This window comes from Aeromonas bivalvium (assembly GCF_046078285.1).
GTDB lineage: Bacteria > Pseudomonadota > Gammaproteobacteria > Enterobacterales > Aeromonadaceae > Aeromonas > Aeromonas bivalvium.
This window is the reverse complement of sequence record NZ_JBGXBV010000003.1, coordinates 57,218-169,950: the sequence shown is the minus strand read 5'-3', so window position 1 is coordinate 169,950 and position 112,733 is coordinate 57,218. Positions and strand designations below refer to the sequence as shown.

Genomic DNA, 112,733 nt, shown 5'->3' with positions numbered 1-112,733 from the left:
ACGGTCTCGGTCGCCAGCATGTAACCCTTGTTGCGCACCGTCATGATCAGGGTGCGATCCTTGTCATCCAGGGCCTGGCGCAGCCGGGATACCTGCACGTCTATGCCCCGCTCGAAGGGGTCGCTCTCCCGCCCCCAGATCTCCTGGGAGATGAGATCCCGGCTGAGCAACTCGTTGGGGTGGCGAATGAAGAGACCAAGCAGGGTGTAGTCGGCCCCCGACAGCTGGCGCGGCGCCTCCCCCGCCCGGGAGAGCTGGCGGGTCACGCTGTCCAGAGTCCAGGGGCCGAAGCTGATGCGCCTGGCACTCGCCGCCTGCTGGGTGAGGCGACTGCGCCGCAGCAGCGCCTTGATCCGGGCCAGCAGCTCCCGGGGATTGAAACTCTTGGTGAGGTAATCATCCGCCCCTATCTCGAGTCCGGCGATGCGATCCGCATCCTCGGTCACGGCGGTCAGCATCATGATGGGCACGTTGGAGAGGCGGCGCAGCTGGGAGCAGAGGGTGAAGCCGTCATCCCCTGGCAGCATCACATCCAGGATCACCAGATCCGGCATGCCCTGGCGCACCTGCTGCCACATGGCCTCGCCATCACAGGCGGTGCGTACCTCGAAGCCGGCGCGGCCCAGATACTCGGTGAGGGTATCGGTCAGCGCCTGGCTGTCATCGACGATGAGAATGACTTTACTGTCCATGGCATTATCAATCTGGCTACGAAGATCGGCCCTAAGTTACCAGCACAGGCGCGCCAGGGTCGAGGCAATTGCCGCCCTTTTTGTAACCAGACGCTTACAAATCGCCCTCATCCCGACCGGTCACTGGGCAAGGCTCTCCCAGGGTGACAAAATGGCAACACTCACCCCGACCGGGGATCAGATGCCAGGGAGGCAATATGAGTCTGTGGACCGCCATCGTTCTGATCGTCTTCATCAGCGTGCTGTTTGGCTATCTCGGCAAACGCGCCCGCTACCAGCTGGGGGATGCCCGCATCACGGATCGCCTCGGCAAGCAGGATCTCATCATCAAGGAGTTGCAGGAGCGGGTCGCCAACCTGGAGGCCATAGTGCTGGAGCAGGAGAAGCGCCGCCCCTTCGACGAGCTATAGGGATGTCGCCAGACAAATGGCAGGAGACCGGCACCCCGCACAGCCCTCCGACGACAAGCCAAGGCAGGGGCGCGGGCGCGGCAACAAAAGAAACGGCAACCTTGGTTGCCGTTTCTTTTATTCGCTTTAACCCCGGACTCCGGGGCGGCGCGGCTAGTCTGCCGCAGGCGCTGCGGCAGGCGGCATGGCCGCTGGCATGCTCTCTTGCATGACCTTGGCCAGCGCCTCCCCGCCCCGCTCACGGGCCCCCTGGATGGCACCCTCCCTGTCTTCTTTCTCCTTGTTCTGGCTCAGCTTGAACTTGCCGACCAGCCGATCGATCTCGATTTCGATGCCCACCACGGCCTGCACCATGGCTTCGATATAGTCTCTCGGCGCATCCGCCATCTTCCAGGGAGCTGGCTCTTCAGCCTCCTGGGTCCGGGTCAGGGTGGCGAGCAGGCGGCGCACGAAACGGGCATCGTCCCGCACCCGGATGCGGCCGTGGGCATGCACCACGGCATAGTTCCAGGTAGGCACCTGTTTGTGGTGCGCCTGCTTGCTCGGATACCAGTTGGGGGAGATATAGCCCTCGGCGGCCCTGAAGATCACCAGCACCTCCTGCCCCTCCTTCACCTCCTGCCAGAGCGGGTTGTTGCGCGCCACATGGGCCCGCAAGATCCCATGCTCCCCCTCATCGGCATCGAACTCGAACGGCAGGTGGTTGGCATCCAGCCCCTGCTCGCCACGGGTGACCAGGGCCCCCAGAGGATGGGCCCGGATCAGCCGATGCAAAGAGGCGGGGTCGGCAGCTTCGAAATGGGGTGGCAGGTACATGCAGGCTCCTTTATCCGTGATGGTGTGTCCGTACTAAACCCGTCGAGATGATCCCATGGCGGGAGAGCATCATCTCGAGTTTGCCTGCCGAGCGCCACCGAATAAAGCCTTGGCCGCCAGCGGAGAACAGCGGCCACCCGCTCAGGGCAAAGGGCTCCCTTTGGCGAGGTAGCCGATGTGATAGGCATCGGCCCCTGCCGGCATCGCCTGTGGAAGCGATGGCAAGAGATCCACCTCCAGCCACTGCCAGCGGGAAAGATCCCAGCCGCTCACCATGGCCCCGGTGTGCAGCTCGGCCAGGCAGGCATGGGGGGCAATGGCAGTGCGCCGCAAGATGGCCACCCTGGCCTGCTCGAGATCCTCCATCTGCGGGGCAGACAGCAGATGCCAGGTCTCGATATGGGGCCAGCCGAAGTGCCTGGTGAGCGCCGCGAATCCTTCGCTTGCCAGGAATCGGCGCATCGCCTCGGCGCTTTGCCACACATAGAAGGGGGCATAGCGGTTCTCCCGGCAGGGCTGTGCGGCCTCGTCATGGCGGCCATAGAGATAGGCCTTGAACAGCAAGCCGGGAAAGCCGTCGAGTCTGGCCCCATTGCTGGCAATCCGCGCCTCGATGAGCCCCATGTCGTAGTCCGCCGGCAGGGTGAATCTGTAGTGCATGGCGATCATGAGGACACCCCCAGCTGGAACATCAGACCCCGTCCGAAGCTCCACTCCTCGCTGCCGTTTTGCTGGATCACCACCATGAGGTTGTCGGGATGGATGCCCAAGTCGGCATGCAGGCGCTCGGCGAGCCGCCCATAGAGCCGCTCCTTGACCTCAGTGCTGCGCGGCTTCCCCGCCAGGATCTGGAAGAGGATGAAGTCGCCGTCCCGGCGGCCGGTCTGGTAGTGGGGGTGATAGACAAGCGCCTTGGCCGGCAGGATCTCGAGGATCTGGAACTTGTCCTCCGGCGGCACCTCGAACACCTCCACCAGGGTCTGGTGATAGAGCGCGGAGAGCTGCTGCAGGCGCGCGTCGCTCATCCCCTCGCGCACTGTGATGCGGGTCAGCGGCATGGGTTGGCCTCCTCGCGGGCGGGCAGCAGGCTCACTGCGGTGACAGCGGCGGGCAAGCCGGCGTAGAAGGCGAGATGGGTGAACAGCTCTTCCAGCTGATCCCGTGTCAGGCCGTTTTGCTGGGCGAACGTGATGTGCCACGGCAGTTGTTGCACCCGCCCCAGCGACGCCAGTATGGCCAGGGTGATCAGGCTGCGCTCGCGGGCTGACAGGGCGGGCCGCTGCCAGATATCGCCAAACAGCGTGTCTTCCGCCAGTTGGGACAATCTCGGCGCCACCAGCGCCAGGTCGTCACGATCAAGAACAGGATGGGTCATGGCAATCTCCTTGGATGGTGAAGCCACTCTCTCCCACTGCTACAATTTAGAAAATCGAAATATCAAAGACCATCAATCCCGATTATCAGGACAATTATGCAACCCCTTCCCCTGAACCTGGATCTCGATGCCCTGCGCAGCTATGTCGTCGGCATGGAGTGCGGCAACTTTGCGCTGGCGGCGCAGCGGCTGTGTCGTTCCACCTCGGCGGTCAGCGCCCAGTTGAAAAAACTCGAGCAGCAATGCGGCACGGCGCTGGTCGCTCGCAGCGGGCGCCACCTGGTCCCGACCCCCCAGGGCGAGCTGCTGCTGGGCTATGGGAAACGGCTGCTGGATCTCAATGACGAGGCCGTGTGCGCCCTCAAGGGGGAGCTGCTGCAAGGGGAGATCAGACTGGGGGTACAGGAGGACTTTGGCGAATCTTTGCTGCCGGCTGTGCTGGGGCCCTTCTGTCGCCTGCATCCCGGGCTTCGCATGACGACCCGCATCGATCGCAATGGGCCGCTGACAAAGGGGATCAAGGAGGGCAGCCTCGACATGGCCCTGACCTGGCAGCCGCAAGATGAGGGGATGGATGCCCGGCTCATCGATCTGGTGCTACTGCAATGGATAGCGCACCCGGACTGGGAGCTCGCCCCTCTGCTGGCACGGGGGGAGCCTCTGCCCCTGGTGCTCTTCGATGCCCCCTGCCTGATGCGATCACGGGCCACCCGGGCCCTCGACGAGGCCGGGATCCCCTGGCGTATCGCCTTCACCAGCCAGAGTCTAGGGGGGATCTGGGCGGCCTTGCAGGCCGGGCTCGGGCTCACGGTGCGCTCCACCATCGGCATGCCGGCCAGTCTGGTGACCCTCGGCGGCGTGCTGCCGTCAGTGGGCACATTGGGGGTCGCCCTGCTCAGCGCCAACCACCCATCCAGCGAGGCCGAGCACCAGTTGCAGACACTGCTTGCCGACGCCGTGCATCGGGCCAGTGCCAGCAAGGGCTGAGAAGACTGGCAGCCATAGCCGCAGACCTGCCCGCACAATGGGGGACATAAAAAACGGCAACCATCGGGTTGCCGTTTTGCTTTCTTAGTCCCATGACAAGCCGGTTGGTTTAACCCGCCCGCTTGGCCAGCCAGGCTTCGGCGGCGGTAAGGGCCGCTTCTACCTGCTCCCGGGCGACGCCCCCCTTGGCGACCCGCTTGGCCAGGGTGGCTTCCAGCTCCAGGTTCGGATAGACATCCTCTCCCACCACCGGGCTGAAGCGCTGAAACTCAGGCAAAGAGAGCTCTTCCAGGGGCTTCTTCACCTGGATCGCATAGACCACGGTCTCGCCGACGATGTGGTGCGCCTCGCGGAACGGAATGCCCTTGGCCACCAGGTAGTCCGCCAGTTCGGTGGCGTTGGCGTAACCGCCCTGGGCCGCCGCCTTGGTGCGCTCGCCATTGACCTTCAGATCGATCAGCACCAGGGCCGCCATGTCGAGGCAGCCATGCCAGGTATCGAGGGCATCGAACAGCCCTTCCTTGTCTTCCTGCATGTCCTTGTTGTAGGCCAGCGGCAGCGCCTTGAGGCTCATCAACATGCCCATCTGGGCGCCGACCACCCGGCCTGTCTTGCCGCGAATGAGCTCAAGGGCGTCCGGGTTCTTCTTCTGGGGCATCAGCGACGACCCCGAAGTGACCGCATCGGAGAGCTCGACGAAGCCCGCCTCGCCTGTGTTGTAGAAGATGAGATCTTCGGCAAAGCGCGACAGGTGCGCCATGGACAGCGACGCCACGTGCATCAGCTCCACCACGTGGTCCCTGTCCGACACAGAATCCAGGCTGTTGCGGGTGGCGCCGCCAAAGCCCATGTCCAGCGCCAGCGCCTCCCGGTCGATGGCGTACGCCGTGCCCGCCAGGGCGCCACAGCCGAGGGGGCTGGTGTCGAGGCGCTTGAGGGCATCCTGCAGACGGGAGTGATCCCGCTCCAGCATCTCCACATAGGCCAGGGCCCAGTGGGCGAAGGTGACCGGCTGGGCCCGCTGCAGGTGGGTGTAACCGGGCAGCACGGCGGCCTGATTGGCACGGGCACAGGCCACCAGCCCCTGTTGCAGGGCGCTGATGGAGCCGAGCAGCAGCTCACCCTGGGCCTTGCACCAGAGTTTGAGGTCGGTGGCGACCTGATCGTTGCGCGATCGGCCGGTGTGCAGCTTCTTGCCGAGATCGCCGACGGCATCGATGAGCTTGCCCTCGACCCAGGAGTGGATGTCTTCGGCATCCGAGCTCAGGATCTGCCGGGGATCCTGCTGCACCGAGGCGAGCAGCACCTCCATCGCCTGTTGCAGCTTGCCCTGCTCATCGCTGGTCAAGACGCCGACCGTGACCAGGGCGCGGGCCCAGGCCATGGAGCCTTGAATGTCCTGCTCCGCCAGGCGGTAATCGAACCGCAGCGAGTCGTTGAACTGCTTGAACCGGCTATCGGCCCCCTGACTGAAGCGTCCACCCCAAAGTGCCATACTGCTCTCCTTGAATGCGTTGTCGGCGGCGCCTTGCACCTGCCGCGAATTGTCTCGATGAAGGGTTATCTCATGAAAGGGGCACCTGCGCCCCCTTCATCACGCCTGAGGGTCGCCCTGCCGACCCTCCCACCCCGATGGCTAAGGCCCCTGATCCTTAGCCATCGCGGCGCCTTGATAAACGAGGGGGCCAGGCCCCCTCGTCTGGCTCATCAGTGACGATCAACCGTGGGTATGGTCACCGCCTACCGCCAGATTCTGCTCTTTCAGGGCACGAATGCGGCTGGCCAGGGTGTAGAGGCGGATGAAGCCTTCGGCATGGCTCTGGTCGTACACCTCGTCGGCGCCGAAGGTGGCGAAGTCTTCGGAGTAGAGGCTGTTGCCGGAACGCTTCTGGGTCGCGCTCACCTGGCCCTTGTACATCTTCAGCACCACTTCACCGTCCAGATCCTCGGCGATGGCATTGGCGGAGGCCAGCACCGCCTTGCACAGCGGGGTGAACCAGCGGCCGTCATAGACCAGGTGGGAGAACTCGGCCCCCAGCTTCTCGCGCCAGGCGCGGGTCGGCTTGTCCAGCACCAGCTCTTCGATGGCGCGCAGGGCCGCCATCATGACGGTGCCACCCGGGGTCTCGTAGCAACCGCGGGACTTCATGCCCACCAGACGGTTCTCTGTGATGTCGATGCGGCCGACGCCGTGCTTGCCAGCACGCTCGTTCAGGGTCACCAACACCTGATAGGGGCTCAGGGGCTGGTCGTCCACGGCCACGATTTCGCCCTGCTTGACGGTCAGCTTGACGTATTCAGGCTCGTTCGGTGCCTGCTCCGGGGAGACGGTCCACTGCCAGACCGCTTCCGACGGCTCGTTCCAGGTGCTCTCCAGCTCGCCACCCTCGGTGGAGATGTGCCAGGCGTTGGCATCGCGGCTGTAGATCTTCTTCAGGGTCGCCTTGCAGGGGATGTTGCGCGCTTCCAGATAGGCGAGCAGCTCTTCACGGGAGCGCATGTCCCAGATCCGCCAGGGAGCGATCACTTTCAGCTGGGGGGCCAGGGAGGCCACGGCCCCTTCGAAACGCACCTGGTCGTTGCCCTTGCCGGTGCAACCGTGGGCGATGGCGTCGGCCCCTTCGGCCTTGGCCACTTCCACCATGGCCTTGGCGATCACGGGACGGGCCATGGAGGTACCCAGCAGGTAGGTGCCTTCATAGATGGCGCCGGTCTTCAGGGTCGGATAGACGTAATCCTTGACGAACTCTTCCTTCAGGTCATAGACCACACACTTGGCCGCGCCGGAGGCCAGGGCCTTCTCTTCCACCCCTTCCAGATCGTCTTCACCCTGACCGACGTCGGCGACGAAGGCGATGATTTCGGCGTTGTAGTGCTCTTTGAGCCAGGGAATGATGGCCGAGGTATCCAGTCCGCCCGAGTAAGCCAATACTATCTTGTTGATTCCGCTCATTTACTTCTCTCCATGATCAATCTTGAAAACATTAAAAACAGGGTCGGTCGCTCATTTGTGACCCAGCAGGGTCAGCAGCACGGCGTTCTGGATATGCATCCGGTTCTCTGCCTCGTCCAGAATGAGGGAGGCGGGGCCATCCATCACTTCCGAGGTGATCTCCAGTTCCCGGTGGGCCGGCTGGCAGTGCAGCACATGCTGGATGCCGGTCCGGTCGAGCAGGGCCTGGTTGATCTGGTAAGGCATGAAGATCTCTTTTACCTGCTCCATTGGTGTGTTGTCACCCATGGAGACCCAGGTGTCGGTATAAACCACGTCGAAGCCTTCGATATCGGCGACGTCATCGCTGATATGGATGTTGGCCCCCGACTCGGCCGCCAGGGCCTGAGCCTCGAGGAAGATCTGGGTATCCGGACCGTGACCCTTGGGACAGATCAGGGTGACGTCTGTGCCCAGGGTCGCCCCCAGCAGCAGCAGGGAGTGGCTGACGTTGTTGCCATCGCCGAGGTAGGCCAGCTTGACCTTGGACAGATCGTCGTAGTGTTCCGCGATGGTCATGAAGTCCGCCAGCCCCTGGCAGGGGTGGTAGAGATTGCACAGGCTGTTGACCACGGGCACGGTCGCGTACCGCTGCAGATCCACGAGCGTCTGGTGATCGAACACCCGGGCGACGATGGCGTCACACCAGCGGGACAGGTTGGCGGCGAAATCCTGCACGGACTCCCGCTTGCCCAGGGCCCCGTTCTGCTGATCCAGGTAGACGCTGTGGCCACCCAGCTTGGCGATGCCGATGTCGAAGGTGACCCGGGTGCGCAGGGAAGGCTTCTCGAACAGGGTGACCACCGCCTTGCCCGCCAGGGCATGGGCATACTTCTTGGGATCGGCCTTGACCTGTTTGCCCAGGGCTATCAACGCCAGGATCTGGGCCTTGCTGAGGTCGCTGTCTTTGAGCAGGTGTTGCATCGAATCGTCCTTTTGTCGTGCCTTAGAGGGTAACCTGGGTGCCGATGGCGGCGCCGCCAAGCAGCTGGAGCAGCTGATCCGGGTAGCGCCAGCTGGCGACACAGACCGGCTTGCCCAGGGTCTCTGCGGCATGGAGCGCCGCCTTCACCTTGACCGCCATGCCATCGGTGATGACCCCTTTCTCCATCAGATCCAGCGCCGTCTGTTTATCAAGCTGCGGCACCAGCTTGCCCTTGCCATCCAGGATGCCGCTCACATCCGACAGCATCACCAGGTCGGCGCCCAGGGCTTCGGCAATGGCCGTGGCCGCCTGATCCGCATTGACGTTCATCAGCTGGCCGTCGGCGGTGATGCCGATGGAGCTGATGACAGGCAGGAACTGCTGGGAGAGCACGCCCTGCACCAGGGCCGGGTTGCCCGGGGAGCAGTCACCGACCGCGCCCAGCTGCGGATCCAGCTGCACCACCTGGCACAGGCCGCCATCGGCCAGGCACAGGCCCACGGCCGGAATGCCGCAGGCGATGGCCTTGGCCATCATCTGCTTGTTGGCGGTACCGGCCAGGGCACCGGCGATGAAGGGGATCTGCTCGAACGGGGTCACCCGTAGGCCGTTCTTCTTGCTGGAGGTCATCCCCAGCCCCTTGAGCAGATCATCCACCAGGCAGCCACCGCCGTGCACCAGCACCAGGGGTCTGTGCTGATCGTCGAGGAAGGTTTTCAGGGTGGCGAACAGGGCGGTCAGGGCCTCGTCGTTCTCGATGAGGGCACCACCCAACTTGATTACCAGTGTCTGTTTGTCCATTTTCTTTACCCTTCCTTAAATCAGGCCCGTGGCCGGTTCAAAACCAAACTTGATGTTCACGCACTGGATGGCCTGGGAGGCCGCCCCCTTGAGCAGGTTGTCGATGGCGGACACCACCACCAGCATGTTGCCCTGCTGCTGCCAGGCCAGATCGCAATAGGGTGTGCTGGCCACGCCACGGATGGAGGGCATCTGGCCGGTGAGCCGCACCAGGGGCTTGCCTTCGTAGGCGGCGAGATAGGCTTGATCCACCTGCTCCAGGGTCACGTCGTCCGCCAGCTGTACATAGATGGTGGCCAGGATGCCGCGCACATAGTTGCCAAGGTGAGGCTGGAACAGCACCCCCTTGCCCAGGTGGTGGCTGATCTCCGGCTGATGTCTGTGATTGAAGGTGCCGTAGGGGCTCAGGCTCACCTCGCAGAAGCTGGTGTTGACCGATGCCTTGCGCCCGGCCCCCGAGACGCCGGAGACCGCATTGATGATGGGCTGCCACTCCGCCTTGATGAGACCCGCCTGCTGCAGCGGCTTGAGGGCGCACAGGGAGGCGGTGGGGTAGCAGCCAGGCACCGCAATCAGCTGGGCGGCGTGGATCCCATCGGCATTCCACTCCGCCAGACCGTAGGCAGCCTGGGCGAGCCACTGCTCGCTCTCATGGGTGAAGCCGTAGTAATCCTGGTAGAACTGCTGATCCTGCACCCTAAAGGCGCCGGAGAGATCGAACACCGGCAGCCCCTTGGCCAGGAACTTGGGAGCCAGCTCGGCGCTCACCTCGTGGGCGGTGGCCAGCAGCACCAGATCGGCCTGGGTCAGGATCCGGGTCATGCCGTCTTCGTCCAGGGGCAGCAGCGGCTGATCCAGCTCGCCCACCCACTGGGGATGGAGGGAGGAGAAGCGCTTGTGGGCGTCCTGGCTGCCGGCGGAGACATAGAGGCCGAACAGCTTGAGTTGGGGGTGGTTCTGCACCAGGGCGGCCAGCTCTGCTCCCGCGTAGCCACTGGCACCGACGATAACGGTGTTAAGCATTGATCGATTCCAAAATCTGAGGTCTGGGTTCACAGCATGATGCTGCATAAAGATTAAGAGGCAGTGAATCGCCTCTTCTGCCTTGCCAGGCAAGGGGCGACGAGCTGGCTAGCTCACGCGGAGACAATTCAGGCGGGGTTGCGTCGTCGGTGATAGATCAGGTGACAGAACATTGACTTTCCCTTACAACTAGAGCCTTATCGGTGAGCGCAAGAACAGAATATTCATTCACTCAGTTTGCATTTGTATTTTCTAACAGAAACCTTCCGAGGGTGCAAGGAGGAGCTAGTGGCCAATCAGGATTTTTTTTCACTTTATAAGAATATTATTGCAATACCCTCCATCAGCAGCACGGATCCCAAGTGGGATCAGAGCAACGAGGGGGTGATCCGGCTGCTGGCGGACTGGTTCGACCAACTCGGCTTTCGGTGCGAAGTGACGGCCCTGCCGGAATTGCCCGGCAAGTTCAACCTGGTGGCGACCTATGGCCAGGGAGAAGGGGGTCTGCTGCTGGCGGGCCATACCGATACGGTGCCGTTCGATCAGGGTGCCTGGCGCAAGGATCCCTTCAAGGTGACCGAGGAGGGCAACCGCCTGTATGGCCTGGGTACCATCGACATGAAGGGTTTCTTCGCCTTCATCGTGGAGGCGCTCAAGGATATCGATCTCAAGACCCTCACCAAACCGCTGCGCATCCTGGCTACCGCCGACGAGGAGACCACCATGGCCGGGGCCCGCGCCATTGCTGCGGCGGCCGAACTCAAACCCGACTATGCGGTGATCGGCGAACCCACCGGCCTGGTGCCCGTGGTGGCCCACAAGGGCCACATGTCGGAGGCCATCCGCATCACGGGCAGGAGCGGTCACAGCTCGGATCCCGCCAACGGCGTCAACGCCCTGGAGATCATGCACCAGGCCATGGGGCAGGTATTGGCGCTACAGCGCAGCCTCAAAGATAAATATGCAGATCACCGCTTCAAGGTGCCCCAACCGACCCTGAATCTGGGTTACATCCAGGGGGGGGACAGCCCGAACCGCATCTGTGGCTGCTGCGAACTGCACATCGACATGCGGCCCACTCCCCAGGTGGGTCCGGACGAGCTGATGGGCCTGCTCAAGGAGGCGCTCTCCCCCATCGAAATCCACCAGCCGGGCTGCCTGCACCTGCAACACCTGCACGAACCCATCCCCGCCTATGCCTGCGACGATGCCTCCTTGCTGGTGCGTGAAGCCGAACAGGCGAGCGGCAAGCGCGCCGAATCAGTCAACTACTGCACCGAGGCCCCCTTCATCCAGCAGCTGGGCTGCCAGACCATAGTGATGGGCCCGGGCCACATCGCCCAGGCACACCAGCCGGACGAGTACCTGGACTTGTCGTTCGTCGAGCCGACCAAGTCGGTGCTGCAGCACCTGATCCGCCGCTTCTGCTGCTAGGTCGGCCGGGCACGGGTCATCCACACGACTCACCTGGCGACGCCTTCATCAGGGCCTGACGGGAGAGAGCCACCGAGCGCAGGGAGGCGCAATCGGATATGTAGGAAAGTTACATGACAGAAGGCGGGGCAAGCGGACTCGGTCAAGTGCCAGGATCATCGAAAATACATGTTCTTAATCGGCCTGTTATTTGACCTTGCGCAGACATTCTGGGTAGATTGTCCCCCTAAGATGACGGAGCATATGTTGTAATCGCACAACAATAAGTGAGGCTGTCTCTCACCTTGGAAGGAGAGGGACACCAACCAGAATAAGGATGTGGAATGAACGAAAAGTACGCCGCTCTACGGGCCAACGTAGGCATGCTGGGCCAGCTGCTGGGTAAATCCATCAAGGATCATCAGGGACAGGCTTTCCTCGACAAGATCGAAACCATTCGTCAACTGGCCAAGTCTTCCCGCAAGGGCAACGAGGCAGACAGGGAGCGCCTGCTCGACACCCTGCGCACCCTCTCCGATGACGAACTGTTGCCGGTGGCCCGCGCCTTCAGCCAGTTCCTCAACCTGGCCAACGTGGCCGAACAGTTCCACACCATCTCCCGCCGCTGTGAAGAGCAGGTCTGCACCCCGGACCCGCTGGAGCAGATGTTCGACAAGCTCAAGGCGTCCAACCTGTCGCAAGAGGCCATCATCCAGGCCGTGCGCGAGCTGGATATCGATCTGGTGCTGACCGCCCACCCGACCGAGGTGACCCGTCGCACCCTGATCCACAAGCATGTGCAGCTCAACGACTGCCTGGAGGCCCTCGAGCTCTCCGACCTGCTGCCCCGTGAGCGGGACAAGATCCTCAATCGTATCGAACAGCTGGTCAATCAGGCCTGGCACACCAACGAGATCCGGGTACAGCGTCCCACCCCGGTGGACGAGGCCAAGTGGGGCTTCGCCGTGGTGGAAAACAGCCTCTGGCCCGCGATCCCCGAATTCATGCGCAACCTGGACGAACGGTTGCAGCAACACCTGGGGGTGCGCCTGCCCCTGGACGCCGCCCCGGTCAAGTTCACCTCCTGGATGGGGGGCGACCGTGACGGCAACCCCTTCGTCACCGCCAAGGTGACCGCAGAGGTGCTGGAGCTGGGCCGCTGGATGGCGGTGAGCCTGTTCTACAAGGACATCAAGGAGCTCACCTCCGAGCTCTCCATGTCCGACTGCACCCAGGCGGTGCGCGATCGCGTCGGCGACAGTGCCGAACCCTATCGCGCCCTGGTGCGCGAGCTGCGCGAACAGCTGCGCGAGACCCAGGAATACCTCACCGCCAAGGTGCAGGGTCAGGTGAGCGAGAGCCGGGACCTGGTCAAGGCCACGGCCCAGCTGCGCGAGCCCCTGGAACTCTGCTACCACTCCCTGCACGCCTGCGGCATGGGCAACATCGCCGACGGCATGCTGCTGGACGTGCTGCGCAAGCTGGCCTGTTTCGGCATCCATCTGGTCAAGCTGGACATCCGTCAGGACGGCGAGCGCCACGGTCAGGTCTTCTCCGAGCTGACCCGTTATCTGGGCATGGGGGACTACGCCGAGTGGAGCGAGGACGACAAGCAGGCCTTCCTGCTGAACGAGCTGAACTCGCGCCGCCCCCTGCTGCCGAGCGACTGGACACCGAGCGACGAGACCCAGGAGACCATAGACACCTGCAAGGTGATCGCCGCCCATGATCCGGATGCGTTCGGCATCTACATCATCTCCATGGCCGGCGCCCCGTCCGACGTGCTGGCGGTGCAGCTGTTGCTCAAAGAGGCCGGCTGCAAGTTCCGCATGCCGGTCGCCCCGCTGTTCGAGACCCAGGAAGACCTGATGGCGGGCACCGCCGTCATGGATCGCCTGCTGTCGGTGGACTGGTATCGCGGCTACATCCAGGGCCGCCAATACGTGATGATCGGCTACTCGGATTCGGCCAAGGATGCGGGCATGATGGCCGCCGGCTGGGCCCAGTACGCCGCCATGGAGTCCCTGGTGGCCCTGGCCGAGACCAACAAGGTGCGCCTCACCCTGTTCCATGGCCGCGGTGGCACCGTCGGTCGCGGCGGCGCACCCGCCCATCAGGCGATCCTGTCCCAACCGCCGGGATCCCTGCGCGGCGGCCTGCGGGTCACCGAGCAAGGGGAGATGATCCGCTTCAAGTTCGGCCTGCCAAAAGTGGCCATCAACAGCCTGAACCTCTACACCAGCGCCGTGCTGGAGGGCAACCTGCTGCCGCCGCCCAAGCCCAAAGAGAGCTGGCGCACCGTGATCGAGCAGGTGGCCGAGGCCTCCTGCGAACACTATCGCAGCATAGTGCGCGGCCACCCGGACTTCGTGCCCTATTTTCGCGCCGCCACCCCGGAGATGGAGCTCGGCAAGCTGCCGCTCGGCTCCCGCCCTGCCAAGCGCAAGCCCAATGGCGGCGTCGAGAGCCTGCGCGCCATCCCCTGGATCTTCGCCTGGACCCAGAACCGGCTGATGCTGCCGGCCTGGCTCGGCGCCCACCAGGGGCTGCAACAGGCCATCGACAACGGTCACCAGGCCGTGCTGGAAGAGATGAGCCGCCAGTGGCCCTTCTTCCGCACCCGCCTCGAGATGCTGGAGATGGTGTTCCTCAAGGCCGACAGCTGGCTGGCAGAGTACTATGACACCCGTCTGGTGCCGGAGAACCTCTGGCCGCTCGGCAAACAGCTGCGCCAGGAGCTCGCCGACGCCGCCGACGTGGTACTGGCCCTGCGCCCGCAAGGGGACCTGCTGGACGATCAGCCCTGGATCAAGGAGTCCATCAAGCTGCGCAACCCCTACACGGATCCCCTCAACGTGCTGCAGGCCGAGCTGCTCAACCGCTCGCGCCGCGACCCTGAGTCCCTGCACGAGGAGATAGATCAGGCACTGATGGTCACCATCGCCGGTATCGCCGCAGGCATGCGCAACACGGGTTGATAGGCGGGTTATCAAGCTCCCCTCAATGACAAAGGGCGCCACAGTGGCGCCCTTTCTCTTTCTGCTGTCTGGCCAGACTAGGCTATCCGGTTGCGCCCCCGGCGCTTGGCCTCGTAGAGACGCTGATCCACACATTGCAGCCAGTCGTCCATGCAGCGATACCGCATCTGGTAGGGGGTGATGCCCGCGCTGATGGTGACGGCAATCTCCTGACGCCGATGCAAGAAGGGGTGGTTCGCTATCTGCAGGCGGGTACGCTCCATGATGCCGTGGGCTTCCTCCAGATTGGTGCCGCGCAGCAGCAGGATGAACTCCTCACCGCCAAAGCGCGCCACCAGATCCTGGCTGCGCACCGTCTTCATCAGCAGGCCGGCCAGCTCCTCGAGCACGGTATCCCCGGCGAGATGGCCGTGTTCATCATTGATCTGCTTGAAGAAATCGATATCAATCAACACCAGGCAGCAGGCCTCCCCCTCGGCAGGGTGGTGCTGAATACGCTCGAGCAGGCGGTTGGCCTGACTAAAGAAGCAACTGCGGTTGGGCAGCCTGGTGAGGAAGTCGTGTTCGGCGTTGAAGCGCAGCTCCCGCTCCATGCGGTTGCGCTCGTCCTCCAGATTGCGGGCATGGATCAGGGTGCCCAGGGCCGTGGTCAGGGGCTCGATCAGGGTGACCAGGGTTTCATCGAAGCCACCGGGGCGGTTGGCCAGGGCTATCATGCCGATGGCTGCCCCCTTGTGGCGGATTGGAATGCCGAGAAAGCTCTCCAGGTGGGGGTGGCCGGGGGGCGACACGCCGCGGCTGGCCGGATGGCTCGGCAGGTCGTTGCAGCACACCAGGGTGTTGTGGGTGACCACATGGCCAAACAGGTTGTCGAGCTTGCTGAAGATGAGGCCCCCCCTCTCCTGGCGCTGCTGCTCGTACCAGGCATGGGTCCTCTCGTCCCAGGAGACATTGGAGATGGAGGGCACATAGAGGCATAACCGCCCCTCCTCGAACCGGGTGATGCCGATGAAGCCATAGTCGCTCTCGCTCACGCTCAGCAGCCGCTCGAACACGGTATCGCAGGCGGTCGCGAGGTTGCGATCGAGCAGAAAGCCTTGATGGGCGGCGACTATGATGTCAAACAGCTGGCTCTGCTGCTTCACCCTCAGCTCGGCCTGCACCTCTGGCGTGATGTCGTGGGCCAGCTTGAGCACCCCGAGCAGGGTACCCGCCTCGTCCCTGATGGGGGTGTAGACAGCCTGGAGCCAGACGCTCCCACCGCCACGGACGATGCGACGAAACGAGCCGGAATGGATCTCGCCGCCGAGCACCCCCTGCCAGAAGCCGTCATGTTCCCCCTGTTGCTCGGGGGGAAACAGCAGACGATGGGACTGGCCGATCAGATCCTCGGGGGCGTAACCCAGGAGGGCGCAGAACCTGGGATTGACTGCCACCATGTGGCCCTGGAGATCGAACTCGACGATGCCATAGGCGCGATCGAGCGCACTCAGTCGCGCCAGGATGTCATAGCGACCGAAGGCGTCTGGGTCCATGTCGCCGTTGAGGGAACGGATCGCTGGGGTATTCATGACTACGATTCCTTTCGATAGTCCATCCATCATGACCATCAGCATAGCGGCATGCGGGGCCAGGACCCCAGAGCATAGATGGAGATCGCCCCCTGCGCCCATGCCCTCCCCGCCAACCCGCAGGGGCCATCCCCACGACCACTTGCCAGGCCAGGCCCCTGAGCGCACACTCCTTGTCCTTGCCGCGATTCAAGGAATCCCTATGACCCCCGCAATCAACCTGCTGAAAAAGCTCAAGATCCCCCACAGGCTCTACCCCTACGAGTGCGATGCCCACGACGACTTCGGCAAACATGCCGCGGCCCAGCTCGGCCTGCCAGAGGCCCAGGTGTTCAAGACCCTGCTCGCCCATCACGACAAGCAGGCGGTGGTGGCCATAGTGCCCTCCTCCGGCATGTGCAGCCTCAAGCAGCTCGCCAGGGCCACCGGGCTCAAGAAGGTGGAGATGATGAAACCGGCCGATGCCGAGAAGCTGACCGGCTACAAGGTGGGGGGCATCAGCCCCCTGGCCCAGAAGAAGCCACTGCCGACCGTGCTGGACGACTCCGCCCTGCAATTTGACGAGATCCTGGTGAGCGGCGGCAAACGCGGCCTCTCGGTCGGGGTGGCACCGGCAGACATGGTACGCCTGATGAACTGGATTGCTGCCCCCATAGGCGAGCCCCACGAATAGAGGCCATGAAAGAGGCCCCGCATCCGGGGCCTCTCCTGCTTTGATGGCGTCGACCCACGAGGCCTGTCTAATCGCCGTTGACACGGCAAGGGGCTGTGAGTTCGGAGAGGCGCAACAACTGACGCCCCTGCCTATCGAAGTTCTCATCCGCCAGCCAGCGCTCGAAGCACGCCTTCAAGGCGGGCCACTCGCCGTCAAGCACGGAGAACCAGGCGGTATCCCGGTTGCGCCCCTTGTCCACCCTGGCCTGACGGAAGGTTCCCTCATAGTTGAACCCCAGCCGCAGCGCCGCCTGACGGGATGGCTGGTTGAGCGCGTTGCACTTCCACTCGTAGCGGCGATACCCCAGGGCGAAAGCCCGCGCCATCATCAGCGCCATGGCCGCCGTGGAGAGGCGGGTGCGCTGCATGGCGGGAGAAAAGTGCAGCCAGCCCACCTCCATGCTGCCCGCCTGGGGGTCGATGCGCAGATAGCTGGCCAGCCCCAGCGCCCGGCCGCTTGCCTCATCGACGATCGTGTAGAACTGGGGATCCCCCTTGGCGGCGCACTGCTGCAACCAGACCAGCATGGCTGGCTCGTCCGCGAAGGGGCCGCTGGTGAGATAGGTCCACATGGCGCCATCATCGGCGGCAAAGGCCTGCCAGAGCGAGGGAGTGTGGCGCGCGGGATCGAGGGGCTCCAGGCGGCAGCCCCAACCACTCATGACCTGATGGGGGGGGAATTCGGCCCCCGCCCAATGTGCCAGCTTGGCGCCTATCGCCTGACCGAAGCCGTTTATCTCCACCTCAGCAGCCACAGTCGCTCCCCCCTGTCAGCAGGCGACCCGGGACCTCCCCGGTGGCGACGGCAAAGCCATCCTGGCGCCACCAGTGCAACCCGCCGATCAGCTCCTTCACCTTGAAGCCCAGGGCCGCCAGTTTCAGGGCGCCTCGGGTCGAGCCGTTGCAGCCGATGCCATCGCAGTAGCAGACATAGACAAGTTCCCGATCCAGGGAGGCCGTGCTGGCCGCGTCCATGGTGCGGTGAGGAAAGGAGAGGGCGCCGGGAATATGGGCCTCCCTGTAGTGCGCCGGGGAGCGGGTGTCGATGACGACGATGGCGGTCTCCCCCGCCAGCAGGTCGGCGGCGAGGTCGGCCGGGTCGGTGCGATAGGCGAGCTGGTCGGTAAAAAAGCTGACGGCAGCCTGGGGGCTGGCCAATCCGGTGGCAAGAACGGCACTCATGGTTATCTCCTTCTGCATGATGCGGGTGGTCAATGACCCTAATCTAGCGCCATAATGGCCCTGCCAAGATAGCCAATTATGGCAATCAGGCCAGACCAATTCATCACCCGGAGTCCGCCATGCCCGCCCTGCCGACCCTGTTCGCCGACCTGCAACAGGGGGATCTGCCGCTGCACGAGCAGCTGGTACGCGCCCTGCGCACCGCCATCCTGGCCGGCCAACTGCCCCAGCACAGCCGCTTGCCCGCCAGCCGGGCCTTGGCGCGGGATCTCGCCCTGTCCCGCAGCACAGTGGAACTGGCCTACGCCAGGCTCGAGGCCGAGGGCTATCTGGTGCGCAAGGTGGGGGCTGGCAGCTTCGTCGCCATAGCGCCGCGCCAGACGCCCCCCAGGGCCGCCCCGCTCAGGGCGGCGCGCGCACTCTCCCGGCGCGGCGAGGCCATGCAGGCCAGCGGCAGCTGCCGCGAGGAGGTCAACCCCGGGCCCAATTTCGGTGCGGGTCAGGCCGATGCTCTCGCCTTCCCCGGCGAGCTGTGGGGCAAGCTGTTGCAACAGCGCTGGCGCCGGGAGGGGGAGCGGCTGATGCGCTACGGCGATCCCCAGGGACTGCCGGCCCTGCGCGAGGCCATCGCCGGTTATCTGATGCAGTCGCGAGGGGTCAACTGCGATCCGGAACAGATCCTGATCCTCACCAGCTCCCAGCAGGGGATACAGCTCGCCGCCCAGCTGCTGACGGATCCGGGGGACTGCGTCTGGCTGGAGGAGCCTGGCTACCCCGGGGCCCGCAGCGCCATGGTAAGCGCCGGGGCCAAAGTGCATCCCGTGCCCGTGGACGAGGAGGGGCTCAATCCGGTCGGATCCTTGCCCGCCCCCAGGCTCATCTACTGCACCCCTTCCCACCAGTATCCCCTCGGCATGGCCATGAGCCTGCCAAGGCGGATGACGCTGCTGGCCGAGGCGGCGCGCCACAACGCCTGGATCATAGAGGACGACTATGACGGCGAGTTCCAGTATGACCAGCGTCCACTCCCCGCCCTGCAGGGGCTGGACAGCCAGGGGCGGGTGCTCTACGTAGGCACCTTCAGCAAGGTGCTTTTCGGCTCCCTTCGCCTCGCCTACCTGGTGCTGCCCCATGCCCTGATGACGCCCTTCTGCCAGGCCCGCGCCGCCGTCGACGGCCACAGCAACCAGCTGTTGCAGGGGGTGACGGCCGACTTCATCCAGGGGGGACACTTCGCCGCCCACCTGCGCCAGATGCGCCCCCTCTATCGCAGCCGCCGCGACCTGCTGGTGGAGACACTGGCCAGCCAGTGTCCGACCCTCACCCCCATCCATACCGGCGCCGGCTTGCAGCTGTGCGCCCTGCTCCCCCCGGGGGAGGAGGCGCGCTGGACGGTGCCGGCCAATCGCCAGGGGCTGGGGCTGCGCCCCTTGAGCGACTTCTACCTGACCCCGCCAGACGCGGCGCCGCCATGTTCCCGCCACGAAGGCTGGCTGCTCGGCTATGGGGCGCTCGACAACGCCAGCCTGCGCCAGCTATGCCGCGCCCTGGGCAGGCTGATGGGCCCAGGCGCCGAATGACGGGGCTCAGCCAGGAGGCGCGGTCGGAGCCGTCTCCTGACGCGCGCGGCAAAGGGCCAGCCAGGCCTCGGCACTGCGGGAGAGGTAGCGACCCTTCGGCCAGATCACCCCGAGCCGCCAGCTCATCTCAGGTAACAGGGGACGCAGGATCAGGCCATCCTGAGTCAGGCGGCGACAGACGGGCTCGGGCAGAAAGGCGACCCCCATGCCGCTGCGCACCATGGCGGTGAGAAAATCCCACTGGCTGCTGCGCGCCGCCACCTGGGGGGTGAAGCCCTCGGCGAGGCAGGCCTGTTCAATGCGCTCGCTCAGGGTGAAGGCCTGGGTGTAGAGCAGCAAGGGCTCGTCCCGCAGATCCGCGAGGCGCACGCAGGCCCGCTCGCGCCAGCGGGGCTCGGCGGGCAGCACCAGCTGGATCGGGTAGCAGTCGAGATCCAGGCTCTCCAGCTCGGCCATCTCCCGGGCCGGCAGCATGGTGATGGCGAGATCCAGCTCCCCCTCCAGCACCGCCTGCTCGATGCGCCGACCGCCATATTCGACGATGGAGAGCTCGATGGCGGGGTAGCGACTGCGATAGCGGCGAATGAGATCCGCATAGACGTGGCCCACCATGGGGGGCATGCCCAGGGCCAGCCGCCCTCCCTTGAGGCTCTGCAAGTCCGTCAGCTCCGTCTCCAGCTGCTGCATCTGGGCCAGTATCTCCTGGCTCCGGGCGAACAGCACCCGGCCCCCGTCGGTCAGGGTGAAGCGGCGACCCGCCCGGCTGAGCAGGGGCTGGCCCAGCTCCTCTTCCAGGTTGCGGATCATCTTGCTGATGGTGGGCTGGGTGACGAACAGCTTCTCGGAGGCGCGGGTGAAACTCTGCTCGCGCACCAGCTCGACGAAGTAACGCAGGGCTCGGATATCCATGGACTCTCTCCGCTGATGGGGGTCATATCATGCCAATTTGGCATGATTTTGATAATTTAAATTCATTTTTTGCAGGTTTACCCCGGCGCTACACTGGTGCCAGTCTCAGCAACCGGCCTGCCTCCATGTCACTGCCCTCCTGGTTTCTCACCCCCTTGCAGGTCGCCCTGCTGGCCGCCATCTGGTGGCTGGCCGATGGCGCCGTGCGCCTGTTCCACCTGCCTCTGCCCGCCAACCTCACCGGCATGCTGGCCCTGCTCGCCCTGATCCTGCTCGGGGTGGTCAAGACCCGCTGGTTCAGCGCGGGATCCCGCTGGCTGCTGGCGGAGATGCTGCTGTTCTTCGTGCCCGCCGTGGTGGCCGTGGTCAACTATCAGGACCTGATGCTCCATCAGGGGGTGCGGATCCTGCTGGTGATCGGGCTCAGTACCGTGCTGGTGCTCGCCACCACGGCCCTGGTGGTGGACAGGGTCTATCGGCTCGAGTTGAAGCTGGCCCGCAGGCATCGCCGCCATGACTAGCCAAGCCTTGAGCCTGCTCTGCCTGGCGCTCACCCTGCTGTTCTACTACCTCAGCAAGTGGCTCTATCGCCGGGTGCAGATACTGCCGCTGATGCCGCTGCTGCTGGCCCCGGCCCTGCTGGTCGCCCTGGTGCTGCTCTGCCACATCCCCTACGAGGCCTACATGGCCGACAGTCACTGGCTGCTCTGGCTGCTGGGCCCGGCCACGGTCGCCTTCGCCATCCCCGTCTACGAGAACCGGGCCCTGATGCGCAAGCACTGGCTGTCCCTCTCCCTCGGGGTGCTCGCCTCCGTGGTCATGGCGGTGGGCAGTTCGGTGCTGCTGGCCCGCTGGTTCGGCCTGTCGGATCTGCTGCAACGCAGCCTCGCCATGCGCTCCATCACCACGCCGTTTGCGGTGGAGGCGAGCAGGAGCGTCGGGGGCCAGAGCGATCTGACCGCCCTGTTCGTGGTGCTGACCGGGGTGATCGGCATGGCGGTGGGGGAGCGCGTGCTGCGCCGCCTCGCCATCCGCAGCCGGCTCGGCAAGGGGGCGGGCTTTGGCGCCTCGGCCCACGGGGCGGGCACGGCCCGGGCCTATCAGATGGGCAAGGAGGAAGGTGTGGTCGCCAGCATGGTGATGATGATCGCCGGCATGGTGACTGTGCTGCTCGCCCCCCTGCTCGGCCAGCTGCTGTGGTGAACATGCCCTGATCTCGCCAGCTGATCCCGGCCTCCTGTCCGGTTACACTGGGATCATGCGAACGGCTCAGGAAGCGATATGACCTCAATCAACAGGCGGGCAGGGTATCTGGCACTGCTGTGCACCCTCTGGCTGGCCACCCCCCGGGCCGGAGCCGCCACTCTCTTCACCCATGTCAGCCCCGAGAGCCCCCAGGATCAGCGCACCCGCTACGAGCAGGATCTGCTGCGCCTGGCGCTGGAGGAGACCCGGGTCGACTTCGGGGAGTACCAGCTGGCGCTGGCGCCCCCCATGAACCGGGTCCGGCTGCTCCAGCAGCTGGCGCAGAACAGCTACCCCAACCTGATCGCCTCCCACGCCTGGCTCAGCCCAAGCAAACGCCCCCACCTCGGTCATGTTCGCTTCCCCATCACCCTGGGCATGCTCAGCTACCGGGTCTGCTTCGTCAACGAGGGGCGCCAGGCCGACTTTTCCCAGGTCCGCACCCTGGCGGCGCTGCGCACCTTTCGTCAGGTGCAGGGCCGGGGCTGGCAGGACGCCCTGGTGCTCAGGCACGCCGGCATGCAGGTGCAGGAGGTAGACGACTACGAGCGCCTGTTCAGACTGGTGGCCAGGGGACGGGCCGACCTCTTCTGCCGGGGGGCGGGAGAGGTGTATCAGGAGTGGCAACGGCGCCAGGCCATGCCGGGTCTGGCCCTGGACAGCCAGATTGCCCTCTCCTACCCCAATCCCCACCTCTTCTACAGCCACGAGGCCAACGGCGCCGCCCTCACCCGGGTACAGACAGGGCTGGAGCGTGCCTGGCGCAAGGGCTCCTTGCAGCACCTCTGGCGCCAGCACTTCCAGCCCGCCCTGGATCTGGTGCAGCCCCAGCGGCGCCATGTCCTGGTGCTCGACAACCCCTATCTCGAGGGGATCGACTTCGACTATCAGGCCTACTTCCATCGGCGGCTCGGGGAGGAGGCTGACTCGCCTCCCGGAAATCAGGAACAAAAAAAGGCGCCATAAGGCGCCCTTTTTGTTTGCCCGGCCTCACAGCGCGGCGCAGATCTGCCACAGATCGTACTGGATGGCCCCGGCGGTCACCTCACGTCCCGCCCCCGGCCCCTGGATGACCAGGGGATTGGTGCGGTAATTGTCGCTCTCGATGGCGAACACATTGTCGCAGGGCAAGAGGTTCGCGAAGGGGTGGTGAGGCTCCAGCGCCTCCAGGCCGACGCGGGCCTTGCCTCCCCGCTCGATGCGGGCCACGTAGCGCAGCACCTTGCCGACCCGGCGCGCCCCCTCGAAGGCGGACTGGATGGGGCCGTCGAGCTCGCCCAGCTTGTCCATGAAGCCCTCCACCGACAGCGGACGCAGGGCATGGGGCACCAGATTCTCCAGCTCTATGTCGGCGGAGTCCAGCTCGAAGCCCGCTTCCCGCGCCAGGATCAGCAGCTTCCTGCGCACATCCTGGCCGGAGAGATCCTCCCGGGGATCCGGTTCGGTCAATCCCTGCTGCCAGGCTGCGTCCACCAGCTCGGAGAAGGGGCGGCTGCCGTCATACTGCTGGAACAGCCAGGAGAGGGTACCGGAGAAGATCCCCGAGACCCCCTGGACGGGGTCGCCGCTCTGGCGCAGCATCTGGATGCTGGACTGGATCGGCAGGCCTGCCCCCACGGTGGCGTTGTAGCGCCACTGCACCTGATGGTCGCGGCACGCCTGCTTGATGCGCTGGTAGAACTCGCTCTCGGCGGCGCCGGCGAACTTGTTGGCGGCGATGATGTGGCAGCCGAGCTGGGCGAAATCGGGGTAGTAGCGGCTCACCGTCTCGCTGGCGGTCAGATCGAGCGCGATCAGGGAGTCAAAACTGTGCTGCTCCAGCTGGGTCAGCAGCTCGGGCCAGATGAGGGGGCTGGGCTCGAAGTGCTTCTGCACCTTGATGGGATCCAGCCCCTCCTCGTCCAACAGGCCCCCCTGGGAGTTGAACACCCCGTACAGGGTGAGCGCCACGTTCAGCTCGCGCTCGAGGCGGGCCTGCTCGCGGCCATAGAGAGCGAGCCACTGGCTGCCGATGTTGCCCTTGCCAAACAGCACCAGACCGACCCGGGTCGGGCGGCTGAACAGGGCGCTGTGCAGGGCGATGAGCAGGGGCTCGAGCACCACCTGACGCAGCACGGCCACCAGGCTCAGGCCGTCTCTGGCCACCTGGACGAACTCCTGGGGCTGATCCGACAGCAGCTGGTAGAAACGGTGGCACTGCTCGGCGTTGTCGGTCACCCCGGCCCCCACCAGGGCCACCAGGCTGTAACCCTCCTTCTGGATCAGGCCGGTGAAGTTGCCTTGCAGCTGGAAATCCCGCAGCAGATCATAGGCGCCGACCGCCACCTCCAGGGTGTAAGCGAGGCGCAGCACCCGCCGGTCCGGCTGACGTTGCAGGGTGAGGGGGCTCAGGCGATGGCGTGCCAGGTGAGCCTCTATGGTCTTGACCGCCTGGTCGAAGTCCCCCTGGGCCAGCACCTTGAGTTCGATCAGGGCTATCTGATCCACGGAGCTGACGATACGGGCCCCGTTGCTGCGAGGCGCACGGCGCAGGATATGGGTGCAGCCTTCGTCCGGGTTGTAGCTGCAGCGCAGGGTAAGGCGCTGGCGGCTGTCGGCCACCGGTTGCAGGGTGCGGGAATGGAGCACGGAGGAGCCCAGGCGGGCCAGCTCGTTGGCCTCGGCCAGGCTCAGGCGCTCCAGCAGGCGCGCCTCCTTCACCCGGCGCGGATCCGCGCTGTAGACCCCGGCCACGTCGCTCCAGATGGTGGTGGACTCGCCGTCTGCCAGCAGGGCCAGGAGGCTGGCGCTGTAGTCGGAGCCGTTGCGCCCGAGCAGCAGGGAGCGTCCCTCCATGTCGGCGGCGATGAAGCCGGTCACCACGATGCGACCGTCATGCTCGGCCAGACGGGCCTTGAGCAGCTCGCTGGAGAGGGCCTCGTCCACCTTGACCAGGGCGCCATCCTCGGCGCGCAGGAAGCTGCGGGCATCGAGCCAGATGGCGGGCTCGCCCCGGCTGGTGAGCAGGGCGGCCAGCAGGCGCGCCGACCAGACTTCCCCGAAGGCGAGCAGGCCGTTGCGCTCGAAGCGATCGAAGCGCCCCTCCAGGGTCTGGCCCAGGCGACCGAGATCCCCGTTGAGCTGGGCGGTCAGGCTCTGGTGCAGCTCCCCCTCCAGCAGGCCGTCGATCAAGCCCTGCTGGTAGGCGCGCAGGGCATTAAGGGCTTCACCGGCCGCCTCGTCCCCCGCCTCGGCCAGCTCCACCAGCTGGATCAGCCGGTTGGTGGTCTTGCCCGCCGCCGACACCACGATCAGCTCGCTGCCATCCCCCTGCTGTTCGACGATGGCCGCCACCCGGCGATAACAGACGGGGTCGGCCAGGCTGCTGCCGCCAAATTTGTGTACCTGTCTATGCTTCACCCCTGCCGTCACGGCAACCTCCTTCACGCTGTCTCGCTGGTTGTTCACTGCTGCCTGCCCACTCAAGGGGACGTTCTGCTCGGCCTGACTCATTTCGCCGCCTCTCGCTCTGCCGCCGCCAGGGCCTGGGCCAGATCCGCCACCAGATCCTCACCGTGCTCTATGCCCACCGAGATCCGCAGCAACTGGGGACTGATGCCCGCCGCCTGCTGGGCCTCGGCGCTCATGGCCCTGTGGGTCATGCTGGCCGGATGGGCCACCAGGCTCTCCACCCCACCCAGGGACTCGGCCACCGAGAAGTAGTTGAGGGCGCCGAGGAAGGCCCGCAGCCCCGCCTCGTCGCAGTCGAGCTCGAAGCTCAGCATGGCGCCGAAGCCGGACTGCTGGCGACGGGCTATCTCGTGGCCGGGGTGGCTGGGCAGGCTGGGGTGATAGATGGTTTTCACCAGGGGCTGGGTCTGCAGGAAAGCCAGAATGTGCTGGGTGTTCTCCTGATGGGTGCGCAGACGGGGCCCCAGGGTGCGCAGGCCGCGCAGGGTGAGGTAGGAATCGAAGGCCCCGCTGGTCAGCCCCAGGCAGTTGGCCCACCACAGCAGGCTGTCGGCCAGCTCGGCCTCCTTGGCGATCGCCACCCCGCCCACCACGTCGGAGTGACCATTGATGTACTTGGTGGTGGAGTGGACCACCAGATCGGCCCCCAGGGCCAGAGGTTGCTGCAAGAGCGGCGAGAGGAAGGTGTTGTCCACCGCCACCAGGGCGCCCACGGCGTGGGAAGCCTCGCAGATGGCCGCCACGTCCACCACCCGCAGCAGCGGGTTGGAGGGGGTCTCCACCCACACCAGCCTGGGCCCCTCGGCCAGGGCGGTGGCCAGGGCCTGCTCGTCCCCCTGATCGACGAACTTGACGCGATAATTGCCCTTGGCGGCCAGAAATTCGAACAGGCGCCAGGTACCGCCGTAACAGTCGTGGGGGGCGATCAGCAGATCCCCCGCCTGCAGCAGGGCCTGGGTCACCAGGTGGATGGCCCCCATGCCGGTGCCGGTCACCACGGCGCCCGCCCCTCCTTCCAGGGCAGCCAGCGCGTCCGCCAGATTGCCACGGGTCGGATTGCCGGAGCGGGCATAATCGTATTGACGGGGCACGCCGAAGTCGGCAAAGGTGTAGTTGCTGGAGAGATAGATGGGGGGCACCACGGCGCCATGCTGGGTATCTGTCTCTATGCCGGTGCGCACCGCCAGGGTTGCCTTGTGGGTCATCTCTCTCTCCTCATCCTTGCGCGAGTCCACTCTCGCCATTGTTCGAGACATTACGCCACCCCAAGAAGGCCGTCAACACTTCTAGACGTCTAAATGGCTTTGCTGTTGGATTGCCATTGATTTCCTTAAGGGTTAAAATCCGCGCTCAAGGCCAAATGAGAACAGGTGAATCATGGGTACAGAGTGGAACGGCGACTACGTCAGCCCCTATGCGGAACACGGTAAGAAGAGTGAACAGGTCAAGAAGATTACCGTCTCGATCCCGCTCAAGGTGCTGAAGGTGTTGACCGACGAGCGCACCCGTCGCCAGGTGAACAACCTGCGTCATGCGACCAACAGCGAACTGCTCTGCGAGGCCTTTCTCCATGCGTTCACCGGTCAGCCGCTGCCCTGCGACGACGATCTTCGCAAGGATCATCCGGACAGCGTCCCGGCAGAGGCCCGCGCCATCATGGAGGCCCTGGGCAAAGAGATCGAAGACTACGACGCCGAGTGAGCCGGCGCCCATGGCACATGACATTTCCCCTTCGATGACGCGGCCCGGTGCCGCGTCATCCCTATCCGCCTCCCCCTTCAGCCTGCGCCGCTACCAGAGCGACATCCAGAGCCACAGTCACGACCATGCCCAGCTGGTGATCCCCCTGGACGGCCCCATCGAGATCGAGGTGCAGGGCCAGGGACGCCGCCTCGCCCCCGGCTCTGCCTGCGTCATAGCGCCGGGCCTTCGCCACGACTACGCCGCCGATCCTGCGCTCTCGTTTCTGGTGCAGGAGAGCCTCTGGCTGCCTGCGGCGCTGGGGGATAGCCCCTTCATCTCCCTGGACGAGCCCCAGCGCCACTACCTCGCCTTCCTCCATCAGATGGTGCGCCAGGGTCGTTATCTGACGGGCATGGACCAGATCTGGCTGAGCCTGCTGGCCGAGGGCCAGGGCATGGCTCCTCCCCTGGCCCCGCGCATGACAAGAGTGCAGCGCCACATCGAGGCCCACCTCGCCGAGCCCCTTGGCAACGCGCGGCTCGCCGCCATCGCCTGCCTCGGCCAGAGCCAGTTCAAGCACGCCTTTCGCCAGCAGTTCGGCATGAGCGTCTCCCACTACATTCGGGGGCGACGCATGGCGTTGGCACGCACCCTGCTGGCGCAAACCGCCCTGCCCATCGGCGTCGTGGCCAGCCGCTGCGGCTATCAGGATCAGGGGGCCTTCGCCGAGCGCTTCCTGGCCGAGACCGGGCTCACCCCCAGCCGCTGGCGCCAGCAAAGCGGCCCGCGGCCATAATCATCCGGCTCCTTGCCGAAGACAGGGAGTGCCGTGTCGAGGCATGCTGGGGCCAATGCAAGGTGTGACAGGAGAAGCCAAGATGCAGACCATAAGCTGGCAGCAATTCGAGATGGTGGAGCTCCGGGTGGGCACCCTGGTGCGGGTCGAACCCTTCCCCGAGGCGCGCAGGCCCGCCTACAAGGTGTGGGCGGATTTTGGCCCCGAACTGGGCGTGCGCAAGAGCAGCGCCCAGATCACGGATCTCTATCGCCCCGAGGATCTGGTGGGGCGCCAGATAGTCGCCGTGGTGAACTTTCCGGCCAAGCAGATAGGACCGTTTCAGTCGGAGTTTCTGCTGACCGGCTTCTACCGCCCGGACGGCGCCGTGGTGATGGCCATCCCGGAGCAGGCGGTGGAGAACGGCGCCAAGCTGGGTTGAAGCCCTGTGCCCCATGAAAGAGAAGAGGCGCCCCCCGGGGTCGCCTCTTCTCTTTCTGGCCGCAGCGCCGCTGTTACTTCAGCAGGCTGAAGAGCAGGGCCGAGACCGCCAGCGAACCGGTCAACAGGATGAAGCCGTTGGCCCAGCCCTTGCGAAAACGGGCCAGCGCCTCCACCCGATAGATGGCCACCACCGGCATGATGAAGAGGATCATGGCGATGACGGGGCCGGAGAGGGTCTCCATCAGCCCCAGAATGCCAGGGTTGACCACAGCCGCCCCCCAGATGGCGAAGAACATGATGGCAATGCCGAGCTTGTCCGCCTTGGCGAGCGACAGGCCGGTGGGCTTGGCAATAAGGCTTTTCAGGCTCTCCCGGGCGCCGAGGAAGTGGCCGAGGAAGGAGGAGCTGATGGCGATGAAGGCGATCAGCGGCCCCAGGGTCACGATCACAGGGTTGTCTGTGATGTTGGCAAGATAGGAGAGCACGGAGACGTTCTGGGCCTTGGCCTCGGCCAGCTGGGCCGGGGAGAGGCTGAGCACGCAGGAGAAGACGAAAAAGAGCACGAAGCCCACCAGCATCACCGTGGTGTTGCGCAGAATAAGGCCGCTCCTGGCCTCCGCCAGCTCGCCATATTCCCGCCGCTGCACGTTGGCAAAGCCTGAGATGGCGGCGGCGTGGCTGAAGGCAAACACGGTCACCGGCAGCGCCAGCCAGACGGTGTTGAGAAAGCGGGCCCCCTCGAACGCGGCCACTTCCGGCCAGTGCCACTGGGGAATGAGATAGACGGAGAGGGCCGCCAGAATGACCGCCAGCGGATAGACCATGAAGGCGAACGCCCGCAGCATGGCCCTCTCGCCGGCCAGCATCACCGCTATCATGGCAAACACCAGCATGCCCGATAGCATGACCCGGTTCGGGGCTACTATGGCGAGCTGGTTGACCATGAAGCTCTCCACCGTGTTGGTCAGGCCGACCCCGTAGATAAGCAGGATAGGGAAGATGGAGAGGAAATAGAGCACAGAGATGAGGCGACCGGCCATCTTGCCGAAGTGCTCCTCCGCCACCTCGGTGAAATCGGCGTGGGGGCGCGACGACGAGAGCACGAAGCGCGCCAGCCCGCGATGGGCCAGGAAGGTCATGGGGCCGGCCAGCACGGCGACGATGACCAGGGGCCAGATGCCCCCCAGACCCAGGTTGATGGGCAGAAACAGGATGCCGGCGCCGACGGCGGTGCCAAACAGGCTGATGACCCAGTGGGTGTCGTGACGGCGCCAGCCGGTGCGAGTGATGGATGGGGAACCGGACAGCTCCCGGGAGATCTCTGCAGATGAACTCATTAATAAACCACTTATAGCCAGTATTAAAATCTGTAAGAATTGTGCTCCTTTAGCATTTAATTCTCAAAAATCGGCATTGGCAGATCCCACTGGCAAAGCGCGTCTCAACCAGCAAGATTGGGCAGGGGATGGGAGAGGGGGAATTCGGTTGAACCAAATCACGGCCAAAATGCCAAATATAAAACCAAAATATAATTAATTTTCAAATTTATATTTCAAGGAAATCGAGGTTGCCGGCATTACATGAAAAACATGCCGGCAGCTCGCGGCAATGTGTGATGATCCACTGCCATCACAGTACCTAGCCAGCGAATACCCCTGAATATGCCGCTTTAAAGCAGCGGATCACGCCATGCAATCAGGCAGCCGCCAAGCTGCCTGATAAGATCGAATCATGGCATTTCAACCGCCTCAATGGGCCAGGATCTTGTGCCATGCGAGATCTGGGTCCCCCATCACGATGAAGTCAGGGTTCTCCAGCGATTCGGTTTCGTTGTAGCTGAGCGGCTGCAACGCCAGGCTGAGGATGCGCCCCCCGGCCGCCTCGACGATGCACTGGGCGGCGGCGGTGTCCCACTCCCCGGTGGGGCCGAGGCGCACATAGCAGTCTGCCGCCCCCTCCGCCACCAGGCAGGACTTGAGGGAACTGGAGCCGAGCGGGATCAGCTCGTAGTGAATGGCCGGGTTGAGGCGGCGGGTCAGGTTCTCCAGCTTCTGGCGACGGCTGATGGCCACCACCAGGGAGTCGGGCTGGTCATGCTCGTGGTGCACGGCGCTGATGGGCTGCACCTCGCCATTCACCTCCTTGAAGGCGCCATGACCGCGCACCGCCCAGTAGAGCAGGTCGGATTCGGGGGCATAGATGACCCCGAGCACGGGCACATTGTCCCGCACCAGGGCAATCAGGGTAGCGAAATCGCCGCTGCCGGCGATGAACTCGCCTGTGCCGTCGAGGGGGTCCACCAGCCAGTATTGCCGCCAGTTGGCACGCTGGCTGAAGGGCACATCCGCCGCCTCTTCGGTCAGCACGGGTACATGGGGGGTGAGCGCCGACAGCGCCTGCTTGAGATAGGCATCGGCCGCGAGATCGGCACTGGTGACCGGGGAGTCATCCGCCTTGAGTTCTCGCTCGAACTGGCCCCCTCGATAGATCTCATGGAGTATTCTTCCGGCCTCGCGGGCGATCTCCTTGACCCCGGGCACCCAGCTCAGTAATTCCTGCATCGTCTCATCCTCCATGGCACCGCTCGTTATTTTTCCTGCCGGGACAACCACTTCTGGGTCAACAGCAGGGCACTGATACTGCGTGATTCGGTGAAGTCGTCCCGCTCGAGCAGTTCATCGAGGCGAGAGAGGGGCCAGGGGATCACCTCGAGGGGCTCGGGCTCGTCGCCGACCCGCCACTCGGGGAAAAGATCCAGCGCCAGCAGTATGTCCATCTTGCTGGCGAAGTAGCCCGGTGCCAGGGAGACCTGTTTGAGCGGGATCAGGGTGTTCGCCCCGAACCCCGCCTCCTCCATCAGCTCCCGGTTGCCCGCCTCGAAGGCATCTTCCCCCGGATCGATCAGCCCCTTGGGAAAACCCAGCTCGTAGGAGTGGGTCCCGGCGGCATATTCGCGCACCAGCAACAGGGTATCGGCGTCCAGCATGGGCACCACCATGACGGCGCCCCGGTTGCCGCCACGCATCCGCTCATAGACCCGCTCCTCGCCATTGGAGAACTTGAGATGCAGGGATTCCACCTTGAACAGGCGGCTTTCGGCCACGATTTCGGCCTTGATGATGTCGGGTTTGCGCTTGTTGGGATCCATAGCCGGGCCACTGGCGAGAGTCATGACTCAAGAGTAAACGAGTCGCAGGACGAACACCACGGGCAAAGGGGCACAGGCCCCGCACCGTCCGCCCTTTTCCAGGGCAGGTGCTGTCGCATCAGGTCAGCAGCCAGTAGCCGGCGACCCCCATCATCAGCAGGGAGGAGACCCGCCCCAGCAGATCCCCGCGTCCCTGCCCTTCCAGCAGCCGGTTCGCCCGCTGACCCCCGTAGGCGTAGAGCAGCAAGTTGACGCACTCGATCAGGATCACCAGGGCGACGAACAGCAGGGTCTGCAATCCCGCCGAGAGGGACGGGCTGATGAAGGGTGGCAGCAGGGTCATCATGAAGAGCCAGGACTTGGGGTTGGAGATGGCGACGGTAAAGCCGCGCAACACCAACGCCAGGCGTCCGCTGTCCTCCTGGCGGCTCGTCCCCTGCTGCCCGCCACCGCGCCAGCTTGCTATCCCCATCCAGAGCAGATAGAGGGCGCCGAGGTATTTGAAGCCCTGCATCAGCACGGGCTGCTCGGCCAGCACCCGGGTGTAACCGAGCAGGGCGGTGAGGGCTATCAACCCCACCCCGGCCAGCTCGCCGCCGATGACCCACAAGGTGCGGCGCACCCCCAGGCTGGCGCCAAAGCTCATGGCCAGCATCATGCAAAGGCCGGGGGAGACAGAGATGAGAAAGAAGGTCGGGATAAACATCAACAGCAGGGTCCACTCGCTCATGATGCCCCCTCAGGCTGCATCGCACGGGGCAAGCACGCCCATGCCGGCCAGGTAGTCGAGGGCGCTTGGGGTGAAGCCGACCTCCGTGAGGTGCTCAGCCGTGAAGGGAGCCGCATGCAGGGGCAGGCCGCGGCTCACCCGCGCCATCCAGTCCGGATTGCCGAGGGCCGCCGTGCCCACCGCCACCAGATCGGCGCCACCGCAAAGCGCCCGCCCGGCCGTGGCGCCGTCGCGGATCTTGCCCGCCACCATGAGCGGCACCCGCCCGGCCAACCCGACCCTTACCGCCTCCAGTAGGGCGCCGCCGTGGGGATCCCCCGCCACCGCCTTGAAGCTATCCCCCATGGAGAAGTGCAGGTAGTCGATCCCCTCGTCCGCCAGCAGGCGTGCCACCGCCAGCTGATGGGACAGCTCTATGCCCTGGATATGGGCATAGCTCTCGGGGGAGAGGCGCACCCCGACCAGAAACTCCCGGGGCAGGCGGGCACGGATGGCGCGCACTATCTCCACCAGGATCCGCGCCCGGTTGGCGATGCTGCCTCCCCAGCGGTCGGTACGCCAGTTGTGCTGGGGGTTGAGGAAGTTGCAGAGCAGGAAGTTGTGGGCCCCGTGCAGCTCGACCCCGTGCAGGCCGGCGTCATGGGCCCGCTCGGCGGCGCGCACGAAAGCCTCGATCAGCGTCAGTATCTCCTCCTCGCTCAGCCCCTTGACCCCGAGGGGGTAGCGCCCGCCCGGCGCCAGCGCGCACGGGCCGACCGGCGCCCCGTCGTTCAGTTCGGGCAGGGCACGCATCCCGCCGTGATGCAGCTGCACCACCGCCAGCGCCCCGGCCTGCCGCGCACTGTCGGCCAGGGCCGTGAAGGCCTGCTGCTGGGCGTCTGTCATCAGGGCCGGCTGCCCCGCCCAGCAGCGCCCGCCTGGCTGCACCTGGGTGGCGGCGGCGATGAGCAGGCCGAAGCCGCCACGGGCGCAGCGCGCCAGCCAGTCGAGCTCGGCCTGGCCGGGATCGCCGCCTGCGCCGCTCATGTTGTGGGTCAAAGGGGCCAGCACGGCCCGGTTCTTGAGCCGCAGACCGGCCCGCTCGAAGTGAAAGCTGTCGCCAAGTGCCTTGTTCATCACCCTCTCCCGGGATCGCAGTGGAATGGTGGCCACTATAATCCCGGGGCAATGGGATATAATCAGGCACATAAGCAAGACATTCATTCCCAACAAGACATAATCAGCAGAGCTTTATGAGCCACCACAAGTTCGACACCCTCTATCTGATGCGCCTGCTGGTCGCCATCGTCCGCTGTGGCTCCTTCGCCGCGGCGGCGGCCCAGCTCGGCATCACCCCGAGCAAGGCGTCAAAAGATCTGCGCCACCTGGAGCAGAGCCTCGGCAGTGCGCTCCTGAGCCGCACCACCCGCCGGGTACAGCTGACCGACGCGGGGGAACTCGCCTACCGCCAGGCCGACCAGATGATCGCCCTGCACGAGCAGTTGCTCGACGGCCTGCAACGCCGCCGCTCGGCCCTGTGCGGGGAGCTGCGCATCACTGCGCCGGATCTCTGGGGCGAGGTGGTGCTGACCCCGGTGCTGCTGCGCTTTCGCGCCGACCACCCGGAGGTGCGCCTCATCGCCGACTTCAGCAACCGCCCCGCCGACCTGCTGCGCGACAACCTGCACGTGGCCTTTCGCAGCACCGAACTCTGTGCCGAGCCCTATCTGGCGCGCCCAATCTGCCCGGACGAGCTGGTGCTCTGTGCCAGCGCCACCTACCTGGAGGCCCACCCGCCCCTGGCCACCCCGCAGGATCTGCACCAGCACAGCCTCATTACCCGCAGTCAGGAATATGGCCGTCACGAGCGCTGGACCCTGCTGGATCAGGGGCGCGAGATCCCCCTCGAGGTAGCGGGCGAGCTGGCCTTCAGCAGCAAGAAGGCGATCTACCAGGCGATGCGCCAGGGACTGGGGATAGCCCGCCTGCCGCGCTACCTGGTGGCGGCCGAGCTGGCCGAGGGAGTGGTGCGCGAGGTGCTGCCGGACTATCGCCCCAAGGGGGCCCACTTCTACGCCCTCTACACCCAGCGCAGGGCCGAGTCGGCCCTGGTCGGCCACTTCCTCGACTACGTCATCGAGGCGCTCACCGCCTCATGAGCGGATCACCAGGTGGTACTGCTTCTTGCCCCGGCGCAGCAGCAGGTAGCGGCCGAACAGCCAGTCGCCGTCGGTCACTTGCTCATCCTGGCGGATCCCACCGTTGAGACTGATGGCGCCCGCCGCCAGCAGCTCGCGGGCGATACGCCTGGAATTCGCCAGGCCACACTCCACCAGCAGGGTCACCAGATCCGTTTCACCTTCGATGGGGCTGCTCGGCAGGCCGTCCTGGGCCAGCTGAGCGAGATCGCTCTCGCCAAGGCGAGCCACGTCGCCGCGAAACAGCAGCTCGCCGATGCGCCGCGCCGCCGCCAGCGCCCCCTTGCCGTGCACCAGCTCGGTCAGCTCGTCCGCCAGCACCTGCTGGGCCTGCTTGCGCCCCTGCCGACCCGCATCTTCGACTTCCAGCTCCCTGATGGCCGCCAGCGGCATAAAGCTGTAGTAGCGCAGGAAGCGGTAGACATCCTCGTCCGCCGTGCCGAGCCAGAACTGATGGAAGGCGTAGGGCGAGGTGAGCGCCGGATCGAGCCAGATGGCGCCCCCTTCCGTCTTGCCGAACTTGGTGCCGTCCGCCTTGGTGATGAGGGGCAGCGTCATGCCGTGGACCTGGGTCTGATGCAGCCGCCGGGTGAGATCCATGCCGCTGGTGATGTTGCCCCATTGATCGTTACCGCCGATCTGCAGGGTGCAGCCGAGGCGCTGGCTGAGCACGGCGAAGTCCTGGGATTGCAGCAGGGCGTAGGAGAACTCGGTAAAGGAGATGCCCTGATCCGGGCGAGCCAGCCGCTGGCGCACCGATTCCCGCGCCAGCATGGCGTTGACCGAAAAGTGCTTGCCGATGTCCCGCAGAAAATCGAGGGCGGACATTTGCCCCATCCAGTCGGCGTTGTTGACCAGCACAGGGGCCGCCAGCCCGTCGCTCGCCGGCAGCAGCGCTTTTATCTGGGCCGACAGGCTGGCCACCCAGCCCTGAACGGTATCGGCGCTGTTGAGGCTGCGCTCGGTCGCCTTGAAGCTGGGATCGCCGATGAGGCCGGTGGCGCCCCCCACCAGGGCCACCGGGGTGTGGCCCGCCAGCTGGAAGCGGCGCAACATCAGGAGCGGCACCAGATGGCCTATGTGCAGGCTGCCGGCGGTGGGGTCGAAGCCGCAGTAGAGGGTGCGCGCCGTGGCGAGGTGATCGCGCAGCGCCGCCGGGTCGGACATCTGGGCCACCAGGCCGCGTTGGGTCAGCTCATCGAGCAGGTGAAGATGTGTCATGGAGGGCTCCAACAGCAAGAGAAAGAGGGTCATCCTCGCCGTTTGAGCGCCTGGTCGATATGTCACCTAGGGGACAGTTTTGCCACTCCCGTGCTAGCATCCAGCCATAGCACGACCATCGCGGGGAGCCAGCCCGCCACCCGGAACCCACCATCATGACCCAGCCCCTCGCCACAGACTCGCTGACCCCAAGCCTGACCGCCGCCGTCGATGCCCTGCACGGCAGCGGCTTTCCGGCGGCCCTGGTGCGCCTCATCCAGCAGCAGGTGGCGTTCGACTGTGCCCTGCTGCTCGGGGTGGGGCAGCGTCCCGTCTACCTCTATGACAACCTGCATCACCAGCGGGCCCTGCTGTTTGATCGCTACCTCACCCGCCACTTCAGCCAGGATCCCTTTATGCAAGCGCTCAAGGACGGCCTCCCCGCCGGGGTCTGGACCCTGGCGCAGGTGTCGAAGGGGCGGCTCGACCCCGAATATCGCCACCACTTTTATCAGGCCACCGGCTGGCAGGAGGAGGTGGGGCTGATCCTGCCGGTGCGGGACGGGCTGACCCTGATGCTGTTTCTCGGGCGGCTCGACAAGCGCAGTACCCTCGGTCAGGACGAGCTGGCCCGGCTGGAGGCGCTGTTTCCTCTGGTGCATTCACTGTGTCGCCAGCACTGGCGGGAAGAGACGCCCCGCCTGGCCCAGAGCCCGGCCAGGCCTGGTGGCAACGACCTGAGAGTCGAAGTGGAGCAGGCCATCGCCAGCCTGGGGAGCGAGAGCCTCACCCGCCGCGAGCGACAGGTGGCGGGATTGCTGTTGCAGGGGCTGGATACCGAGGCCATAGCCCAGACGCTCGGCATTGGCGCAGGCACGGTGAAGAATCACCGCAAGCACCTCTACGGCAAGCTGCACCTGCGCTCACGGGCCGAGCTGTTCCACCTCTTCCTCAACCACCTCATCACGGCGCCGACCCCCGGGCCCCCATAACACACCACCCCGCCGAAGCGGGGTGGTGTCTGTGCCTGTCAAACCATGAGCAATGCCGTCAGATCCGGCCCTGATAGCGCAGCGGGAAGCGGCCCTGACCATCGGGCTGGCCGAGGAAGGGCAGCCCCTGCTTCATCTGATCCGGCAGCTCGGGCCCGGGCTTGAGGGTGCCCTGGAACAGGTACTGGCGATTGGCTTTGAGCTCAAGCTGCCCCGCCACCTGCACCGCCTCCGAGCCCTGCTTGAGATCCACCTTCAGGGTCGAGTCCAGGCAGGTGAGCCTCGCCTCAGGATCCCCCAGCAGCAGCTTGCCCGCCGGCGTCTGGGCCTCGGCGCCGTACCAGAAGAGGTTGCCATACAGGCTGTCGCACCAGGGCTGGCCCTGGGCGAACTGATCCACCTTGAGTTGCAGCTGGCCCGCCGCCGTCAGGGGGAAGGGCGGGCGCAAGGGCAACCGTGCCAGCACCCAGGGGGCGGGGGCGTTGAGGGTGAGGTCGCGGCCGAAGGCGGCGCCATTCCAGCCGATCATGCCCTGACCATTGAGACCGCTGCGCTCGCCGAAGCGCACCGCCACCTCGGGGGCCAGCCGCAGCAGGGACCAGCCATCGAGATCCCAGCGCAGCCGGGTCAGGGACTCGCTGGCGTATTGCAGTCGGGCAATCTCCCCCTGCCAGAGGGTGCCGCTCACCCCTTCCAGCTTGACCATGGGGGGCAGGGGCAGATGGCGCGCCACCAGGCTGGCGGGCACGCTGATCAGCAGGAAGCCGAGCCAGGCCAGCAGGAAGACGACCAGTATCCAGATCTTGCGTTTCATTGCGGGCGACTCACCTGTAAGCGTCTTACCTTGACCATGCCGGCGGGCAGTTGCTCGCGGGCCACCTCTATCACCTGTACCCTGACCCCGTACTTGTCCGTCAGCTCGGCCAGCCACATCAGCAGATCGTCGAAGGCAACCTGGTCTATCCAGACTTGCAGCTCCTGACCCTGGGGTTGCAGCCGGGCGATCTTGATCTTGTGGTTGAAGGCGGTGCGATTGACCACGCCATCCAGGGTTCCCCCCAGATCCATGTTGCGGCCGCTACCCGCCTGGGCCGCCAGCACCTGCTCTCCCTTCTCCTTGAGCCAGATCAGGGTCTGCTGCTGGCTCTTCACCTGGCGCTCCCGCTCCTCGATGCGATTGCCGAGGGGCTGCCACACCAGCCAGTAGAAGAGACCGACCAGCAGCACGCTGCCCCCCACCGCCACCAGCCGCTGTTCCCGGGCGCTGAGACCGCGCCACCAGAGTTCAAACCTTGCCATCATGATGATTTATCCTTGAGCACCAGCGCCCCTTCTACCTTGCCCTCATGGCTTCGCACCTCACCCTGCTGCACCTCGAAGCGCTTGCCCGCCAGCTCGCGGAAACGCTCGATCTCGGTGAAGCCGGGGGCCGTCACCTGCAACCTGAGCTCGCCCCGGGTGGCGTCGAAGCGCAGCACCTCGGGTTTGAGCCCGGGCACCTCGGCAAACACAGGGGCCAGCTCGGTCAACAGCAGCAGCACGCCGCTCTGGGGCGCCGCCCCCAGCAGCCGCAGGTGCTGCTCCATCTGGCTGCGCACGTTCACTATCCGGCTCTCCCCGGGGAAGATGCGGGTGTAGACCTGACGGATCTCCCCCTTGAGGGCCTTGTCCTGCCCCTCCAGCTGATACAGGGCCAGCCCCCGTTGGCCCAGGGTGACCAGCAGCAGGGCCGCCGCCACGCCCAGCACCTTGCGCCACTGCAACCAGTGACGGCCGTATTCGGTCTGGGGCCGGAAGGGGCCCTGCAACAGGTTGATATTGCCGCGCAGCGCCTCTCGCGCCAGCAACAGCATGGGCAGTTCCGGATCCGCCGCCTGCCAGTCGGCCCCTGCCAGGGGCGGTGGCGGCGTGTGGCTGTGCAGGGTGACGGGCTCAGCCTGGGCCGCCAGCAACAGGCCGAGCAGGGCCTCGTCGGCCACCAGCCCCTGATGGGGCCCTTGCCGTATCAGCCAGTGCCTGCCCAGTTGCAGGGCGGACCAGCCGTCCACCGCCTGAGGCAGTGCCAGCACATCTGGCAGCATCTGCACGCAGCCGAGTCCGGCCGCCTCCAGCCAGCCGAGCCAGCGGCGCATCTGCTGGCTGTCTACCGCCATCAGATCCACCTCGTGCCCCTCGTGACCCAGCACCACCAGATGCAGGGACTCCACGTCCGAGGCGATCTGCTCCTCCAGCAGGTAGGGCAGGGCCGCCGCCGACTGGCGGTTGTATTTGCCCGGCAGGCGAACCCGCCGGAAGATGACGGCGCTGCCGGGCACCAGGGTCACCACGGGGCGCCCTCCGGCCCGCTCGCGCAGTTCATGCAGCCCATGGGCCGAGGCCAGGGTGCCGGAGGCGATGATCTCCCCCTCCCGCGCCGACCAGACCAGCCAGTCGACCGGCTCTTCCTGGGTTGTGCCCAGACGGATGACCAGACTCTCGTTCAACACTCTCTCCTTGGTCTGCCCCGACGGTGCGGCGGCTGACGCTTGCTATTGGCTGCGGGGTGCCGCGCCGGGCCGGAGCCGCTCACTCGGCGCCCCCATTGACCCGGCGCAGCACCACCGGCTTGTTCTCTTTGCTGCGCTGGAAGTAGGTCTCCAGCCTGGCCCGGGTATCGGCCACCTCGGCCAGCAGGTAGGCCGCAAAATAGTCGCTCTTGACGCCGAGCGCCTCGTTCAATCCGGTCAGCCCGGCGCCGGCCGCCAGGGCGGGCAGGGATGTCATCTCCTGCTTGTCCTGCCACCCCTTCCTGGGGCGATCGCTGAGCACGGCCCTGGCCTCGTCCACCCCTATCTTGCCGAGGTAGAGGGCCGCCAGCAGCTCGGCCTGCTCCGGGGCTATGGTGTTGATGTTGACCAGCAGCTTGTCGTTGGGCAGGGCGCAGACATAGGGCGCCAGCCTGGCATACAGCTTGCCGCTGACCCCACGCACGGCCCGCAGTTCATCCACCCCCAGCATCTTCTGGTTGGCGGGCAGATAGGGGGGATCCAGCCCCTCGTAGTAGGCATCCTCGGCGCCGTAGCTGGAGACCAGCACGGTATCGCCGTCGGTCCAGTCACGCACCGCATCCGTCAGCTGCACCGCCTCATACTCATCCACCTCGAGCAGGGTCAGCAGGGTGCGAAACACCTTGACCGGATAGGGCGGATTCGCCTCATCCTCCGTGCCGTCCCCCTTGCGCGCCACGCTCAGGCTGTTGAGGTTGAAGCACCCTTGCAGATCCCGCACCTCCCCCTTGAGGGTGCCGTCCTCCACCGGGAAGACCCCGTCCTTGCGGGCCCAATACTGGCCCAGGCTCACCACCTTGGGGTCATCCTTGAAGTCCTGGGCCAGGATCTTGCTGACCAGGGCCTCGGCGGACAGGGCATACCACCAGGCCTGCTTGCCCGTGGTGAGGTTGCTGGTGCGGCGCAGCTCCAGCTGCAATCGTCCGCTCATGTTGCTGGCGATGATGACCATCACGGAGAGGATGAGCAGCACCACCAGCAGCGCCATGCCCCGGTTTCGGCCGGGCCCGCGCCCCTCAGGATTGCGTCGGTGCATCTTCGATCCTCGCCCCTGGGGCGCCTATCAGGAATTGACGGCGCAGGGTGCCGTAATCTTCCAGATCCAGCTCCACCGCCAGCCCCTCGGGCAGGCGCTCCCGGGTTGTCCACTCCGAGCGCCAGCTCCCCTCGGCATAGAAGAAGATCCGCAGTCCGCTCACCTTGCCGAGCAGGGGCTGCACCCTGGGTTCAGTGCCGATCACCGGATCCGGATAGAGGTAGCTCAGCCGCTCCAGGGTCTGCCCCTTGAGGCGCCAGCCCACCCGCTGCAAGCCGGAGCGCGGCAAGATGCCGTCCGGGTTGAGCCAGCCGCCGCGGATGAAGGCCATGCCCCAGTCGTCGCTCTCCTGACCGAAGCGGGACGCCGCCAGCAGCACACGGTTGCTCTCCCCCTCGATGCGACCGGTACGAGGCACCATCTGGCCCACATCCCGCTCCAGCAGGTCGAAGGCCCGTTGCAGCTCGGCCAGCCGCTGCTCCTTCTGCCTGGCCACCTCGTCGCTGGTAAGCACCCCCTGCAACACCTGATAGGCCCCCAGGCTCAGGCCGGCGAAGATGGCGATGGCCACCAGCATCTCCAGCAGGGTAAAACCGGCGTGACGGGGGCGAGAAGGAGGGTGCATCATCGGCTGATATAGGTCCGCATCATGGCGACAGGATTGTCGGCCTTGGGGGCGGTGCGCACCTCCAGATCCAGGGCCTTGAAGTTGGCATCGCTGGTGGCGACGCCGCGATAGCGCCAGTACCAGATCTGGCCTGCCATCTCCTCCTCCCCCTCGACCCAGCTGTCGCCAGGCCATTTGTTTTCCAGCTTCTGCTGCACCAGCTGGTTCTGGGCGACCCAGGTGGCCAGGGTCTTCTGCTCCAGATGGCTGAGACCAGAGAGGTGCTCGCTGGCGGTCTTCATCACGGCGAGCCCGGCGATGGCGAACACCACCAGGGCCACCATCACCTCCAGCAGCGTCATGCCACGCGCCTTCACTGGGTCGCCTCCCCGGACAGGGTCAGGGCGCCAAACTCGTCGGCGCGCACCACCCGCACATGGCTGGCGTCATCGACCCGCTGGCTCAGGGTCAGCACGAAGGGGGTCAGCTCGTCGCCGGGGAAGATGAGCACCTGGGGACGGCTGGTCTTGTTCGCCTCCCCCCGCTCATCGTCCCGCGGCAGCCAGGCAAAGCCGGCCAGCTCCAAGGTGAGGCGAATATCCTCGCCCAGCTCGACCGGGCCCAGCAGCTTGTCCCCCTCCAGGGGTTGCCAGCTGCGATCCTTGCCCTGGCGGCGCATGAACTGCCAGCCATGGTCATCGAGGCGCAGCCCCAGCAGGCGACCATCCATCACCGCCTGCTGCTGGGCCTGCTGCAGCACCGCCATGAAGCGGCGCGCCTGCTTGTCCAGCTCCCTGTCCCCCCTGGCGCCCCCCATGCTGAGGGTGACGGCGGTGGCCACCAGTCCCATCAACATGGCGACCAGCAAGACCTCCAGCAGAGTAAAACCAGCTTGGCGGCTATGTTTCATGAGGTCGGCCTTAACTGCATGGCGGTGGCCCCTGGCCATCCCATCAACATGGCGGCCAGCAAGACCTCCAGCAGAGTAAAACCAGCTTGGCGGCTATGTTTCATGAGGTCGGCCTTAACTGCATGGCGGTGGCCCCGGGCCATCCCATCAACATGGCGGCCAGCAAGACCTTCAGCAGAGTAAAACCAGCTTGGCGGCTATGTTTCATGACGAGACGATGCAACCCTCATTCAGGCTGCTCCAGCAAGGCGGAACCAAGGGGGTGGCCAATCACTTATTGGAAATCCTTCAGATTCCAGTTGCCGATGTCGTCATCGCTGCCCGCTTCCCCGTCCAGTCCCATGGAGAAAATATCGATCTTGCCGAACTGGCCCGGGCTCAGCAGCTGGTACGGATTGCCCCAGGGATCCTGCGGCAGGCGCTTGATGTAGCCGCCGTCACGGTAGCTGCGCGGCTCGGGAGCGGCGCTCGGCTTGTTGACCAGGGCGTCCAGCCCCTGCTCTGTGGTCGGGTAGCGGTTGTTGTCCAGCTTGTACATGTCGAGGGCATTTTCCAGCGCCACTATGTCGGAGACCGCCTTCTGCTGATCCGCCTTCTCCTTGTTGCCCATCAGGTTGGGCACCACCAGGCTGGCCAGGATCCCCAGGATCACGATGACCACCATGACTTCCAGCAGGGTGAAACCCGATTGACGACGCTTTTGCATGACTGACTCCCTAACGAAATGAGATGGCATGAACCATCGACGATTGATTGTTGACCCGCGTTCGTCCGATGACGCCGCCGTGCGGCTGATCGAACCAGCGAGGTCGACTGGCTTTGCAGGTTCGAACAGGGCCGCGTATTCGCACGTCCGAACCTCACTCACAAATTGACCATGTTGTTCAGTTCGAGCGAGTTGACCGCAGGATCGACCGAAGCCACCCGCACGCCAGCATCATAAATTCACCATATTGTTGAGCTCGAGGATAGGCTGCAGGATCGACATGACGATAAACAGCACCACCCCGGCCATGGAGACAACCAGCATGGGTTCGAACACCCCGAGGGCGATGTTGACCTGACTCTCGAACTCTCTGTCCTGGTTGTCCGCCGCCCGCTCCAGCATGCTGTCGAGCTCGCCGCTCTGCTCGCCGGAAGCGATCATGTGCAGCATCATGGGCGGGAAGATCCTGGTTTCATCCAGCGACTTGCGCAGGCTGGTCCCCTCCCGCACCCGCTCGCTCGCCGCCAGGATGCGGGCGCGGGCAAAGTCATTGGAGAGCACCTCCCCCGAGATCTTCATCCCCTCCAGCAGGGGCACGGCGCTGGCATTGAGGATGCTCAGGGTGCGGGCGAAGCGGGCGGTATTGAGACCGCGGCTGACTCTGCCTATCACAGGCAGGCGCAGCAAGACCCCGTGCCAGCGCTGGCGGCGAACCGGGTCCGTCAGCCACCAGCGCCAGATCAGGCCGCCGATGCCGAGCAGCAACAGGAACCAGAGGCCGTAATGCTGCATCAGCTCGCTGGTGCCGATGAGAAAGCGGGTCGTCATCGGCAGCTGCTGGCCCATGTGTTCGAACTGGGCCACCACCTTGGGCACCACGGCGGTGAGCAATATGGAGATGACGCCGATGGCCACCAGGGTCAGCACCATGGGGTAGATCATCGCCTGCAACAACTTGGTGCGCATGTGCTGGCGCTGCTCCGTGTAATCGGCGAGACGGTTGAGCACCTTTTCCAGATGGCCCGACTTTTCGCCGGCCGCCACCATGGAGCGAAACAGCTGGTCGAACACATGGGGGAAGGCCCCCAGCGAGTCGGCCAGGGTGTAGCCCTCGACCACCCGACCACGCACCGTGGCCACCAGGCTGCGCAGATGCGCCTTCTCGCACTGCTGGGAGACGGCCTTGAGCGCCTCCTCGATGGTGAGACCGGCGCCCACCAGGGTCGCCAGCTGGCGGGTGATCAGCGCCAGTTCCGCCGTGCTGGCGCCGCGACGAAACAGCACGAAGCGATTCGCCTCCCGCTTCGCCTTCTCCGTGGTCTCGCTCACCTCCAGCGGGGTCAGCCCCTGCTCGCGCAGCTGCTGGCGCACCTGACGCGCCGAGTCCCCTTCGGCCACCCCTTGTTTCTGGCGGCCCTTGTCGTCGAGGGCCTTATATTCGAATGCAGCCAAGTCCTGTCCTCAATCTTCCCGGGTCACCCGCAGCACTTCTTCCAGGCTGGTCTGGCCCTGGAGCACCTTGTCGATGCCGTCGCGGCGTATGCTGGGGGTATGGCCCCGGATCAGCCGCTCGATGGCCAGCTCGCCGCTGGCGCCATGGATGGCTTCGCGCACCGCCTCGTCGATCACCACCAGCTCGTGGATGCCGGTCCGGCCGCGATAGCCGGTGTGGTTGCACTGCTCGCAGCCCACCGGGTGCCAGATCTGGCGGGCGGCATCCTGGCCCTCGATGCGCATCAGCTCGCGCTCCTGCGGGCTGGCAGGACGCGCCTCCTTGCAGTCGGGGCAGAGGGTGCGCACCAGTCGCTGGGCCAGCACCGCCAGCAGGGACGAGGAGAGCAGGAAGGGCTCGATCCCCATGTCCCGCATCCGGGTGATGGCGCCGATGGCGGTGTTGGTGTGCAGGGTCGACATCACCAGGTGGCCGGTCAGCGACGCCTGCACCGCTATCTGGGCGGTTTCGAGGTCACGGATTTCCCCCACCATGACCACGTCGGGATCCTGGCGCAGTATGGCCCGCAGACCCCGGGCGAAGGTCATGTCCACCTTGGGATTGACCTGGGTCTGGCCCACCCCTTCCAGGTCATACTCGATAGGGTCTTCCACCGTGAGGATGTTGCGGTCCCGGGAGTTGATCTCGGAGAGCGCGGCATACAGGGTGGTGGACTTGCCCGAGCCGGTCGGGCCCGTCACCAGTATGATGCCGTGGGGCTTGCGAATGAGATCCCCTATGATCTCGCGGTTGGCCAGCGTCATGCCGAGCTGCTTGAGCTCGAGGCGCACGTTGTTCTTGTCGAGCAGTCGCAATACCACCCGCTCGCCGTAGCTGGACGGCATGGTGGAGACCCGCACGTCGACGGCCCGGCCACCGATGCGCAGCGAGATGCGGCCATCCTGGGGCACCCGCTTCTCGGCGATGTCCATGCGGGACATGACCTTGATGCGCGACACCAGCAGGGACGCCAGCTTGCGATGGGGGCGCAGTATCTCCCGCAGCACCCCATCGATGCGAAAGCGGATGACCAGAGCCCGTTCGAAAGTCTCGATATGGATGTCGGACGCCTCCTCCTTGATCGCCTCGCTCAGCATGGCGTTGATGAGGCGGATGATGGGGGCATCGTCGTCGGCGTCCAGCAGATCCTCGCTCTGGGGCAGCTCCTCGGCCAGGGCGAAGAAGTCCATCTCGTTGCCAAGATCCTCCATCAGCTGACGCGCCTCGGAGGAGTCCCTCTGATAGTGGGCCATCAGCTGCTGCTCAAACGCCTCCCCTTCCAGGGACTGCACGGTGAAGCCGCTGCCGGCCACCCGCTGCACCTCGAGCAGGGCCTGGGGGCTGACCCCGGGTCGGCACAGCAGCACGGGGGCGCCGGCCTCCTCGGTCAGGATGACGCCGAAGTTGCGGGCAAAGGCGAACGGCAGCTCGGGCAGCGCCGCCGGCAATTCGCCATCGTCGAGTCGATAGGCCGCCATCAGGGCTTGCTCTGCACGAAGGGCTTCACGCTGTCCGCCGTGGCCTGTTGCCGGTTTCTCATGGACTGGATCTGCTGCTGCACCTCGGGGGAGACCATGACGTCCTGGCCATAGGCTGGCAGCACCTGGCGCGGCGGCGAGGTGAGATACCCCTCCTCGGACGCCCTCTCCAGCTGCTCGGCACGGAACAGGGTGTACTTGTTGCTGGAGATACCGGAATAGACGTTGGCATCGCGCAATATGGTCGGCCGGATGAAGATCATCAGGTTGCGCTTGGAGGTGGTGTTGGAGGTGGAGCGGAACAGATAGCCCAGCACGGGGATGTCACCCAGCAGGGGCACCTTGGAGACCTGCTCCTTGGTCTGTTCGTCCATCAGACCGCCCAGCACCACGGTTTCGCCGCTCTTGACCAGCACCGCATTCTTGACGGTGCGGGTGTCGAAGGTGGGGCCGAGATCCGCCGTGCCTGTGGCCTGGGTCTGGGCCACGCTGGAGACCTCCTGCTCTATGTTGAGCAGCACGGAATCCCCTTCGTTGATCTGGGGCGTCACCACCAGCTTGGTACCCACCGTCTTGCGCTCTATGGTGTTGAAGATGTTGTCCCCCGAGGTGGAGCTCTGGGAGCCGGTCTGTACCGGCACCTCCTGACCCACGTTGAACGACGCCTCCTTGTTGTCCATGGTGACGATACTCGGGGTCGAGAGAATATCGTTCTTGGTGTTGGTGGAGAGGGCGGTCACCAGCATGGCCCAGTCTCCCTGATAGAAGCCGGCGGCCATGCCGCTGAAGCCGCCCACCAGCTTGCTCAGGGAGTCGATGTTGCCATTCTCCTTGTAGTCGATGGCCCCCGCCGCCACGCCGCCGATCGGCAGATTGGTGTTGGTGAACTGGGTGCCGCCGCCATTGGTGTTGGCCCACTGCACCCCGAGGTTGAGGCCGTCGCCATCGGCGACCTCCACTATGATGGCCTCCACCAGCACCTGGGCACGGCGGATGTCGAGCTTGGCAATCACCTGCTCCAGCTCCGCCATCACGTCCGGCTGGGCGGTGATCACCAGGGCATTGGTGGTCTCGTCCGCCGAGATGGCAAGCTGGCCGCCGCCTATGCTGCTGCCGGCACCGGCTGCTGTGCCGCCCTTCTTGTCCGCCTCTATGCTGGAGCTGACCCCCTTGAGCACATCCACCAGATCCTTGGCCTTGCCATATTTGAGGTAGAAGACCCGGGTATTGCCCTGGCTCTGCAGATCGCGATCGAGCTGGTGCACCATCTGGATGATGCGGGCCCGCGCCTTGGGTTCGCCACTGACCACCACCGAGTTGGTGCGCTCATCCGCCACCACCTTGGGGGTCAGCTGGAAGCCGGCATTGCCGCCCTGGGCATTGCCTTCCTTGTTGAGGTTGGTCACCAGCCGCACCATCTCGCCGGCCGAAGCATATTTCAGCTTGATGATGTCCACATCCTGATCCCCGGCCTTGTCGACCCGGCGCACCACTTCCACCAGACGATTGACCACGGCGGCGCGGCCGGTGATGAGCAGCACGTTGGAAGGCTCGTAATGGACCACGTTGCCGCCGCCGGCGTTGTCATTGAGCTGACGCAGCAGGGGGGCAAGTTCGCGCACCGAGACGTTGCGCACCGGCACCACCCGGGTCACCATCTCGTCCCCCGTGCCCGGGTTGCGGTCGTCCACCACTGGGATGGCCGAGGTCTTGGCATCCTTGGAGCGCACCACCTTGAGCACGCCGTTGTCCATGGGCACCACGGCGAAACCGTAGACGTCCAGCACGCTCAGGAAGAATTGATAGTACTGATCCTCGTTGAGCAGATCGTAACTGCGCACATTGATCTTGCCGCGCACAGAGGGCTCTATGATGATGGTTTTATTGAGGTTCTTGCCAACCGTGTTGATGAACTCCTCGATCTCCGCATTCTTGAAGCTGGCAGAATACTCGGTCGCCCAGGCGGAGCCCGTCATCAGCAAGGCCGCCGCCGCAGACGCCAGGCGCCAGCCTTTCCCTTTATTTGTCATTCTTGGTGCTACTCCAATTCATTATTCTGACAAGCCGACATAGACGTCATACAGCTGTCCCTGCCGTTCGACCGTCACTGTCATCTCGGTGGCGCTCGCCACCTGTTGCATGGCCTGCATGGCCTGGGCGTTATCCCGCAGATCCAGACCATTGATGCTGACCGCCAGGTCATTGGCGACCAGGCCGAGTTGGTTGAAAAGTTCCGGATCCCGGCCCGGATTGAGGCGATAACCCGTCATGCGGCCATCGACCCGCACCGGGGAAATATTGAGGTAATCGGTCAGCTTGCCGGGGTTGCTCATCAGCGCGCCCCGCACCTCATCGAGCCTGGCCCCCGGCTTCTCCTGGGCCGGAACCGGCTTGCCATACTCCTCGCCGTCCAGCATCAGGGTCTCGTCGCGCCCGTTGCGCGCTATGATGACGCGATCGGCGAACACCTGCCGCAGCTGGGCCTGGGTGCCATCTATATAGTCACCGATACCGTAGGAATTCTGGCTGCCACCATGGGCGATGATGGCAATGGACTTGGCGGGATTGGAGCTGGCCAGCACCCCGTTGAGCTGGGCGTTGAGCTGGGTCTTGGGGGCATCGGCAGCCACCTGGGTCTGGGCCTTGGGGAGCTCGGCGCGGCCAAACAGGGAGAGGCGAGTCAGGGGCACCAGATCCGTGCCCTGGCGCCCACCCTCGGTCATCTGGACGCCGGGTTGCCAGGGGACGGGCTGCTCAGGACTCGCCAGAGTCAGCAAGCGCCAGGTCAGTCCGGCACTCTGGTGCGCCAGCAGCAACAGCAGGCCCCAGAACAGCCACTGGCTGAGACGGGCAAGGGGCAGCCGCTTGCCCAGGGCAAGCAAGGTAGACAGCAAGTCATCCTTGAACGGTAGCGTCATGTTTCTCAAAATAATTTTCTATCCAAATCGGTCAGCTATTGTGTACGGCAATGGCCCGGGAGACAACTGACCGCATGCGCAATATGGCCAAAAATGCTCGCACCGTCACTGCAAGCCAGCCCAGATTCAATCCTGGGCCCCGGCTCTGGTATAATCGGCGTCCATGTCACATCGTCGGAGCCCGTCATGAGCAAAGCCGTTTCGCCCGAATCCTCCCTGCGTCTGGACAAGTGGCTCTGGGCCGCCCGCTTCTACAAGAGTCGCAGTCTGGCACGGGATCAGATCGACGGCGGCAAGGTGCACTACAACGGTCAGCGCAGCAAGCCGGGCAAGGCGGTCGAGGTCGGTGCCCTGATCCGCTTCTGGCAGGGTCAGGACGAACGGGAAGTGCGGGTGCTGACCCTGTGCGAACAGCGAAAATCGGCCCCCCTGGCCCAGCTGATGTATGAGGAGACGGCCGAGAGCCTCAAACGCCGGGCCGAGAATGCCGAGGCGCGCCGCTTCAACAGCCAGTTTGCCCCGAGCCCGGAGCGCCGCCCCGACAAGCAGGAACGCCGCCAGCTGATCCGGGTCAAGCAATCCTGAGCCAGCCCCATGACCCTTGTATGACGACAGGGACCCAAGAAAGTTCACCCCCGGCCACTAAGCGCCGGGCGTCCAAGCCATTACCACCCCGAAGGAAGATGAGATGAGTCACCAAGATCTGCTGTATCGCTATCTGTTTGAAGAGTACGAAGTGCGGGGTGAGCTGGTCCAGCTGGATAGCACCTACCGCCATGTGGTCGAGGCGCAGAGCTACCCGGTTCAGGTACAGCACCTGCTGGGGGAGCTGCTGGTCGCCACCAGCCTGCTGACCGCCACCCTCAAGTTCGAAGGCTCCATCACGGTGCAGTTGCAGGGGGACGGCCCGGTGCGCCTGGCCGTCATCAACGGCGACCACAACCAGCAGCTGCGCGGCGTGGCCCGCCATGAGGGAGAACTGCCGACGGACGGCAAGCTGCAGAGCCTGATCGGCAACGGCCAGCTGGTGATCACCATCACCCCGGAACAGGGTGAGCGCTATCAGGGCATCATCGCCCTGGAGGCCGACACCCTGGCCGGCTGCCTGGAGCAGTACTTCGCCCAGTCCGAACAGCTGGCCACCAAGCTCTGGATCCGCACCGGCCACCTGGACGGCGCCCCCCGTGCCGCCGGCATCCTGCTGCAGGAGCTGCCGGCCCAGAGCGAGGATCACAGTGCCGACTTCGAACACCTGACCCAGCTCACCGCCACCATCAAGGACGAGGAGCTGTTTGGTCTGGAGGCCGAGGAGATCCTCTACCGCCTCTACCACCAGGACAAGGTGCGGGTGTTCGATCCCCAGGCCGTCGCCTTCCGCTGCACCTGCTCCCGGGAGCGCTGCGAGGGTGCCCTGCTGCAGATAGAGAAGGAAGAGGTGCTCGATATGCTGCAGGAGCAGGGCAAGATAGAGATGCACTGCGACTACTGCGGGGCTCACTATCCTTTTGATGCGATCGATGTCGAAACCCTGTTCAGCGGGGCTCCCGGTAATGATGCAAACCAGTTACACTAAATAAAGGCGGGGAAACCCGCCTTTAACTTAAATAACAAAAAAATACCCTACTTTATAAAGTTTGATGAAGGTCGCTAAATTCTACCACCTAGGTGGTAGATTTGATGCCAGATAGAACCCTACACACCTCTGAACCCAGGAGAATACAATGACAATCGTGGCAGAACCCACCCTGGCCCAAGGATTACAACTGGAGCAATACGGTATCCATGATGCCGTGGAAATCCTGCGTAACCCCTCCTATGAGCAACTGTTCGTAGAAGAGACTCGCCCCGACCTCGAAGGTTTCGAGCGCGGGGTGGTGACAGAACTTGGCGCCGTCAATGTCAACACCGGCATCTTTACCGGTCGCTCCCCGAAAGATAAATATATCGTCAAGGATGGCACTACCCAGGATACTGTGTGGTGGTCAGACCAGGGCAAGAACGATAACAAGGCGATCACCCCAGAGGTATGGGCAGATCTGAAGGCGCTGGTCACCCAGCAGCTCTCCGGCAAGCGCCTGTTCGTCATCGACGGCTACTGCGGTGCCAACCCGGACACCCGCCTGGCGGTGCGCGTCATCACCGAGGTGGCCTGGCAGGCACACTTCGTCAAGAACATGTTCATCCGCCCGAGCGAGGAAGAGCTCAAGAGCTTCAAACCGGACTTCGTGGTGATGAACGGTGCCAAGTGCACCAACCCGAACTGGCAGGCCCAGGGTCTCAACTCAGAGAACTTCGTCGCCTTCAACCTGACCGAGAAGATCCAGCTCATCGGCGGCACCTGGTACGGTGGCGAGATGAAGAAGGGCATGTTCTCCATGATGAACTACTTCCTGCCCCTGCGCGGCATCGCTTCCATGCACTGCTCCGCCAACGTGGGTCAGGATGGGGACGTGGCCATCTTCTTCGGCCTGTCCGGCACCGGCAAGACCACCCTCTCCACCGATCCCAAACGCCAGCTCATCGGCGATGACGAGCACGGCTGGGACGACGACGGCGTGTTCAACTTCGAAGGGGGCTGCTACGCCAAGACCATCAAGCTCTCCAGGGAAGCCGAGCCGGACATCTACAACGCCATCCGCCGCGATGCGCTGCTGGAGAACGTGACCGTGGCGGCCGACGGTACCATCGACTTCGATGATGGCTCCAAGACCGAGAACACCCGGGTCTCCTACCCCATCTATCACATCGACAACATCGTCAAGCCGGTCTCCAAGGCGGGTCACGCCACCAAGGTGATCTTCCTGACCGCCGACGCCTTCGGTGTGCTGCCTCCGGTCGCCAAGCTGACCAAGGAGCAGACCAAGTACCACTTCCTGTCCGGCTTCACCGCCAAGCTGGCCGGCACCGAACGCGGCATCACAGAGCCGACCCCGACCTTCTCCTCCTGCTTCGGCGCGGCCTTCCTCAGCCTGCACCCGACCAAGTACGGTGAAGAACTGGTCAAGCGGATGGAAGCGTCCGGCGCCGAGGCCTATCTGGTCAACACCGGCTGGAACGGCACCGGCAAGCGCATCTCCATCAAGGACACTCGCGCCATCATAGACGCCATCCTGGATGGCTCCATCGAGCAGGCCGACACCAAGATGCTGCCCATCTTCAATCTGGAAGTGCCGACCGCACTGCACGATGTGAACCCGGCCATCCTGGATCCTCGTGACACTTACGCCGACAAGGCCGAGTGGGATGCCAAGGCCGTGGATCTGGCAGGGCGCTTCATCAAGAACTTCGAGCGCTTCACCGACAACGACGAAGGCAAGCGCCTGGTCGCCGCGGGTCCTCAGCTGTAACGACCCCAACCATAACCAGACCGGCCAGCTCAGCTGGCCGGTCTTTTTTTCGCCTCGCTCCGGCAATTCCCCCGGCCAGCCTTGCCATGGGCACGCCCGCACGTTAGATTCAGCCACACTTTATACAATATACAATTTTGCAACCTGCCCCAGATACAACCATGAGCCCGACCTACAAGACCCGCACCCAGATGGTGGCGGACAGCCTGAGGACCAGGATCCTGCGGGGCGACCTTCCCGCCGGGGCGCCCCTGCGTCAGGACGCCATCGCCAAGGAGCTGGCGGTGAGCCGCATCCCGGTGCGCGAGGCCTTGATGCAGCTGGAAGCCCAGGGGCTGGTGAAGTTCGAGCCCCATCGCGGCGCCGTGGTCACCCGGCTGGATCCGGACGCCGTGGCCGAGCTCTTTTATTTGCGGGCCCTGCTGGAAGCCGATACCCTGTTCCACGCCGTCGATCTGATGACGGAGGAGACCTTCGTCAACGCCCAGGCCATTCTCGATCAGTTCGATGCCGCGCTCGCATCGGGTACCCAGGTCGAGCATTGGGCCGAGCTCAATCACAGCTTCCATGCCACCCTCTACCAGGCCGCCAATCGCCCCCAGGCGATGGAGCTGATCGCCCAGATCAACCTGAGTTGCGACCGCTACGTGCGCTTCGAGCTGTTGTTTGCCCAGAACGGGGCAGACAAGGCGGAGCGGGAACACGCCGAGCTGCTGGCCCTGTGCCGGGCGAGGCGCAAACACGAGGCCGCCGTCCTGCTCAAGCAGCACATACAGGCAGCCGGTCACTCCGTCGGCCACATGCTGAGCCGCGGCAAACCCGGCTGAACCCTCTCATCGACCAACCATCTGGCAACTACGACATGAACCATTTCGAGATCATTGCAGCCCGCGTCGCCCAGGTCAGGGCCACCCTGGCCCAGCAGGAGCTGGACGCCTTCATCGTGCCCCATGATGACGAACATCTGGGAGAATACATTCCGGCCCATGCCGAGCGCCTCGCCTGGCTGACCGGGTTCAATGGCTCGGCGGGCCTGGCCATCATACTGCCCCAGCAGGCGGCCCTGTTCGTCGATGGCCGCTACACGGTACAGGCCAGATTGCAGAGCCCGGCAGAGACCTTTTCCTTCCTGCACCTGGTCGATGATCCCCACATCGACTGGCTCGCACAGCAGCTGGACTCCGGCGCCCGGGTCGGCTTCGATCCCCGTCTGCACAGCCTGACCTGGTACCAGAACGCCAAGGCCCAGCTCGGCGAGCACGGCATCGAGCTCATCGCCGTCACCGACAACCCCATCGACCTGCACTGGAGCGATCGCCCCGCCCCCGGCAAGCATCCGGTCATCCTCTACAGCGAGGCGCTGGCGGGTCAGTCGAGCCAGACCAAGCGCGAGCTGCTGGCGAGCGATCTGCGCAAACGCGGGCTGGATGCGGTGCTGCTGACCCAGGCCGAACCCATCAACTGGCTGCTCAACCTGAGAGGTCGCGACGTGGAGCGGCTGCCGGTGGTGCTGGGGTATGCCGTACTCTATGCCAACGCCAGCATGGATTTCATCGTCGATACCGACAAGCTGGACTGCATCGCCTTCAGCCAGCACGCGGGGCAGGATGTCTCCGTCTACCCCATCGACAAGCTGGGCGCCCTGCTCAGACGCATAGGGAGCGATCAGCAACGGGTGCTGGCCGACCCGAACAGCGCCAATGCCTGGACCCAGCTCACCATGGAAGAGGCGGGCGCCATCCTGGTGGCGGGCCAGGATCCCACCATGCTGCCCAAGGCGTGCAAGAACGACGTGGAGCTGGCCGGCATGCGCGCCGCTCACCTGCGTGATGGCGTCGCCGTCACCCGCTTCCTCGCCTGGCTGGATCGGCTGATCGCCGCCGGCGAATTCGACGGGGTGGACGAGGGCACCCTGGCCGACCAGCTGGAGGCTTTCCGCCGCGAGCAGGAACACTATGTCGAGCCGAGCTTCGACACCATCTCCGCGCTCGGCCCCAATGCCGCCATGTGCCACTATCGCCACACCAACGGGGTGCCGCGCCCCTTCGGCCAGGATGCCATCTATCTGGTGGACTCCGGCGGCCAGTATCTGGATGGCACCACCGACATCACCCGCACCGTCAAGGTGGGCGAGGTGAGCGCCGAGCACAAGGCCATGTTCACCCGGGTGCTGCAGGGCCACATCGCCCTGGATCAGGCCCGCTTCCCCCGTGGCACCTCGGGCATCCAGCTCGACGTGCTGGCCCGCATGCCCCTGTGGCAGGCCGGTTACAACTATGACCACGGCACAGGCCACGGGGTCGGCCACTTCCTGAGTGTGCACGAGGGTCCCCAGCGCATCTCTCCCAAAGGCAGCCTGGTGCCCCTGATGCCGGGCATGGTGCTCTCCAACGAGCCGGGCTACTACCGGGAGGATGGGTTCGGCATTCGCTGCGAGAACCTGGAGATAGTGGTGGAACTGCCCGGCCAGGGGGAACTGGCCATGCTGGGCTTCGAGCGGCTGACCTATGTGCCGTTCGATACGCGTCTCATCGATCGCGACCTGCTGAGCCCGGCCGAGTTTCGCTGGATCAACGAGTACCATGCCGAGGTCCATCGTCGACTGAGCCCGCTGCTGGAGGGCGAGGATCTCGCCTGGCTGGAGCAGGCCACCCGCCTTCTCTGAGGCAATGCCACTACCACAGGGCCTTCGGGCCCTGTTTTGTTGCGAGACGATCGGGAGCGCCCGCTCCCTTGAATCCCCTCCGGGCAGGGGCTACCCTTGCCGGCCGAGTGCCGCCCATCGGCGGCCCATTCACCGAGGAGATCCCGTGACCCCCATCCTTAGAGTCGCCAGCCCGGCCGACATGCACGCCATCTGGCAGATAGAGCGCCAGGTCTTCGGTGACGCCGTCTACCCCGACTTCTTCTTTCGCCAGGCCATGGATCTGTGGCCGGACTTGCTGCTGGTGGCCGAGCGCGATGGCCAGCTGCTCGGCTATGGCCTGGGCGGCGTGGGACAAGAGGGAACCCAGGGCTGGCTGCTCTCCCTGGCCGTGCTGCCCCAGGCCCGCGGTCTCGGTCTGGCCGCGACCATCATCACTCGCCTGGAACAGGCCCTGCTGGCACAAGGGTGCCGCCGGGTACGCCTGACGGTGGATCCGGCCAACCCGGCCCGGCGCCTCTACCAGCGGCTCGGTTACCGCGAGCTGGCCCGGGATCCCGCCTATTTCGGCCCGGGGGAAGCGCGATGCCTGCTCGAACATACGCTCGCCCCCCAGGCGGAGGAAGCGCGCGACAGACCATGACGGGGCCCAGGCGCCGCGGATGGCGAATATCCCCACCGCCCCCTGATGGACTCCCTGCCATGGCACATACTTGGTTACACTTTTGGGGTGCCATCCTGGCGAAGAGGGGGGTAGAGTGGCCCCGAACGCCCAATTTGTAGTCAAGTTCAGGAGAACCATCATGTTGCAACGACTGACCCTCATCCTCCTGCTGGCCACCGCCATCACAGGTTGCGCCAACAGCGACGTCTATTCCGGCGACGTCTACACCAAAGACAGGGCCAAGCAGGTGCAGACCGTCAACTACGGCACCATCCTCTCCACCCGTCCGGTCAAGATCCAGGCGGAGGAGAACTCCATCCTCGGCACCATAGGGGGCGGCGTGGTCGGTGGCCTGCTCGGCAGCACCATTGGCGGCGGCACGGGCCGCAGCCTGGCCGCCGCAGGGGGGGCCATCGCCGGGGCCGCCGCCGGCAAGGCCGCCGGTGACAAGCTCAATCAGGTCGATGGCGTCGAGCTGGAGATCAAGCAGGACAATGGCAGCACCATAGTGGTGGTGCAAAAGGCCAGCCCCACCTTCGTGCCCGGCGCCAGGGTTCGCCTGACCCAGGGCAATGGCAGCATCAACGTCGCCGTGGTGCCCTGATAACAGCACCCCACGAAAAAGCCCTCGCACTGCGAGGGCTTTTTGTTGACCACAGCCGCGCTAGGCCCCCAGGGCGCCCCTCGCCAGTTGCAGTGCCAACCCGAGCATGATGAGGCCGACCAGGGCGTCGATCACCCGCTGCACCCGGCCCCGGGCCAACCAGGGGGAGAGGGCCGCCGCCCCCAGCGCCAGACCGTAGAACCAGACCAGGGAGGCCAGCATGGCCCCCGCCGCAAAGGCGGGGCGCAGGGGTTCGGCAAACTGGCTGCCGAGGGAGCCCAGCAGCATCAGGGTATCCAGATAGACATGAGGGTTGAGCAGGGTCACCCCGAGCGTCATGGCCAGCACGCTCTTGACTCCCATTCGCTGGGGAGAGTCCGCCAGGGCAGCCCCCTGACCACGCCAGGCACTGCCCAGGGAGCGCGCTCCGAACCAGCCGAGAAACAGCACGCCGCCCCAGGTCAGCAGCGCCAGCCCCAGCGGGCTCGCCGCCAGCAGGCTGGCCCCCCCGAACACCCCTATCCCGATCAGGATGAGATCGCAGAAACAGCAGAGGGTCGCCGTCAGCAGGTGGTGGTTGCGGTGGATGCCCCGGCTCAGCACGAAGGCATTTTGGGCTCCGATTGGAATTATCATGGCAAGGCCCAACAGAAAGCCTTGTAAACTGGTCGCCATCATGGTGCGAGTCCCTCACAGAAGATGGCGGCAGTATGGAGAAAACGAGAAATTAAGAGAAATTCATTAATTTTCTTGTTGATTCTAAAATTTAATAACTTCGCTGGGCAAGGGTGGCAGAGTGCCTTCTGGCGCAGTCAATGACGGCAGGAGAACGCCTCCTGCCACTGCCCCGACGGGCCTGGAGATCGACCTATGGGAAGGGAATCATTGCAGCTGGCGCGGGAAATTGGTGACCACCACCTCCTCCAGGTTGGGCAGCAGTATGCCGCTGCTCACCCCTTTGGCGATGGCCTGGTAACGGTTGATGGAGTCTGTCTTGCGGGTCACCTGGTTGAGGTGGTAGTTCACGGTGCGTTCCGTGATCCCGAGGATGCTGGCGATCTCGCTCGAGGTCTTGCCCTCGCTGGCCCAGGAGAGACACTCGGTCTCCCGCATCGTCAGCACCTCCTGCCCCCCCTCCCGCGCGCCAATCCGCACGGTGCGCAGGGCGGCATCGAAGATATAGGTCGACATCCAGGAGAGCACGGGGGAAGACTCCAGCAGCAGGTCGCTGGAGGCCCGCTCCCGGGTGATGAAGGAGAGGATGCCGCTCTCGCCGGTCGGCCCGTGCAGGGGGAAGGAGACGCCGTTGCGCAGGCCGAATTCCGCCGCCAGCCCCATCACGTCCAGGCTGCCCGCTTGCAGGAAGCGCGCCTTCTCGTCGAGCCGGTTCCAGTAGATGGGCAGGGTCTGCTGGCGGGCGAGTTGTATGATGGGGTCCCGGGCCAGCATGTGCTGCGCCGTGTAGGCCTGCACCCAGGAGTCGGGGCACTGGTTGAACAGCACCACCTTGGGGTGCTGCATCGACCTTGGCAGGATCAGGGCGAAGCGAAAGTAGTCATATCCCATGGCGACGGCGAAGCGCCCGATCAGCCTGGACAATTGGTCCCCGTCCGTGGCCGTGGTAAACAGTTCGAGGTATTCGAGCAACTGAGTCTGTTTCATCTTGATCCCCTTCCCGAGGCCGAAATTATAGCGCCCTTCCTGACTCTGGAGTGATCCGTATGCGCATTTTCAAGGGAAAACTGAGGAAACATTGGGATAAAAACATAGAAAATTCGCTTTACTCATTCAGAAACCGGATTTTCTTTGAAAGATTACGGTGGGATGTGGAATCAAGCCAGGGGCTGGAGCGGGACCATTTCGATGGCCCCGACACCCACTGGATCCTGGTCGAGGATGATGCCGGCCTGTGTGGTTGCATCCGCCTGCTCAGCTGCGCCGCCGATTACATGCTGCCCACCTGCTTCCCCGCCGCCCTCGCCGGCGAGTCGCCGCCCCGTCGCCAGGATGTCTGGGAGCTGACCCGGCTCGCCATCGACGCCGCGCGCGCTCCCCGACTCGACAACGGGGTGAGCGAGCTCACCTGCGTCATCTTTCGCGAGGTTCACGCCTTCGCCCGCGAACACCATATCCGCGAGATGGTCGCCGTGGTCAGCCTGCCGGTGGAGCGCATCTTTCGCCGCCTCGGCCTGCCCATCGAGCGGCTCGGCCATCGTCAGGCGGTGGATCTGGGGGCCGTGCGCGGGGTCGGGATCCGCTTCGTGCTGGACGAGCGTTTCGCCGCCGCCGTGCAGCGCCCCCTGACCGGCGAATACCGGGCTGCGACCATAAAAAATCCCGGGAAGATCCCGGGATAAAACACTCATGCCATGTCCGATCCCACCCCACGCAGGAACGAACTCAAAAGAGTATCACCACTAAACGAGTGGCTGGCTACTGCCACTTCTGACAGGCGCGGCCCCCCGGACGCCCCTGGTCGAGCCGCCCTTGTGCCGGATCGGCACCAGCAGTAGAGTCGCTGCTTGAGTTGCATTGTTCATAAGGAAATATGATGAAGGCCCTGGACTACAAGCTGCTGCTGGCCCTGGATGCCGTGATGCAGGAGCAGAACTTCGAGCGCGCCGCCCAGCGCCTGCACCTCACCCAGTCCGCCATCTCCCAGCGCATCAAGCAGCTGGAGCAGCAGTTTGCCGAGCCGCTGCTCATCCGGGGCCAGCCATTGCAGGCGACCCCCCTCGGCCAGAAGCTGCTGGCCCACTACCGTCAGGTGCGCCAGCTGGAACTGGAGCTGGCGGGCGAGCTCTCCCCCAGCGAACCCCAGGCGCCGATCCGCATCAGCATAGCCGTCAACGCCGACAGCCTGGCCACCTGGTTCCTGCCCGCCCTGGCGCCCCTGCTGGAGCGCCATCCCATAGAGCTCAATCTGCTGGTGGATGACGAGAGCCGCACCCTGGACAAGGTACGCGAGGGCCAGGCATTCGGCGCCGTCAGCCTGCACCCCCAGGCCCTGCCCGGCTGCCGCGTCGATGAGCTGGGCACCATGTGCTATGTGCTGGCCGCCAGCCCCGCCTTCATCGCCCGCCACTTCCCCCATGGCCTGACGCCCCAGGCCATGGCCAAGGCGCCCGGGGTGGCATTCGATCCCCGTGATGACATGCACATCCGCTTCCTGCACCGCGAGTTCGGCCTCGAGCCAGGCGGCTACCCCTGCCACACGGTGCACTCCTCCGAGGCCTTCGTCGCCATGGCGGAGCAGGGACTCGCCTACTGCCTGATCCCGGAATTGCAGATCAGACCCCAGCTCGAGGACGGGCGCCTGCGGGATCTCTGCCCGGACAGACACCTGATAGAGACCCTCTACTGGCATCGCTGGCTGCTGGAGCGGGGACTGCACAAACAGATATCCCAACGCCTGATCGAGCAGGGTCGCCGGGCACTGCAACCCCGCTGAGCGGGCCATTCACCTTGGCTTTGGAGGGGTAAAAACGTATAGTGCTGGGCGATTCTTCATCAGGTCTCCACTCAGGTTCCTCACTTATGTTCCAAGACAATCCCTTGCTGGCCCAGCTCAAACAGCAGATCCGCGAAAACATCCCCAAGAAAGAGGGGGTGATCCGCGCCTCCGATCGGGGCTTCGGCTTCCTGGAGGTGGATGAGAAGACCAGCTACTTCGTGCCCCCCCCCTACATGAAGAAGGTGATGCACGGTGACCGGGTGAGTGCCCTGATCCGTACCGAGAAAGAGAAGGAAGTGGCCGAGCCGGACGCCCTGCTGGAGCAGGCGGTGACCCGCTTCGTAGGCCGCGTCAAGATGTTCCGCGACCGCCTCAACGTGGTGCCGGATCACCCCCTGATCAAGGACGCCATCAAGGCCCGCGCCAAGAAGGGTCTGGACGAGAAATCCTTCAAGGAAGGGGACTGGGTGGTCGCCACCCTCAAACGTCACGCCCTGGCTGACGGCAACTTCTCCGCCGAGATCATCGAGCTCATCGCCGACAAGGACGATCACAACGTGCCCTGGTGGGTGGTGCTGGCGCGCCACAACCTGGCCCAGATTGAACCGGCGGACCTGGCGGAGTGGAAGGTAATTGAAGAGGAGGAGCTGCCCCGCACCGACCTGACCAGCACCCCCTTCTTCACCATTGACGGCGCCAAGACCAAGGACATGGATGACGCCCTGGCCATCCGCAAGCTGGACAACGGCTGGGAGCTGCTGGTGGCCATCGCCGACCCGACCGCCTATGTGGCCGAGGGCAGCGAGCTGGACCAGGAAGCCGCCAAACGCGCCTTCACCGTCTACATGCCGGGGCGCAACGTGCCCATGATACCGCGCACCCTCTCCGACGAGCTCTGCTCCCTGAAAGAGGGGGAGGAGCGCAACACCCTGTGCGCCCGATTGCGGATCAATGAGGATGGCCTGCTGCTGGAGGAGACCGAGTTCTTCGCCGCCCGCATCAATTCCCATGCCCGTCTCAGCTATGACGACGTCTCCGACTGGGCCGAGCACGGCAAGGCGCTGGATATCGACGCCGGCGTGCTGGCCCAGCTGCCCCTGATGAAGGCGATGACGGAGGCGCGCATCGCGTGGCGCACCGAGCACGCCCTGGTATTCCCCGACCGCCCCGACTACGACTTCGAGCTGGGGGAGAACGGCGAGGTGCTAGCGATCCACGTGGAGCCGCGCCGCATCGCCAACCGCATGGTGGAAGAGTCGATGATCGCCGCCAACATCTGCGCCGGCCGCGTGCTGGGCAAGCAGGTAGGCTACGGCATCTTCAACGTCCACACCGGCTTCGATGAAGAGTCTCTGGATGGCGCCATCGATCTGCTGAAGACCGCAGAAGCGCCGTTCGAGAAAGAAGAGATCGCCAGCCTCTCCGGCTTCTGCGCCCTGCGCCGCTGGATCGACAGCCTGGATACCCGCTGGCTGGACGGCAAGATCCGCCGCTTCCAGAGCTATGCTCTGATGTCTGCCGAGCCGGGTGCCCACTACGGCCTGGGGCTGGATGCCTACGCCACCTGGACCTCTCCCATCCGCAAGTACGGCGACATGGTCAACCATCGCCTGCTCAAGGCCGTCATCGCTGGCAAGACCCCGGGTGAGCGTCCGAGCCTGGAGCTGACCGAGCACCTGACGGAGTGCCGTCGCCTGCACCGCAGGGTCGAGCGCGACATCGGCGACTGGCTCTATGTCCGTTTCCTCCAGTCTGCCGCCGGTAGCGATCAGGTGTTCAACGCCGAGATCATCGACGTGATGCGCGCCGGCCTCAAACTACGCCTGCAGGAGAACGGCGCCGTGGTCTTCATGCCCGCCCGCCACATTCTGGACAACAAGGACAGGCTGGAGTGCAACTGGGACAACGGCCGCGTCTACCTGGACAAGACAGAAGTGGTCTATGAGCTTGGCCAGGTCATAGAGGTGAAACTGAGCGAAGCGGTGGAAGAGACCCGCTCCCTCATCGCCAGGCCCGCCGTCGCCCTGGTGCCGGGCCCTGTGCCTGAGGCGCCTGCTGTCGAGAACGCAGAGACCGGGAGCACAGAGGCGGCGGCCGAAACAGCCCCCAAGGCGGACTAAGCCGGCCCCTCCCCTTCCTATGCCAAAAGCCCGCAATCTTGCGGGCTTTTTTGATCGAGGAAAGAGCGAGTCAGTCGAGCCTGCTAGCGGGAGCATGGGTCCGTAGAGCTGGCAGGACTCTGGGGATGACAACCTGAAAGTAGGTTACAAAATCAGTCAATCTTTACTGATTCATTGGCGATTAATCATGAAACCTGACTTTTTCATCGTTGGTGACCCGTGATAACGCCCCTGAAATCATGCCTCATTTGGATACAAATAATAAACATGTGACAGCAATCACATTGACACGGTATTTGCGCAAACCAGAAAGAGTGACATTGATCACGAAAATTTGATGGCGACGGTGAGAAAGCGCGAAATGTAGCCGAAATACAGCGAATGAATGTGATCCGCGTCACTGTGAAGGGAGGGGGGTGGCCCGGGTATTTGAGAGGTGCATCACAAGACACCCCGTTTTCAGCCCAACTTGATGGCGAACTGGTAGATTGAAGTTGCTTAGACGACAGGGATGAGGGTTCGGCAAAACCCGTTATCCCGACTACCACTTTCAATCAAACAGGCTCAAAACGGGGTGCCGTCATGTTATCACCGGATACCAAAGTCAAGATACAGAATTTTGGACGCTTCCTGTCCAATATGGTCATGCCCAACATAGGGGCATTCATCGCCTGGGGCTTCATCACCGCCCTCTTCATTCCCACCGGCTGGCTGCCCAATGAAACCCTGGCCAAGCTGGTCGGCCCCATGATCACCTACCTGCTGCCCCTGTTGATTGGCTATACCGGCGGCAAGCTGATGGGGGGTGAACGGGGCGCCGTGGTCGGTGCCATCACCACCATGGGCGTGATCGTCGGGACCGACATCCCCATGTTCATGGGCGCCATGATGGTAGGTCCCCTGGGGGGCTGGGCCATCAAGCGCTTCGACAAGGCGATGGAAGGCCGGGTCAAGAGCGGCTTCGAGATGCTGGTCAACAACTTCTCCGCCGGCATCATCGGCATGTTGCTGGCCATCCTCGCCTTCTTCGTCATCGGTCCCTTCGTCAAGGTACTCTCCGGCGTGCTGGCGGCCGGAGTCGGCTTCCTGGTGGACAACCACATGCTGCCGCTGACCTCCATCTTCGTCGAACCGGCCAAGATCCTCTTCCTCAACAACGCCATCAACCACGGCATCTTCTCGCCGCTCGGGATCCAGCAGGCGACCGAGCATGGCAAGTCCATCTTCTTCCTGATCGAAGCGAACCCGGGTCCGGGCCTGGGTGTGCTGCTGGCCTACATGGTGTTCGGCCGCGGCGCCGCCAAGCAGTCCGCCGCCGGAGCCTCCATCATCCACTTCTTCGGTGGCATCCACGAGATCTACTTCCCCTACGTGCTGATGAATCCGCGCCTCATCCTGGCGGTGATCGCCGGCGGCATGACAGGGGTCTTCACCCTGACCCTGTTCAACGCAGGTCTGGTCTCCCCCGCCTCGCCGGGTTCCATCTTCGCCGTGCTGCTGATGACGCCCAAAGCCTCCCTGATCGGGGTGCTGCTCTCCATCGTCGCCTCCGCCACCGTCTCCTTCCTGGTCGCCGCCGTGTTCGTCCGTGCCCAGCAACCGGAAGCCGACGAGGCCGATGCCCTGGGTGAAGCCACTCGCAAGATGAAGGCCATGAAGGGTGCCAAACCCGAGACCTCGGCCGCCAAGAAACCGGGCGCCGAGCTCAAGACGGTACGCAACATAGTGGTTGCCTGCGACGCCGGCATGGGCTCCAGCGCCATGGGTGCCGGCATGCTGCGCAAGCGGGTAGAGGCCGCAGGGCTCGACATCCGCGTCACCAACCGCGCCATCGACCAGCTCGACGACCAGGTGGACTGGGTCATCACCCACCAGGATCTGACCGAACGGGCTCGTCGCCACGCGCCGCACGCCCACCATATCTCCCTCACCAACTTCCTCGACAACGGCCTCTATCAGGCACTGGTGCAGGAACTGAGCCAGACCCGGGCCGCCAACGACGACGTGGCCCACCCCCAGCTGCTGGTCGCCGCCAACGATGACAGCTACGAGCAGCAGGAACCGGAAGTGTTCACCCTGAGCCATCATGACATTCAGCTCGGCCTCAAGGCCGACAGCAAGGAGGCCGCCATCCGTACCGCGGGCCGGCTGCTGGCGGAACGTGGCTACGTGGAGCCCGATTACGTCAACGCCATGCTGGAGCGGGAGCAGCTGGTTTCCACCTACCTCGGCGAGTCCATCGCCGTGCCCCACGGCACCATAGCCGCCAAGGAGAAGGTGATCCGCACCGGCATCGTCATCTGCCAGTACCCGGCCGGGGTGGCCTTTGGCGAGGCCGCCGACGAAGTGGCGCGCCTGGTGATCGGCATCGCCGCCCGCAACGACGAACACATGCAGGTGATAACCCGCCTGACCAATGCCCTGGATGAACCCGGGATCATCGACCGGCTGGCCAGCACCCTGGATCCCCAGGCGTTCCTGGACCTGCTGGGCGGCGAACAGGCCGCCTGAACACTCGGCTCATCATTGGTTAAAGAGGTTGATATCATGAAAACATTGCATTTTGGCGCCGGCAACATAGGCCGTGGCTTCATCGGTAAACTGCTGGCTGACGCCGAGCATCAGGTCACCTTCGCCGACGTGAACGAGACCCTGATCGACCAGCTCAACCACCGCCAGGAGTACAAGGTCCACGTGGTGGGGGCGGATCAGAAGCTGGACGTGGTGCGCAACGTGGCCGCCGTCAGCTCCGCCGGGCACGAGGTGATCGCCCGTCTCATCACCGCCGATCTGGTGACCACGGCGGTGGGCCCCAACATACTGGACAAGATTGCCAGCACCCTGGCCAAGGGGCTGCAGGCCCGCTTCGATGCCGGCAACCTGGCCCCCCTCAACGTCATCGCCTGCGAGAACATGGTGCGTGGCACCAGCCACCTCAAGGAGGAGGTACTCAAGTACCTGCCGGTCGCGTATCATGCCACCCTCGAATCCTGCGTCGGCTTCGTCGACTCGGCGGTGGATCGCATCGTGCCCCCCGCCGCGGCCAACGACGATCCCCTGGAGGTGACGGTGGAGAGCTTCAGCGAGTGGATCGTCGACCAGACCCAGTTCAAGGGGGAGCTGCCCCGGGTGGCGGGCATGGAGCCCACCGACAACCTGATGGCCTTCGTCGAGCGCAAGCTGTTTACCCTCAACACGGGGCACAGCATCACCGCCTACCTCGGCAAGCTGATGGGCTATCGCACCATCCGCGAGGCGATCGAGGATCCGGTGATCCGCAGCAAGGTACGCCGTGCCATGGAGGAGAGCGGGGCCGTGCTGGTGAAACGCTACGGCTTCGATCCGCGCCTGCACGCCGCCTACATCGAGAAGATCCTGGCCCGTTTCGCCAACCCCTATCTGGTGGACGAGGTGGACAGGGTCGGCCGCCAGCCCCTGCGCAAGCTGGGTCCTCAGGATCGTCTGATCAAACCCCTGCTCGGCACCCTGGAATACGGGCTGCCAAACGAGGGGTTGCAGGAGGGCATCGCCGCCGCCCTGCGCTACCAGGATGACCAGGATCCCCAGGCCCGGGAGCTGCAGGTGGCCATCGAGACCGACGGCGTGGCCGCGACCCTGGCCCGGGTATCGGGACTGGACCCGGCCCACCCTCTGGTCGCCGCCATCGCCGCCCGCTACCAGGCACTCTAACCGGACTCACAGGGAGGGCCTTGCCCTCCCTGCACACGACTAGCTGGACCCTATCGATTTATGACCACACACCAGGAAGATGAAGTACTGGAGCGACTCAACGAGCAGGATGGCCCGCGCGGCTTCTTCCTCGAGGTCGTCACCCTCCTGGAAGAGGCGGTAGACTCCCTGATGCGACGCGCCTTCCGCCAGGAGGAGTACGCCGTCAAATACGCCATCGAACCCCTGCTCAACCAGAGCGGCCCCCTCGGCCAGATAGAGGTGCGCCTCAAGCTCATCTTCGCCCTCGGCCTGGTCTCTCTCGAGCTCTATCAGGACATAGAAGCCTATCTGAAGGCCCGGGATGCCCTGGTGCGCGATCCCAAGGATTATCGCTTCAGCGACAAACCGGTGCGGGACCTGCTCGAGCGGCTGCACGGCATCAACCGGACCGGCCTCCAGGAGCTGGCGCCCCCCGCCACGGAAGAGGATTGGGCCTTCTATCAGATGCAACTCGCCCGCCAGGATCAGATGGTGCGATCCTCCCTGATGCTTGCCGTCGCCCACTGCGTCGGCGAGCTTCACAAGGAGAGCCCCATCTGACCCGATTGCGCCGGATACTGCCGCATCAGACCCTCCACACCTCAGACCCTTGTCTCATTCGAGTTAGAGTGTCAGGCTGACATATATTCATCCTGGCATGCCCTTTCCACTCCCTTGACGAGGTACTCATGACCGCACTCTCTCTGGCGGGGATCGCACTGATCTCTCTGCTGGCCCAATGGCTGGCCTGGGCCTTGCGGGTTCCCGCCATCCTGTTCCTGCTGCTCACCGGCCTGACCCTGGGCCCGGTGACCGGCGTGCTCAATCCGGATCTGCTGCTCGGCGACCTGCTGTTTCCCCTGGTCTCGCTGTCGGTGGCCATCATACTGTTCGAGGGAGCCCTGACCCTGCACCTGACCGAGCTCAAGGGGATCGGCAAGGTGGTGCGCAATCTCTGCTCCATCGGCATGCTGACCAGCTTCGCCGTCATCGCCGCCGCCAGCTACTGGCTGCTGGGGCTGGACTGGCGGGTCGCCATGGTGCTCGGCGCCGTGCTGGTGGTGACTGGGCCGACCGTGGTGGCCCCCATGCTCAACGTGATCCGCCCGACCCGGGAGGTGGACAAGATACTGCGCTGGGAGGGGATCGTCATCGACCCCATCGGCGCCCTGTTCGCGGTACTGGTGTTCGAGGCGGTGCGCCTCGGCAGCCAGGGCAACCTGATCAGCCACACCCTGCTGGCCCTGGCCAAGACGGTGGGGATAGGCACCCTGATCGGGGTGGCGGCCGGCTGGATCACCACCTTGCTCATTCGCAAGGACTGGCTGCCGGTCAGCCTGCACAAGTTCGGGGTGCTGGCCCTGGTGCTGGTCACCTTCAGCCTCTCCAACTGGCTCAGCCACGAGTCCGGCCTGCTGGCGGTCACAGTGTTCGGCATCTGGCTCGCCAACCAGGATGGGCTGGATCTGGAGGAGGTGCTGGCCTTCAAGGAGGACCTTGCCGTCATCCTCATCTCTTCCCTCTTCATCCTGCTGGCGGCCCGCCTGGATCTGGCCCAGCTGTGGCAGCTCGGCCCCATGGTGTTGCTGTTGCTGTGCGTGGTGCAGTTCGTGGCACGCCCGCTCTGCATTCTGGTCTCGACCTGGGGCTCGGATCTGGGCTGGCAGGCCCGCGCCCTGCTCGCCTGGATAGCGCCGCGAGGCATAGTGGCGGCGGCGGTCAGCGCCTCCTTCGCCATCAGCCTGGGGGAAGCCGGGATCCCGGATGCGGGCAAGCTGGTACCCCTGGTGTTCGCCGTCATCATCTCCACCGTGGTGCTGCAGAGTCTCACCTCGGCTCCGTTGGCAGGCTTGCTGCGCATGCGCCAGCCCACCCCCAACACCTGGCTGCTGATCGGCGCCAACTCGGTGGCCCGGGCCGTCGGCAAGGCCCTGGCGGATCAGGGCGTCCCCGTCTATCTGTCGGATCCGGCCTGGGAAAACTGCAAGCTGGCCCGCATGAGCAACCTGCCCTGCTATTTCGGCAATCCGCAATCGGAACATGCCGAGCTGCACCTGCCCCTCACCAGCATCAGTACCGTGCTGGCGCTCTCCCCGAGCCGCCACAACAACGCCCTCGGGGTGCTCCACTTCGCCCACCTGTACGGTGAAGAGAGGGTCTACTCCCTGCGTTCGAGCGATCAGCACGGCAAGGCAAACCGGGAGAGCGCCACCTTCCGCGCCCGCCAGCTGCTGTTTGGCGGGGACGTCAACTTCGCCCGCCTGAGCGGCCTGCTGGCCCGCGGGGGTCAGATCAAGGCGACCCGCCTCTCGGAGGCCTTCGACTGGTCTGCCTACCAGGAGGCCAACCCGGGGGCCATCCCCCTGTTCGTACTGGATGCGAGACAGCAACCCAGGGTCGTCACCGGCCCCATACAGCCGGGGGCCGGGGAGCTGGTCGTGGCACTGCAACCGGCCAGGGAGAGTACAAACCGGGGCGAGACTGGCCCTGGCAAGGACTAGACTTGTCATTGAACCGCTTCATCAGAGGAGGCAAGCATGACAGTCAACGAGCTACGCCAGCTCTATCGCCAGCAGGGCATACACGAGGCCGAAATCATCCATGATGCCGTGCTGCCGGGCTGGACCGTCGAGTTTCGCGGGGAGGGAGGCCGCCTGTTCGAGCTGACCGACAGCTTCGGCCTGCCCCTCAGCTTCGGCACGGTGGAAGAGGCGCGCGAGCACATCCACAAGGTGGCCGACTGCCCGATCCAGGTCGAGCACCTCTACCACTTCTTCGAACGCTGACTCCCCCAGCAAGCAAGACCCCGCCGAGGCGGGGTCTTTTTTTGGCCCATGCTGGTCGCCTTACTCCGGCTGGCTCGGCACCTGGGGGGGCGATTCCAGCCGGCGCACGGGTTTTTGCAGGATCAGATTGGCCGGGTAGGTGACCAGATCGCCGTTGTCGTCGCGCACCCTCAGATAGAAGAGGCCAATCTCGGTGATGACCCCGGTGACGGAGTCATCCTTGTCGAGGATGCGGATCCGGTCGCCGATCCGGTAGGGGAAGGCGAAGAAGATGGTGATGCTGGCGGTGATGTTGGAGAGGATCGACCACTGGGCCACCATGGCGACCCCGAGCACGGCGAAGAAGGAGGAGGCAAGCACCACCAGCCGGGAGAAGTCGAGGCCCCACACCCCCGCCAGGATCAGCAGGGTGGCGCTGCCGAGCAGGAAATGGAACACATGCTCCACATAAAGCACCCGATTCTCGCTGACCTGCTTGTGGCGCCCCAGGGCCAGCAGGCTGCGCCTGATGATCCGCCTGATGATGCCATGGCCCAGCAGCACCAGCAGGGTTAGTCCGAACGATTGCCATAGGGTCATGGTCACCACCAGCGTCTGTGTTTGAGCCAGAGGGCCAGTCCCAGCGCCAGGCCACCCAGGCTGACACAGAACACCCAGAAGGCGGCAGGGCTCTCGGCACCCGGGATGCCCCCCAGATTGATGCCGAACAGGCCGGTCAGGAAGCTGGCAGGAAGGAACAGCAACGCCATCACCGACATCTGGTAGGCGCGGCGGTTGGTCGCCTCGGCCACCATGTTGTTGACCTCGTCCGCCAGCACGGCGGTGCGCGCCACCCCGGCATCCAGATCGTCGAGCCAGCGCCGCAGGCGGTCGGCGATGTCCAGCAGGCGGCGCCTGTCATCCTCGTCGAACCAGCCGATCTTCTCGCTGGCGAGGCGGGCGATGAGATCCCGCTGGGGAGATAGGTAGCGGCGGATCATGATCAGCTGCTTGCGAATGCGTGCCAGGCGGCCCATGGTCGGCAGCTCCCGCTCCAGCACCTGCTCCTCTATGGTCAGGATCTGATCGTGCAGCTCCTCGACGAACTCCCCCGCCCTGTCGGTCAGGGCGTCGCAGATCTCCACCAGCCAGTCCGCCGGATTGTCGGGCCCGGCCCCCAGCCGCAGCTGCTCGAAGACATCTTTTTCCGACAGCAGGGGGCGACGACGACTGCTGATGATGAGGTCCGGGGTGATGAAGATACGCAGGGCCACCATCTCTTCGGGCCTGTGATCCTGGTTGTGATTGATGCCGCGCAGGATCAGCAGCACCGTCTCTCCCATGCGTACCAGCTTGGGGCGGTTGCTCTGACCGAGCAGGGCTTCCCGGGCCGCCTCCCCCAGCAGGGGAGTCTGCAACAGCCAGCGGGCCGCCTCGGGATTGCCGTAATCCAGATGCAGCCAGCTCGGCTGACTCCCGGGCAGCTGCGCACCGGCCCCGAGGGGCTGCATGCCCCCCTTGCCGTCCAGACTCAGACCATAGATAAGCTCACTGGGTACCCGATCCACGCCACCTCCCCCTTGATTGATGATATGCCTCGGCGGGGCCGGGGCAGCAGTCGCCCAGCTTACACCAAAGCCGGGACCGTCTCAGCCCTGGCCGTGGTAAGATGCGCCCTCATCACAGCCTGGAGATACCACCATGCCCATCTGGGTCGACGCCGACGCCTGCCCCATTCCGGTCAAGGAGATCCTCTACCGTGCCGCCCACCGTGCCCGGGTCGTCACCACGCTGGTGGCCAATCAGGGGCTGAGAGTGCCCCCCTCCCCCTTCATCAAGACCCAGCAGGTAGCGAAGGGGTTCGACGTGGCGGATCACGTCATCGCCCAGCAGGTCACACCGGGTGATCTGGTGATCACGGGGGACATTCCCCTTGCCTCCTGGGTCATAGACGCCGGCGGCGAGGCCCTCAATCCCCGCGGCGAGATCTACACCCGGGAAACCATCCAGGCCCGGCTCGGCATGCGCAACTTCATGGAAGAGCTGCGCTCGGCCGGGGTACAGACCGGCGGCCCGCCCCCCTTCAACGCCGCCGACAAGCAGCGCTTCGCCAATGCGCTGGACAAGTGGCTGCTCAAGGGCAAGTTAAGCTGACCCCCAGACCCTTCATTCTTCCTTAAGTCTCGGCCCCTAACCTTGTCGCTGTTCCATCCCGATCAGCAAGGAAGAATCATGACAACGACATCGGAAGTGAGAGTCTGGGATCCCCTCGTCCGAGGGTTTCACTGGACCACGGTGATCCTCTGCCTGCTCAACTTCTTCGTCTTCGAAGAGGGCGGCAGCAACCACAGGTATGTCGGCTATGCCCTGGCCGCCCTGCTGTCGTTTCGACTGCTGTGGGGGTTGGTGGGATCTTACTACGCCCGGTTTGCCCAGTGGTGGCCGACGCCAGACAGGATCCGCAACTATATGGGACAACTGTCCCGGGGCCACCATCCTTACTATCTGGGTCACAACCCCTTGGGGGCATTGATGATCTGGTTGCTGCTGCTGTCGCTGGCCGGCACGGTCGCGACCGGCTGGCTCACCACCTTGGCGCCTTTCAAAAGAGCAGAGTGGATGGAGGAGGCCCACGAGATCCTCGCCAATACCCTGATGGCCGCCACCGGCATACACGGGGCCGTGGTGCTCCTGACCGACAGGCTCACCCGCAGCGATCTGCTGCGTGCCATGGTGCGGGGGAGAAAGCGGGTGCCCACGGGGATCAAGGTGGAAGATCCGCGCAGCGAATGACAGGGTCGGCCCTCGGCCCCGATTTTTGCTGCAATGGCTCGTGACACTGGTAAGATGCGCCGCCATTTCCCCATGCCGTAGCCACCATGACCGCCCAAGGGCATCTACTGTTTTCTGTCACCTGCGCCCTGCTGGCCCACAAGTTGCCACTCACCCCAGCCCTGGCCGATGCCAATCTCGGCCAGACCATGCTGGCTGCCCTGGCCACCTCCCTGTTGCCGGATCTCGATCACCCCAAATCGGTGCTGGGGCAGAAGGTACGCTGGATCTCTGTGCCCCTCTCCCGCCTGTTTGGCCACAGGGGATTCACCCACAGCCTGCTGGCCGTCGCGCTCTGCGCCTGGGGGCTGGGCAGCAATGCCATGACCGACCTGATGCCCGTCGCGGTCAAGGATGCCCTGATCCTGGGCTACCTGAGTCACCTGCTGGGGGACTGGCTCACCCCCGCAGGCATACCGCTGCTCTGGCCCATCAAGCAGCGCTTTCGCCTGCCCGGCTGGCCCCTGCGCAGTGGTGGCGCCATGGAGACAGGTTTTTGCACCCTGAGCCTGCTGATCGCGGGTTACTGGGCTTACTGACAAGGCGCCCCCTATTTCCCACCCTGGCCGACAGCCTGCCCCGACCATAAAGGGACTCTATCAAAACCAATCATGATTTATTATTCCCTGGGTAGCAAGCTTCCAGAAAATCACTAATTTTTATTATATCAATAGCGATTGGACAGATATCTCCTACTCACCTAAACATATAAATCACCTGCATTAATATAAAAATCAATAACGATATATTGATAAAGGGAGGACTTATGTAAATAGGGGTAGAACGGCAAAGCCTTATCATGAGCAAGGGCTAGCATCAGACTGAATGCCCTTTCAAGAGGTGAGCACCTCGGCAAGGCAAGCTTGAGTCGTCATTTCAATAAACATAAACGATATAGCCACCATTAATTAAAGAGGATGGTTACGGGATATTTTTCCCGAAAAAAATGCGCACTCATATTGAATCGTTCTGATTTGTTAATGACAAGGAGAAATACCATGAGCAGGATGCTTAATATCTTACTCCCATTTCTTTTCACACTCACCTTGTATGCCTGCGGCGGCGGTGGAGGAGGGGGAGGCGACGATGCCAGCCCCCCAAGCCCAACCTCAGCCAAGACATTGAGCAGCCTCCAGATCACCGCCGATGACACCGGAGCCGGGGCCCGCGGGGCCGTGGATCCCCAGGTGCCCATCGGCATCAACAGCCAGTATCAGGCCATCGGGACCTACAGCGATGGCACCACGGCGGATCTCACCAAAGAGGTGACCTGGGCCAGTTCAGACACCTCCATCGTGACGGTCGATGAGGCCGGGATGGCCAAGACCCACAATCTGGGACAGGCGATCATCTCGGCCAGCCATCAGGGCAAGACCAGCAATGCGTCCAGGTTCCAGGTGACCAATGCCATCGTCACCCGGATCCAGATCAGCACCTCCCCTCCCACCCTGGCCAAGGGGCTCAAGCAGCAACTCACCGCCAGGGCCACCTTCTCGGATGGCAGCGTCAAGGATGTCTCGTCCCAGGCCAGCTGGAGCAGCAACAAACCCGAGGTGCTCACTGTCGACAACAAGGGCGAAGCGACAGGCAAGGCCGTCGGCGTCGCCACCGTCACCGCCAGATTGCAGGAGGTGAGCGGGCAGATCGGCATCTCGGTCACCAATGCCACCATCAGCCAGATCCAGATCCTCCCCTCGTCCCTGACCCTGGCCAAGGGCATGAACGGCCAGCTGGTCGCCATTGCCCAGCTCAGCGATCAGACCACTCAGGACGTTTCCAACCAGGTCGCCTGGCTCAGCAGCGCCACCAACGTTGCCACCATCAGCAATCTGGGGGTCGTCAGTGCGCTGACCCCAGGAGCCAGCACCCTCTCGGCCAGCCTGCTGGGGGTCACGGGCAGCATCAGCCTGACCGTCACCAATGCCACCCTCAATAGCGGCGGCCTGACCATTACCACCCCGCCCCTGACCCTGGCCGCCGGCCTGACGGCCCAGCTCGTCGCCACAGGCAACTACAGCGATGGCAGCACGGTGGACGTCACCGCCAGCGTCAGCTGGACCAGCAGTGATCCCCTCGTTGCCAGCGTGAGCCTGACCGGTCTGGTCAGCGCCGTCGCCCCCGGCACTGCCACCATCACAGGCACCCTGGACGGCGAGAGCACCAGCCTCCAGGTCACTGTCACCAATGCCACCCTCAATGCAGGCGGGCTCACCATCACGGTTCCCCCTCTGACCCTGGCCGTCGGTCTGACCGGACAACTCAGCGCCAACGGCAGCTACAGCGACGGCAGCAGCCGGGATGTCAGCGCCGATGTCAGCTGGAGCAGCGACGATCCGTCCGTCGCCACTGTCAGTGCCACCGGTCTGGTCACCGCCGTCGCCCCGGGTACCGCCATCATCACGGGCACCCTGGGCGCCGAGAGCGCAACCCTGCTGGTCACCGTCACCAACGCCACCCTCAATACGGGAGGTCTGGCCATTACCACCCCGCCCCTGACCCTGGCCGCCGGCCTGACCGGGCAACTCTCGGCCAGAGGCAGCTACAGTGACGGCAGCAGCCGTGATGTCACTGCCAGCGTCAGCTGGTCCAGCAGCAACACGGCCGTTGCCACCGTGAATGCCACCGGCCTGATCACAGCCGTCTCCCCCGGCACCGCCACCATCACGGGCACCCTGGATGGCCAGACGGCAACCATCCTGGTCACTGTCACCAGCGCTACCCTCAACGCGGGCGGCTTGACCATTACCACCCCGCCCCTGACCCTGGCCGCCGGCCTGACTGGCCAACTCGCGGCCAGAGGCAGCTACAGTGACGGCAGCAACCGTGATGTCACCACCAATGTCAGCTGGACCAGCAACAATGCGGCCGTTGCCACCGTCGGCTTGCATACCGGCCTGGTCAGCGCCGTCGCTCCGGGTACCGCCACCATCACGGGGAGCCTCGGCGGGCAAAGCGCCACCATACTGGTCACTGTCACCAACGCCACCCTGGTCAGCGATGGCCTGGAACTGAGTACGGGAGCCCTGCTCGACACCCTGCCCGTCGGCACCACCACCCAGCTGACCGTCAGCGCCACCTTCAGCGATGGCAGCAGCCAGAACGTGACCGCCCTGTCGGCCCCCAACAGCAGCAATACCGGGGTCGCCACCGTCTCGCCCAGCGGGCTCATCACCGCCGTGGCGCCGGGGAGCGCAAGCATCACCGCCAACTACGCAGGGCAGTCGAAGGCGCTGACCATCACGGTCACGCCCACCGTACTGACCGGCATCCAGCTCACCCCCCCCGTCATCAGCCTGATTGAAGATCTGACCCAACCCCTGGTGGCCATCGGCCTGTTCGACAACGGCACCACTTCGGACATCACGGATCTGGTGGCCTGGACGGTCGCCCCGGTCGATGCCGCCCTGGTGAGTAGCGACGGCCTGCTGACAGCCCTGCTGCCCACAGTGGGAGGCACGGTCAAGGCCACCCTGAACGGTATCGACAGCAACCTGGCACAGCTGGATATCACCTCGGCCACCCTGGATCACCTCGATATCCTGGATGTCCCCGTCAACCTGGTCGCCGGGCTGCTCTCCCAGCTCAGGGTCAATGCCATCTATAACAACGGTCTGGTGGTGGATGTCACCAGTCAGGCGAACTGGAGCAGCAGCAATCCCCTGGTGGCGACCGTGGTCAATGGCCTGGTCACCAGTCTGCTGCCCGGCTCAGTGACCCTGACGGCCGAAGTCGGAGGGATCAGCAACACGGTAACCCTCAACGTCGGCAACCCCAGCCTGGACAGCCTGACGGTACAGGGGGATCTCAGTGACCTGCCCTTCGGGATCCAGCGTCAGCTGAGGGCCTTCGCCAAATACTCCAACTCGGCGACGCCGGTCGATGTCACCGGTCAGGCCCAGTGGAGCAGCAGCAACCCGAGCGTGATCGCCGTTGGCAACCTGTCGAACAAGGGGCGGATAGAGGCCAAGGCCAGCAGCGACACGGCCACCATCAGCGCCAGCCTCAATGGTGTCAACAGCCTGCCGACGGCTCCCATCACGGCGGCCCCCTCGGTGGTCAATGCGGTGGCCATTGCGGGCGGCAGCTCGGGCACACTGATCGTCGGCACCAGCGTGCAGCTCTCCGCCCAGGCCAGCCTGAGCGGCGTGGGCAGCCCGCAGGACGTGACCAACCTCACCAGCTGGGTCAGCAGCAACAGCAGCGTATTGACCGTGACCCAGCAAGGCCTGGTCACCGCCGTCGGTCCGGGCACGGCCACCATCACGGGCACCTACTCAGGCGTCAGTGGCAGCCAGGCATTTACCGTGTCTGCCGCCAGCCTGGATAGCCTGACGCTGACCTGCACCAAGGGGCTGGTGGTCGAGTTGCTGGGGATCCCGGTCGCCAACCTGATCAGCCTGCAGGCCACGGGTCACTACAACAACGGCTCGAGCCAGGATCTCACCAACGTGGCGAACTGGACCCAGGACGGCGCTCCCATCAGCGTCAACCTCGGCTCCACCAGAACCGTACTGTTGAGCGATACCGTCACCTATGGCGCCAGCAAGGATGGCGTGAGCGGCACAGTGACCGCCCTCGCCGATTGCCTCTAGTGACCCATCACTCTCAACTCGAAGGGCTCCGATAAGGAGCCCTTTTTCATGGCGCTGGCGCCCAAGCCGTACTCCGCCCCTCTCTTCTGCGCAAGCGTTCAAAAATTCACCGCATCCCGAACCGGGTTCTGGTACAATGCGCGCCCTTGCGCACGACGCAGCCCGTTTTCTCCGATATAGAGTCCTTTTGTGAACAACAGCGAATTTAGCAGTCTCAATCTCTCCCCCGCCCTGCAAGAAAACCTCACCAGCCTGGGTTACCTGCAGATGACCCCGATCCAGGCCCAGAGCCTGCCCCTGGTACTCGAGGGCAAAGACCTGATCGCCAAGGCAAAAACCGGCAGCGGCAAGACAGCCGCCTTCGCCCTCGGCCTGCTCTCCCGCCTCAACGTCAACCGTGTCGACGTACAGGCCCTGGTGCTCTGTCCGACCCGCGAGCTGGCGGATCAGGTGGCCCAGGAGATCCGTCGTCTGGCCCGCGCCCTGCCGAACGTCAAGCTGGTGACCCTGTGTGGCGGCACCCCGACCGCCCCCCAGTCCGCCACCCTGAGCTTCGGTGCCCACATCGCCGTCGGCACCCCGGGTCGCATCCTCAAGCACCTGGAGCAGGGCACCCTGGAGCTCTCCAGCCTGGAGACCCTGGTACTGGACGAAGCGGATCGCATGCTGGACATGGGCTTTGGCGAAGACATCAACAAGGTGATCCGCCATGCGCCCGAGCGCCGCCAGACCCTGCTGTTCTCCGCCACTTATCCGGAGGGGATAGCCCAGATGAGCCGCGGCGTGCAGCGCAACCCGGTCGAGGTGAGCGTGGAGTCCCTGCACGAGGGCAGCGCCATCGAACAGAAGCTGTATGAAGTGCCGGCCGGTCAGCGCCTCGACGCCCTCACCTGGCTGCTGAGCCACCATCAGCCGAGCTCCTGCGTGGTGTTCTGCAACACCAAGCGCGCCTGCAACGACGTGGCCGATCACCTGGCCGCCAAGGGCTTCTCGGCCCTGGCGCTGAACGGCGATCTGGAGCAGCGGGAGCGGGATCAGGTACTGGTACGCTTCGCCAACGGCAGCGCCACCATACTGGTCGCCACCGACGTGGCGGCCCGGGGTCTCGACATCAAGGAGCTGGGCGCCGTCATCAACTACGAGCTAACCTACGACCCTGAAGTGCATGTGCACCGCATCGGCCGTACCGGTCGTGCCGGCCAGCAGGGCCTGGCCCTGAGCCTGTATCAGCCCAACGAAGCCCAGCGCGTCAACCTGATCGAGGAGTACCAGCAGGCCCCCATGCCACTGGGGGATCTCGATACTCTGGGCCGCGACATCAAGCCGATAGCGCCGCAGATGGTGACCCTCTCCATCGATGCGGGCCGCAAGACCAAGGTGCGGGCCGGTGACATCCTGGGGGCCCTGACCGGCGAAGGTGGCATTGCCGGCAGCGACGTGGGCAAGATCCAGATCGCCGAGCAGTACTCCTACGTGGCGGTCAAGCGCCAGGTGGCGAGCGCCGCCCTCAAGCGGCTGCAGGAAGGCAAGATCAAGGGGCGCAGCTACCGCGCCCGCAAACTGGGCTAAGGTGCTTAACAAGCCGTTGGCCAGACCACAGGCGCCTGACAGGCGCCTGTTTCATATCATTCGCCGCCATGCGGCAAGACAGGTGACATGACCCAAGCAACCCAGAGCGATGTGAGCTGCCAGAACTGCGAAGCCTGCTGCTGCCGCCTCGAAGTGATGCTCTTTACCGATACCGGCGTGCCGGATCGCTATGTGCTCGATCGAGAAGGGGAGATCCCCGTGATGCGCCGGCTGGACGATGGCTGGTGCGCGGCGCTGGACCGCAACACCATGATGTGCCGCATCTATGAGGTGCGGCCCCTCATCTGCCGCGAGTTCGAGATGGGCGAACCCGATTGCGTCGACGAGCGGGACAAGTGGTTTATCACGCTGGCGTGATATCGCTTGGCTCAGTACCCAGCTGCTGTTCCAGCCAGCGCAGCGCCTCATCGGCTCCTTGCGTGTAATGGATGGCCTTGAACGGCAAGGCGCCAAACACCTGCTCGGCCAGGTAGCGCTTGAAGTGACCCGATAGCACCACGGCCAGGTATGCGCAGCCATGGGCGGCACACCAGGCAAACTGGCCACGAAAATGCGCCAGCACCTCGGGTCCTGCCGCCTCGAACTCGGTGGCATCTTCGAGCAGGGCCCAGGCCGCACTGCCCAACCCCTGCACTCTGGCCTGAAAATCGGCCTCATAGGATCTGGCCCCGGCCAGATTGAAGGGCCCTTTCGGCCGACATATCAATATCCGCCCCCGCTGTTCCATCTCGAACTGACCATGCACCTGCACCCTGCGTCCCTCTCGCGGCTTGTTTCGGTCGCTATTCTGATGACTTTGACATCAAGATGCCAGCCGTGCGGCGCCTCTCCCTCATTCGTCATCGCCCTGCCAGCTTTGTAACATTGCAGTTAACAAAACCTTGCTGCTATGATGCGCACGCCCAACCTTCCACCAGCTATAAGGTTCTTATCTTCCCTAGGAGTGTCGTGTGAATAATAAGGATGTCAGTCGTTATCAGAGAATATGGCGTTGGCACTTCTATGCCGGTCTGTTTGTTGCCCCCTTCCTGATCCTGCTCTCCCTGACCGGGATCATCTATCTGTTTCAGCCCCAGCTCGATCGCCTCATGTATGCCGAACTGCAGACCGTCACCCCTGGCCTGCAGCGCATGGATGCCGACTTCCTGGTCAACAAGGCCCACGGCTCCCTGCCCGGCAGCGAGATAGTGAAGTACATTCCCGCCCCGGCGCCGGATCGCAGCGATCAACTGGTGGTGCGCCATCAGGGCCAGGAGTTGACTCTCTTCATCGACCCCATCCGCGGCACCCTGCTCGGCAGCCAGGACAATCAATACAACCTCCAGGCCATGGCGCGCGCCCTGCACGCCGACCTCATGCTGGGCACCACTGGGGATCGGCTGATCGAGCTCGCCGCAGGCTGGGGCCTGGTGCTGGTCGGCACGGGTCTCTATCTGTGGTGGCCCCGCAAGGGGCCCGGCATGCAGGGGCTGCTCTGGCCAAGGCGGGACCAGAAGGGTCGCCTCTGGTGGCGCGACATGCACGCCGTGGTCGGCTTCTGGGGCGCCGGCTTCCTCATACTGCTCTTGCTGACCGGCATGACCTGGACCGGCTTTTGGGGGGACAAGTTCGCCGGGGTCTGGAACCGCTTCCCGGCCCAGATGTGGAACCAGGTTCCCACCTCGACCCCGCTGACCCGCACCCTGAATCACGCCCATGAGCAGACGGTGCCCTGGGCGGTGGAAACCCTGCCCATGCCGGAATCCGCAACCCATGACCACAGCGCCATGGGTCATGCCGCAGGCCCGGCCGAGCCCGGCCGCATCAGCTGGCAACAGGTAGTGGAAACCGCCTCCGGTCGCCAGGTGCAACCCGGTTACAGCATCACGCCGCCAGCGGGATCCAAGGGGGTGTTCACCCTCTCGGTCTTTGCCGATGATCCGCGCAACGATGCCACCCTGCATCTGGATCAATACAGCGGCAAGGTACTGGCCGATGTGCGCTGGCAGGATTACGGCCCGGTCGCCAAGGCGGTCGAGACCGGCGTCATGCTGCACATGGGCAAGATGTACGGCTGGCCCCATCAGCTGGCCATGCTGCTCATCTGCCTGATGATCTTGCTGAGCTCGGTCAGCGGTCTCTGGATCTGGTGGCGCCGTCGTCCGGCGGGTCGCCTCGGGGTGCCTCCCCTGCCCAGTCCGCTGCCCTCCTTGCGTGGCGCCCTGGTGCTGCTGATCCTGCTTGGCCTCGCCTTCCCCCTGGTCGGCGCCTCCATGCTGGTGATCTGGCTGCTCGACAGCCTGCTGCTCACCCGCCTGGGTGCGCCCCTGGCGCGGCTGAGGTAAGTCGGCATCCATCAAAAAGGGCCCCATCAGGGCCCTTTTTTGTTCACTCCAGCCGCAGAAAGCGGCCGGTGAGGGGCGGCAGGTCCACCGTCAAGCTGCTACCCCCCATGGCCAGGCGCTCGCCGCTCTGCAGATCCACCAGGGTGCTGCCGCTGCGCAGCTTGGCCAGAGGCAGGCTGTAGCTCTGGGGCGTGGTGGAGACATTGAGCAGGTAGACAACTTGCTCGCCCGCCGTCTGCTTGATGTCGCCATAGACGCTGCCCTCGGCCACCAGCTTGACCCGCTCCCCCTGATAGAGGGCGGGGTGGGCGGCGCGCAGGGCCATCAGCTGGCCAAGCCACTGCTTCAGGTCGCTCTGCTCAGTGCTCGGCACGAAGCCGGTGACACCGGGCACCTTGCCGTCGCTGCGGGCCACATGATCGTCACAGAGCCCCTGGGCCGCACAGTCGCCCCCCACCTGATTGGCAAAGCCAGGCACCTCGTCGCCGAACTCCTCGCCGTAGTAGAGGGTGATGGGGCCGGAGCGGGCCGCCAGGAAGCTGAAGGCCGCCTTGTGGCGCTGCCAGTAGTCCGCCGGATTGAAGTTGCCGCGCTCCAGCAGATCGCCGAAGCGCACCAGATCGTGGTTGCCCAGCATCAGGTTCGGCATGGCGTGGTCGGGGTAGTTCTCCACCTTGTTCCAGCTGGCGTCGAGCACGCTGGCCCCCTGCCCGCCCTTGCCGGACTCCTCCACCGCCAGTGCCTGCACCAGACCGTAGCGCAGGGGGAAGTCGAACGCCGAAGAGAGCGCCGGGTTGTCGCTCGGCCCGTACGCCTGGGCCCGGATCTCGTCGGCCCCCTTCCACACTTCCCCCACCATATAGCCGAGGGTGCCCCACTGCTGGCCGGCGGCCTTGCGCGCCGCGCTGGCCCGCGCCACCTCGGCGCGAATGGCGCGCCAGTCATCCAGCCCCAACTGATAGGCCTGATCGAGGCGCCAGCCGTCGATGCCGTACTGCAGGACCCAGTAGCGGGCCACCTCCTTGAAGTAGGCCAGACTCTCGGGCTGGCCGTAATCCACCAGCTGGCCCGGGTAGCCGGCGCCACCGCTCTTGAGGGCGGGCAATCGCCCCTCGGGGGAGGGCTTGCTCACTCCCACCTTGCTGACGTGGCCGAACACGCCGTCGAGGAAGACGTAGAGACCGCGCTGGTGGGCCTCATCCACCAGGGTCTTGAGCTGGGCATTGCTGCCGAAGTGGGGGTCCACGTTGAAGAAGTCACAGGCGAAGTAGCCGGTGGCATCCAGCCGATCGTCCCCGCCCTGCCCCGCGCAGGAGTCGAACACCGGTGTGAGCCAGATGGCGTTGACGTTGAGGCTCTTGATGTGATCCAGGCTGTCGATGATCCCCTGCAGATCGCCGTTGTGGCGGGAGGGGCCGTAGCCGACGCCGTAGTTGGCGCTGCCGTCGCCGTCGACGAAGGACTCCACCATCACCTGATAGGTGCGCAGGTTGCAGGCCGGCTGGTCATTGCCGTAGCAGGCGCGACTGGCCGGGGCTGGGGGCGGATTGGCCGAGGGGGGCCGGGGTTCGCTGCCGGATCCCCCGCTGCCGCACGCAGTCAATAACAGGGCGGCCCCGATGAGGCCGCCATGGCGCAACCATCCTTGTTTCATTGTTATCTTCCCGCTGTGGTGAGATTGGCGCAAAATGCGCCAGCCTGGGGCCATGATAACGGCCTCGCCAGGGCGGGTCTGTGACTGAAAACGTTACCTGACTCAAGGCGTTAGCCTGGCGCACTCAGCCCGCACCGGGCTCGGGGAAACCCTCCCGCTCGTCGACGGGCTTGATCAGGTGGTAGACCTCATGGGCCGACAGGGTGCAGCCCGAGGGCCACTCCAGCTGGTGGCGGCGATTGATGAAGACACGGGCACAGCGCCGCTCCGTATCCAGCGCCGCGAACAGGGGCTGGCTGCGCCAGGGGATGAGATCCAGCACCCCTGTGGTGCCGTCGGAAAGCACCACGAACAGAGACCAGCCCTGCATATATTCCACATCGATGAAGACCGGCATCCTTTCGGCTCCGATTGAGAAAATCCGGCGCCATTATAGGCAAGCCCCCCTCCCCGCTGTGCAGACGGGATCACAGTTTTTCCAGTCGTTTATGCTGGCCGCCTGGCGCAGCAAAACGGCGCGCAGGGTATAAAGATCCATTTAAATGACAATGAAACGCAACCTTTCCCCTTTCCCCGTGTCTTACCAACGACAATAAAATAATGTCTGAAGAAACAGGCATATACAGGCTTATATCAGGATCTCTTAATGACACAGCTCAAACGATGGCTCGGCCCTTTCTGGCCTTTTGCCTGCTTTTCCTTGTTCGCTCTCTGCCTGCTCGGATTCTCTCGCCTCGGCCTTGCTCTCTGGCAGGCGGATCGCGTCAGTGCGGTCGATGGTTGGGGCACCATACTGCTGCAGGGGCTCAGGGTCGACTTCGCCACCCTCTGCTGGGTGTGGGGCATTCCCGCCATGTTCACCATGCTGCTGGCCGGCCCCCACGGGGCAGGGCGGGTCTGGCTCTCTCTGATGAGAGTCTGGCTGACCCTGAGCCTCTGGCTCATGGTGTTTCTGGAGATCTCCACCCCCGCTTTCATCACCGAATACGGGGTCAGACCCAACCGTCTCTATATCGAATACCTCATCTATCCGAAAGAGGTGCTCTCCATGCTGTGGACGGGCCGCAAGGGCGAACTGCTGCTGGCGGTCCTGGTCAGCCTGCTGACCCTCTGGGGTGGCTGGCGTCTGTCGGGGCTCCTGCTCGGCGGGCTGTCGCTGCCACGCTGGTCCCTGCGTCCTGTGTTTACCCTGCTGATCCTGGCCATCGGCTTTCTCGGCGCCCGCTCCAGTCTGGGGCACAGGGCCCTCAATCCCGCCATGGTCGCCTTCGCCGACGATCCCCTGGTCAATGCCCTGACGGTCAACTCCTCCTACTCCCTGTTCTTTGCCATCAAGCAACTCGGCAACGAGGAAGATGCCGCCAGCATGTACGGCACCCTGCCGGATGAGCGGGTCATCGAGATAGTCCGGGCTGAGAGCGGTCGTCCCGCGGCGGCCTTCGACTCGGTCAGCCTGCCGAGCCAGAGCTTCAACCCCGCCAGCCATCAGGGCAAGCCGAAAAATCTGGTGATCCTGCTGCAAGAGAGCCTGGGCGCCCAGTTCGTCGGCTCCCTCGGCGGCCTGCCGCTCACCCCCAACATAGATGCCCTGTCCCGGCAGGGCTGGGCGTTCGAGCAGCTCTATGCCACCGGCACCCGCTCGGTGCGCGGCATAGAGGCGGTCGTCACCGGCTTTACCCCGACGCCGGCCCAGGCCGTGGTCAAGCTTGGCAAGAGCCAGACCAACTTCTTCACCCTGGCGGACCTGCTCAAGCAGCGCGGCTACAGCACCAGCTTCATCTATGGCGGCGAGAGTCACTTCGACAACATGCGCAGCTTCTTCCTTGGCAACGGCTTCAGTCAGATAGTCGAGCAGAAGGATTTCAAGGATCCCGTGTTCGAAGGATCCTGGGGGGCCTCCGACGAGGATCTGATGACCAAGGCCAATGACACCTTCGAGGCGCTGCACAAGGAGGGCAAACCCTTCTTCAGCCTGGTGTTCAGCTCCAGCAACCATGATCCGTTCGAGTTCCCGGATGATCGCATCGAACTGTATGAACAGCCCAAGGCGACCCGCAACAACGCCGCCAAGTACGCCGACTATGCCATCGGCGAGTTCTTCAGGAAGGCAAAGCAATCCGAATACTGGCAAGACACCCTGTTCCTGGTCATCGCCGATCATGACAGCCGGGTCGGTGGCGCCAGCCTGGTGCCCATCCCCCGCTTCCATATCCCCGGAGTCATAGTGGGGGACGGCATAGCACCTAAACAGGACAGGCGCATCGTCAGCCAGATCGACATGGCGCCGACCCTGCTCTCCCTGATGGGCATAAGTGCCAGCTACCCCATGCTGGGCCAGGATCTGACCCGCACGCCGGACGACTGGCCCGGACGCGCCATCATGCAGTACGACAAGAACTTCGCCCTGATGCGGGGCAAGGATGTGGTGATACTGCAACCCGAGCAGGCGGCCGAAGGCTTCGTCTATGACGCGACCGCCCAGACCCTGCGCCCTGCGCCCCAGTCAGATGCCATGAAGGAGCAGGCACTGGGGCTGGCGCTGTGGGGCAGCATGGCCTATCAGCAGGGGCTCTATCGCACCGCCGACACCACAGAGACAACCTCCAAGCAGCAGGGGATCCATCGCACCGCCGACACCACAGAGACAGCGACCAAGCAGCAGGGGCTCCATCGCCCCCCAGAAGACGCCGATACCGTTGTCAGATAGTGCCCGCCATGCACCATGAAACAACCCGCCAGCAGGCGGGTTGTTTCATGGTCGGCGAGGCGGTCAGGTAGTCAGAAAGCAGGGCAGGGAGCGGCTGAACCTGTGCTCGAACACCAGGGAGGTCTCGAGGTGTACCACCTCCTCCCGGGAGGTGAAGTGGTCGAACACGAAATTGCGCAGATGCTCGGTGTCGGCGACGCACAGATGCACCAGGAAATCATCCTTGCCTCCCATGTGGAACAGGCTGATCACCTCGGGCAGCAGCAGGATGGCGTCGCGAAACTCGTCGATGATCTGGCGGCTGTGGCGTGCCAGCTGCAGCGAGACCATGGCCTGGATATGACCGCCGAGGGCCTGGTGATCGACCTCGCAGTGGGCCCCCTTGAGCACCCCATCCTGCTGCAGCTTGCGCACCCGCTCCAGGCAGGTGGAGGGCGCCACCCCGACCAGGGCCGCCAAGTCCTTGTTGGTCATGCCTGCATCACGAAACAGGTGTGCCAGGATATCCAGATCCAGCTGATCCAGGTTTCTCATCTCTACTCCTTGAACCGATCAAATTGTCCCAACTCTGCCCGACAAGCGCCGCAAACACAACGCGCAAGACGCCAGGGGCCACGACCTGAGGCCCCAGCAGCCGGGCTGGTCGGCATCATGGCGATGCACGTCAATAAATGTTTGCTTTTTGCCCAGCTTGCCGCCATAGTGTGCGCCGGCTAGTCAATCAGCCCTGTTTATGTTCGCAATGCTTCACCTCACGATGAATCCTGCCAGTACCCACATAACCTTCTTCTGATTCACTCGCCTTGAGAACCGTCAGGCTGTCTGCCTGCGTTGCCCGGCTCTCACGGTGCAGACCCGATCTGCCCACCCAAATACACTATGCAACCGCATAGTCCTTGGTGCATTCCTTGACACAGTGCAGACGCCCCTGACAGGGCTGGGTATTCCTGCGTGGATCTGACCACGCCCATTGACCTGACATTTGCAAATACAAGGAGCAAACACTTAATTTATATAGAGAAATACCATGATGAAAGCCATACAGACACACAAACCCCTGCGTCGCAGCAAACCCATCAACCTGCCCCCGCAAGAGCAGGATTCCGATGCGTTCCTGATCCAGTTCAGCACCCGCTTCAGCGGCGGTTTTGCCATCTCCTGTGATGGTATCGCCGGCGAGTTCTCCATCGAAGACCTCAACTGATCCCGCCTGCCCCTCGGCAGCGCACGATGCACAAGGGCCGCAACTCACGGCGGCCCCCTTGTCCAACGATCCGCCTCCTTCCCGCCAACAGACTCCCAGCGGCCAGTGCAGCCTGTCGCCATGTCACGACTCAGACCAGAGTGGTTTCAGCTCCAGCAGCCTCCAGCAGCAGACACGCGTCCGCATCCTCGCTCAATTTCACCAGACGACTCTGCACCAGCCCCAGTTTGGCCAGCAGCGCCACCGAACGGGTATTGCCCGGAGTGACGATGGCGATGACCCGGGCGATCCCGAGCCGCTCCCGACCATCCCGCAGCGCCGCCTGGGCCGCCTCGATGGCATAGCCCTGGCCGCGATAGGCGGGCAGGAAGGCATAGCCTATGTCTTCGCAGGGCAGGCTGTCGCGCCTGATCAGGCCGCAGATCCCCAGCTTGGCGCCGTCACTGCGGCGGGCGACCAGATAGAGGCCGTGACCATGATGGGCATAGCTGACGGCGGGCCCCTGCTGTATGTAATGCTCGGCATCGGCCAGGGTGCGCACCCCGCGATCGCCGATGTAGCGGTGGAAATCGTCATCGCTCAGCAGGGCGAGGATGAAGGGGGCATCGGCGCAGGTCAGCTCCCGCAGGATCAGGCGATCGGTAACAATCATGGGTTCTCTCACAGCAGACCATGGATGGGATTCTCAAGACTGCCCCCGGAAAGGGCCGATGGCAAGGGCCCTCACTCGGATCGGACGCCTCCCCCGCGGGCAGGTTATACTGGCCGCCCTTTTCTGACACAGCCCGAGATGACCTCATGAACGACACCCCCCATGACGATGCCAACGACACCGAATTTTTCGACGAGAAGACCCTGCTGGAGATGGTCGACAACCAGCTGCTCGATGGCCACCCGCTCCAGGTCAAGGCGACCCTGATGCGACTGGTGATGAAGGGCACCCCGCGGGAGGAGGCGTTGCAGTACATCGCCTGTGCCCTGGGCGCCGAGCTGATGGCCATGGAAGCGGATCAGGGCCCCTTCAATGTCGAGCGTTACGCGCAATTCCTCGACACCTTGCCCGAGATGCCCTGGGCCGAGTGAGCCGGTACGCCACCTCGAACGGGTAGGATCCCGCCACAGCCGTTATCATTAACTCCCACCGGATTGAGGAGTATCGAACATGCGCTGGCAAAACCGTCGTGAGAGCAACAATGTCGAGGATCGCCGCCAGCAGGGCGGTGGCGGCAGGGGGGGCCTGCCCCTTGGCGGCAAGGGACGCCTGATCCTGCTGGTGGTGGTCATGGTCGCCGGTTACTACGGTGTGGATCTCGGCCCCCTGCTCAATGGCCCGGATCCGGGTCAATCCATGTCGCAGCAAACCGGGGCAGGTCAGCCGGGCAAGTCCGCCGCGGATGACGAGCTGGCGCGTTTCACCTCTGTGATGCTGGCCTCGACCGAAGATACCTGGGGCGCCATCTTCCAGAGTGCCGGCAGCCGCTATCAGCCTCCCAAGCTGGTGCTCTACCGCGGTGCGACCCGCACCGGCTGCGGCCAGGGGCAGGCCGTGATGGGCCCCTTCTACTGCCCCGCCGATCGCTCCGTCTACATAGACCTCTCCTTCTACCAGGACATGAAGACCAAGCTGGGGGCCGACGGCGACTTCGCTCAAGGTTACGTGGTCGCCCACGAGGTGGGCCATCATGTCCAGAACCTGCTCGGCATCTCCACCAAGGTGCGCCAGCAACAGCAGGGGCTGAGCCAGGCGCGCCAGAACCAGCTGTCAGTCAAGCTGGAGCTGCAGGCCGACTGCTTCGCCGGGGTCTGGGGTCATCAGATGGAACAGGAGCAGGTGCTGGAGCGTGGCGATCTGGAGGAGGCCCTCAACGCCGCCCAGGCCATAGGCGACGACCGCCTGCAACAGCAGAGCCAGGGGCGCGTGGTGCCGGACAGCTTCACTCACGGCAGCTCGGCCCAGCGCCTGGAATGGTTCAAGCGGGGCTTTGACAGCGGGGATCCCGCCCGCTGCGACACCTTCGCCGCCCGCTGATCCCGGACAAAGGGGCCGGATCCTGCCAGGATCCGGCCCCTTTCATACAGACTCTCCTTCGCGAGTTAGCCGAGGGATCCCGCTCCCGTCAGGCGGGCGGGCAGACCACTCCCCCATCCGGCGCTGCCGGCAGGAGGTCGGTAAACAGGAAGTCATCCCGCAACACGCTCTCCCCCACCCGTATCGCCAGGGGCCGCAGGAACATGGGGCCATCAAGGGCCAGGGTGTGGAATTCACCCTTCTCGCCGCAGGGGTCCACGCCCGCGGGCAGGGCCGCCAGCAAGGCGTCATCGAACTCGTGGCCCCCCAGGGTGGCTGGCAGCTTGCGGGGATCCAGGCAGCTGATACGGGCCCTGAGCCCGGCGGCCATCATCTCCCGGGCGAGTTGCGCGGTATCGCTGCCCCAGAGCGGGAACAGGGGGCTGATGCCCGTCCCTGCGAGCTGGCGCTCCCGATAGGCGCGCACGTCCTCGAGGAAGAGATCGCCAAATGCCATATGGCGGACGCCACTGGCCACCACGCCCGCGATGAAGTCGCTCATGACCCGGCCATACTCCTCGTTGCTGCAGGGCCAGGGCAGGTCGATGCAGTGCAGCGGCAGCCCCACGCACTCGGCCTGCTCCGTCAGCAGCTGCTTGCGCACCCCGTGCATGGCCACCCGCTCGAACGCCTGGTTGAGGGTGGTAAACAGACCCACCACCTCGATGCCCGGATCCTGGCGCAGGCGATGCAAGGCCCAGGCGCTGTCTTTGCCGCTGCTCCAGGAAAGCAGGACCCGCGTGGGGGCGACATCCGGTTGTTTCATTCGTTTCTCTCCTCATGGCACCACAGGATTGCAAGACTGTGTTGCACATTGCGCGATTTACACCCAGGGACACAAAAGCATACTCTCGAGGGTGAGCGTACCCCAGTGCAAGGGGGAACAATAACGAAAAAATAATGGGGAAACATAAGGATATGACAACAGCCGCCCAATCAGATGGCCATGCCCGCCCACTCAACCGGCAGGATTACAAGACCCTGAGTCTTGCCGCCCTCGGCGGAGCCCTCGAGTTCTACGACTTCATCATCTTCGTCTTCTTCGCCGTGGTGATAGGTGAACTCTTCTTCCCCGCCGACATTCCCGAGTGGCTGCGCCAGTTCCAGACCTTCGGCATCTTCGCCGCCGGCTACCTGGCCCGCCCGCTGGGGGGCATCATCATGGCCCACTTCGGCGACCTCATCGGCCGCAAGCGCATGTTCACCCTCAGCATCATCATGATGGCGCTGCCCACCCTGCTGATCGGCCTGCTGCCCACCTATGCCGCCCTCGGCATCGCCGCCCCCCTGTTGCTGCTGCTGCTGCGGATCCTGCAAGGGGCCGCCATCGGCGGCGAAGTGCCGGGCGCCTGGGTCTTCGTGGCCGAGCATGTGCCCGCCCGCCGCATCGGGGTCGCCTGCGGCACCCTCACCGCCGGGTTGACCGCCGGCATACTGCTCGGCTCCCTGGTGGCCACCGCCATCAACCGCAGCATGAGCCCGAGCGATGTGAGCGAGTGGGGCTGGCGTCTGGCCTTCATCCTTGGCGGCGTGTTCGGCATCGTCGCCATGTACCTGCGCCGCTGGCTGCACGAGACCCCGGTGTTTGCCGAGATGCAGGCCAACAAGACCCTGGCCGAGGAGCTTCCCCTCAAGACGGTGCTGCGCGAGCACAAGGGCAGCGTCATCGTCTCCATGCTGCTGACCTGGCTGCTCTCCGCCGGCATAGTGGTGGTGATCCTGATGACCCCCACCTATCTGCAGAAGCTGCACGGGGTCAGCCCGGCCGATGCCCTGACTGCCAACTCCCTGGCCATCCTGGCCCTCACCCTGGGCTGCATCGTCTACGGCCGCCTCATCGATGCCATTGGCAGCGGCCCCACCTTCGTGCTGGGCTCACTGCTGCTGGCCGGCGCCAGTTACGCCTTCTACCACGGTCTGCAGGCCGGCACCGAGCAGCTGGTCCCCCTCTATACCCTGGCGGGCTTCGCGGTGGGGATCGTCGGCGCCGTACCCTATGTGATGGTCAACGCCTTCCCGGCGGTGGTGCGTTTCTCCGGGCTGTCGTTCTCCTACAACGTGGCCTACGCCATCTTCGGTGGCCTCACCCCCATGCTGGTGACCCTGTGGATGAAGCACGACGTGCTGGCGCCCTCCCACTATGTGATGTCCCTGTCGGCCCTCGGCTGCCTGCTCGGCCTCTTCCTCTGGTCCAGGCAGCGCAGCCAGCGGCAGGCCGTGCCACAGGCGGCCTGATTTACCCAGGCGCGGAGCTCCTTTGACCCCGGTAAAAAACCGCCTGCTACCCCGCGCCCCGACTCTGCTCCAGGCAGCGCAGCCAGCGGCAGGCCGTGCCACAGGCGGCCTGATTTACCCAGACACGGGTCGCCTTTGATCCCGGTAAAATCCGCCTGCTACCCCGCGCCCCGACTCTGGTCGGGGCGCAACTATATGGCCTGTGTTCAGCATGGTCGGCATAAGCTAGCCTTCCCCTGAGCCTGGCGGTTGCCGGGCTGGTATCCATTCAACTCTTTCGAGGCTCAAGATGTTCTTCCAGGTCGTATTTCTCGCCTTGCTGGCGCTGCTGCCCATGGTCAACCCACCCACCACGGCCACCCTGCTGCTGGGGCTGAGCAAGGGCATGTCCCGTGAGCACGTGCGCCGCCAGATCAACCTGGCCGCCCTCTATCTGTTTGCCACCCTCTGCGTCAGCTTCTTCATCGGCTCCTCCATCCTGGATCTGTTCGGGATCTCCATCCCCGGCCTGCGCCTGGCCGGTGGCCTCATCATCGCCTTCATCGGCTTTCGCATGCTGTTCCCCGCCCCCGCCCAGGCGGATGACGCCGACATCAACCAGAGCATCGCATTCGTGCCCCTTACCATGCCCAGCATGTGCGGCCCGGGCACCATGGCCCTGGTGATCAGCGGCGCCGCCCAGATTGCCGAGCTGCCCGCCGAGACCAACCGCGTCGTCATCTACGCCGCCATGGTCACGGCGTTCGCCCTGATGAGCCTGCTGAGCTGGGGTGTACTGAAACTGGCGGATCCGGTCTGCAAGCTGCTCGGCGCCACCGGCATCGACGCCATGACCCGCATCATGGGCTTCCTGCTGGTGTGCATGGGCATGCAGTTCTGCATCAACGGGGTCAAGGAGGTCGCCCAGGATCCCGTGTTCCACGGCCCCCCCGTGACCCAGAGCGCCCCTGCCAAGCCCGCCCCCCTCGACTGACTGGGGCGGTTTTTCACCCCCATAGATGACAAAACCCCGGCACAGTGCCGGGGTTTGACGGGAACGGGTAACGCCGCCTGGGGACAATGCAGGCTAGGAAGTGCCGCCCACTGTGAGCTGATCCAGCTTGAGGGTCGGCTGGCCGACCCCGACCGGCACGCTCTGCCCCTCCTTGCCACAGACGCCGACCCCGCGATCCAGGGCAAGGTCGTGACCCACCATGGAGACCTGGCTCATGGCCTCGGGCCCGTTGCCGATCAGGGTCGCGCCCTTGATGGGGGCGGTGATCCTGCCATCCTCGATGAGGTAGGCCTCGGAGGCGGAGAAGACGAACTTGCCTGAGGTGATGTCCACCTGGCCGCCGCCGAAGTTGGGGGCATAGATCCCCTTCTTCACCGAGGCGATGATCTCCGCCGGATCGTACTGGCCCGCCAGCATGTAGGTATTGGTCATGCGCGGCATCGGCAGGGCGGCGTAGGATTCGCGCCGGCCGTTGCCGGTCAGCGGCACCCCCATCAGGCGGGCGTTCTGCTTGTCCTGCAGGTAGCCCTTGAGGATGCCGTTCTCGATCAGCACGTTGTAGCCCCCCGGCGTCCCCTCGTCATCGATGGAGATGGAGCCGCGACGCCCCGGCAAGGTGCCGTCATCGACTATGGTGCAGTGCCTGGAGGCGACCTGCTCGCCGATGCGGCCAGAGAAGGCGGACGACCCCTTGCGATTGAAGTCCCCCTCCAGGCCGTGACCCACCGCCTCGTGCAGCAGCACACCGGGCCAGCCGGCACCGAGCACCACAGGCATGGTGCCGGCCGGGGCATCGATGGCATCTAGGTTGACCAGGGCCTGACGCACGGCTTCGCGCACATAGCCGAAGGCACGGCTCTCGAGGCCATCCAGCTCCAGGAACCAGTCGTAGCCAAAACGGCCACCCCCACCTGCGCTGCCCCGCTCGCGCCGCCCGTCCCGCTCCGCCAGCACAGTGATCGAGAGCCGTACCAGGGGGCGCACATCGGCCGCGAGCGTGCCATCGGTGGCCGCCACCAGTATCTCCTCATAGACGCCGTTGATGGAGGCCATCACCTGGCTCACCGCAGGATCCAGACTGCGGGCGAACTTGTCCATCTGCTCGAGCAGGGCGATCTTCTGGTGCTTGTCCAGGGTCTGCAGGGGATCCAGGGCCGGATAAAGCAGGTTCGCGGAGGTTCTGGCCCACGCCTTCACCTTGCCCTCGCCCCCTGCGGCGGCGATGCCGCGGGCGGCGGTGACGGACTGGGTCAGGGCCCGCAGGCTCAGCTCGTCCGAGTAGGCGAAGCCAGTCTTCTCGCCGCTGACGGCGCGCACCCCGACCCCCTGATCGATGTTGTAGCTGCCATCCTTGACGATGCCATCTTCCAGCATCCAGGACTCGTGCCAGCTGCGCTGGAAATAGAGATCGCCGAACTCCACCTGATGACTCATCAGGCTGCCGAGCAGCTGCTGCAGGCGTCCTTCGTCAAGATCGTTCGGGGCCAACAGGGAGGCACTAACCTGGCTCAATAGACTCAATCTTCTTCTCCACTCTCGTAACGAGCTGTTTTAAATCGTCTTGCCGACGGGTTGGCAACAAGCCACACCATCACAACAAACGGGCATGGGTCAGCACTGGCATGGTGCGATGCAATTCGTCGATAAGCCCAAGCTCCATCTTCGCCAGCACGGTGCCGCGTCCGGACTCTTTGCTCGCCAGCACCCGGCCCCAGGGATCGATCACCATGCTGTGGCCCCAGGTCTGGCGCCCGGTCTCGTGAGTGCCCCCCTGGTTGGCGGCCACCACATAGCACTGGTTCTCGATGGCGCGGGCCCGCAAGAGCGGCTCCCAGTGGGCCTCACCGGTCACGGCGGTGAAGGCGGCGGGCACCAGCAGCACCCGGGCGCCGGCCCTAGCCAGCTGACGATAGAGCTCGGGAAAGCGCAGATCATAACAGATAGAGAGGCCGAGGGGACCAAAGGGGGAGTCCACCAGCACGCACTCCTGACCAGGACTGAAAGTCTCCGACTCCCGGTAGCGACCGTGGTTGTCCGCCACGTCCACGTCGAACAGGTGGATCTTGTGGTAGTGGCCCTTGAGCTCGCCGCTGGGGTCGAACACCAGGGTACTGGTGTGGATATGGTCGGAATCGGCGATGGTGGTCGGCATGGCGCCCGCCACCAGCCAGATGCCGTGGTCACGGGCCCACTCGGCCAGCTGGGCCTGGATGGGCCCCTCTCCCAGGGCCTCTGCCCCGTCCAGATAGCCCTGCCGTTCGCCAAACAGGGCAAAGTTCTCAGGCAGCAGTACCAACAGCGGCCGCTCTTTAGGCAAGGCCGCCAGTTCGGCGGCGATCTGCTCCCGGTTATCCTGCCAGTGACGGCCAGATACCAGCTGTATTGCGGCTAACCACATGACTCTCTCCTTGTCCGCGTTAATCGCGATCCACAATATTCGGGTCTTTATCCATCTCGGCCAGCAGCTTGCGAAGATGATGCCGGACCAAGCCACGCTGGCCCCGTTCCGCCCATTTGAGACAATCGAACAACTCCCACACCAGGCCATCCCCTTCGGCCATATAGGCAGGAAAGTCCCAATGGCTTGGGGCAGGGCCAGATACCTCAAGCGCACCAAGAGAGGAAGTTTTATCGAACAGTGGCAAGTAAGGTTTGGCAAGAGGGAACTCGGCCCCCCGATCAAGGATATGGATCTCGATGCTGGACATGTCGAGGAAGATGAAACGCCAGTATGAACAGACTTCTTCATGTCTTCCTTGCCAGCAGTGAAAGATGAGCCGATCCCCCACAATGGTGCGCACCAGTTCGTCTCCCTGCTTATGGAAGCCCGGCTCGGCCAGCAGCAAGAGATCGACATCGGATACCCGGTCTGCCTTGCCCTTGGCGAGCGACCCGACCACTACCCCGGCATCAATCGCAGGATGGGCTGCGCCATGTTTCATAACCGATTCCAGCAGTGCGCGCTGCAGTGGCGGGATGGCAGCCCAGTGCTCATCCACCATCATAACGGCCCCTCTGACACAACCCGATCCCCCGCCTGCAGGGTGTAATCCAGTACAATGATTCGCTCCAGCACCGGACGGAAGATGGCCTTGAGGGCATCGTGATCAGGATGGGGCAGATAGCGCTGGCGGGCTGCTTCGTCGGCGAAGGTCATCAGCACGCTGTGGGTAAAGCCATCATCCCTCCCCTCCGGGCTGTCATTCTCCCCCCACTCCACGGCGGTCACGCCGCTGACCTGATGGGGAATGGCGAGAAAGGCGGTACGCACCGCGTCTATCTGGGCAGGCAGGGTGTCCGGCTTGAAGGCGATCAGCAGGATATGTCGGATCATGGCTCACTCCTTGTGATGGTGCCGGGCCGCTCGTTCAGCGCTGGGACGGGCCATCATGCTTGGGATTGAGCAGGAAGGGGCTCACCTCCTGACTCTCGGGAGCCAGGGTCGGCGCCACGGCGTCCACCGCCTGCTTCTGCTCCTGATTGAGCTTGATCATGGCCCGGTTGCGGCCCGCCTCGATCAAGCGGGGGGCATCGATGGGGCCCGAGACCCGAAAATCGATGCGGGTGATCACGTCCACCACGGGTTCGAGCAGCTTGGAGAGCGCCAGCACATAGAGCCCTGTGATGGGGGTCAGGGAGAAGGCCGCCACCACCGGCAGCGTGCCCCCCAGGTTGGGGGAGAAGCTGAGGTCGTAGTCCACATGCCAGCGCATGAAATCCAGCACCCCCTCTCCCCTGAGATTACCCGCGGCGCCCTTCATGTAGAAGTCATTGTTGCGGGCCACCCCCTGGCTGATGTCGGCACTGGCGGACATGGACTCGAAGTAGAAGCCCTTGTCGAACACATCGCGAAAATCGAGGCGCAGCTTGCGCAGCAAGGAGTCCAGGCTCAGCAGGGAGAGCAGGCGCGCCCCCTTGTCGTTGACCTCCCGCAGTGTGCCCCCCTCCAGCTGATAGTCGACCTTGCCGGCCAGGCTCCCGAGTTGGGGGCGGTAGGGCACATCCTGCCAGCGAAGGCTCGCCTTGGCCTTGGCCGGCGCATCGCCGATGGGCGAGGTATAGCCGAGCCGCTTGAGCAGCAGCTCGCTGTTCTTGCTGCTCGCCTCCAGCCGGACCCGGGTCTCCATGCCGCTGGCCGTGGCGAGCCAGTCGGCACTGCCGCTGAGACGGCTGTTGGCCAGCGCCATCTCCAGCCCCTTGAGGCTCACCTTGCCGGCGGAGGGCACCAGCTCCCCCTTGATCGAGCCCAGGGGCAGCTCGCCGAAGCGGCAATCCACGCAATTGAAGGTGAGCCAGGGCACGGCGGCCATGATGGCCCTGTCCTGGCTCGCGTCGGCCTTGGGCCGCAGATCCTGGCTGCTGCCGGACCAGTGGATGCGGGCGAACCTGGCATCCACCGGCTGCCCCCCAGCCAGGGGGATGCGCACCACCCCCATCACGTCCGGGCTGTCTATCATCACCTCGGTGGCCCCGGCCACGGGGCCGACCGTGAACTGCACCGCCTTGAGCAGGGCAGTGCCAAGGCGCGCCTGGGCGAGCTGGCCATCCACCCACCACTCCTGGGGCAGGAAGGCAGGCCCCACCAGGGCGGTGGCGCCATCGGCCCGTGCCGGCAGCCAGCGGCCGAGCGCAGCGAGCCAGCCCGCCACATCGGCGCCGGGCTGATTGATGGCGATCACCATGGGCTTGTCCCGCAGCACCCGGTTGCCGGCCCGTCCCACGTCCAGCCGCAGCCGCCGCAGGTAGGGGCTCGCCTCGCCATAGACCAGGCTGCTCTGCAGCGCCACGTCCGACCCGAGAGCACCGTGGATCTCGGCCACCCCCTCCTGGCCGCGCACGCTCACCTTGAGGGGCTGACGCGCCCCCGCCTCCTTGGCAAGGGGGTCGGGCAGGGTGAGGGCCATGCCCTGCAAGTTGCTGTCGAGGCCGAGCTGGAAGTTGAACGGCTTGCCCTCGGGCAGATTCAGCACCAGCTTGCCACGCCAGTCGCTGCGCCCCTGCAAGATGGCAAGGCTGCGGATCTGCGGCGGCTGACGGGCGCTGTCCCAGCTCCCCTTGAGGTCGAGGTCGACCCTATATCCCCCGGACGTCTGCTTGCCCAGATAATCCAGGGTCAGGGGCTGATCCCACAGGCTGGCCTTGAGGCCGCGAAAACGGGTCTGCTCGTTGTCATAGTCGAGCCGACCCTGCACCCGCGTCAGGGGCAGATCCAGGGCCGCCACCCGCACCCGGTTGTTGTTGAAATCGGCGTGGCCTTCGGCCTTCACCTCCCCCTCGCCATCGAGAGGGATGTCCAGCTTGACGCTGCCGCTGAGGGGACCACGCACCTCCAGCTCGCTCAGGGCCTGTCCCACCGTGCCCTTCAGGGGAGACGCCTGCAGATAGTCGCTGATGGCCTTGCCCTCTCCGGCGACCCTGGCGTCGATCAGGAGGTGGGCCCCGGGGTAGAGATCCGGGATCCAGGCATGGACATCGTCGGAACTCGCCTTGCCAAGCCGGGTGGCGCGGCTGCGCATGTCGAGGCTGGCGTTCTGGAACAGCAAGTCAATCTGCAGATCGGTGAGGGGCTGCCAGTCCGGATCGAACTGGAAACGGGCGCCTTTGAGGGGCACCGCCACCTGGAAGATGCCCTCGCCCCTGGCATAAGGGAAGTCCTTGAACTCGCCGTACCAGAGCAGATCCGCCCCCTTGGCCTGCCCCCCCTGGATGGCGCCGCTCAGGTAGTCCACCAGGCTCTTGTCCATCACCTGCAAGGGGAAGTAGCCGTCGGCATGGGCGGCATTCTTGACGTCGATGCGCCCGGTCAGGGCGAGGAAGGGGTGTTCGAACAGCTCGAGTCGAAAACGGCTGGCGAGGGTCAGGTCCGGGTTGTCCAGGGCGATGTCCCGACCGTAGAGCACCCAGCCCTGTGGCGCCTGCCACCAGTCGAGCCGCGCCGAGAAATCGTCGATGGGAATGACCCGCTTGAAGTGGCGGGCCGGGTCCAGCTTGTCCTGGCTCATCCCTAGCCGGGCGCTGCCGCCGTCGGGAGTGAGCCAGAACTCGCCGTTGAGATCCCCCACCCCTGGCACGTCCTGCCAGGCGTTCACCTTGAGGTGGGAGAGCCGGCCGCTCAGGGAGAGCCCCTGCCAGTCCCCATCGGCCTGCAGTACCAGATCCTGCAGCTGCCCCTCGGGCCGGGTCTGCTTGAGGGTCTCGGTCAGGCGAGGGTAGAGAGCGGAGACCAGCTGGCTCAGGTTGGCGATCTGCGCCAGATCCACCGAGGGCACATAGCCCTGGATCCGGTTGCCGATCCGCTCCAGTTGCAGCCGGCTGCGCAGCCAGGGCTCGCCGTCGAGCCTGAAGGTCATCTCGTGGCTGGCGAGCTGCCAGTCATCCCCGTCCCGGCGCAGCTGCACCTTGCCATCCTTGAGGCCGAGGCGGTGGGCCTCACCCTTGGGGTCCTGCCAGATGAGGTAGTTATCGCCAAACGCCAGCAGGGAATCCCCCAGCCGGCCGTCGGCGAACGAACTCCACAGCTGGAAGTCGAGCTGGCCCTCCACCCTGGGGTCGCCCTGGTGAATGCGGGCCAGCAAGGGCCCCAGATTAAGCCGGTTTGCCCCCAGATAGATCTGCCCCTCCAGCCGATCGAGCCGGTGGGAGGGGGTGGTCACGTCGACGATAAGGTCGAGGGTACTCTCCCCCACCCCCTCCACCAGGTAGGCCTTGCCCACCCCCTGATGGCGGCTGCCGCTGTTCTGCCAGCGCAGGCTCGCCACATTGAGGGCGCGCACTGCCCCCAGCGCCGTGGTGACGCTGACGCGGGTGTCGTGCACATCGAAGGTGTCGAGCTGGGTCAGCAGGAAGCGCAGCAGGGCGCGCTGCTGGCCATCCGGTCGCGCCGGGCTGGCGTCGGCCGGCTGGCTCAGATCGAGGTGAATGTCCCCGTCGCCGAGCTGCAACTCCCCAAACACAGGCCTGAGCCGTTGCAGGGATTGCCAGACGTCGAGGTGGGCCCACACCTTGCCAAGGCGCAGGGAGAAACGGCCCGAATCCGGGGCCAGGGTGAAGTCACTCAGGGTCAGCGCCGGTCCGCGCCGGGTCCAGTCCAGCCCCACAGCGGCCACGCTGGCCTCGAGCTGGGTGCCTCCGAGCAGCTGGTCGAGCAGGGCCTGACGATGCTGGTTGAGCAAAGGCCCCCCTACCCGCACCAGGCTGACCAGGATGGCCAGCAGTACGAAGAAGATGCCCAGGGCCAGCCAGCCCCGACTCAACCAGCGATAGATCACTACATCATCACCACATCGAATTGTTCCTGGCCGCAGAGGGGTTCACTGATGACCCGCACCTGCTTGCCGATGAAGACTTCCAGCTCCGCCAGGCTGTGGGACTCCTCCCCCCGCAGATAGTCGGACACCGCCGGGGCGGCGTAGACGGTGAACTGATCCGCGTCGTAGGCGCGATTGACCCGGATGATCTCCCGCAGGATCTCGAAGCAGACCGACTCCACCGTCTTGACCCGGCCGCGTCCCTTGCACTCGGGACACTCGGAGCAGAGCACGTGCTCCAGGCTCTCGCGGGTCCGTTTGCGGGTCATCTCCACCAGGCCGAGCTGGGAGAAGCCGTTGACGTTGGTCTTGGCCCTGTCCTTGGCCAGCGCCAGTTCCAGGCTGTGGAGCACACGGCGGCGGTGATCCTCGGACTGCATGTCGATGAAGTCGATGATGATGATGCCGCCGAGGTTGCGCAGCCGCAGGTGGCGGGCGATGGCCGCCGTCGCCTCGACATTGGTGTTGAAGATGGTCTCTTCCAGGTTGCGATGGCCGACGAAGGCGCCGGTGTTGATGTCCACCGTGGTCATGGCTTCGGTCTGGTCGATGATGAGGTAGCCGCCGGATTTCAGCTCCACCTTGCGCTCCAGGGCGCGCTGGATCTCGTTCTCCACATCGTAGAGATCGAAGATGGGGGACTCGCCTGCGTAGTAATCCAGCTTGCCGGCCAGTTCGGGCACGTACTCCTCGGTGAAGCGCTTGAGCGCCTCGAAGCTCTGGCGCGAGTCTACCCGGATCTTGTCGAGCTCGGCGCCGACGAAGTCCCGCACCACCCGAAAGGCCAGGCTGGGATCCTCGTAGAGGATCTTGCAGGGGGGGTACTTCTGCTTGCGCTCGAGGATCTTGCGCCACAGGCGCTTCAAGAAGGCGGCGTCCTGCTCCAGCTCCTGCTCCCCCACCCCTTCGGCGGCGGTGCGGATGATGTAGCCACCCAGATCGTCCACATAGCCGGCCACGGTACGCTTGAGGCGTTCCCGCTCCGCTTCGGACTCGATGCGCTGGGAGACGCCGACGTGGGCACTGCCCGGCATGAACACCAGGTAGCGGGAAGGGAGGGTGATGTCTGTGGTGAGGCGGGCACCCTTGGTACCGAGCGGGTCTTTGACCACCTGCACCATGATGTCCTGCCCCTGGCGCACCAGCTCGGCGATGTTACCCGCCTGGAACTGCTCCTTCTCCTTCACCGCCACGCATTCGGTGTGGGGCACTATGTCGGAGGCGTGCAGGAAGGCGGCCTTGTCCATGCCGATGTCGACGAAGGCGGCCTGCATGCCGGGCAGCACCCGGCTGATCTTGCCCTTGTAGATGTTGCCCACTATGCCGCGCTTGGCCTGGCGTTCCACATGCACTTCCTGCAGCAGGCCGTTTTCGACCAGGGCAACCCGGGTCTCCGAGGGGGTGACGTTCACCAGCAGTTCTACCGACATAAGTTACCTTGTCTGTTCTAGTTTGAATTCTGGGCAGCCATCCGGCGCAGGGCGGAGGAGGTAACGGGGCAGAACGAAGAGACTCAGCCTGCCTGTTCCAGATGTGCCTTGATCAGAAGATCCGTCTCCAGCAGGGGCAGGCCGACCACGGCGCTGTAGCTCCCCTCGATGCGGCTGACAAATTTGCCCGCTATCCCTTGAATGCCATAGGCCCCGGCCTTGTCACAGGGCTCGCCGGTACGCCAGTAGGCCTCGATCTCGGCCTCGTCCAGCTTGCGGAATGCCACATTGGTGGTGACCAGCCGCACGTCGCAGCGCTCCGGGGTGGCCAGGGCCACCGCCGTCATCACCTGATGCACCCGGCCCGACAGTGCCTCCAGCATATCCTTGGCGTCGAGTAAATCCGAGGGTTTCTCGAGTACCCGATCGCCGAGCACCACTATGGTGTCGGACCCCAGCACCGGCAAGGCGCTCGGGGCGATGGCCAGTCCGGCCATCGCCTTGTCCCGGGCGAGGCGGCAGACGTAGTCCTGGGGCTTCTCCCCTTCGAGACGCTGTTCCGGCACATCCAGCCTGAGCACCTCGAAGCGATAACCCAGCTGGGTCAGCAGCTCACGACGACGGGGCGAGCCGGAGGCGAGATAGAGTTGCAGTTCGTTGTGTTTGCTCATAATCACTTGATATTGAAGCGGCGGCGCACCTTGCGCAGCACCAGAAACACCCAGGGCCATATTAACATCGTGGAGAGGGTGGACCAAAAATAGGCCAGATTGAGACTGGCACGACCGAACAGATGCTCGGCCCAGAAGATGGTGAGCTTACCCACCAGGGAGAGCAGCCCTATGATGAAGGCCTGCTGCCAGAGGGAGAAGTTGCGGATCTTCTGGAACTGGAAGGCCGCCAGATAGGTGGTGATGGCCATGGCCATGGCCCGCACGCCGAGGGTGCTGCCGAGCAGCACATCCAGCAGCAGGCCCGCCACCCAGGCGGTACCGACGTTGGCCCTGTGGGGCAGCGCCAGGGCCCAGTAGATCAGCACCATGGCGAGCCAGTCCGGGCGAAACGGCTCGAATTGATGGGGCAGCGGCATAATGGAGAGGCTCAGGGCCAGCATGACCGAGAACCAGATCCAGACTCGCCCGCTCGCGGGTTGCAGCATCAGGGGGTCGCTCCCGCGGCCGGAGCGGCAGGCGCAGCACTCGCCGCCGCCTCGTCATGGACCTCAGGGGTCTTGTCGGTCCACAGCAGCAACAGGTAGCGCAAGCGGTCCAGCGCCACCAGGGGCCTGGCTTCGACCTGGGCGAAGGGTTTGCCCTCCACATAGTCGGAGCGGGTCACGGTCGCCACCGGGTAACCTTCCGGGAAGCGGCCGCCGAGACCCGAGGTGACCAGCAGGTCGCCGACCTGAACGTCGGTGTTGCGGGGCAGGTTGCGCAGCTCCAGCTTGTCCAGCTCGCCACTGCCGGAGGCGATGGCGCGCAAGTCGTTGCGCAGCACCCGCACCGGGATGCCGTGGCTGGAGTCGGTGATGAGCAGGACCCGGCTGGTGGTGGAGCCCACGTGGAGCACCTGGCCGACCACTCCCTGATCGTTGATCACCGGCTGGCCGTTGTAGACGCCGTCCAGCGCCCCCTTGTTGATCAGCACCTGATGGCTGAAGGGGTCGGAATCCACCGACAGCAGCTCGGCCACCATCTTGCGGGACTCGTTATGGACGGGCGAACCGAGCAGCTCTCGCAGGCGCTGGTTCTCGTGTTCCAGATGATCCATCTTGAGCAGGCGCGAGCGCAGGGTGAACAGCTGCTGCTCCTGCTGCTTGGTCTGCTCGATGAGATCGGCACGGGTCTGCACCTGGGTCGACATGGTGTCGAGCAGGGAGCCGGGGGCATTGGCCATGTATTGCAGCGGGCTGACCAGGGAGCTCAGATAGACGCGGACGTGACTGAACACACCGAAGCGGGAATCCGCGACGATGGCAGCAACCGAGATGATGACGGCGAGAAACAACCGTAACTGAAGCGAAGGGCCTCTACCAAAAATGGGTTTCATGAGTCGTCAAAAAAGAGCCGGCGCTCGGCCGGCTTTGGGTCTTATTCGTAGTGGAACAGATCGCCACCGTGCATGTCGATCAGCTCCAGCGCCTTGCCGCCGCCGCGGGCGACGCAGGTGAGGGGATCTTCGGCCACGACGACCGGGATGCCGGTCTCTTCCATCAGCAGACGGTCGATGTCCTTGAGCAGGGCGCCACCACCGGTCAGCACCATGCCGCGCTCGGAGATGTCGGATGCCAGCTCGGGCGGGGACTGCTCCAAGGCCACCATGACGGCGGAGACGATGCCGGACAGCGGCTCTTGCAGCGCTTCCAGGATCTCGTTGGAGTTCAGGGTGAAGCTGCGGGGTACCCCTTCGGCCAGGTTGCGACCGCGGACTTCGATCTCGCGCACCTCTTCTCCCGGGTAGGCGGAGCCGATCTCGTGCTTGATGCGCTCGGCGGTGGCTTCCCCGATCAGGCTGCCGTAGTTGCGACGCACGTAGCTGATGATGGCTTCGTCGAACTTGTCGCCACCGATGCGCACGGACTGGGAGTAGACCACGCCGTTCAGGGAGATGATGGCCACTTCTGTGGTACCACCACCGATATCGACCACCATGGAGCCGGTCGCTTCGGAGACCGGCAGGCCGGCACCGATGGCGGCAGCCATGGGTTCATCGATCAGGTAGACCTCGCGGGCACCGGCGCCCAGGGCGGATTCCTTGATGGCGCGACGCTCCACCTGGGTGGAGCCGCAGGGTACGCACACCAGCACGCGGGGGCTGGGGCGGAAATAGTTGTTGTCGTGAACCTGCTTGATGAAGTGCTGCAGCATCTTCTCGGTCACGTAGAAATCGGCGATCACGCCGTCTTTCATCGGACGAATGGCGGAGATGTTACCCGGGGTACGACCCAGCATCTGCTTGGCGGCATGGCCGACGGCAGCGACCGATTTGGCGTTCCCGCGCTCTTGGCGAATGGCGACAACTGAGGGTTCGTTAAGGACGATCCCTTGATCTTTTACGTAGATCAGGGTGTTGGCAGTTCCCAAATCGATCGACAGATCGTTGGAAAAGACGCCTCTGAGCTTTTTGAACATGGCTACGGGAAATCCTAAGAATTTGGAGGTGCAGAAAACCGGCTAACTTTACCAATGCCCACCCCAATGGGCAAGCGCTCAAACTGTCGCCAATCAATCAGGCGCGACAAAAATGCGAGTCATTACTCACCCGCTCGGGCCGACAAACACTAAGAAACAAGGAGATAAGGGGGCAGGCTCTCCTCACCCCCCGGCATCTGCCCTTCAGGGCATCACTTCGCGGCGATAAATAATTCTGTCATTACCGCGCCCCATGCCAAAGATCGCTTCTCCCATCAGATGTTTTTCTGTGGCCGGGTCCACCAGCCAGCTCGGCTGTTCGGGTTGATTCTCCAGCACGACACGGTAGGGAATGCGAACGGCAACATTCGGCGCAGAAAAATGGAACAAGATCTCTCCCTGACTGGCCTTGGCCATGCTGCCTGCCGTCGCCAGACCGCTCAACGTCAAGGTGCTACTAAAAGACTGGGCTGACACCTGGCCTGTGACCTCATAGGAACCGTTGTTGAGACTGATCGTGCGCGTCGGATCCAGACTCGTTGCGAGATCAAAGCCATCATGGTCCAACGTCAGTTGAGTGCAGACATCCGCCTGATTAATTTTCCACTGCCCCCCTTCGAAATACTGCACCTGCAACGGCAGCGCCAGCGGTGCACTGGCCGCACCCTGGCGGGTGCTGGCCAGCAGGCGGCCGTAATAGATGACCATGGTGTTGTTCGTTCCCTGCGGAATGTCGAGTTCCTTGGCGGTGCAGTTCACCCCAACCTGACAGTTGCCGCTGACTGCAGGGTCCATGTTCCGTTCGCTGAGGAAGCTGGTCTCGGGGCTCTCGCCATCGGCCACCATGAGGCCCACTCGCAGTGCCAGCAAAGGCTCTTCCGGCGCGCTCAGTCCCGGGGTGAGCTCGAGTAAACGGGCGAAACGGTTGTGCTCATTGATCTTGGCCTCTCCAAGTTTCCAGTCCGTTGCCAGAGGAGCCAACCGGTTGGAACGATCCACCCCGTCCTGGTTGTTCTCAGCCACCAGGGAGAGCGTGCCCCTGGCAAAGGCTCCATCGTAGTTCTTCGTGACGTTCCCCTCCTTGTTGCGCGCCCGCACCAAGAGATTGACCCCGAAGGGCTGGCTCATATAGCTGAAATCACCACAGGCGGGCGTGACAGTGCCGCTCGTCATGCTGAAGTCCCAGGGCACGAAACGCCCCACAGGCACGCTGGTCGCGGGGGGTATGGTGTAGTTGAAATAACCTGCCGCCGGCGGCGTCGCCGTCATCCGGAACACCCCGACCTCGTCCACCGACTGGCCGACGGAATTGAGGTTGTCGCCGCCCTTCTGGTTGGAGTGGTCGTAACTGGACGTGCCGACCACCGCCTCGACACCGGGCTTGGGTGCCACCAGCTCGCTACCCAGCGCGATATTGGCCAGAGCGAAGTTGGGAGTCGCCAGATTGCCGTTGCACAGGTCCGTGTCATCGTCCGCTTGCCAGGCCACCCCTTTGATATTCAGCTGGAAGGACTCGCCGGTCTTCTTGAACACGGGGCAGCTGGCATCCCCTGCCGCGCAGGTCCCCTGGGCAGGCGTGATGCAGAGCCCGACCGGGCGACTGACGAACAGATCCGAGCCCGTCATCACCAGACTTGCCGTGTCGCCGCTGCCATCGTGGCGGGCATTGAGCCGCATCTGGCCCGCATCCGGGTAATTCACGGTAAGAGTGGTCTCACCCTTGGCATCGAAGCTCAGGTTGCTGGTGGTGGCCGCAGCTTGCGAGGTGCCGATGGCACTGTCATTGACCGTCACCTTGCTGCCAGAGGGGTTGCCCGTCGGGCTGACATAGCTGCTCCAGAAGCTGACCGGCTTGCTCACATCGGCAAAGCCGGGCACGCACTGCTGGCTGGCATCGTCTTTCTTGACCGCCTTCATCACCACCTGCTGGGGCTTGTTGGCATAGGTATCCAACACATCAAAAATAAAGCCGCTGTCGGCAAAGTTCAGGGTGCAGGCGGCAGGACTCAGGGCACCGCTGCCCGCCCGGCAAAGCGTCTCGCTAAGCGGCTTGGTGGACGGCGTCGAGCCGCTCACCCCCACGGTCACGGCCCCTGATAGGTTTTGCCGCAGCTGCAAGCTGGTACTGCCACCGCTGAAGCTCACTGTGGCACTGTTGCCGCTGTAGCTCACCTGGCTGCCGGCGACCCAGCCGTTGCTGCCGCTCTTTGCCGGTATCAGTGTGGCGCTCACGGGATCGGTGAACAACTGGCTGCAACTGGCGTTGGCGCAGGCCCGTATGGTGAGGGTTTCCGGGTTGCAGGTCAGGGGCTGGCCGCCATGGTCGAACTCGAAGTGATCTATCTGGGTCCCCACCGGACTGGACTTGAGGGCGCAGATCCGGACGTTGTCGAGTTCATGGTAGTTGGTCACCGAACCGGTGGAACCGGTCAGCGACAGCAGGAAATTGGCAGGGACTGCCGCCTGCCCCGTCTGGTTCATCATATTGACCGGGCCCACCAGCGTGCTGTAGCCAGAGCCCGTGTTCCGTTCGACCGAGGCGAGTGAGCTGCCGGCAGTGCGCGAATCGATCGTGATGCGGTAGCGATGAGGGCGATTGCCATTGGTTCCGCTATCGACCGCAGGATTCAGATTGCTCGCCGTCCCCGCCAGATAACGATACCCCGAGGTACCCGAACTGGTACCTGAACCACGAATGGATACCGCCTGAGGGCGAGGCCCGGGATTATAAGATCCCCCTTCGTTGGCATAGTTGCCGTACTCATCGAGACCGACCCCCATCCAGCCCCCGGCAAAGCCGCTGATCCCCGCCTTGAAGCCATAGCCCAGCGGCCCGCCGAAGGCGCCGGGCTGGGGCGTGACCGTCGCATCGGAGAGCACCACCGCCATGCCGTCTGCCCCGCTCGAGCCTGAGGTCTTGTAGGCATACTGATCGAACTCTATGGTCACCAGATTATTGGCCCCGGGGAAGAGGCGCTGGAAGGTCGCGGAGGTTGCCTGATTGGTCGTGTTCTGGGTCAACCGCAGGCGGCCATTCTGCAAGGAGGGCAGTGTACTGCCATTGCGCTGGGCCACCACCCAGCTGCTGCCCAGGGTGCTGGCGGAGAAGTCGTCGCTGAAACAGGTCAGATCCTCTTCACAGATGCCGGGCCAGTCTCCGGTGAAGGGCTCGTGGATCACCCTGCTGTTGTTCGTCATGGTGACATTGACCGCCGACACGGCTCCCGTCAGCACGGCCTGACCACTCATGGCCAGATCGTCCGCATTGACATAGAGGATGGCGTTGAGCCTGGCGTTGTCGCGCATGGTCATCCTGCCAAAATGATAGAACAGCAGATCGTTGGCCCTGCCCCCGGCATTGACCTCCATCTGGTCGCTCAGGGTGAAGTCGCTCTTGAGGTAGAGCTGGGCGGCCTCGCCGCTATCGAAGATCAGCTTGTCATTCTGGCCGAGCTCCAGCCTGTCTATCCAGTGGCTGCCGCCACGAAAATAGAGGCGGATGTCGGAGGTGCTTTGATGCTTGAAGGTCTTGACGTAATTGGCCTGCAGGTAGCCATTGATGACGCCGTTGTCGCTCACTTCCAGGCTTTGGTGGAGCTGGAGCGTCAGATCGCTACGACTGCCCGCTGCCGTGATCCTGCCCTGCCCCTTCATCTGGAGGGCATAGACGCCGAGGGTACTTTGCCCCTGCAGGGTCATGACGCTGTTGTCCTCCACCGTCAGTGCCCTGATGGCCCAGTCCCCCGCCGCCATGGGCAGCTGGCTCTGTCCGCTCAGGCTGGCCCGGTCGAGATAGTGAGGCTGAAAACTGGCCGTGACATTGCCAATCGAGCTGGTCGAGAGTGCCAACCGGTCGTAGACGGTGACACTCGCACCGGACAGCTTGCCGTTGCCCGAGACCGTCAGATCGTCGACATGCAGGTTGCCATTGCCCTTGATGCCATCCGAATAACCCGTCACCTGCACCGTCTTGGCATAGACGGTCGCGCCATTGAGATCGAGCACGGCCCCGCCAGAGAGGGAGAGCGTCTCGAAGTGGTAGGTTTGCCCCGAGCGCAGGGTGGCCAGGCAGTTCTGGCTGCTCCAGTTGGCATTCCTGTATTGTCTGGCGGCGGGAGAGATGGTGCCGGTGCAGGCCAGGTTGTTCTGGCCACTGAAGCTGGGGAAGTCGCCGGGATTGGCCGGGAACTCGTCGGGATCGCCGATGAACACGAGATCCTTGAGGGGGCTTGCCAGGGCGCCGCTGACGTTGCAGTTGGAGATCCAGGTGCCCCCGTTCCAGTAGCCACCGTTATTGCAGTTGGCGTTAGGCTGGATGTTCTTGCGAATGAAGGGATAGCTGGTTCCCACCGTCGCGCTGGTGATCTTGCTTTCGTTGCTCATGGTCAGCACACCGGGAGCGGCGTGACTCTGGACCGGGTAGGCGAATGCCGCCATACACTGACTGGCGGCCTCGACCGAGGCGGAGCACCAGATCAGCGCCAGGCACAGGGCGGGACGAAAGCGGGGCATCATGGATTCTCACTCCTCACAGGCATCATCATGGCGTCACGCCATCGAAGGCTTCCGCCACCAGGGTGCGGCTGACGGCAAAGTCCGGGCTGGCGCTCCCCTGCGCTGCTGTACCACAGGAGCCCAGGCTGGTGAGCCGGTAGGTGATGCTGGTCTCGCCATCTCGCTGGGTCTGGATCTCGCTGCAGCTCACCGCCACCTGGCACCCCTGCAGACCGGGCTCGTCAAATGCCCGGGACGCAGCCACATTGGTGCAGGCGGCGGGCAACTCGGCGCCACTGCGATTGGGAAACAGCTGATAGAGGGCGATTTCCAGCCCGCTCTGGGCCGCCATCAGGGCCCGCACCCCGCGTACCTCCACCGTGTTCTTCTCGCCGCTGTCCACCAGGAAACGCCCCATGGCAGCCGCCAGCAGGGCCATGATGACGATGACGAAGAGGGCGACCATGATGGCGCTGCCGCCCTGGGGCGCCATGGCGCGGGGAGAGTCAGGGGACATTGAGCAGCTCCAGCTTGTGATTGAACAGCACCCGCTCGCCGCTGCGCTCAAATTCCAGCCGCACGCCCACCTCGCTCTGGTTGAAGGCCGCCGGCTCCCGGTAGAAATAATGGGAGGCGGGACGGATATGCTCCGCCATCAGCTGTGTGGTTTCGCCGCTGGTCAGGCTTTCGCCGAGGGGCTTGGCCATTTGCCAGAGGCTTCCCCCTCTCACGCAATAGAGCACCTGCTGGTTGGCAAAGTAGACGCGCCGGCCCGGTGAGTCCTGGGTGAAGGCACCATCCACCGTCAGCGACAGGGCCCCCGATGCCGGGCTGCCCACATCGGTCACGGCCGCCACGCATTGGCCATAGAGACACCCCTGTTCCAGGGGGAGAGCCGGGCTGGCCAGGGGATAGACGATGGCCAGGTCCCTGTCCTGTTCAGGCAGCACCTGCGGCGTCACCATGGTGAGCCCGGCGCTGACCGCCGAGCCCAGATAACGGCTGGCGGTGGCGATGGGCCAGAAGCGCAGGCAAGTGCCTTGATCCCCCGACATGCCAGCATCATCTTCCACCCGTACCGAACCCGGCACGGCGTCCCGCAACTCGCGATTGAGCCGCTCCATGGCGAAGCGGGCATCGCTCATCAGCTGCTCCCGGCGGCTGGCATCCCCGTAAATCTGGGTGCCGATGCCGATAAACTGGCTGGAAAACGTCGCCATGACCCCGAGCAGCAGGATCACCATCACCAGCTCCACCAGGGTGAAACCCGTTGCAACGCGCATCAGTAGTTCCCCCGATAGAGGGTGAAATCCACTTCGCTGCCATCCGGCAGCCGCACCGTCAGCGCCACCCGCTTGCCGATGGACTCGGCACCCAGGCCAGGGCTCCCGAACAGGGTGTCAGGGGTCACCGCTATCTTCACCTGATAGCGGCGATACTCCTGGTCGCTGACACCGGCCCCGGTCTGGGTAAACAGACTGGCATCCCGCCACTGCCCGCCGGTGTCGAAATCGTCCACGTCGTTATAGGCATAAGGAGCTGGCTCACCATCAGGGCCATAAAAGGTTGCTTGCCAGCCTGCAATAGCTGGCTCTGGTGGTTTTTGGTTACAAGAGGGCGTGTTGCGAGGACAGCTGCAATCACCATAAAACTGCCCGCTCACCGTCTCCCCGCAGCGATAGCGGCCGCCATTGTGATCCGAGTGTTCATCGAAGGATTTTTGCAATATCTCGCCAAGCAGTCGCTGGGCCAGCTGGGCGGCGCGCACCTGCTGCACCGGATCCACCGACTGGGGAGCCTGACTGATCAGCAGGCCGAGGATGCCGGTCAGCGCCACCGACAGCAGCACTATGCCGACAACAAGCTCTATCAGGGTAAAGCCGCAGGCGCGCTTAAGGGAGGGCATGGATATACCCCTCGGCCTCGATGCGCAGCAGGACTGACTCCCCCCCTCCGCTCACAGTCAGCTCGCAGCCGGCGGTGCAGGTCCCCAAGGGACGGCCACTGCGTTTATCGAAACTGAGTGATGTCTCGGGTGAGAGGACAATAGTGCCGGAAGCCTGCACCAGGCGGCCCCGCTCTCGCTGATTGGTAGTCCAGTTGTCGATCGGGCTGGCACTGCAGATGCCCACCTGGGTGAGGTGAGCGAAGCGGTTCGCCTCCAGCACCAACTGGGTGCAGCGTTCTGCGCCTTCGTTCATGTTGATGGTCTGCACCAGCCGCAGCCGCGCCACCAGCTCATCGCTCACGGTATGGATTTCAAAGCCGCCTTTGCCCAGCCATTTGGGCACGGCAAAGGCGGCCAGAATCCCGAGCAGCAGGATCACGATGACCAGTTCAATCAGGGTGAAACCTCTGCGCATTGCTCTCTCTCGTAGAAAAGAAAGGCGAGGCTTTTGGCCTCGCCTGACGCTATCAGTTACAGCCCGCCAGGGTGGTGGACGCGGCGGATGTTTCTGATGCTTCGGTGTAGTTCACGGTGCACTTGGAGCTGCTGGTCGAGAAGACGTAAGCGCTGCCGGACACTTGACCACTCCAGGAACCGTCAATGGTGACGGCATTCTTGATGCCTGCATCGGTTGCGGCCGGGTAGCCGTATACGACATCGATGCTGGTGCCGTCGCTGCTGTCGATCGAGCCGGAAGCCTCGCGCTCGATGCCTTCCAGTGCCGCCTTGCTGTAGACCAGCTGAGCCGAGCTGCTCACTGCGGCCTGTACCCCTTGGGCCGCGGCTTCCTTGGCATCATCCTGCAGATTCAGGAACTTGGGCGCGGCGGTGACCGCCAGAATGCCCAGGATGATGATCACGATCACCAGTTCGATCAGGGTAAAACCCGCCTGCTTTTTCATTACATTTTCCTCGATTTATCAATTGATATTGGTGGTTACCTGACCGGAGGCCGGCCGGTAGCTGAAACTCATGAACGCGTCCGTGCTCCCCTGCGGGTTCTGGTACTGTCCATCACTACCCTTACTCAGACTATTGACCAGGTAGTAGCGACAGACGGAGTCGAGGCCGTTACTGGATACGGTGGCATAGTATTTCAGGTCATTACCACTACCGCGCACCTCATCGAAGCTGGCGGTAGCCTTGGGGGGATTTTGCAGCAACCCATCCCAAATTCGCAGACAGCGCTGGGCCGTCAGATTGGCCGGGTCGACGTCGGTCGCCCCGCTCCCCGTCTCCATGGGGTAGCCGGGAGAGAGTTCGCCATTGGCTACCTGGCTATCCGTGGGGGTGGTCAGGTAGAAGCGGGTACCGTCGTAGAGCACGGTATTGCGCCCATCCTGCTTGGCTCGCCCCTCGGCCTCCCACTGGGCTCGCACTAGGGAGACCGCAGTGGCATAGCCACCTGAAACCCCTTCCACGCTCGCCTTCTTCGCCTCGTCGGTGACATCGAGAAAGCGCGGCAAGGCGGTCGCCGCCAGTATCCCCAGGATGACGATGACGATCACCAGCTCGATCAGCGAGAAACCCGCAGCCCCGCGGGGCAGGCTCCGGCCTGTGGTGGACTCTCTGGGCATGTGATGTGTCATGGCTCCTCCATAAGAAGCGGTATTATTTCATGTAGATATAAAAAAAGCATGTGACCCGGGCCCGATCCCGCGTCGCTCACCGCTCGGCCGACCCATCACGCCAGGGCACCAGGGTCCCATCGCCGAAGCGATAGTGCAGCCAGTGGCCCTCAAGCCCGATGAGGCAACCATCCAGGCGAGCGCGAAACTGCAACGCCAGCCCCCCTGGCGCTACCTCCCCCATGATGCCCTGCCACAGGTTGCGGCAGTCGGCAGATGGCGTGGTCAGCGGCGCCATCCCCAGGGGCCAGCCCCGCTCGTCAAACTGCCAGCCCAGCCCCTGGGCATGGAGCAGGGGCGGCCTGCGCTCGTCGAGCCAGAGGCCATGGAGGCGCTGCACCCGCTCGGCAAACTGCTGTCCCAGCAGGGTCAGCTTGGTGCCGATGGCCTGCTCGCGCTGGGTGTGATAGCCAGTCCCCAGGGTGGCCAGGATCACCAGCAACACCAGGATGGCGACCACCAGGCGGTAACCCGCCAGCCAGCGGACATCCTGCTCCCCTTGGCGGCTCACCGGCCCCCCCGCAGCGTGCTCATCCTGTCCCGCCCCATGGCAAGAGGGTGAAGAGGCTCTGCCCTGTCGTGGCTCGCCGGCCACCCCGCAGCGCACTCATCATGTCCCGCCATGGCAAGAGGGTGAAGAGGCTCTGCCCTGTCGTGGCTCACCGGCCACCCCGCAGCGCGCTCATCCTGTCCCGCCCCATGGCAAGAGGATGAATATCGTGGCTCACCGGCCACCCCTTACCGCGCTCATCATGTCCCACATGGGGGTGAAGATGCCCAGTGCCAGCACCAGCACCATGATCGCCACTATGCCGATCAGGATGGGTTCGATGCGGGCGGTGAGGCTCTTGAGGTCGTAATCCACCTCCCGCTCGTAATACTGGGCCGCCTCGTGCAGCAACTCGTCCACCTGGCCCGTCTCTTCCCCCACCGCGATCATCTGCATCACCAGGGGGGTAAAGAGGGTGCTGGCACCGGCGGTGCGCTGCAGGCTCTCGCCGCGCTCGATGCCGCCACGCATCTCGCGGATCCGCTCCGCCATGAAGGCATTGTCCACCGCATCGGCCACCAGTGTCAGTGCCTGATTGAGGGGGACCCCAGCCCTGAGCATCATGGAGAAGCTGCGGGCGAAGCGGGCCAGCAGGGAGCGATTGATGATGGAGCCGACGATGGGCAGCCCCAGCTGCCATCTGTGCCAGCACAGCTGGCCGCCCGGGGTGCGCACCCAGTAGCGCCAGCCCAGCACGCCCCCCAGCAGCCCGGCCAGCAGCAACCACCAGTAGTGAACGAAGAAGTGGGAGGTGGCCAGCAGGATCCGGGTGGCCAGGGGCAGTTCCACGCCGAACTTGGCGAACATGTTGGCGAAGACGGGGATCACCATGATGTTGAGGATCACCATGGCAATGCCGATGGCGACCATCACGAAGCTGGGGTAGCGCATGGCGGCCTTGATCCGCTTGCGGGTTTCCAGCTCCAGATCGAAGTAGTTGGCCAGCTGCAGGAAGGCCTCCTCCAGCTGACCCGTGTTCTCCCCCACATGGATGATGGCGACGAACAGGCTGCTGAACACCTTGGGGTGGCTCTGCATGGCACTCGACAGCGGCCGACCATTGCCCAGATCCTCCCCCAGCTGGTGCAAGGCCCGCTTGAGGGGCTTGCTGTGGGCGCTCTCCTCCAGCCCGGCGATGGCGCGCAGTATGGGCACGCCGGCCCGGGTCAGGGCATACATCTGGCGGCTGAACACCACCAGTTCCTCCAGCGGCACCCTGGCCTCGAACAGGCGGGACAAGTTGATCTCCCCCCCGCCGCTGCGGCGCTCCCTCAGCTCGGTGGGCATGATGCCACGGCGCATCAGGCTGTCGGCGGCAGCCAGTTCGCTCGCCGCCTCCAGCACGCCGCTGACCGCCTTGCCGAGCTTGTCGCGTCCCTTGTATGCGAAATTGGCCATGGCTTAACCCAGATCCTCGGCCAGACGCAGCACCTCATCCACCGAGGTGATGCCGCGGCGGGCATAGTCGAGGGCGGTCAGGGCCAGGGGACGGTAGTGGGGATGCTGGCGCGCCGCCCTGGCGAAGCCTTCGGCATCATTGCGGCGCAGGGCATCCATCATCCCCTGATCCAGCTCCAGCAGCTCGTACACCCCGACCCGGCCGCGATAGCCGGTGAAGTTGCAGCTCTGGCAGCCGCGCCCCTTGTGATAGCTGTACTGGCCAGACGCCTCGCCCGAGAGGGCGGTGAGCCAGCTCACCTGCCCCTCGTCCGGCGCCCGGGTCTCGCGGCAGTGCTCGCACACCCGCCGCACCAGCCGCTGGGCCACCACGGCGCGCAGGGCACTGGCCACCAGATAGCCTGGCGCCCCCATGTCGATGAGGCGCAGGGCGCTGGTGATGGCATCGTTGGTGTGCAGGGTGGTGAGCACCAGGTGCCCCGTGATGGCACCGCGCAGGCCTATCTCCACCGTCTCGTTGTCCCGCATCTCCCCCACCAGCAGTATGTCCGGATCCTGACGCAGGGTGGAGCGCAGCACCTGGGAGAAGGTGAGCCCTATCTTGGGGTTGACCTGCACCTGGTTGATGCGGGGCAAGCGGTACTCTACCGGGTCTTCTACCGTGATGATCTTCTGGCTCGCCTCGTTCAGCTCTGACAGGGCGCCGTAGAGGGTGGTGGTCTTGCCGCTGCCGGTCGGCCCCGTCACCAGTATCATGCCGTGGGGCCGTTTGAGCTGGCGGCGAAAACGCGTGAGGATCTCGGGGGGCATCCCCGTCTCCTCGAGGGAGAGGATGCCGGCGCTCTGATCCAGCAGTCGCATCACCACGGACTCCCCATGCTGCACCGGCATGGTGGACAGTCGCACGTCCACGTCGCGCCCGCGCACCTTCATGGCGAAGCGGCCATCCTGGGGCAGCCGCTTCTCTGAGATGTCGAGCCCGGCCACCAGTTTCAGGCGCAGGACCAGGGCCTGGGCGATGCGCACCTCGTTGAGGAGATTCTCGTGCAGCACGCCGTCGATGCGCTGGCGGATGCGCAGCACCTTCTCGTCGGGCTCGATATGGATGTCCGAGGCGCCGACCTGCACCGCGTCCTCGAACAGGGAGCGCAGCAGCTTGGCCACGGTCGCCTCCCCCTCGTTGCCCCCCTCCAGGTTGCTGGATCCCAGTTCGAAGCCGGCATCCTGATACTCCTCGTGCAGCTGCTCGGCGAAGCTCTCTATCTCGCGGGTACGGCGATAGAGGCGGTCGAAATAGTCGAGCAACTGGCCCTCACGGGCCACAGCGAGGCGCATCTCCCGCGGCCGCAGCAGGTTGGCGATGGCATCCAGTGCGCTCAAGTCGGCGGGGTCCGACATGGCCACCGTCACCTCGTGCTCGTTCTGGTTGACCG

The 112,733-nt window shown here is 64.4% G+C and carries 106 protein-coding genes and 1 pseudogene (2 of these 107 running past the window's edge); 42 read left to right on the top strand and 65 right to left on the bottom strand.

The features are described 5' to 3' along the window. Positions 1-692, bottom strand: the 5' portion of a protein-coding gene (locus ACEUCR_RS10215; RefSeq protein WP_111873994.1) for a response regulator. Its footprint begins 13 nt before the window's first position; only the first 692 of its 705 coding nucleotides appear in the window; it begins with the start codon at positions 690-692; the stop codon falls past the left edge of the window. Positions 693-889: 197 nt separating this feature from the next. On the opposite strand from ACEUCR_RS10215, the gene ACEUCR_RS10210 reads away from it, so the two are divergent. After that, positions 890-1,102: a hypothetical protein gene (locus tag ACEUCR_RS10210; protein ID WP_408773571.1), complete on the top strand. Its 213-nt coding sequence runs from the start codon at positions 890-892 to the stop codon at positions 1,100-1,102. 153 nt (positions 1,103-1,255) lie between these two features. On the opposite strand, the gene ACEUCR_RS10205 is transcribed toward ACEUCR_RS10210, so the two are convergent. The 4 genes from ACEUCR_RS10205 to ACEUCR_RS10190 all read right to left on the bottom strand — a co-directional run bounded on the left by ACEUCR_RS10205 (position 1,256) and on the right by ACEUCR_RS10190 (position 3,293). After that, positions 1,256-1,918, bottom strand: coding sequence for an FMN-binding negative transcriptional regulator (locus ACEUCR_RS10205; protein ID WP_408789893.1), 663 nt, complete (start codon positions 1,916-1,918; stop codon positions 1,256-1,258). Between the two features lie 141 nt (positions 1,919-2,059). Beyond that, a complete protein-coding gene (locus ACEUCR_RS10200) occupies positions 2,060-2,578 on the bottom strand; it encodes a DUF4865 family protein (RefSeq protein ID WP_408789890.1) in 519 nt (172 codons plus the stop codon). A gap of 5 nt (positions 2,579-2,583) precedes the next feature. Beyond that, complete coding sequence (locus ACEUCR_RS10195) at positions 2,584-2,976, bottom strand: tautomerase family protein (protein ID WP_408773577.1); 393 nt, start codon at positions 2,974-2,976, stop codon at positions 2,584-2,586. Then, a complete protein-coding gene (locus tag ACEUCR_RS10190; RefSeq protein ID WP_111873989.1) occupies positions 2,967-3,293 on the bottom strand; it encodes a carboxymuconolactone decarboxylase family protein in 327 nt (108 codons plus the stop codon). Before ACEUCR_RS10190 ends, ACEUCR_RS10195 begins: the two co-directional genes overlap by 10 nt. A 96-nt stretch (positions 3,294-3,389) precedes the next feature. Between ACEUCR_RS10190 and ACEUCR_RS10185 the strand changes: the two genes are divergently transcribed. Beyond that, positions 3,390-4,280, top strand: a complete 891-nt coding sequence (locus tag ACEUCR_RS10185) for a LysR substrate-binding domain-containing protein (RefSeq protein WP_408789888.1) — start codon at positions 3,390-3,392, stop codon at positions 4,278-4,280. Between the two features lie 109 nt (positions 4,281-4,389). Here the strand turns inward: ACEUCR_RS10185 and argH are convergent, their stop codons facing one another. The 5 genes from argH to argC form a co-directional block, all read right to left on the bottom strand. Continuing rightward, on the bottom strand, positions 4,390-5,775 hold the full coding sequence (gene argH, locus ACEUCR_RS10180; RefSeq protein WP_408789885.1) for an argininosuccinate lyase: 1,386 nt from the start codon (positions 5,773-5,775) through the stop codon (positions 4,390-4,392). 222 nt (positions 5,776-5,997) lie between these two features. After that, positions 5,998-7,233 carry an argininosuccinate synthase gene (locus ACEUCR_RS10175; RefSeq protein ID WP_042000966.1) on the bottom strand — a complete coding sequence of 412 codons (1,236 nt, stop codon included), beginning with the start codon at positions 7,231-7,233 and terminating at the stop codon, positions 5,998-6,000. A gap of 51 nt (positions 7,234-7,284) precedes the next feature. Beyond that, entirely contained in the window at positions 7,285-8,196 is a 912-nt protein-coding gene (locus ACEUCR_RS10170) for an ornithine carbamoyltransferase (protein ID WP_042000969.1), read from the bottom strand. 22 nt (positions 8,197-8,218) lie between these two features. Beyond that, a complete protein-coding gene (argB, locus tag ACEUCR_RS10165) occupies positions 8,219-8,998 on the bottom strand; it encodes an acetylglutamate kinase (protein WP_392442269.1) in 780 nt (259 codons plus the stop codon). A gap of 15 nt (positions 8,999-9,013) precedes the next feature. Beyond that, positions 9,014-10,021: an N-acetyl-gamma-glutamyl-phosphate reductase gene (gene argC, locus ACEUCR_RS10160; RefSeq protein WP_408789882.1), complete on the bottom strand. Its 1,008-nt coding sequence runs from the start codon at positions 10,019-10,021 to the stop codon at positions 9,014-9,016. A gap of 288 nt (positions 10,022-10,309) precedes the next feature. Between argC and argE the strand changes: the two genes are divergently transcribed. Continuing rightward, positions 10,310-11,455 (top strand): acetylornithine deacetylase, encoded by a 1,146-nt coding sequence (gene argE, locus ACEUCR_RS10155; RefSeq protein WP_392442264.1) that lies wholly within the window; start codon positions 10,310-10,312, stop codon positions 11,453-11,455. Between the two features lie 323 nt (positions 11,456-11,778). Next, positions 11,779-14,412, top strand: coding sequence for a phosphoenolpyruvate carboxylase (ppc, locus tag ACEUCR_RS10150; protein ID WP_042000982.1), 2,634 nt, complete (start codon positions 11,779-11,781; stop codon positions 14,410-14,412). Positions 14,413-14,489: 77 nt separating this feature from the next. On the opposite strand, the gene ACEUCR_RS10145 is transcribed toward ppc, so the two are convergent. After that, complete coding sequence (locus ACEUCR_RS10145) at positions 14,490-15,983, bottom strand: diguanylate cyclase (protein WP_408789878.1); 1,494 nt, start codon at positions 15,981-15,983, stop codon at positions 14,490-14,492. 202 nt (positions 15,984-16,185) lie between these two features. Here ACEUCR_RS10145 and ybaK point away from each other — a divergent pair, with 202 nt between their 5' ends. Next, positions 16,186-16,656, top strand: coding sequence for a Cys-tRNA(Pro) deacylase (ybaK, locus tag ACEUCR_RS10140; protein WP_042000988.1), 471 nt, complete (start codon positions 16,186-16,188; stop codon positions 16,654-16,656). Between the two features lie 67 nt (positions 16,657-16,723). Here the strand turns inward: ybaK and ACEUCR_RS10135 are convergent, their stop codons facing one another. Then, positions 16,724-17,452 carry a GNAT family N-acetyltransferase gene (locus tag ACEUCR_RS10135; RefSeq protein WP_408789874.1) on the bottom strand — a complete coding sequence of 243 codons (729 nt, stop codon included), beginning with the start codon at positions 17,450-17,452 and terminating at the stop codon, positions 16,724-16,726. After that, positions 17,442-17,879 carry a rhodanese-like domain-containing protein gene (locus tag ACEUCR_RS10130; protein WP_408789871.1) on the bottom strand — a complete coding sequence of 146 codons (438 nt, stop codon included), beginning with the start codon at positions 17,877-17,879 and terminating at the stop codon, positions 17,442-17,444. Before ACEUCR_RS10130 ends, ACEUCR_RS10135 begins: the two co-directional genes overlap by 11 nt. 119 nt (positions 17,880-17,998) lie before the next feature. Here ACEUCR_RS10130 and pdxR point away from each other — a divergent pair, with 119 nt between their 5' ends. Then, the gene (gene pdxR, locus ACEUCR_RS10125; protein ID WP_408789869.1) at positions 17,999-19,459 is read left to right on the top strand and encodes a MocR-like pyridoxine biosynthesis transcription factor PdxR; all 1,461 of its coding nucleotides are present in this window, start codon (positions 17,999-18,001) and stop codon (positions 19,457-19,459) included. Between the two features lie 6 nt (positions 19,460-19,465). Here the strand turns inward: pdxR and ACEUCR_RS10120 are convergent, their stop codons facing one another. Further along, positions 19,466-20,368, bottom strand: a complete 903-nt coding sequence (locus ACEUCR_RS10120; protein WP_408789866.1) for a LysR family transcriptional regulator — start codon at positions 20,366-20,368, stop codon at positions 19,466-19,468. 125 nt (positions 20,369-20,493) lie between these two features. Between ACEUCR_RS10120 and ACEUCR_RS10115 the strand changes: the two genes are divergently transcribed. The 3 genes from ACEUCR_RS10115 (at position 20,494) to ACEUCR_RS10105 (ending at position 22,579) form a co-directional block, all read left to right on the top strand. Further along, positions 20,494-20,889 carry a CidA/LrgA family protein gene (locus tag ACEUCR_RS10115; protein ID WP_392442243.1) on the top strand — a complete coding sequence of 132 codons (396 nt, stop codon included), beginning with the start codon at positions 20,494-20,496 and terminating at the stop codon, positions 20,887-20,889. Beyond that, positions 20,882-21,571, top strand: coding sequence for an LrgB family protein (locus tag ACEUCR_RS10110; RefSeq protein WP_042001002.1), 690 nt, complete (start codon positions 20,882-20,884; stop codon positions 21,569-21,571). The genes ACEUCR_RS10115 and ACEUCR_RS10110 overlap by 8 nt, the downstream gene beginning before the upstream one ends. Before the next feature lie 78 nt (positions 21,572-21,649). Next, the gene (locus ACEUCR_RS10105; protein WP_408789863.1) at positions 21,650-22,579 is read left to right on the top strand and encodes a hypothetical protein; all 930 of its coding nucleotides are present in this window, start codon (positions 21,650-21,652) and stop codon (positions 22,577-22,579) included. Positions 22,580-22,603: 24 nt separating this feature from the next. On the opposite strand, the gene ACEUCR_RS10100 is transcribed toward ACEUCR_RS10105, so the two are convergent. After that, positions 22,604-25,105, bottom strand: a complete 2,502-nt coding sequence (locus ACEUCR_RS10100) for a bifunctional aspartate kinase/homoserine dehydrogenase II (RefSeq protein WP_280136500.1) — start codon at positions 25,103-25,105, stop codon at positions 22,604-22,606. Next, positions 25,102-26,268 (bottom strand): cystathionine gamma-synthase, encoded by a 1,167-nt coding sequence (gene metB, locus ACEUCR_RS10095; protein ID WP_408759910.1) that lies wholly within the window; start codon positions 26,266-26,268, stop codon positions 25,102-25,104. The genes ACEUCR_RS10100 and metB overlap by 4 nt, the downstream gene beginning before the upstream one ends. 172 nt (positions 26,269-26,440) lie before the next feature. On the opposite strand from metB, the gene metJ reads away from it, so the two are divergent. The 3 genes from metJ to ACEUCR_RS10080 all read left to right on the top strand — a co-directional run bounded on the left by metJ (position 26,441) and on the right by ACEUCR_RS10080 (position 27,963). After that, positions 26,441-26,764 carry a met regulon transcriptional regulator MetJ gene (metJ, locus tag ACEUCR_RS10090; RefSeq protein ID WP_042001009.1) on the top strand — a complete coding sequence of 108 codons (324 nt, stop codon included), beginning with the start codon at positions 26,441-26,443 and terminating at the stop codon, positions 26,762-26,764. 34 nt (positions 26,765-26,798) lie between these two features. Further along, entirely contained in the window at positions 26,799-27,542 is a 744-nt protein-coding gene (locus ACEUCR_RS10085) for an AraC family transcriptional regulator (protein WP_408790115.1), read from the top strand. Positions 27,543-27,624: 82 nt separating this feature from the next. Next, a complete protein-coding gene (locus ACEUCR_RS10080) occupies positions 27,625-27,963 on the top strand; it encodes a tRNA-binding protein (RefSeq protein ID WP_042001013.1) in 339 nt (112 codons plus the stop codon). Positions 27,964-28,036: 73 nt separating this feature from the next. On the opposite strand, the gene ACEUCR_RS10075 is transcribed toward ACEUCR_RS10080, so the two are convergent. The 5 genes from ACEUCR_RS10075 to ACEUCR_RS10055 all read right to left on the bottom strand — a co-directional run bounded on the left by ACEUCR_RS10075 (position 28,037) and on the right by ACEUCR_RS10055 (position 32,959). Continuing rightward, positions 28,037-29,302 carry an aromatic amino acid transport family protein gene (locus tag ACEUCR_RS10075; RefSeq protein ID WP_408789859.1) on the bottom strand — a complete coding sequence of 422 codons (1,266 nt, stop codon included), beginning with the start codon at positions 29,300-29,302 and terminating at the stop codon, positions 28,037-28,039. Between the two features lie 411 nt (positions 29,303-29,713). Beyond that, on the bottom strand, positions 29,714-30,526 hold the full coding sequence (gene cysQ, locus ACEUCR_RS10070; RefSeq protein WP_408789857.1) for a 3'(2'),5'-bisphosphate nucleotidase CysQ: 813 nt from the start codon (positions 30,524-30,526) through the stop codon (positions 29,714-29,716). A 26-nt stretch (positions 30,527-30,552) separates the two neighbouring features. After that, entirely contained in the window at positions 30,553-31,137 is a 585-nt protein-coding gene (gene nudE / locus ACEUCR_RS10065) for an ADP compounds hydrolase NudE (RefSeq protein ID WP_162625884.1), read from the bottom strand. A gap of 94 nt (positions 31,138-31,231) precedes the next feature. Continuing rightward, complete coding sequence (locus tag ACEUCR_RS10060) at positions 31,232-31,843, bottom strand: LysE family translocator (protein ID WP_408789855.1); 612 nt, start codon at positions 31,841-31,843, stop codon at positions 31,232-31,234. Positions 31,844-31,852: 9 nt separating this feature from the next. After that, a complete protein-coding gene (locus tag ACEUCR_RS10055) occupies positions 31,853-32,959 on the bottom strand; it encodes an NADH:flavin oxidoreductase (protein WP_408789852.1) in 1,107 nt (368 codons plus the stop codon). 116 nt (positions 32,960-33,075) lie between these two features. On the opposite strand from ACEUCR_RS10055, the gene ACEUCR_RS10050 reads away from it, so the two are divergent. Then, on the top strand, positions 33,076-33,981 hold the full coding sequence (locus ACEUCR_RS10050; RefSeq protein ID WP_408789849.1) for a LysR family transcriptional regulator: 906 nt from the start codon (positions 33,076-33,078) through the stop codon (positions 33,979-33,981). On the opposite strand, the gene tyrS is transcribed toward ACEUCR_RS10050, so the two are convergent. Continuing rightward, positions 33,976-35,241 (bottom strand): tyrosine--tRNA ligase, encoded by a 1,266-nt coding sequence (gene tyrS, locus ACEUCR_RS10045; protein WP_408789846.1) that lies wholly within the window; start codon positions 35,239-35,241, stop codon positions 33,976-33,978. The genes ACEUCR_RS10050 and tyrS overlap by 6 nt on opposite strands. Before the next feature lie 155 nt (positions 35,242-35,396). Here tyrS and ACEUCR_RS10040 point away from each other — a divergent pair, with 155 nt between their 5' ends. Then, positions 35,397-36,212: a helix-turn-helix transcriptional regulator gene (locus tag ACEUCR_RS10040; protein ID WP_408789843.1), complete on the top strand. Its 816-nt coding sequence runs from the start codon at positions 35,397-35,399 to the stop codon at positions 36,210-36,212. Positions 36,213-36,270: 58 nt separating this feature from the next. On the opposite strand, the gene exeN is transcribed toward ACEUCR_RS10040, so the two are convergent. The 13 genes from exeN to exeC all read right to left on the bottom strand — a co-directional run bounded on the left by exeN (position 36,271) and on the right by exeC (position 47,905). Then, positions 36,271-37,026 carry a GspN family type II secretion system protein ExeN gene (exeN, locus tag ACEUCR_RS10035; protein ID WP_042001038.1) on the bottom strand — a complete coding sequence of 252 codons (756 nt, stop codon included), beginning with the start codon at positions 37,024-37,026 and terminating at the stop codon, positions 36,271-36,273. Then, positions 37,023-37,514, bottom strand: a complete 492-nt coding sequence (gene exeM / locus ACEUCR_RS10030) for a GspM family type II secretion system protein ExeM (protein ID WP_042001040.1) — start codon at positions 37,512-37,514, stop codon at positions 37,023-37,025. The genes exeN and exeM overlap by 4 nt, the downstream gene beginning before the upstream one ends. Further along, on the bottom strand, positions 37,511-38,695 hold the full coding sequence (exeL, locus tag ACEUCR_RS10025) for a GspL family type II secretion system protein ExeL (RefSeq protein WP_111873970.1): 1,185 nt from the start codon (positions 38,693-38,695) through the stop codon (positions 37,511-37,513). Before exeL ends, exeM begins: the two co-directional genes overlap by 4 nt. 82 nt (positions 38,696-38,777) lie before the next feature. Beyond that, on the bottom strand, positions 38,778-39,794 hold the full coding sequence (exeK, locus tag ACEUCR_RS10020; RefSeq protein ID WP_408789840.1) for a GspK family T2SS minor pseudopilin variant ExeK: 1,017 nt from the start codon (positions 39,792-39,794) through the stop codon (positions 38,778-38,780). Beyond that, positions 39,775-40,422: a GspJ family T2SS minor pseudopilin variant ExeJ gene (exeJ, locus tag ACEUCR_RS10015; RefSeq protein WP_408759927.1), complete on the bottom strand. Its 648-nt coding sequence runs from the start codon at positions 40,420-40,422 to the stop codon at positions 39,775-39,777. The genes exeK and exeJ overlap by 20 nt, the downstream gene beginning before the upstream one ends. Further along, positions 40,419-40,778 (bottom strand): GspI family T2SS minor pseudopilin variant ExeI, encoded by a 360-nt coding sequence (gene exeI / locus ACEUCR_RS10010; protein WP_111873967.1) that lies wholly within the window; start codon positions 40,776-40,778, stop codon positions 40,419-40,421. The genes exeJ and exeI overlap by 4 nt, the downstream gene beginning before the upstream one ends. Then, complete coding sequence (gene exeH / locus ACEUCR_RS10005) at positions 40,775-41,311, bottom strand: GspH family T2SS minor pseudopilin variant ExeH (RefSeq protein WP_111873966.1); 537 nt, start codon at positions 41,309-41,311, stop codon at positions 40,775-40,777. Before exeH ends, exeI begins: the two co-directional genes overlap by 4 nt. Further along, complete coding sequence (locus tag ACEUCR_RS10000; protein WP_408789838.1) at positions 41,308-41,415, bottom strand: prepilin-type N-terminal cleavage/methylation domain-containing protein; 108 nt, start codon at positions 41,413-41,415, stop codon at positions 41,308-41,310. The genes exeH and ACEUCR_RS10000 overlap by 4 nt, the downstream gene beginning before the upstream one ends. 170 nt (positions 41,416-41,585) lie before the next feature. Next, the gene (gene exeG / locus ACEUCR_RS09995) at positions 41,586-42,017 is read right to left on the bottom strand and encodes a GspG family T2SS major pseudopilin variant ExeG (RefSeq protein ID WP_042001050.1); all 432 of its coding nucleotides are present in this window, start codon (positions 42,015-42,017) and stop codon (positions 41,586-41,588) included. Between the two features lie 231 nt (positions 42,018-42,248). After that, positions 42,249-43,469 (bottom strand): GspF family T2SS innner membrane protein variant ExeF, encoded by a 1,221-nt coding sequence (gene exeF, locus ACEUCR_RS09990; RefSeq protein WP_111873965.1) that lies wholly within the window; start codon positions 43,467-43,469, stop codon positions 42,249-42,251. 9 nt (positions 43,470-43,478) lie between these two features. Continuing rightward, on the bottom strand, positions 43,479-44,987 hold the full coding sequence (gspE, locus tag ACEUCR_RS09985) for a type II secretion system ATPase GspE (protein WP_042001054.1): 1,509 nt from the start codon (positions 44,985-44,987) through the stop codon (positions 43,479-43,481). Beyond that, entirely contained in the window at positions 44,987-47,017 is a 2,031-nt protein-coding gene (exeD, locus tag ACEUCR_RS09980; protein WP_111873964.1) for a GspD family T2SS secretin variant ExeD, read from the bottom strand. The genes gspE and exeD overlap by 1 nt, the downstream gene beginning before the upstream one ends. Before the next feature lie 21 nt (positions 47,018-47,038). Beyond that, on the bottom strand, positions 47,039-47,905 hold the full coding sequence (gene exeC, locus ACEUCR_RS09975) for a GspC family type II secretion system variant ExeC (RefSeq protein WP_408747081.1): 867 nt from the start codon (positions 47,903-47,905) through the stop codon (positions 47,039-47,041). 186 nt (positions 47,906-48,091) lie between these two features. Here exeC and hslR point away from each other — a divergent pair, with 186 nt between their 5' ends. From hslR to ACEUCR_RS09940, 7 genes are all read left to right on the top strand, one after another. Next, positions 48,092-48,490 (top strand): ribosome-associated heat shock protein Hsp15, encoded by a 399-nt coding sequence (hslR, locus tag ACEUCR_RS09970; RefSeq protein ID WP_111873963.1) that lies wholly within the window; start codon positions 48,092-48,094, stop codon positions 48,488-48,490. A gap of 103 nt (positions 48,491-48,593) precedes the next feature. After that, on the top strand, positions 48,594-49,478 hold the full coding sequence (hslO, locus tag ACEUCR_RS09965) for an Hsp33 family molecular chaperone HslO (RefSeq protein ID WP_042001062.1): 885 nt from the start codon (positions 48,594-48,596) through the stop codon (positions 49,476-49,478). A gap of 148 nt (positions 49,479-49,626) precedes the next feature. After that, positions 49,627-51,252 carry a phosphoenolpyruvate carboxykinase (ATP) gene (gene pckA, locus ACEUCR_RS09960; protein WP_111873961.1) on the top strand — a complete coding sequence of 542 codons (1,626 nt, stop codon included), beginning with the start codon at positions 49,627-49,629 and terminating at the stop codon, positions 51,250-51,252. A 161-nt stretch (positions 51,253-51,413) separates the two neighbouring features. Further along, positions 51,414-52,079 (top strand): GntR family transcriptional regulator, encoded by a 666-nt coding sequence (locus ACEUCR_RS09955; protein ID WP_111873960.1) that lies wholly within the window; start codon positions 51,414-51,416, stop codon positions 52,077-52,079. A 35-nt stretch (positions 52,080-52,114) separates the two neighbouring features. Continuing rightward, positions 52,115-53,917: an aminopeptidase P family protein gene (locus ACEUCR_RS09950; protein ID WP_408789835.1), complete on the top strand. Its 1,803-nt coding sequence runs from the start codon at positions 52,115-52,117 to the stop codon at positions 53,915-53,917. Positions 53,918-54,098: 181 nt separating this feature from the next. Continuing rightward, positions 54,099-54,539 (top strand): GNAT family N-acetyltransferase, encoded by a 441-nt coding sequence (locus ACEUCR_RS09945; protein ID WP_408790112.1) that lies wholly within the window; start codon positions 54,099-54,101, stop codon positions 54,537-54,539. A 160-nt stretch (positions 54,540-54,699) separates the two neighbouring features. Beyond that, complete coding sequence (locus ACEUCR_RS09940) at positions 54,700-55,164, top strand: outer membrane lipoprotein (protein WP_408789832.1); 465 nt, start codon at positions 54,700-54,702, stop codon at positions 55,162-55,164. Positions 55,165-55,224: 60 nt separating this feature from the next. Here ACEUCR_RS09940 and lysE read toward each other — a convergent pair whose 3' ends face one another. Together lysE and ACEUCR_RS09930 are read right to left on the bottom strand one after the other, a co-directional pair. After that, positions 55,225-55,842, bottom strand: a complete 618-nt coding sequence (lysE, locus tag ACEUCR_RS09935; RefSeq protein ID WP_042001077.1) for an L-lysine exporter — start codon at positions 55,840-55,842, stop codon at positions 55,225-55,227. Between the two features lie 204 nt (positions 55,843-56,046). After that, the gene (locus ACEUCR_RS09930) at positions 56,047-56,826 is read right to left on the bottom strand and encodes a LuxR family transcriptional regulator (protein WP_042001080.1); all 780 of its coding nucleotides are present in this window, start codon (positions 56,824-56,826) and stop codon (positions 56,047-56,049) included. 59 nt (positions 56,827-56,885) lie between these two features. Between ACEUCR_RS09930 and ACEUCR_RS09925 the strand changes: the two genes are divergently transcribed. The 8 genes from ACEUCR_RS09925 (at position 56,886) to ACEUCR_RS09890 (ending at position 67,235) form a co-directional block, all read left to right on the top strand. Beyond that, on the top strand, positions 56,886-57,521 hold the full coding sequence (locus ACEUCR_RS09925) for an acyl-homoserine-lactone synthase (protein ID WP_408789829.1): 636 nt from the start codon (positions 56,886-56,888) through the stop codon (positions 57,519-57,521). A gap of 194 nt (positions 57,522-57,715) precedes the next feature. Further along, positions 57,716-58,615, top strand: coding sequence for a LysR family transcriptional regulator ArgP (locus ACEUCR_RS09920; RefSeq protein WP_408790109.1), 900 nt, complete (start codon positions 57,716-57,718; stop codon positions 58,613-58,615). 86 nt (positions 58,616-58,701) lie between these two features. Beyond that, entirely contained in the window at positions 58,702-60,738 is a 2,037-nt protein-coding gene (locus ACEUCR_RS09915) for an exoribonuclease II (RefSeq protein WP_408789826.1), read from the top strand. A 582-nt stretch (positions 60,739-61,320) separates the two neighbouring features. Then, positions 61,321-63,249: a PTS mannitol transporter subunit IICBA gene (locus tag ACEUCR_RS09910; protein ID WP_042001091.1), complete on the top strand. Its 1,929-nt coding sequence runs from the start codon at positions 61,321-61,323 to the stop codon at positions 63,247-63,249. Between the two features lie 36 nt (positions 63,250-63,285). Then, entirely contained in the window at positions 63,286-64,428 is a 1,143-nt protein-coding gene (locus ACEUCR_RS09905) for a mannitol-1-phosphate 5-dehydrogenase (protein ID WP_408789823.1), read from the top strand. Between the two features lie 60 nt (positions 64,429-64,488). After that, positions 64,489-65,010, top strand: coding sequence for an MltR family transcriptional regulator (locus ACEUCR_RS09900; RefSeq protein ID WP_408789821.1), 522 nt, complete (start codon positions 64,489-64,491; stop codon positions 65,008-65,010). A gap of 128 nt (positions 65,011-65,138) precedes the next feature. Next, entirely contained in the window at positions 65,139-66,950 is a 1,812-nt protein-coding gene (locus ACEUCR_RS09895) for a cation:proton antiporter (RefSeq protein WP_408789818.1), read from the top strand. A 36-nt stretch (positions 66,951-66,986) separates the two neighbouring features. Continuing rightward, positions 66,987-67,235, top strand: a complete 249-nt coding sequence (locus ACEUCR_RS09890; protein ID WP_042001102.1) for a hypothetical protein — start codon at positions 66,987-66,989, stop codon at positions 67,233-67,235. 60 nt (positions 67,236-67,295) lie between these two features. On the opposite strand, the gene ACEUCR_RS09885 is transcribed toward ACEUCR_RS09890, so the two are convergent. Together ACEUCR_RS09885 and zntB are read right to left on the bottom strand one after the other, a co-directional pair. Continuing rightward, on the bottom strand, positions 67,296-67,814 hold the full coding sequence (locus ACEUCR_RS09885) for a mechanosensitive ion channel domain-containing protein (RefSeq protein WP_042001105.1): 519 nt from the start codon (positions 67,812-67,814) through the stop codon (positions 67,296-67,298). A gap of 2 nt (positions 67,815-67,816) precedes the next feature. Next, positions 67,817-68,782 (bottom strand): zinc transporter ZntB, encoded by a 966-nt coding sequence (gene zntB / locus ACEUCR_RS09880; protein ID WP_042001107.1) that lies wholly within the window; start codon positions 68,780-68,782, stop codon positions 67,817-67,819. A 133-nt stretch (positions 68,783-68,915) separates the two neighbouring features. Here zntB and ACEUCR_RS09875 point away from each other — a divergent pair, with 133 nt between their 5' ends. The 6 genes from ACEUCR_RS09875 to ACEUCR_RS09850 all read left to right on the top strand — a co-directional run bounded on the left by ACEUCR_RS09875 (position 68,916) and on the right by ACEUCR_RS09850 (position 76,585). Beyond that, the gene (locus tag ACEUCR_RS09875; protein WP_042001111.1) at positions 68,916-69,368 is read left to right on the top strand and encodes a YaiI/YqxD family protein; all 453 of its coding nucleotides are present in this window, start codon (positions 68,916-68,918) and stop codon (positions 69,366-69,368) included. Between the two features lie 78 nt (positions 69,369-69,446). Further along, positions 69,447-70,007: a cytochrome b/b6 domain-containing protein gene (locus ACEUCR_RS09870; protein ID WP_408789815.1), complete on the top strand. Its 561-nt coding sequence runs from the start codon at positions 69,447-69,449 to the stop codon at positions 70,005-70,007. Positions 70,008-70,093: 86 nt separating this feature from the next. Then, on the top strand, positions 70,094-70,585 hold the full coding sequence (locus tag ACEUCR_RS09865) for a metal-dependent hydrolase (RefSeq protein ID WP_408747069.1): 492 nt from the start codon (positions 70,094-70,096) through the stop codon (positions 70,583-70,585). Between the two features lie 582 nt (positions 70,586-71,167). After that, positions 71,168-74,638 (top strand): beta strand repeat-containing protein, encoded by a 3,471-nt coding sequence (locus ACEUCR_RS09860; protein WP_408789813.1) that lies wholly within the window; start codon positions 71,168-71,170, stop codon positions 74,636-74,638. A gap of 189 nt (positions 74,639-74,827) precedes the next feature. Next, on the top strand, positions 74,828-76,207 hold the full coding sequence (gene dbpA, locus ACEUCR_RS09855; RefSeq protein ID WP_408747067.1) for an ATP-dependent RNA helicase DbpA: 1,380 nt from the start codon (positions 74,828-74,830) through the stop codon (positions 76,205-76,207). Positions 76,208-76,294: 87 nt separating this feature from the next. Then, positions 76,295-76,585, top strand: a complete 291-nt coding sequence (locus tag ACEUCR_RS09850) for a YkgJ family cysteine cluster protein (RefSeq protein WP_408789810.1) — start codon at positions 76,295-76,297, stop codon at positions 76,583-76,585. Here the strand turns inward: ACEUCR_RS09850 and ACEUCR_RS09845 are convergent. Then, positions 76,572-76,955, bottom strand: a complete 384-nt coding sequence (locus ACEUCR_RS09845; protein WP_408790107.1) for a hypothetical protein — start codon at positions 76,953-76,955, stop codon at positions 76,572-76,574. The genes ACEUCR_RS09850 and ACEUCR_RS09845 overlap by 14 nt on opposite strands. Before the next feature lie 223 nt (positions 76,956-77,178). On the opposite strand from ACEUCR_RS09845, the gene ACEUCR_RS09840 reads away from it, so the two are divergent. Further along, positions 77,179-78,552, top strand: a complete 1,374-nt coding sequence (locus ACEUCR_RS09840) for a PepSY-associated TM helix domain-containing protein (RefSeq protein WP_042001126.1) — start codon at positions 77,179-77,181, stop codon at positions 78,550-78,552. Between the two features lie 43 nt (positions 78,553-78,595). On the opposite strand, the gene ACEUCR_RS09835 is transcribed toward ACEUCR_RS09840, so the two are convergent. Then, a complete protein-coding gene (locus tag ACEUCR_RS09835; protein ID WP_408789807.1) occupies positions 78,596-80,206 on the bottom strand; it encodes an alpha-amylase family glycosyl hydrolase in 1,611 nt (536 codons plus the stop codon). Between the two features lie 124 nt (positions 80,207-80,330). Beyond that, positions 80,331-80,603: a DUF2442 domain-containing protein gene (locus ACEUCR_RS09830; protein WP_042001131.1), complete on the bottom strand. Its 273-nt coding sequence runs from the start codon at positions 80,601-80,603 to the stop codon at positions 80,331-80,333. A gap of 249 nt (positions 80,604-80,852) precedes the next feature. On the opposite strand from ACEUCR_RS09830, the pseudogene ACEUCR_RS09825 reads away from it, so the two are divergent. Then, positions 80,853-82,805 (top strand): annotated as a pseudogene (locus ACEUCR_RS09825) (LTA synthase family protein); the annotation flags it as partial. A gap of 171 nt (positions 82,806-82,976) precedes the next feature. Here ACEUCR_RS09825 and ACEUCR_RS09820 read toward each other — a convergent pair. Continuing rightward, complete coding sequence (locus ACEUCR_RS09820) at positions 82,977-83,447, bottom strand: Lrp/AsnC family transcriptional regulator (protein ID WP_042001133.1); 471 nt, start codon at positions 83,445-83,447, stop codon at positions 82,977-82,979. A gap of 493 nt (positions 83,448-83,940) precedes the next feature. On the opposite strand from ACEUCR_RS09820, the gene ACEUCR_RS09815 reads away from it, so the two are divergent. Further along, positions 83,941-84,117: a hypothetical protein gene (locus ACEUCR_RS09815; protein ID WP_084205547.1), complete on the top strand. Its 177-nt coding sequence runs from the start codon at positions 83,941-83,943 to the stop codon at positions 84,115-84,117. Positions 84,118-84,247: 130 nt separating this feature from the next. Here ACEUCR_RS09815 and ACEUCR_RS09810 read toward each other — a convergent pair whose 3' ends face one another. Next, positions 84,248-84,769 carry a GNAT family N-acetyltransferase gene (locus tag ACEUCR_RS09810; protein ID WP_042001135.1) on the bottom strand — a complete coding sequence of 174 codons (522 nt, stop codon included), beginning with the start codon at positions 84,767-84,769 and terminating at the stop codon, positions 84,248-84,250. Positions 84,770-84,915: 146 nt separating this feature from the next. Between ACEUCR_RS09810 and ACEUCR_RS09805 the strand changes: the two genes are divergently transcribed. Together ACEUCR_RS09805 and ypfJ are read left to right on the top strand one after the other, a co-directional pair. Next, entirely contained in the window at positions 84,916-85,200 is a 285-nt protein-coding gene (locus tag ACEUCR_RS09805) for a hypothetical protein (protein ID WP_042001137.1), read from the top strand. A gap of 79 nt (positions 85,201-85,279) precedes the next feature. Then, positions 85,280-86,146: a KPN_02809 family neutral zinc metallopeptidase gene (ypfJ, locus tag ACEUCR_RS09800; protein ID WP_042001140.1), complete on the top strand. Its 867-nt coding sequence runs from the start codon at positions 85,280-85,282 to the stop codon at positions 86,144-86,146. 88 nt (positions 86,147-86,234) lie between these two features. Here the strand turns inward: ypfJ and ACEUCR_RS09795 are convergent, their stop codons facing one another. After that, positions 86,235-86,951, bottom strand: a complete 717-nt coding sequence (locus ACEUCR_RS09795) for a Dph6-related ATP pyrophosphatase (RefSeq protein WP_408789805.1) — start codon at positions 86,949-86,951, stop codon at positions 86,235-86,237. A 152-nt stretch (positions 86,952-87,103) separates the two neighbouring features. On the opposite strand from ACEUCR_RS09795, the gene ACEUCR_RS09790 reads away from it, so the two are divergent. Continuing rightward, a complete protein-coding gene (locus ACEUCR_RS09790) occupies positions 87,104-88,420 on the top strand; it encodes an MFS transporter (RefSeq protein ID WP_408789802.1) in 1,317 nt (438 codons plus the stop codon). Between the two features lie 289 nt (positions 88,421-88,709). Next, on the top strand, positions 88,710-89,393 hold the full coding sequence (locus ACEUCR_RS09785) for a MarC family NAAT transporter (protein WP_408789799.1): 684 nt from the start codon (positions 88,710-88,712) through the stop codon (positions 89,391-89,393). A gap of 93 nt (positions 89,394-89,486) precedes the next feature. Here the strand turns inward: ACEUCR_RS09785 and tldD are convergent, their stop codons facing one another. The 20 genes from tldD to mshE all read right to left on the bottom strand — a co-directional run. Further along, the gene (gene tldD, locus ACEUCR_RS09780) at positions 89,487-90,935 is read right to left on the bottom strand and encodes a metalloprotease TldD (protein WP_408789796.1); all 1,449 of its coding nucleotides are present in this window, start codon (positions 90,933-90,935) and stop codon (positions 89,487-89,489) included. Between the two features lie 70 nt (positions 90,936-91,005). Continuing rightward, positions 91,006-91,812, bottom strand: coding sequence for a carbon-nitrogen hydrolase family protein (locus ACEUCR_RS09775; RefSeq protein WP_408789793.1), 807 nt, complete (start codon positions 91,810-91,812; stop codon positions 91,006-91,008). A gap of 19 nt (positions 91,813-91,831) precedes the next feature. Further along, positions 91,832-92,419, bottom strand: coding sequence for a nucleotidyltransferase domain-containing protein (locus ACEUCR_RS09770; protein ID WP_408747053.1), 588 nt, complete (start codon positions 92,417-92,419; stop codon positions 91,832-91,834). Continuing rightward, positions 92,416-92,748 (bottom strand): Dabb family protein, encoded by a 333-nt coding sequence (locus ACEUCR_RS09765; RefSeq protein WP_408747052.1) that lies wholly within the window; start codon positions 92,746-92,748, stop codon positions 92,416-92,418. Before ACEUCR_RS09765 ends, ACEUCR_RS09770 begins: the two co-directional genes overlap by 4 nt. Before the next feature lie 34 nt (positions 92,749-92,782). Then, positions 92,783-96,682, bottom strand: a complete 3,900-nt coding sequence (locus ACEUCR_RS09760) for a YhdP family protein (RefSeq protein ID WP_408789790.1) — start codon at positions 96,680-96,682, stop codon at positions 92,783-92,785. Continuing rightward, positions 96,682-98,151, bottom strand: coding sequence for a ribonuclease G (gene rng / locus ACEUCR_RS09755; RefSeq protein WP_042001162.1), 1,470 nt, complete (start codon positions 98,149-98,151; stop codon positions 96,682-96,684). Before rng ends, ACEUCR_RS09760 begins: the two co-directional genes overlap by 1 nt. A gap of 83 nt (positions 98,152-98,234) precedes the next feature. Continuing rightward, positions 98,235-98,822: a Maf family protein gene (locus ACEUCR_RS09750; RefSeq protein WP_042001165.1), complete on the bottom strand. Its 588-nt coding sequence runs from the start codon at positions 98,820-98,822 to the stop codon at positions 98,235-98,237. Positions 98,823-98,824: 2 nt separating this feature from the next. Beyond that, on the bottom strand, positions 98,825-99,310 hold the full coding sequence (mreD, locus tag ACEUCR_RS09745) for a rod shape-determining protein MreD (RefSeq protein WP_392441687.1): 486 nt from the start codon (positions 99,308-99,310) through the stop codon (positions 98,825-98,827). Further along, entirely contained in the window at positions 99,310-100,200 is an 891-nt protein-coding gene (gene mreC, locus ACEUCR_RS09740; RefSeq protein ID WP_042001171.1) for a rod shape-determining protein MreC, read from the bottom strand. The genes mreD and mreC overlap by 1 nt, the downstream gene beginning before the upstream one ends. A gap of 41 nt (positions 100,201-100,241) precedes the next feature. Continuing rightward, positions 100,242-101,282 carry a rod shape-determining protein gene (locus ACEUCR_RS09735; protein ID WP_005308111.1) on the bottom strand — a complete coding sequence of 347 codons (1,041 nt, stop codon included), beginning with the start codon at positions 101,280-101,282 and terminating at the stop codon, positions 100,242-100,244. A gap of 204 nt (positions 101,283-101,486) precedes the next feature. Beyond that, positions 101,487-105,797, bottom strand: coding sequence for a DUF6701 domain-containing protein (locus tag ACEUCR_RS09730; RefSeq protein WP_408789787.1), 4,311 nt, complete (start codon positions 105,795-105,797; stop codon positions 101,487-101,489). A 25-nt stretch (positions 105,798-105,822) separates the two neighbouring features. Beyond that, positions 105,823-106,293 carry an MSHA biogenesis protein MshP gene (locus ACEUCR_RS09725; protein WP_408789784.1) on the bottom strand — a complete coding sequence of 157 codons (471 nt, stop codon included), beginning with the start codon at positions 106,291-106,293 and terminating at the stop codon, positions 105,823-105,825. Next, a complete protein-coding gene (locus ACEUCR_RS09720; protein ID WP_408789781.1) occupies positions 106,283-107,059 on the bottom strand; it encodes a PilW family protein in 777 nt (258 codons plus the stop codon). Before ACEUCR_RS09720 ends, ACEUCR_RS09725 begins: the two co-directional genes overlap by 11 nt. Then, on the bottom strand, positions 107,059-107,682 hold the full coding sequence (locus tag ACEUCR_RS09715; RefSeq protein ID WP_408789778.1) for a type IV pilus modification PilV family protein: 624 nt from the start codon (positions 107,680-107,682) through the stop codon (positions 107,059-107,061). Before ACEUCR_RS09715 ends, ACEUCR_RS09720 begins: the two co-directional genes overlap by 1 nt. Beyond that, positions 107,669-108,139, bottom strand: a complete 471-nt coding sequence (locus ACEUCR_RS09710) for a pilus assembly FimT family protein (RefSeq protein WP_408789775.1) — start codon at positions 108,137-108,139, stop codon at positions 107,669-107,671. The genes ACEUCR_RS09715 and ACEUCR_RS09710 overlap by 14 nt, the downstream gene beginning before the upstream one ends. Positions 108,140-108,191: 52 nt before the next feature. Then, positions 108,192-108,626: a prepilin-type N-terminal cleavage/methylation domain-containing protein gene (locus ACEUCR_RS09705; protein WP_408789772.1), complete on the bottom strand. Its 435-nt coding sequence runs from the start codon at positions 108,624-108,626 to the stop codon at positions 108,192-108,194. Between the two features lie 18 nt (positions 108,627-108,644). After that, positions 108,645-109,313 carry a type II secretion system protein gene (locus ACEUCR_RS09700; protein WP_408789769.1) on the bottom strand — a complete coding sequence of 223 codons (669 nt, stop codon included), beginning with the start codon at positions 109,311-109,313 and terminating at the stop codon, positions 108,645-108,647. A 76-nt stretch (positions 109,314-109,389) separates the two neighbouring features. Next, positions 109,390-109,863 carry a hypothetical protein gene (locus ACEUCR_RS09695; RefSeq protein WP_408789767.1) on the bottom strand — a complete coding sequence of 158 codons (474 nt, stop codon included), beginning with the start codon at positions 109,861-109,863 and terminating at the stop codon, positions 109,390-109,392. A gap of 213 nt (positions 109,864-110,076) precedes the next feature. Beyond that, entirely contained in the window at positions 110,077-111,300 is a 1,224-nt protein-coding gene (locus ACEUCR_RS09690) for a type II secretion system F family protein (RefSeq protein WP_408789765.1), read from the bottom strand. Between the two features lie 3 nt (positions 111,301-111,303). After that, a protein-coding gene (mshE, locus tag ACEUCR_RS09685; RefSeq protein WP_408789762.1) for an MSHA fimbrial ATPase MshE crosses the window boundary here: on the bottom strand, positions 111,304-112,733 show its 3' portion. Its footprint extends 280 nt past the window's final position; the window shows 1,430 of its 1,710 coding nt (coding positions 281-1,710); its start codon lies off the right edge, out of view; it ends in the stop codon at positions 111,304-111,306.

Excerpts from the sequence above, each read along its gene's own strand:
- ACEUCR_RS10210 (WP_408773571.1), top strand. The coding sequence starts at position 890 with ATGAGTCTGTGGACCGCCATCGTTCTGATCGTCTTCATCAGCGTGCTG.
- ACEUCR_RS10205 (WP_408789893.1), bottom strand. The coding sequence starts at position 1,918 with ATGTACCTGCCACCCCATTTCGAAGCTGCCGACCCCGCCTCTTTGCAT.
- ACEUCR_RS10200 (WP_408789890.1), bottom strand. The coding sequence starts at position 2,578 with ATGCACTACAGATTCACCCTGCCGGCGGACTACGACATGGGGCTCATC.
- ACEUCR_RS10195 (WP_408773577.1), bottom strand. The coding sequence starts at position 2,976 with ATGCCGCTGACCCGCATCACAGTGCGCGAGGGGATGAGCGACGCGCGC.
- ACEUCR_RS10190 (WP_111873989.1), bottom strand. The coding sequence starts at position 3,293 with ATGACCCATCCTGTTCTTGATCGTGACGACCTGGCGCTGGTGGCGCCG.
- ACEUCR_RS10185 (WP_408789888.1), top strand. The coding sequence starts at position 3,390 with ATGCAACCCCTTCCCCTGAACCTGGATCTCGATGCCCTGCGCAGCTAT.
- argH (WP_408789885.1), bottom strand. The coding sequence starts at position 5,775 with ATGGCACTTTGGGGTGGACGCTTCAGTCAGGGGGCCGATAGCCGGTTC.
- ACEUCR_RS10175 (WP_042000966.1), bottom strand. The coding sequence starts at position 7,233 with ATGAGCGGAATCAACAAGATAGTATTGGCTTACTCGGGCGGACTGGAT.
- ACEUCR_RS10170 (WP_042000969.1), bottom strand. The coding sequence starts at position 8,196 with ATGCAACACCTGCTCAAAGACAGCGACCTCAGCAAGGCCCAGATCCTG.
- argB (WP_392442269.1), bottom strand. The coding sequence starts at position 8,998 with ATGGACAAACAGACACTGGTAATCAAGTTGGGTGGTGCCCTCATCGAG.
- argC (WP_408789882.1), bottom strand. The coding sequence starts at position 10,021 with ATGCTTAACACCGTTATCGTCGGTGCCAGTGGCTACGCGGGAGCAGAG.
- ppc (WP_042000982.1), top strand. The coding sequence starts at position 11,779 with ATGAACGAAAAGTACGCCGCTCTACGGGCCAACGTAGGCATGCTGGGC.
- ACEUCR_RS10145 (WP_408789878.1), bottom strand. The coding sequence starts at position 15,983 with ATGAATACCCCAGCGATCCGTTCCCTCAACGGCGACATGGACCCAGAC.
- ybaK (WP_042000988.1), top strand. The coding sequence starts at position 16,186 with ATGACCCCCGCAATCAACCTGCTGAAAAAGCTCAAGATCCCCCACAGG.
- ACEUCR_RS10130 (WP_408789871.1), bottom strand. The coding sequence starts at position 17,879 with ATGAGTGCCGTTCTTGCCACCGGATTGGCCAGCCCCCAGGCTGCCGTC.
- pdxR (WP_408789869.1), top strand. The coding sequence starts at position 17,999 with ATGCCCGCCCTGCCGACCCTGTTCGCCGACCTGCAACAGGGGGATCTG.
- ACEUCR_RS10120 (WP_408789866.1), bottom strand. The coding sequence starts at position 20,368 with ATGGATATCCGAGCCCTGCGTTACTTCGTCGAGCTGGTGCGCGAGCAG.
- ACEUCR_RS10115 (WP_392442243.1), top strand. The coding sequence starts at position 20,494 with ATGTCACTGCCCTCCTGGTTTCTCACCCCCTTGCAGGTCGCCCTGCTG.
- ACEUCR_RS10110 (WP_042001002.1), top strand. The coding sequence starts at position 20,882 with ATGACTAGCCAAGCCTTGAGCCTGCTCTGCCTGGCGCTCACCCTGCTG.
- ACEUCR_RS10105 (WP_408789863.1), top strand. The coding sequence starts at position 21,650 with ATGACCTCAATCAACAGGCGGGCAGGGTATCTGGCACTGCTGTGCACC.
- ACEUCR_RS10100 (WP_280136500.1), bottom strand. The coding sequence starts at position 25,105 with ATGAGTCAGGCCGAGCAGAACGTCCCCTTGAGTGGGCAGGCAGCAGTG.
- metB (WP_408759910.1), bottom strand. The coding sequence starts at position 26,268 with ATGACCCACAAGGCAACCCTGGCGGTGCGCACCGGCATAGAGACAGAT.
- metJ (WP_042001009.1), top strand. The coding sequence starts at position 26,441 with ATGGGTACAGAGTGGAACGGCGACTACGTCAGCCCCTATGCGGAACAC.
- ACEUCR_RS10085 (WP_408790115.1), top strand. The coding sequence starts at position 26,799 with ATGACGCGGCCCGGTGCCGCGTCATCCCTATCCGCCTCCCCCTTCAGC.
- ACEUCR_RS10080 (WP_042001013.1), top strand. The coding sequence starts at position 27,625 with ATGCAGACCATAAGCTGGCAGCAATTCGAGATGGTGGAGCTCCGGGTG.
- ACEUCR_RS10075 (WP_408789859.1), bottom strand. The coding sequence starts at position 29,302 with ATGAGTTCATCTGCAGAGATCTCCCGGGAGCTGTCCGGTTCCCCATCC.
- cysQ (WP_408789857.1), bottom strand. The coding sequence starts at position 30,526 with ATGCAGGAATTACTGAGCTGGGTGCCCGGGGTCAAGGAGATCGCCCGC.
- nudE (WP_162625884.1), bottom strand. The coding sequence starts at position 31,137 with ATGACTCTCGCCAGTGGCCCGGCTATGGATCCCAACAAGCGCAAACCC.
- ACEUCR_RS10060 (WP_408789855.1), bottom strand. The coding sequence starts at position 31,843 with ATGAGCGAGTGGACCCTGCTGTTGATGTTTATCCCGACCTTCTTTCTC.
- ACEUCR_RS10055 (WP_408789852.1), bottom strand. The coding sequence starts at position 32,959 with ATGAACAAGGCACTTGGCGACAGCTTTCACTTCGAGCGGGCCGGTCTG.
- ACEUCR_RS10050 (WP_408789849.1), top strand. The coding sequence starts at position 33,076 with ATGAGCCACCACAAGTTCGACACCCTCTATCTGATGCGCCTGCTGGTC.
- tyrS (WP_408789846.1), bottom strand. The coding sequence starts at position 35,241 with ATGACACATCTTCACCTGCTCGATGAGCTGACCCAACGCGGCCTGGTG.
- ACEUCR_RS10040 (WP_408789843.1), top strand. The coding sequence starts at position 35,397 with ATGACCCAGCCCCTCGCCACAGACTCGCTGACCCCAAGCCTGACCGCC.
- exeN (WP_042001038.1), bottom strand. The coding sequence starts at position 37,026 with ATGAAACGCAAGATCTGGATACTGGTCGTCTTCCTGCTGGCCTGGCTC.
- exeM (WP_042001040.1), bottom strand. The coding sequence starts at position 37,514 with ATGATGGCAAGGTTTGAACTCTGGTGGCGCGGTCTCAGCGCCCGGGAA.
- exeK (WP_408789840.1), bottom strand. The coding sequence starts at position 39,794 with ATGCACCGACGCAATCCTGAGGGGCGCGGGCCCGGCCGAAACCGGGGC.
- exeJ (WP_408759927.1), bottom strand. The coding sequence starts at position 40,422 with ATGATGCACCCTCCTTCTCGCCCCCGTCACGCCGGTTTTACCCTGCTG.
- exeH (WP_111873966.1), bottom strand. The coding sequence starts at position 41,311 with ATGAAACATAGCCGCCAAGCTGGTTTTACTCTGCTGGAGGTCTTGCTG.
- ACEUCR_RS10000 (WP_408789838.1), bottom strand. The coding sequence starts at position 41,415 with ATGAAACATAGCCGCCAAGCTGGTTTTACTCTGCTGGAGGTCTTGCTG.
- exeG (WP_042001050.1), bottom strand. The coding sequence starts at position 42,017 with ATGCAAAAGCGTCGTCAATCGGGTTTCACCCTGCTGGAAGTCATGGTG.
- gspE (WP_042001054.1), bottom strand. The coding sequence starts at position 44,987 with ATGGCGGCCTATCGACTCGACGATGGCGAATTGCCGGCGGCGCTGCCC.
- exeD (WP_111873964.1), bottom strand. The coding sequence starts at position 47,017 with ATGACAAATAAAGGGAAAGGCTGGCGCCTGGCGTCTGCGGCGGCGGCC.
- exeC (WP_408747081.1), bottom strand. The coding sequence starts at position 47,905 with ATGACGCTACCGTTCAAGGATGACTTGCTGTCTACCTTGCTTGCCCTG.
- hslR (WP_111873963.1), top strand. The coding sequence starts at position 48,092 with ATGAGCAAAGCCGTTTCGCCCGAATCCTCCCTGCGTCTGGACAAGTGG.
- hslO (WP_042001062.1), top strand. The coding sequence starts at position 48,594 with ATGAGTCACCAAGATCTGCTGTATCGCTATCTGTTTGAAGAGTACGAA.
- pckA (WP_111873961.1), top strand. The coding sequence starts at position 49,627 with ATGACAATCGTGGCAGAACCCACCCTGGCCCAAGGATTACAACTGGAG.
- ACEUCR_RS09955 (WP_111873960.1), top strand. The coding sequence starts at position 51,414 with ATGAGCCCGACCTACAAGACCCGCACCCAGATGGTGGCGGACAGCCTG.
- ACEUCR_RS09950 (WP_408789835.1), top strand. The coding sequence starts at position 52,115 with ATGAACCATTTCGAGATCATTGCAGCCCGCGTCGCCCAGGTCAGGGCC.
- ACEUCR_RS09945 (WP_408790112.1), top strand. The coding sequence starts at position 54,099 with ATGCACGCCATCTGGCAGATAGAGCGCCAGGTCTTCGGTGACGCCGTC.
- ACEUCR_RS09940 (WP_408789832.1), top strand. The coding sequence starts at position 54,700 with ATGTTGCAACGACTGACCCTCATCCTCCTGCTGGCCACCGCCATCACA.
- lysE (WP_042001077.1), bottom strand. The coding sequence starts at position 55,842 with ATGATGGCGACCAGTTTACAAGGCTTTCTGTTGGGCCTTGCCATGATA.
- ACEUCR_RS09930 (WP_042001080.1), bottom strand. The coding sequence starts at position 56,826 with ATGAAACAGACTCAGTTGCTCGAATACCTCGAACTGTTTACCACGGCC.
- ACEUCR_RS09925 (WP_408789829.1), top strand. The coding sequence starts at position 56,886 with ATGCGCATTTTCAAGGGAAAACTGAGGAAACATTGGGATAAAAACATA.
- ACEUCR_RS09920 (WP_408790109.1), top strand. The coding sequence starts at position 57,716 with ATGAAGGCCCTGGACTACAAGCTGCTGCTGGCCCTGGATGCCGTGATG.
- ACEUCR_RS09915 (WP_408789826.1), top strand. The coding sequence starts at position 58,702 with ATGTTCCAAGACAATCCCTTGCTGGCCCAGCTCAAACAGCAGATCCGC.
- ACEUCR_RS09910 (WP_042001091.1), top strand. The coding sequence starts at position 61,321 with ATGTTATCACCGGATACCAAAGTCAAGATACAGAATTTTGGACGCTTC.
- ACEUCR_RS09905 (WP_408789823.1), top strand. The coding sequence starts at position 63,286 with ATGAAAACATTGCATTTTGGCGCCGGCAACATAGGCCGTGGCTTCATC.
- ACEUCR_RS09900 (WP_408789821.1), top strand. The coding sequence starts at position 64,489 with ATGACCACACACCAGGAAGATGAAGTACTGGAGCGACTCAACGAGCAG.
- ACEUCR_RS09895 (WP_408789818.1), top strand. The coding sequence starts at position 65,139 with ATGACCGCACTCTCTCTGGCGGGGATCGCACTGATCTCTCTGCTGGCC.
- ACEUCR_RS09890 (WP_042001102.1), top strand. The coding sequence starts at position 66,987 with ATGACAGTCAACGAGCTACGCCAGCTCTATCGCCAGCAGGGCATACAC.
- ACEUCR_RS09885 (WP_042001105.1), bottom strand. The coding sequence starts at position 67,814 with ATGACCCTATGGCAATCGTTCGGACTAACCCTGCTGGTGCTGCTGGGC.
- ACEUCR_RS09875 (WP_042001111.1), top strand. The coding sequence starts at position 68,916 with ATGCCCATCTGGGTCGACGCCGACGCCTGCCCCATTCCGGTCAAGGAG.
- ACEUCR_RS09870 (WP_408789815.1), top strand. The coding sequence starts at position 69,447 with ATGACAACGACATCGGAAGTGAGAGTCTGGGATCCCCTCGTCCGAGGG.
- ACEUCR_RS09865 (WP_408747069.1), top strand. The coding sequence starts at position 70,094 with ATGACCGCCCAAGGGCATCTACTGTTTTCTGTCACCTGCGCCCTGCTG.
- ACEUCR_RS09850 (WP_408789810.1), top strand. The coding sequence starts at position 76,295 with ATGACCCAAGCAACCCAGAGCGATGTGAGCTGCCAGAACTGCGAAGCC.
- ACEUCR_RS09845 (WP_408790107.1), bottom strand. The coding sequence starts at position 76,955 with ATGGAACAGCGGGGGCGGATATTGATATGTCGGCCGAAAGGGCCCTTC.
- ACEUCR_RS09835 (WP_408789807.1), bottom strand. The coding sequence starts at position 80,206 with ATGAAACAAGGATGGTTGCGCCATGGCGGCCTCATCGGGGCCGCCCTG.
- ACEUCR_RS09830 (WP_042001131.1), bottom strand. The coding sequence starts at position 80,603 with ATGCCGGTCTTCATCGATGTGGAATATATGCAGGGCTGGTCTCTGTTC.
- ACEUCR_RS09820 (WP_042001133.1), bottom strand. The coding sequence starts at position 83,447 with ATGAGAAACCTGGATCAGCTGGATCTGGATATCCTGGCACACCTGTTT.
- ACEUCR_RS09815 (WP_084205547.1), top strand. The coding sequence starts at position 83,941 with ATGATGAAAGCCATACAGACACACAAACCCCTGCGTCGCAGCAAACCC.
- ACEUCR_RS09810 (WP_042001135.1), bottom strand. The coding sequence starts at position 84,769 with ATGATTGTTACCGATCGCCTGATCCTGCGGGAGCTGACCTGCGCCGAT.
- ACEUCR_RS09805 (WP_042001137.1), top strand. The coding sequence starts at position 84,916 with ATGAACGACACCCCCCATGACGATGCCAACGACACCGAATTTTTCGAC.
- ypfJ (WP_042001140.1), top strand. The coding sequence starts at position 85,280 with ATGCGCTGGCAAAACCGTCGTGAGAGCAACAATGTCGAGGATCGCCGC.
- ACEUCR_RS09795 (WP_408789805.1), bottom strand. The coding sequence starts at position 86,951 with ATGAAACAACCGGATGTCGCCCCCACGCGGGTCCTGCTTTCCTGGAGC.
- ACEUCR_RS09790 (WP_408789802.1), top strand. The coding sequence starts at position 87,104 with ATGACAACAGCCGCCCAATCAGATGGCCATGCCCGCCCACTCAACCGG.
- ACEUCR_RS09785 (WP_408789799.1), top strand. The coding sequence starts at position 88,710 with ATGTTCTTCCAGGTCGTATTTCTCGCCTTGCTGGCGCTGCTGCCCATG.
- ACEUCR_RS09775 (WP_408789793.1), bottom strand. The coding sequence starts at position 91,812 with ATGTGGTTAGCCGCAATACAGCTGGTATCTGGCCGTCACTGGCAGGAT.
- ACEUCR_RS09770 (WP_408747053.1), bottom strand. The coding sequence starts at position 92,419 with ATGATGGTGGATGAGCACTGGGCTGCCATCCCGCCACTGCAGCGCGCA.
- ACEUCR_RS09765 (WP_408747052.1), bottom strand. The coding sequence starts at position 92,748 with ATGATCCGACATATCCTGCTGATCGCCTTCAAGCCGGACACCCTGCCT.
- rng (WP_042001162.1), bottom strand. The coding sequence starts at position 98,151 with ATGTCGGTAGAACTGCTGGTGAACGTCACCCCCTCGGAGACCCGGGTT.
- ACEUCR_RS09750 (WP_042001165.1), bottom strand. The coding sequence starts at position 98,822 with ATGAGCAAACACAACGAACTGCAACTCTATCTCGCCTCCGGCTCGCCC.
- mreD (WP_392441687.1), bottom strand. The coding sequence starts at position 99,310 with ATGCTGCAACCCGCGAGCGGGCGAGTCTGGATCTGGTTCTCGGTCATG.
- mreC (WP_042001171.1), bottom strand. The coding sequence starts at position 100,200 with ATGAAACCCATTTTTGGTAGAGGCCCTTCGCTTCAGTTACGGTTGTTT.
- ACEUCR_RS09735 (WP_005308111.1), bottom strand. The coding sequence starts at position 101,282 with ATGTTCAAAAAGCTCAGAGGCGTCTTTTCCAACGATCTGTCGATCGAT.
- ACEUCR_RS09730 (WP_408789787.1), bottom strand. The coding sequence starts at position 105,797 with ATGATGCCCCGCTTTCGTCCCGCCCTGTGCCTGGCGCTGATCTGGTGC.
- ACEUCR_RS09725 (WP_408789784.1), bottom strand. The coding sequence starts at position 106,293 with ATGTCCCCTGACTCTCCCCGCGCCATGGCGCCCCAGGGCGGCAGCGCC.
- ACEUCR_RS09720 (WP_408789781.1), bottom strand. The coding sequence starts at position 107,059 with ATGCGCGTTGCAACGGGTTTCACCCTGGTGGAGCTGGTGATGGTGATC.
- ACEUCR_RS09715 (WP_408789778.1), bottom strand. The coding sequence starts at position 107,682 with ATGCCCTCCCTTAAGCGCGCCTGCGGCTTTACCCTGATAGAGCTTGTT.
- ACEUCR_RS09710 (WP_408789775.1), bottom strand. The coding sequence starts at position 108,139 with ATGCGCAGAGGTTTCACCCTGATTGAACTGGTCATCGTGATCCTGCTG.
- ACEUCR_RS09705 (WP_408789772.1), bottom strand. The coding sequence starts at position 108,626 with ATGAAAAAGCAGGCGGGTTTTACCCTGATCGAACTGGTGATCGTGATC.
- ACEUCR_RS09700 (WP_408789769.1), bottom strand. The coding sequence starts at position 109,313 with ATGACACATCACATGCCCAGAGAGTCCACCACAGGCCGGAGCCTGCCC.
- ACEUCR_RS09690 (WP_408789765.1), bottom strand. The coding sequence starts at position 111,300 with ATGGCCAATTTCGCATACAAGGGACGCGACAAGCTCGGCAAGGCGGTC.